General features: G+C 60.1%; 83 protein-coding genes, 3 tRNA genes, 4 rRNA genes and 3 pseudogenes (1 of these 93 running past the window's edge). 44 read left to right on the forward strand and 49 right to left on the reverse strand.

Translation table 11 applies throughout. The features are described 5' to 3' along the window. A protein-coding gene (gene cobU, locus NF78_RS24770; RefSeq protein WP_412768538.1) for a bifunctional adenosylcobinamide kinase/adenosylcobinamide-phosphate guanylyltransferase crosses the window boundary here: on the reverse strand, positions 1-124 show its beginning. 437 nt of this gene lie to the left of the window's left edge; 124 of the gene's 561 nt are visible here — the first part of the coding sequence; the start codon lies at positions 122-124; the stop codon falls past the left edge of the window. Positions 125-303: 179 nt separating this feature from the next. Here cobU and mgtE point away from each other — a divergent pair, with 179 nt between their 5' ends. From mgtE to ftsY, 4 genes are all read left to right on the forward strand, one after another. Continuing rightward, entirely contained in the window at positions 304-1,731 is a 1,428-nt protein-coding gene (mgtE, locus tag NF78_RS24775) for a magnesium transporter (protein WP_318655509.1), read from the forward strand. Between the two features lie 279 nt (positions 1,732-2,010). Next, positions 2,011-2,877 (forward strand): DUF502 domain-containing protein, encoded by an 867-nt coding sequence (locus NF78_RS24780; protein WP_197064958.1) that lies wholly within the window; start codon positions 2,011-2,013, stop codon positions 2,875-2,877. Positions 2,878-2,982: 105 nt separating this feature from the next. After that, positions 2,983-3,633, forward strand: coding sequence for a transcription antitermination factor NusB (nusB, locus tag NF78_RS24785; RefSeq protein ID WP_035992613.1), 651 nt, complete (start codon positions 2,983-2,985; stop codon positions 3,631-3,633). Positions 3,634-3,747: 114 nt separating this feature from the next. Then, complete coding sequence (gene ftsY, locus NF78_RS24790; protein ID WP_035992614.1) at positions 3,748-5,409, forward strand: signal recognition particle-docking protein FtsY; 1,662 nt, start codon at positions 3,748-3,750, stop codon at positions 5,407-5,409. Positions 5,410-5,490: 81 nt separating this feature from the next. On the opposite strand, the pseudogene NF78_RS33595 reads toward ftsY, so the two are convergent. From NF78_RS33595 to NF78_RS24810, 3 genes and pseudogenes are all read right to left on the reverse strand, one after another. Continuing rightward, positions 5,491-6,710: pseudogene (locus NF78_RS33595) on the reverse strand (ISAzo13-like element transposase-related protein). Between the two features lie 166 nt (positions 6,711-6,876). Further along, the gene (locus NF78_RS24805; RefSeq protein ID WP_052050925.1) at positions 6,877-7,488 is read right to left on the reverse strand and encodes a pentapeptide repeat-containing protein; all 612 of its coding nucleotides are present in this window, start codon (positions 7,486-7,488) and stop codon (positions 6,877-6,879) included. Positions 7,489-7,582: 94 nt separating this feature from the next. Then, a complete protein-coding gene (locus NF78_RS24810) occupies positions 7,583-7,924 on the reverse strand; it encodes a hypothetical protein (protein ID WP_035994010.1) in 342 nt (113 codons plus the stop codon). A gap of 443 nt (positions 7,925-8,367) precedes the next feature. Between NF78_RS24810 and mfd the strand changes: the two genes are divergently transcribed. Next, positions 8,368-11,961: a transcription-repair coupling factor gene (gene mfd / locus NF78_RS24815; RefSeq protein WP_035992619.1), complete on the forward strand. Its 3,594-nt coding sequence runs from the start codon at positions 8,368-8,370 to the stop codon at positions 11,959-11,961. An 84-nt stretch (positions 11,962-12,045) separates the two neighbouring features. Here mfd and tumE read toward each other — a convergent pair whose 3' ends face one another. Together tumE and tumA are read right to left on the reverse strand one after the other, a co-directional pair. Next, the gene (tumE, locus tag NF78_RS30055; RefSeq protein ID WP_072016245.1) at positions 12,046-12,432 is read right to left on the reverse strand and encodes a toxin TumE; all 387 of its coding nucleotides are present in this window, start codon (positions 12,430-12,432) and stop codon (positions 12,046-12,048) included. Beyond that, positions 12,422-12,652: an antitoxin TumA gene (gene tumA / locus NF78_RS24825; RefSeq protein WP_035994013.1), complete on the reverse strand. Its 231-nt coding sequence runs from the start codon at positions 12,650-12,652 to the stop codon at positions 12,422-12,424. The genes tumE and tumA overlap by 11 nt, the downstream gene beginning before the upstream one ends. A gap of 90 nt (positions 12,653-12,742) precedes the next feature. On the opposite strand from tumA, the pseudogene NF78_RS32645 reads away from it, so the two are divergent. Beyond that, positions 12,743-13,546: pseudogene (locus tag NF78_RS32645) on the forward strand (IS1 family transposase); the annotation flags it as partial. Positions 13,547-13,582: 36 nt separating this feature from the next. On the opposite strand, the gene NF78_RS24835 reads toward NF78_RS32645, so the two are convergent. Beyond that, positions 13,583-13,831, reverse strand: a complete 249-nt coding sequence (locus tag NF78_RS24835) for a hypothetical protein (RefSeq protein WP_035992626.1) — start codon at positions 13,829-13,831, stop codon at positions 13,583-13,585. 148 nt (positions 13,832-13,979) lie between these two features. Between NF78_RS24835 and trmFO the strand changes: the two genes are divergently transcribed. Together trmFO and NF78_RS24845 are read left to right on the forward strand one after the other, a co-directional pair. Further along, positions 13,980-15,365: an FADH(2)-oxidizing methylenetetrahydrofolate--tRNA-(uracil(54)-C(5))-methyltransferase TrmFO gene (trmFO, locus tag NF78_RS24840; RefSeq protein ID WP_052050926.1), complete on the forward strand. Its 1,386-nt coding sequence runs from the start codon at positions 13,980-13,982 to the stop codon at positions 15,363-15,365. A 367-nt stretch (positions 15,366-15,732) separates the two neighbouring features. Then, the gene (locus NF78_RS24845) at positions 15,733-15,978 is read left to right on the forward strand and encodes a hypothetical protein (RefSeq protein ID WP_035992629.1); all 246 of its coding nucleotides are present in this window, start codon (positions 15,733-15,735) and stop codon (positions 15,976-15,978) included. A 487-nt stretch (positions 15,979-16,465) separates the two neighbouring features. Here the strand turns inward: NF78_RS24845 and NF78_RS24850 are convergent, their stop codons facing one another. Beyond that, complete coding sequence (locus NF78_RS24850; protein ID WP_035992632.1) at positions 16,466-16,762, reverse strand: arsenic resistance protein; 297 nt, start codon at positions 16,760-16,762, stop codon at positions 16,466-16,468. A 120-nt stretch (positions 16,763-16,882) separates the two neighbouring features. Here NF78_RS24850 and NF78_RS33130 point away from each other — a divergent pair, with 120 nt between their 5' ends. After that, a complete protein-coding gene (locus NF78_RS33130; protein ID WP_263970540.1) occupies positions 16,883-17,017 on the forward strand; it encodes a hypothetical protein in 135 nt (44 codons plus the stop codon). Here the strand turns inward: NF78_RS33130 and NF78_RS24855 are convergent. Continuing rightward, on the reverse strand, positions 17,014-17,355 hold the full coding sequence (locus NF78_RS24855) for a DMT family transporter (protein ID WP_052049740.1): 342 nt from the start codon (positions 17,353-17,355) through the stop codon (positions 17,014-17,016). The two genes, NF78_RS33130 and NF78_RS24855, sit on opposite strands and share 4 nt — an antisense overlap. 17 nt (positions 17,356-17,372) lie before the next feature. On the opposite strand from NF78_RS24855, the gene NF78_RS32650 reads away from it, so the two are divergent. Then, positions 17,373-17,783 (forward strand): ISAs1 family transposase, encoded by a 411-nt coding sequence (locus NF78_RS32650; RefSeq protein WP_263970628.1) that lies wholly within the window; start codon positions 17,373-17,375, stop codon positions 17,781-17,783. Between the two features lie 245 nt (positions 17,784-18,028). Continuing rightward, a complete protein-coding gene (locus NF78_RS24865) occupies positions 18,029-18,643 on the forward strand; it encodes a PD-(D/E)XK nuclease family protein (RefSeq protein WP_225885412.1) in 615 nt (204 codons plus the stop codon). 26 nt (positions 18,644-18,669) lie between these two features. Here the strand turns inward: NF78_RS24865 and NF78_RS24870 are convergent, their stop codons facing one another. The 4 genes from NF78_RS24870 to NF78_RS24885 form a co-directional block, all read right to left on the reverse strand. Then, entirely contained in the window at positions 18,670-19,893 is a 1,224-nt protein-coding gene (locus NF78_RS24870) for a benzoate/H(+) symporter BenE family transporter (protein WP_263970693.1), read from the reverse strand. 11 nt (positions 19,894-19,904) lie between these two features. Beyond that, complete coding sequence (locus NF78_RS24875; protein WP_035992634.1) at positions 19,905-20,762, reverse strand: AraC family transcriptional regulator; 858 nt, start codon at positions 20,760-20,762, stop codon at positions 19,905-19,907. A 1,010-nt stretch (positions 20,763-21,772) separates the two neighbouring features. Next, positions 21,773-22,795 carry a DUF389 domain-containing protein gene (locus NF78_RS24880; RefSeq protein WP_035992637.1) on the reverse strand — a complete coding sequence of 341 codons (1,023 nt, stop codon included), beginning with the start codon at positions 22,793-22,795 and terminating at the stop codon, positions 21,773-21,775. A 370-nt stretch (positions 22,796-23,165) separates the two neighbouring features. After that, the gene (locus NF78_RS24885; RefSeq protein ID WP_035992639.1) at positions 23,166-24,230 is read right to left on the reverse strand and encodes a hypothetical protein; all 1,065 of its coding nucleotides are present in this window, start codon (positions 24,228-24,230) and stop codon (positions 23,166-23,168) included. Positions 24,231-24,965: 735 nt separating this feature from the next. Here NF78_RS24885 and NF78_RS24890 point away from each other — a divergent pair. From NF78_RS24890 to NF78_RS24900, 3 genes are all read left to right on the forward strand, one after another. Then, entirely contained in the window at positions 24,966-27,185 is a 2,220-nt protein-coding gene (locus tag NF78_RS24890; RefSeq protein WP_035992641.1) for an amino acid permease, read from the forward strand. 951 nt (positions 27,186-28,136) lie between these two features. Further along, positions 28,137-29,954 (forward strand): EAL domain-containing protein, encoded by a 1,818-nt coding sequence (locus NF78_RS24895; protein WP_052050927.1) that lies wholly within the window; start codon positions 28,137-28,139, stop codon positions 29,952-29,954. Between the two features lie 59 nt (positions 29,955-30,013). Beyond that, positions 30,014-30,259 (forward strand): addiction module protein, encoded by a 246-nt coding sequence (locus NF78_RS24900; RefSeq protein ID WP_052050928.1) that lies wholly within the window; start codon positions 30,014-30,016, stop codon positions 30,257-30,259. A 318-nt stretch (positions 30,260-30,577) separates the two neighbouring features. On the opposite strand, the gene NF78_RS24905 is transcribed toward NF78_RS24900, so the two are convergent. Continuing rightward, a tRNA-Gly gene (locus tag NF78_RS24905) sits at positions 30,578-30,648 on the reverse strand. Positions 30,649-30,931: 283 nt separating this feature from the next. Between NF78_RS24905 and NF78_RS28605 the strand changes: the two genes are divergently transcribed. After that, complete coding sequence (locus NF78_RS28605; RefSeq protein WP_156119962.1) at positions 30,932-31,930, forward strand: sirohydrochlorin chelatase; 999 nt, start codon at positions 30,932-30,934, stop codon at positions 31,928-31,930. Positions 31,931-32,110: 180 nt separating this feature from the next. After that, positions 32,111-32,926: a uroporphyrinogen-III C-methyltransferase gene (gene cobA / locus NF78_RS24915; RefSeq protein ID WP_052050930.1), complete on the forward strand. Its 816-nt coding sequence runs from the start codon at positions 32,111-32,113 to the stop codon at positions 32,924-32,926. Positions 32,927-32,968: 42 nt separating this feature from the next. On the opposite strand, the gene NF78_RS24920 is transcribed toward cobA, so the two are convergent. Continuing rightward, positions 32,969-33,514: a PadR family transcriptional regulator gene (locus tag NF78_RS24920; protein ID WP_035992644.1), complete on the reverse strand. Its 546-nt coding sequence runs from the start codon at positions 33,512-33,514 to the stop codon at positions 32,969-32,971. A 178-nt stretch (positions 33,515-33,692) separates the two neighbouring features. On the opposite strand from NF78_RS24920, the gene NF78_RS24925 reads away from it, so the two are divergent. From NF78_RS24925 to NF78_RS24955, 5 genes are all read left to right on the forward strand, one after another. Then, complete coding sequence (locus NF78_RS24925; RefSeq protein ID WP_052050931.1) at positions 33,693-35,069, forward strand: efflux RND transporter periplasmic adaptor subunit; 1,377 nt, start codon at positions 33,693-33,695, stop codon at positions 35,067-35,069. 54 nt (positions 35,070-35,123) lie between these two features. Next, entirely contained in the window at positions 35,124-36,125 is a 1,002-nt protein-coding gene (locus NF78_RS24930; RefSeq protein WP_035992646.1) for an SDR family oxidoreductase, read from the forward strand. 118 nt (positions 36,126-36,243) lie between these two features. Then, complete coding sequence (locus NF78_RS28610) at positions 36,244-37,635, forward strand: peptidoglycan-binding protein (protein ID WP_052050932.1); 1,392 nt, start codon at positions 36,244-36,246, stop codon at positions 37,633-37,635. Positions 37,636-37,762: 127 nt separating this feature from the next. Next, positions 37,763-40,858: an efflux RND transporter permease subunit gene (locus tag NF78_RS24950; protein WP_035992648.1), complete on the forward strand. Its 3,096-nt coding sequence runs from the start codon at positions 37,763-37,765 to the stop codon at positions 40,856-40,858. A 343-nt stretch (positions 40,859-41,201) separates the two neighbouring features. Beyond that, positions 41,202-44,339, forward strand: a complete 3,138-nt coding sequence (locus NF78_RS24955; protein WP_318655510.1) for a UPF0182 family protein — start codon at positions 41,202-41,204, stop codon at positions 44,337-44,339. Between the two features lie 24 nt (positions 44,340-44,363). Here the strand turns inward: NF78_RS24955 and NF78_RS24960 are convergent, their stop codons facing one another. Next, positions 44,364-44,855: a hypothetical protein gene (locus NF78_RS24960; RefSeq protein ID WP_225885413.1), complete on the reverse strand. Its 492-nt coding sequence runs from the start codon at positions 44,853-44,855 to the stop codon at positions 44,364-44,366. Positions 44,856-45,154: 299 nt separating this feature from the next. Between NF78_RS24960 and NF78_RS24965 the strand changes: the two genes are divergently transcribed. Continuing rightward, positions 45,155-46,093 (forward strand): glycosyltransferase family 2 protein, encoded by a 939-nt coding sequence (locus NF78_RS24965; protein ID WP_035992650.1) that lies wholly within the window; start codon positions 45,155-45,157, stop codon positions 46,091-46,093. Positions 46,094-46,199: 106 nt separating this feature from the next. On the opposite strand, the gene NF78_RS24970 is transcribed toward NF78_RS24965, so the two are convergent. The 3 genes from NF78_RS24970 to NF78_RS24980 all read right to left on the reverse strand — a co-directional run bounded on the left by NF78_RS24970 (position 46,200) and on the right by NF78_RS24980 (position 50,395). Beyond that, the gene (locus NF78_RS24970; RefSeq protein WP_156119963.1) at positions 46,200-46,406 is read right to left on the reverse strand and encodes a hypothetical protein; all 207 of its coding nucleotides are present in this window, start codon (positions 46,404-46,406) and stop codon (positions 46,200-46,202) included. 224 nt (positions 46,407-46,630) lie between these two features. Then, complete coding sequence (locus NF78_RS24975) at positions 46,631-46,864, reverse strand: hypothetical protein (protein WP_035992655.1); 234 nt, start codon at positions 46,862-46,864, stop codon at positions 46,631-46,633. Positions 46,865-47,005: 141 nt separating this feature from the next. After that, entirely contained in the window at positions 47,006-50,395 is a 3,390-nt protein-coding gene (locus NF78_RS24980) for a hypothetical protein (RefSeq protein ID WP_035992658.1), read from the reverse strand. Positions 50,396-50,908: 513 nt separating this feature from the next. Between NF78_RS24980 and NF78_RS24990 the strand changes: the two genes are divergently transcribed. Beyond that, a complete protein-coding gene (locus NF78_RS24990; RefSeq protein WP_035992664.1) occupies positions 50,909-51,124 on the forward strand; it encodes a hypothetical protein in 216 nt (71 codons plus the stop codon). A 145-nt stretch (positions 51,125-51,269) separates the two neighbouring features. On the opposite strand, the gene NF78_RS24995 is transcribed toward NF78_RS24990, so the two are convergent. The 3 genes from NF78_RS24995 to NF78_RS25005 form a co-directional block, all read right to left on the reverse strand. Beyond that, positions 51,270-52,244 carry an SGNH/GDSL hydrolase family protein gene (locus tag NF78_RS24995; protein ID WP_225885414.1) on the reverse strand — a complete coding sequence of 325 codons (975 nt, stop codon included), beginning with the start codon at positions 52,242-52,244 and terminating at the stop codon, positions 51,270-51,272. Positions 52,245-52,416: 172 nt separating this feature from the next. Beyond that, on the reverse strand, positions 52,417-55,290 hold the full coding sequence (locus NF78_RS25000; protein WP_081972923.1) for a tetratricopeptide repeat protein: 2,874 nt from the start codon (positions 55,288-55,290) through the stop codon (positions 52,417-52,419). A gap of 122 nt (positions 55,291-55,412) precedes the next feature. Further along, on the reverse strand, positions 55,413-55,946 hold the full coding sequence (locus tag NF78_RS25005) for a pentapeptide repeat-containing protein (RefSeq protein WP_035992671.1): 534 nt from the start codon (positions 55,944-55,946) through the stop codon (positions 55,413-55,415). 331 nt (positions 55,947-56,277) lie between these two features. On the opposite strand from NF78_RS25005, the gene NF78_RS25010 reads away from it, so the two are divergent. The 4 genes from NF78_RS25010 (at position 56,278) to NF78_RS25025 (ending at position 64,783) form a co-directional block, all read left to right on the forward strand. Continuing rightward, on the forward strand, positions 56,278-57,852 hold the full coding sequence (locus NF78_RS25010) for a SagB/ThcOx family dehydrogenase (protein ID WP_035992674.1): 1,575 nt from the start codon (positions 56,278-56,280) through the stop codon (positions 57,850-57,852). 87 nt (positions 57,853-57,939) lie between these two features. After that, positions 57,940-62,211, forward strand: a complete 4,272-nt coding sequence (locus NF78_RS28615) for a PAS domain-containing protein (RefSeq protein ID WP_052050934.1) — start codon at positions 57,940-57,942, stop codon at positions 62,209-62,211. Beyond that, the gene (locus tag NF78_RS25020; protein WP_035992677.1) at positions 62,208-62,630 is read left to right on the forward strand and encodes a response regulator; all 423 of its coding nucleotides are present in this window, start codon (positions 62,208-62,210) and stop codon (positions 62,628-62,630) included. Before NF78_RS28615 ends, NF78_RS25020 begins: the two co-directional genes overlap by 4 nt. After that, entirely contained in the window at positions 62,627-64,783 is a 2,157-nt protein-coding gene (locus NF78_RS25025) for a putative bifunctional diguanylate cyclase/phosphodiesterase (protein WP_052050935.1), read from the forward strand. Before NF78_RS25020 ends, NF78_RS25025 begins: the two co-directional genes overlap by 4 nt. A 405-nt stretch (positions 64,784-65,188) precedes the next feature. Here NF78_RS25025 and NF78_RS25030 read toward each other — a convergent pair whose 3' ends face one another. The 4 genes from NF78_RS25030 to gcvT all read right to left on the reverse strand — a co-directional run bounded on the left by NF78_RS25030 (position 65,189) and on the right by gcvT (position 69,693). Continuing rightward, a complete protein-coding gene (locus tag NF78_RS25030; protein WP_035992679.1) occupies positions 65,189-65,527 on the reverse strand; it encodes a hypothetical protein in 339 nt (112 codons plus the stop codon). 258 nt (positions 65,528-65,785) lie between these two features. Then, positions 65,786-67,732: a hypothetical protein gene (locus tag NF78_RS25035; protein WP_052050936.1), complete on the reverse strand. Its 1,947-nt coding sequence runs from the start codon at positions 67,730-67,732 to the stop codon at positions 65,786-65,788. A gap of 328 nt (positions 67,733-68,060) precedes the next feature. After that, complete coding sequence (gene gcvH / locus NF78_RS25040; RefSeq protein WP_035992682.1) at positions 68,061-68,453, reverse strand: glycine cleavage system protein GcvH; 393 nt, start codon at positions 68,451-68,453, stop codon at positions 68,061-68,063. A 124-nt stretch (positions 68,454-68,577) separates the two neighbouring features. Continuing rightward, the gene (gene gcvT / locus NF78_RS25045) at positions 68,578-69,693 is read right to left on the reverse strand and encodes a glycine cleavage system aminomethyltransferase GcvT (RefSeq protein WP_035992685.1); all 1,116 of its coding nucleotides are present in this window, start codon (positions 69,691-69,693) and stop codon (positions 68,578-68,580) included. Positions 69,694-69,837: 144 nt separating this feature from the next. Here gcvT and NF78_RS28620 point away from each other — a divergent pair, with 144 nt between their 5' ends. Continuing rightward, positions 69,838-70,725 carry a GGDEF domain-containing protein gene (locus NF78_RS28620; protein ID WP_052050937.1) on the forward strand — a complete coding sequence of 296 codons (888 nt, stop codon included), beginning with the start codon at positions 69,838-69,840 and terminating at the stop codon, positions 70,723-70,725. A 170-nt stretch (positions 70,726-70,895) separates the two neighbouring features. Here the strand turns inward: NF78_RS28620 and NF78_RS25055 are convergent, their stop codons facing one another. Beyond that, complete coding sequence (locus NF78_RS25055; protein ID WP_035992687.1) at positions 70,896-72,857, reverse strand: hypothetical protein; 1,962 nt, start codon at positions 72,855-72,857, stop codon at positions 70,896-70,898. Between the two features lie 264 nt (positions 72,858-73,121). On the opposite strand from NF78_RS25055, the gene NF78_RS25060 reads away from it, so the two are divergent. Genes NF78_RS25060 through NF78_RS25070 form a run of 3 tightly spaced genes read left to right on the forward strand, consistent with a single transcriptional unit; the run spans position 73,122 to position 76,544 of the window. Further along, positions 73,122-73,835 (forward strand): response regulator transcription factor, encoded by a 714-nt coding sequence (locus NF78_RS25060; protein WP_035992690.1) that lies wholly within the window; start codon positions 73,122-73,124, stop codon positions 73,833-73,835. Between the two features lie 6 nt (positions 73,836-73,841). After that, positions 73,842-74,618 carry an RNA methyltransferase gene (locus NF78_RS25065; protein WP_035992693.1) on the forward strand — a complete coding sequence of 259 codons (777 nt, stop codon included), beginning with the start codon at positions 73,842-73,844 and terminating at the stop codon, positions 74,616-74,618. Positions 74,619-74,663: 45 nt separating this feature from the next. Beyond that, complete coding sequence (locus tag NF78_RS25070) at positions 74,664-76,544, forward strand: serine hydrolase (protein ID WP_052050938.1); 1,881 nt, start codon at positions 74,664-74,666, stop codon at positions 76,542-76,544. 193 nt (positions 76,545-76,737) lie between these two features. Here the strand turns inward: NF78_RS25070 and NF78_RS28625 are convergent, their stop codons facing one another. The 3 genes from NF78_RS28625 to NF78_RS25085 all read right to left on the reverse strand — a co-directional run bounded on the left by NF78_RS28625 (position 76,738) and on the right by NF78_RS25085 (position 78,589). After that, entirely contained in the window at positions 76,738-77,502 is a 765-nt protein-coding gene (locus tag NF78_RS28625; RefSeq protein ID WP_052050939.1) for an SH3 domain-containing protein, read from the reverse strand. Between the two features lie 197 nt (positions 77,503-77,699). Further along, complete coding sequence (locus NF78_RS25080; RefSeq protein WP_035992695.1) at positions 77,700-78,410, reverse strand: class I SAM-dependent methyltransferase; 711 nt, start codon at positions 78,408-78,410, stop codon at positions 77,700-77,702. Then, positions 78,407-78,589: a hypothetical protein gene (locus tag NF78_RS25085; protein WP_035992698.1), complete on the reverse strand. Its 183-nt coding sequence runs from the start codon at positions 78,587-78,589 to the stop codon at positions 78,407-78,409. The genes NF78_RS25080 and NF78_RS25085 overlap by 4 nt, the downstream gene beginning before the upstream one ends. Positions 78,590-78,928: 339 nt before the next feature. On the opposite strand from NF78_RS25085, the gene NF78_RS25090 reads away from it, so the two are divergent. Together NF78_RS25090 and NF78_RS25095 are read left to right on the forward strand one after the other, a co-directional pair. After that, complete coding sequence (locus tag NF78_RS25090) at positions 78,929-81,460, forward strand: mannose-1-phosphate guanyltransferase (protein WP_035992701.1); 2,532 nt, start codon at positions 78,929-78,931, stop codon at positions 81,458-81,460. Next, positions 81,457-81,909 carry a single-stranded DNA-binding protein gene (locus tag NF78_RS25095; RefSeq protein WP_035992704.1) on the forward strand — a complete coding sequence of 151 codons (453 nt, stop codon included), beginning with the start codon at positions 81,457-81,459 and terminating at the stop codon, positions 81,907-81,909. The genes NF78_RS25090 and NF78_RS25095 overlap by 4 nt, the downstream gene beginning before the upstream one ends. 318 nt (positions 81,910-82,227) lie before the next feature. Here NF78_RS25095 and NF78_RS25100 read toward each other — a convergent pair whose 3' ends face one another. After that, complete coding sequence (locus NF78_RS25100) at positions 82,228-83,247, reverse strand: AI-2E family transporter (protein WP_035992706.1); 1,020 nt, start codon at positions 83,245-83,247, stop codon at positions 82,228-82,230. 247 nt (positions 83,248-83,494) lie between these two features. On the opposite strand from NF78_RS25100, the gene NF78_RS30070 reads away from it, so the two are divergent. Further along, positions 83,495-83,653, forward strand: coding sequence for a YqaE/Pmp3 family membrane protein (locus NF78_RS30070; RefSeq protein WP_035992709.1), 159 nt, complete (start codon positions 83,495-83,497; stop codon positions 83,651-83,653). Between the two features lie 188 nt (positions 83,654-83,841). Here NF78_RS30070 and NF78_RS31580 read toward each other — a convergent pair whose 3' ends face one another. Further along, positions 83,842-84,015 carry a hypothetical protein gene (locus tag NF78_RS31580; protein ID WP_156119964.1) on the reverse strand — a complete coding sequence of 58 codons (174 nt, stop codon included), beginning with the start codon at positions 84,013-84,015 and terminating at the stop codon, positions 83,842-83,844. Positions 84,016-84,180: 165 nt separating this feature from the next. Here NF78_RS31580 and NF78_RS33135 point away from each other — a divergent pair, with 165 nt between their 5' ends. Then, entirely contained in the window at positions 84,181-84,309 is a 129-nt protein-coding gene (locus NF78_RS33135; RefSeq protein WP_263970694.1) for a hypothetical protein, read from the forward strand. On the opposite strand, the gene NF78_RS25115 is transcribed toward NF78_RS33135, so the two are convergent. Then, positions 84,300-84,776 carry a phage holin family protein gene (locus NF78_RS25115; protein WP_035992714.1) on the reverse strand — a complete coding sequence of 159 codons (477 nt, stop codon included), beginning with the start codon at positions 84,774-84,776 and terminating at the stop codon, positions 84,300-84,302. The genes NF78_RS33135 and NF78_RS25115 overlap by 10 nt on opposite strands. Positions 84,777-85,240: 464 nt before the next feature. Here NF78_RS25115 and NF78_RS25120 point away from each other — a divergent pair, with 464 nt between their 5' ends. Further along, positions 85,241-85,963, forward strand: coding sequence for a phosphatase PAP2 family protein (locus NF78_RS25120; RefSeq protein ID WP_081972927.1), 723 nt, complete (start codon positions 85,241-85,243; stop codon positions 85,961-85,963). Positions 85,964-85,977: 14 nt separating this feature from the next. Here NF78_RS25120 and NF78_RS25125 read toward each other — a convergent pair whose 3' ends face one another. Then, positions 85,978-87,015, reverse strand: coding sequence for an agmatinase family protein (locus tag NF78_RS25125; protein WP_035992717.1), 1,038 nt, complete (start codon positions 87,013-87,015; stop codon positions 85,978-85,980). Positions 87,016-87,313: 298 nt separating this feature from the next. Here NF78_RS25125 and NF78_RS25130 point away from each other — a divergent pair, with 298 nt between their 5' ends. From NF78_RS25130 to NF78_RS25145, 4 genes are read left to right on the forward strand one after another with little or no spacing between them, the layout of a single operon-like run. Next, positions 87,314-93,451: a hybrid sensor histidine kinase/response regulator gene (locus tag NF78_RS25130; RefSeq protein WP_035992721.1), complete on the forward strand. Its 6,138-nt coding sequence runs from the start codon at positions 87,314-87,316 to the stop codon at positions 93,449-93,451. Next, positions 93,448-95,142 (forward strand): ATP-binding protein, encoded by a 1,695-nt coding sequence (locus NF78_RS25135; protein WP_035992723.1) that lies wholly within the window; start codon positions 93,448-93,450, stop codon positions 95,140-95,142. The genes NF78_RS25130 and NF78_RS25135 overlap by 4 nt, the downstream gene beginning before the upstream one ends. A gap of 5 nt (positions 95,143-95,147) precedes the next feature. Next, positions 95,148-95,600, forward strand: a complete 453-nt coding sequence (locus tag NF78_RS25140) for a response regulator (RefSeq protein ID WP_035994072.1) — start codon at positions 95,148-95,150, stop codon at positions 95,598-95,600. A 3-nt stretch (positions 95,601-95,603) separates the two neighbouring features. Further along, a complete protein-coding gene (locus NF78_RS25145; protein WP_035992725.1) occupies positions 95,604-97,508 on the forward strand; it encodes a response regulator in 1,905 nt (634 codons plus the stop codon). A 41-nt stretch (positions 97,509-97,549) separates the two neighbouring features. On the opposite strand, the gene NF78_RS25150 is transcribed toward NF78_RS25145, so the two are convergent. After that, positions 97,550-98,233, reverse strand: coding sequence for an SDR family oxidoreductase (locus NF78_RS25150; RefSeq protein WP_035992728.1), 684 nt, complete (start codon positions 98,231-98,233; stop codon positions 97,550-97,552). A gap of 207 nt (positions 98,234-98,440) precedes the next feature. On the opposite strand from NF78_RS25150, the gene NF78_RS25155 reads away from it, so the two are divergent. After that, entirely contained in the window at positions 98,441-99,058 is a 618-nt protein-coding gene (locus NF78_RS25155) for a hypothetical protein (RefSeq protein WP_035992731.1), read from the forward strand. A 793-nt stretch (positions 99,059-99,851) separates the two neighbouring features. Continuing rightward, on the forward strand, positions 99,852-100,067 hold the full coding sequence (locus NF78_RS25160; protein WP_035992733.1) for a DUF2811 domain-containing protein: 216 nt from the start codon (positions 99,852-99,854) through the stop codon (positions 100,065-100,067). Positions 100,068-100,133: 66 nt separating this feature from the next. On the opposite strand, the gene rrf (NF78_RS25165) is transcribed toward NF78_RS25160, so the two are convergent. The 8 genes and pseudogenes from rrf (NF78_RS25165) to NF78_RS33140 form a co-directional block, all read right to left on the reverse strand. Continuing rightward, a 5S ribosomal RNA gene (gene rrf / locus NF78_RS25165) occupies positions 100,134-100,251 on the reverse strand. Then, a pseudogene (locus NF78_RS30075) lies at positions 100,249-100,611 on the reverse strand (HAD-IC family P-type ATPase); the annotation flags it as partial. The gene rrf (NF78_RS25165) and the pseudogene NF78_RS30075, both read right to left, overlap by 3 nt. Before the next feature lie 106 nt (positions 100,612-100,717). Further along, positions 100,718-100,834: ribosomal RNA gene (rrf, locus tag NF78_RS25175) — 5S ribosomal RNA — on the reverse strand. Between the two features lie 111 nt (positions 100,835-100,945). Next, positions 100,946-103,828, reverse strand: a 23S ribosomal RNA gene (locus NF78_RS25180). Positions 103,829-104,020: 192 nt separating this feature from the next. After that, positions 104,021-104,096: transfer RNA gene (locus NF78_RS25185), tRNA-Ala, on the reverse strand. Between the two features lie 6 nt (positions 104,097-104,102). Continuing rightward, positions 104,103-104,176: transfer RNA gene (locus NF78_RS25190), tRNA-Ile, on the reverse strand. A gap of 129 nt (positions 104,177-104,305) precedes the next feature. Next, a 16S ribosomal RNA gene (locus NF78_RS25195) occupies positions 104,306-105,793 on the reverse strand. Together the 16S, 23S and 5S rRNA genes with 2 tRNA genes alongside form the textbook arrangement of a ribosomal RNA operon. Before the next feature lie 215 nt (positions 105,794-106,008). Continuing rightward, on the reverse strand, positions 106,009-106,164 hold the full coding sequence (locus NF78_RS33140; protein ID WP_156119965.1) for a hypothetical protein: 156 nt from the start codon (positions 106,162-106,164) through the stop codon (positions 106,009-106,011). An 812-nt stretch (positions 106,165-106,976) separates the two neighbouring features. On the opposite strand from NF78_RS33140, the gene glyQ reads away from it, so the two are divergent. Continuing rightward, complete coding sequence (gene glyQ, locus NF78_RS25200; RefSeq protein ID WP_412768542.1) at positions 106,977-107,849, forward strand: glycine--tRNA ligase subunit alpha; 873 nt, start codon at positions 106,977-106,979, stop codon at positions 107,847-107,849. A gap of 182 nt (positions 107,850-108,031) precedes the next feature. Here glyQ and NF78_RS25205 read toward each other — a convergent pair whose 3' ends face one another. Further along, positions 108,032-109,189 carry a pyridoxal-phosphate-dependent aminotransferase family protein gene (locus NF78_RS25205; protein ID WP_035992742.1) on the reverse strand — a complete coding sequence of 386 codons (1,158 nt, stop codon included), beginning with the start codon at positions 109,187-109,189 and terminating at the stop codon, positions 108,032-108,034. Positions 109,190-109,393: 204 nt separating this feature from the next. Next, entirely contained in the window at positions 109,394-110,824 is a 1,431-nt protein-coding gene (locus NF78_RS25210) for an ATP-binding protein (RefSeq protein ID WP_412768541.1), read from the reverse strand. A gap of 321 nt (positions 110,825-111,145) precedes the next feature. Between NF78_RS25210 and NF78_RS30080 the strand changes: the two genes are divergently transcribed. Continuing rightward, positions 111,146-111,469, forward strand: a complete 324-nt coding sequence (locus tag NF78_RS30080; protein ID WP_072016248.1) for a DUF3155 domain-containing protein — start codon at positions 111,146-111,148, stop codon at positions 111,467-111,469. Positions 111,470-111,567: 98 nt separating this feature from the next. Here NF78_RS30080 and NF78_RS25220 read toward each other — a convergent pair whose 3' ends face one another. The 4 genes from NF78_RS25220 to ntcA form a co-directional block, all read right to left on the reverse strand. After that, entirely contained in the window at positions 111,568-112,095 is a 528-nt protein-coding gene (locus tag NF78_RS25220; RefSeq protein ID WP_035992749.1) for a cofactor assembly of complex C subunit B, read from the reverse strand. 125 nt (positions 112,096-112,220) lie between these two features. Next, a complete protein-coding gene (locus tag NF78_RS25225; RefSeq protein ID WP_035992752.1) occupies positions 112,221-112,610 on the reverse strand; it encodes a PadR family transcriptional regulator in 390 nt (129 codons plus the stop codon). A gap of 217 nt (positions 112,611-112,827) precedes the next feature. Beyond that, positions 112,828-114,231, reverse strand: coding sequence for a DUF3084 domain-containing protein (locus NF78_RS25230; RefSeq protein ID WP_072016249.1), 1,404 nt, complete (start codon positions 114,229-114,231; stop codon positions 112,828-112,830). Between the two features lie 122 nt (positions 114,232-114,353). After that, positions 114,354-115,025 (reverse strand): global nitrogen regulator NtcA, encoded by a 672-nt coding sequence (gene ntcA, locus NF78_RS25235; protein WP_017297200.1) that lies wholly within the window; start codon positions 115,023-115,025, stop codon positions 114,354-114,356. Positions 115,026-115,343: the final 318 nt, after the last annotated feature.

The following is a 115,343-nucleotide window of genomic DNA, read 5'->3' on the forward strand; positions in this document are numbered from 1 at the left end:
TGTAGGTGACGGACTGGCCAAACTGGGCGGCTAGGGCCTCGGCCAGGGCTTCAGCCCACTCGCTTTTGCCCGAGCGGGCCGGGCCGGTGACTAGAGCAATGCGGGGAGGGGAGGACAAAGGCACTGGGGAGTAAGTTAACGCCTGGATTGTAGCGATTAGTCGCTAAGAGTGGGCAATACCTACCCTTAGCGATCGCGATTAAGGAAAGCGTCAATTTGCTGGGCCAAACCTTCGCTTAGCCCAGCTGAGAGAATAATCCTAACGGTTTAGACTTCTCTGGAAGGCCAGGGGCCACTAGACTAGTGGCAGTTGTTTTAGCCGAGATGCCGCCATTGACCGAGGCGCAGACTACATCGACCCCCCTTACGGTAGACCGCAGGGAGCTGCAGGAGCTGGTGCGCTCGCAGCTTCAGGTGCTGCTGGAATTGGGCAATTTGCCGGGGGCCAAGGCGCTGCTGGTGCCGGTGCAGCCTGCGGATATTGCCGAGGCGATCGAGGGGCTGCCGGAGGCCATGCAGGCGATCGCCTTTCGACTGCTGGGCAAGGGCGAGGCGATCGAGGTCTACGAAAACCTCGACACCAGCGTGCAGCAAACCCTGATCGAAGACTTCAAGCGCCAGGACGTCCTCAATATCGTCGACAAGATGTCGCCGGACGATCGGGCCCGCCTGTTCGACGAACTACCCGCCAAATTTGTGCGCAGCCTGTTGTCGCAGCTGAGCCCCCAGGAGCGGGAGGCGACGGCGCTGCTGCTGGGCTACGAACCGGGCACCGCCGGGCGGATCATGACTCCCGAGTACATCGCCCTCAAGGAGGGCTGGACGGTGCTGCGCGCCCTCGACTACATTCGCAGCCGCGCCTACGTCAGCGAAACCATCTACTACCTGTTTGTCACCGATGCCGCCCGCCGCATGACCGGCATCCTCTCGCTGCGGCATCTGGTCACCGGCCAGCCGGACCAGACCATTGGCGACCTGATGACCCGCGATGTGATCTCGGTGCGCACCGATACCGACCAGGAGGAAGTGGCCCGCCTGGTGCAGCGCTACGACTTTCTGGCGGTGCCCGTGGTCGACACCGAGGACCGCCTGGTGGGCATCATCACCGTGGATGACCTGATCGATGTGATTGAGGCCGAAACCACTGAGGACATCTATACGCTGGGCGGCGTCCAGAGCGGCGGCGACAGCTACTTTCAGGCCAACCTGTTCGATGTCGCCCGCAAGCGGGTGGTATGGCTCTCGGTGCTGCTGGTTACCAACACCGCCACCACCGCCGTAATCCGCAGCCAGGAGGAGGTTTTGCAGCAGGTGGTGGCCCTGGCCGCCTTTATTCCGCTGCTGATTGGCAGCGGCGGCAACGTAGGAGCGCAGTCATCAACGGTGGTGATTCGCGGTCTCAACACCCAGGAAATTGGGCCCAAGCAGGCTCTCTCGGTGATTCGGCGGGAGGCGATCGCCGGTACCGTGCTGGGGCTCATGCTCGGCACCGTCGTCACCCTGTGGGCCTTCCTGCTGCAGGGCGATTTGCTCGTTGCCATGACCGTGGGCCTCAGCCTGGTGGCGATCTCTATTCTGGCCTCTACGGCCGGGGGCAGTTTGCCCATTTTGTTTCAAACCCTGGGGTTTGACCCGGCGCTGATGTCGGCCCCGTTTATTACCACCATCGTCGATGTGCTGGGGGTGCTGCTCTACTTAAACCTGGCCCGCTACATGCTGGGGCTAGCCTGAGAGCTGGCATCAAGTCCAGCGGAAACGCGGAATGTTACCCTCGCTACCCATTTGTTTTAGGATGGAGGGACAACGGCAGGACGTTTGCCTGAGATCAGCTATTCATGCATACCTTTAGAATGGGAAGGTTCTGCTCCCGTTCCCTATACAAATGTTTACAATACTAGATAAGGTCGTTACTGTTTAGATGATTTGATGGTCTGTTCCCAAGCCACCCATCCCTAGATCTAGCTCAGCGGTCTTTGCCGCCTTACCCATCCCTTACACCATTTTGGGATTATGGATTTAAACGGTTCGCCTACCCTGAATACTCCACCGCTTTCGAGCCCTGATCACCCCGAGCCCTCTGTGCTGCAAAAGATCAAGCAAGACCTCAAAAACGATCTGATCGCCGGTCTGCTGGTAGTCATTCCGCTAGCCACTACCATCTGGCTGACGATCACGATTTCAGCCTGGGTGGTGCGGCTGCTGACTCGCTTTCCCAAGCAGCTAACCCCCTTTGACGGCCTCAACCCCGTCCTGGTCAACATCATCAATCTGCTGATTGGCCTGTCGGTACCCCTGCTGGCGATTCTAATTATTGGTCTGATGGCGCGCAATATTGCGGGTCGCTGGCTGCTGGATGTGGGCGAAAAGGTAGTGCAGTCGATCCCCCTGGCCGGATCGGTGTATAAAACCCTGCAACAGTTGCTCCAGACCGTTTTTCAGGACTCCAACTCGCGCTTTCGCCGGGTGGTGCTGGTGGAGTATCCGCGTAAGGGAATCTGGGCGATCGCTTTTGTGACTGGGGCCATGACCGCCGCCGCCGCCCCCAGCACCGCCAAAATGCTGAGCGTGTTTGTCCCCACTACGCCAAACCCCACCAGCGGCTGGTACGCCATCGTGCCCGAAACCGATGTGGTCAACCTTTCAATTTCCATCGAAGATGCCTTCAAGGTGCTGCTCTCCGGCGGCATTGTCGGCCCCAACCTGGCCTCGGCGGTGCCCCCCGATCGGATCACGGCGACGGTCGAGGAGGGGCAGCTGCCTATTTCCCTCGGCCAGGGTGAGCTGGATCTGAGCCGCGATCGCACCGCTGAGGAGGCGGCCGAGCGGTCTGACTATCCTCAGCAACTTTCCGTCTTGCCGGTGGAAGAAGATTGCTAAGATATAGCCTGGTTCTAGCCTGACTACCCCCGCTGCACCTGAACCTGCCGCTGGGGTTGCTTTTTCTGGGCAAGACCTTAGCACCGCCGCTGGGAGACGATGACTATGCAAGCTCGCCGTATGGCTCGCGAGTTGGCCCTGCTGGGCCTCAGCCAACTTTCTGAGAAGCCCGGCAAACTGGTCACGCGGGACTTTGAGAAGCTGTTGCTGGCCGCCATTCAAGCCCTCACTGCCGAGGCCAAAGATGCCCTCGAAACCGCCTCCGACGAGCTGAAGCGAGGCAACCAGCACCTGGTTGACAGCGGCACCCGCGCCAGCGACGTAGAAAAGGGACGCAGCATGGTCGAAGCGGCGATCGACCTCACCCAGGCGGCCATCAATCGCCTGGCCCACGCGGTGGAGTTGCCCGAGTTTATTCGCCTCAGCAACCAGTCCGAAATCGAAGCCTTTGCCCTGGAGCTGCTCAGCAACACCGCCAAGCACCAGGCCCAGGTCGATAGCATTCTCGATGAAGCGATGGTGGCCTGGAATCTCAAACGCCTGGCCCGCATCGATCGCGACATTCTGCGCCTGGCCGTGGTCGAGATGTACTACCTGGGCACCCCCGACCGGGTCGCCATCAACGAGGCGGTGGAGCTGGCCAAACGCTACAGCGACGACGACGGCTACCGCTTCATCAACGGCGTGCTGCGCCGGGTGGTCAGCCGCGGCGAAGAGGGGGAGGTGGCGATGGAGGCGGATAGGCCGGTCGGTTAGAGGGTGTGTAGATAGGTGGGTGAGTGGATGGGTAGGTGAGTGGGTGAACCCTCTGGTTAGGTCCGCAGAACGATAGGATTAACAACAGTAACGACGTCCGCAAGGTAGCTCCATATGGCTGGGTTCAACTGGTTTCAGCGCAGTTTTGACAAATCGGACAGCGCCGAGGCCGACGCTAAAGCTGCCGAAGCCAAGGCCGATCAGGCGAAAGCGCCTGAAACCGCAAAGTCCGGTGCCACCAGCCCGCAGCTTTCGTCGGAGGATTACCTGAAGTGGGCCAAAGCGGCCTACCAAAATATTCAGAAGCAGCAGGCTGCGGCCCAACCGGAGGCCAGTGATGCGGCAACGGAGGCCGAGGAGTCTGCACCTGAACCGGTGGCAGTCGAGGCACTGGCTGAGGCCGAACCGTCCCCTGCCGAACCCGAGGCAGCGGCTGAGGCGGAAGCGATCGCCGCCGCTGAGCCCCCTGAACCCGTCGCTGCTGAGGCGGAAATACCATCTGCTGAGCCTGCCCAACCCACCGAGCCCGAGCCTGCCAAGCTCGCCACCCCAGAATCTGCATCCCAGCCTGAGCCTGCCGAGCCGGAGCCCGTGGCCGCAGAACCCGAGCCCGAACCCGCCGCACCGCGCCCCTTCTGGGCCCAGGCCGAGGAAGAGCGCCAGCAGCGCCTGGCCCAACTGGAAGCGACCGCCATTGTGGAGCCCGAACCGGAGCCGGAACCCGTTGCCGCCGTCGCCGCGCCGCCTGACCCCGTCCTGCCGGACATTGACCTCGACGAGGCCTTTCTCTGGTCAGCGGAGGTGCTGGCCGCCCAGGGCCGCCGCCCCGACGACATCTCCGCTGAAGAAATTACCTGGCTGAACAAGCTGCGCCAGGGGCTGAACAAAACCCGCCTCAGTCTGGTCAACCAGCTGAAGGCCATTGTCGGCCAGGGACCGCTCAACGACGATGCGGTAATGGAAATTGAGGCGCTACTGCTGCAGGCCGATGTGGGGGTAACGGCCACCGACAAGGTGATTGAGGCCCTGCAAGGGCGCATGCGCCAGGAGGTGCTGCCGCCAGACCAGGCGATCGCCTACCTGAAGTCCATTCTGCGGGACATGCTCGATGCGCCCCTGGGGGACGCCCACAACCTCACGTTTACTCCTGAGAAGGGGGAGTTCAATATCTGGCTGATGACCGGGGTGAATGGTGCGGGCAAAACCACCACCATCGGCAAGCTGGCCCACATTGCCAAAAAATCGGGCTACAACACCCTGATTGCCGCCGCCGACACTTTCCGCGCCGCCGCCGTGGAGCAGGTCAAAACCTGGGGAGCTCGCAGTGAGGTGGAGGTGATTGCCAACCCCGGCCAGAACACCGACCCGGCGGCGGTGGTCTACGACGCGATCGCTGCCGCCCAGGCCCGCAACATTGAACTGCTGCTGGTGGATACAGCGGGCCGTCTGCAGAACAAGAAGAACCTGATGGACGAACTGGCCAAGATTCGCCGCATCGTGGACAAAAAAGCTCCCACCGCCCAGGTGGAAGCTCTGCTGGTGCTCGACGCCACCCTGGGCCAGAACGGCCTCCGCCAGGCCGAAGTCTTTGCCGAAGCCGCCAACCTCAGCGGCGTGGTGCTGACCAAGCTCGATGGCACCGCCAAGGGCGGCGTCGCCCTGGCCGTGGTGGAGCAGTTGGGCTTACCCATCCGCTTTATCGGCGCGGGCGAGGGCATCGAAGACCTGCGGCCCTTCTCCAGCTATGAGTTTGTCGAAGCCCTGCTGAGCGGTTGAGCCTCTAGGGGCTGTCATCAATTAGCTGCCAAACACCCAAAAATTACGGGTTAAGGAGATAACTAGGAAAGAAATTACCAGCTAAGCGGGACGGATCAGAATGTCGTACTTCGGTAACAGCGGATGTCGTTCCAGTCGCTCTTCAATGCGCTTCATCTCCTTTTTCGTTAACGCAATCCCCTTTTCGTAAGTTGTTGTGTTCAGCCGGATAGTGGGATGGTGGCGTTTCCAAGTCATGCTCTGGGCCCAGGCCAGCATCGTCTCGACATCGGCAAGGCGTGTTCCATTCCAGTGTTGTTCTAAAATCCCCCAACAGCGCTCGATGGGATTGTACTTACTGTGATAAGGCGGAAAGTAAAGCAGTTGCAGCGGCTTACCAATCCGGTCAACCCAGGCTACGAGGCGATTGAGAAACTGGGTTCGCACCCCGCTGCTTTCGGGACCATTATCGACTTTGAGTTGTATGCGAGGCAGCGCCTGCCGGGTGGATGACGGTAGATGCGCCCACCAGTGTTCCAGCACATCGACAATGAAATCACTGGTTTTGTAGGACCGGCCGAATTCGATGTAGAGATCCCCTCGGTCCTCATCCACGACGCCACAGGGAATGCACTTGTCCTTGATGCCCATGTCGTGGTCACAAGCCTGAGTATCTCCCCGCGTTTTGCCCCCGCGTGAGGAGTCTCCGAGGCACACCGTCGCCTTGCAGTCGAGGCTCAACCGCACCGCGTTTTGGGTCATGGCCTGTTGGTCTTTGGCCTGTAGATTCTCAAAAATCAAGTCGGTCTCGGGTAGTTTTTTTGGGGTTTGGCTTTGACCACAGGACGTAAGCGATAGCCGAGGCGATTGAGAATGACCGCCATCGTGCTGAGAGCCGGTAACGGCTCCTCAGCCACACCGTGGGCTTGCAGTTGTCTCAGCGCTTCGGGTGCCGTTAAGCGAGTGTAGGCAATCGAGGTCGTAAAACTCGGGTCTTGCTGACTATGGGCTTCGGCAATGCTCACCAGGGTGGCGGCGGCCTCAGGGTAACGCGCTTCCCACTTGCGGGTGCCCCCAAAGCCTGACTGTGCTCCGACACAGACCAGACCGCTCCGCTTTTCGGCCAGGCCCAACGCGACCGTTTGGCGACCCCAGCCAAAGATACTTTCAGCTAAACGGGGATGACTGTCACAGTATTTCAGAGCCATCTCAGCTTGAAAGGCGCGGCGGGTCGCTCCTTTTAACGTTGAAGCAGCCAGGCGAAGGTCGTCAACTTGAGAGGGACTGGGACGTACCGGAAGGCAAGGTGAATCGTTTGTCATCGGTGGTCAGTGCTGAAAATGAGCTCTATGCCTACCTTAACGACTTGGTAGATTCTCTGCTAGAGATCTCCTAAAGCCCCTAGCCTGTCCTTTGGGTCGGACGTGGCAAAGCTTGATATACCGAGCTTTTAACCACAATTGATGACACGCCCTAGGGTATGCCACGCTAGTCATGCACATTGCCCGGCGGCATCGTTGCCCCCGTCAAGACGCACTCGCTGGTATCGGCCGCATCTAAGTTGGCGCCACACAGGTTAGCCTCACAGAGGTTGACATCCGACAGGTCGGTGCCTTGGAGGTTGGCCTCACAGAGATTGGCCTTCCACAGTCTCGCGCCGCCCATTTTAGCTCCGGTTAAATCGGCCCCTTGGAGATTGGCCTCAGATAGGCAGGTTAAATGCAGCAAAGCGTCTTGCAAGTCGGCCTGAATAAGCAGAGCACCGCTTAAATCAGCCTCGGTTAAATTGGCCATTTTTAGGGCGGTCTGACTTAGGTTTGCACCGCTTAAAAAAGCGCCAAACAAGTTAGCCTGTGCTAAATTTGCCCCAGCTAAATTGGCCTCGCTGAAATTAGCGTTTTGCAGAGAAGCCTGGGACAAATCGATGCCCACTAGCTCAGCCCGACTGAGGTCAATCCCCCCTAAAGAGGCCCTGTGCAGGTTGGCACCGAATAGTTTAATTCCTTTAAAGTCTCGCTCTCCTTGGGCATAGCGATTCAGCAGTTCGGCGGTGCTGATAGACCCATGACCTGTCGCAGTGGTCGGTTGATGGCTGGACATAACGGCTCCTGGTTGATGGCGAGTCCGATTCGACATAGGATCGTTTCTGATTGGAAATCTCCCCTCCGAACCGGACCTTCAGCTGATATTGCCGCTAGACCACTCCAGGCCCTTTGTGATGCCAATCGTGGGACTCAGCCATGGCTTTGCGATCGCGAGCCCGCTGTTCAGCATTGGCTTTTTCCACCTCGGCCAAGTCACCTGGGTACTTAATGTACATGGGCGGCTCAACGGCATAGTTATTAATTAACCCCTCCTGATCGACCGTGTAACCGTCGCGAGTATGAAGTTGCTCAGGACTTTGCGGATCGTGATCGACATGGCCAAAGGCTGCCCCTTCACGCTGAGCCCGAGCGGCAGTTTCGGCCGGGATCAGGTGAGGATCGTAGTGGGACGGCGTTAAATTGTTGTCGTCGACTGGGTTGCTGGTAGCCATTTTGTTCACCTCTTGCAATGATGGTTGAAGCGTTTATTGCAGTTGAATTTTGGCTCTAACTTTTTGCTACTTACTCTGCTACTTGCAGACATGGTATAACCCTTCAGGTTGACTTTATTGTAAGGCCAAACCTTGGGCCCAAAAACGGGGGGTAAATTAACTTTTTACTTCGTTGCATTTGTCTGTCAATCCGGCGCTCTGGAAAATGGCGGATTCTGATCCGGTGTCCTGCGTCTGGCCTCTGGGAGACAGCTAATGGGGGCCAATAATGTTTCGGTGACGTTTTAGCCGCTCAAAACAGGTGGCCAGGGATGGGTAAATGGGGCGGAGATTATTACAATAGGTGGAGCAGATGCACCCCATCGGCCTCTGCTGCGTCGCCCTCCACTGCAAAGTTGAGGGGTATTTGTGCTTCTGATTTCCCTTTTCCCGTAGCGCATTCTATGGCTTTCTCCTCGATCACCCGTGCTCTGCAACGCTCTCCCCTCACAGTCGAACTGCTGACCAAGCTCGACCAGCAGGGCCGTTTGGTGCTCAACGGGGTTGCTCGGTTGCCCAAGGGGTTGGTTTCCTCAGCGCTGGCCCAGGCTCAGCAGCGGCCTTTGCTGGTGATTACCGCCACTCTGGAAGAGGCCGGGCGCTGGGCCACTCAGCTCGAAGCCATGGGCTGGGACACTGTGCATTTCTATCCCACCTCGGAGGCCTCGCCCTACGACCCTTTTGACCAGGAGTCGGAGATGACCTGGGGCCAGCTTCAGGTGCTGGCGGATTTGCTGGCCCTGGGAGCGTCGGGCGATGGGGGTTCATCCCGTCGGGTGGCAGTGGTGGCTACCGAGCGCGCCCTGCAACCCCACCTGCCCCCGGTTTCTGCCCTGGAACCTTACTGTCTGCGGCTGGAACTCAAGCAGGAAATTAACTTTAAAGCCCTGGGCCAGAGGCTTGCCACCCTGGGTTACGAGCGGGTGACGGTGGTGGAAACCGAGGGCCAGTGGGCCCAGCGGGGCGACATCATTGATGTTTACCCCGTCGCCAGCGAACTGCCGGTACGCCTGGAGCTGTTTGGCGACGAGCTGGAGCGGATGCGGGAGTTTGACCCGGCGACGCAGCGATCGCTGGATGCGATCGACCACCTGGTGCTCACCCCCACCCAGTACGGTCCGGTGATTGTTGAACAGTTGAGAGCCCAGGGCCTGCTCGATGCTCTGCTCTCGGAAGCCGCCCAGGAGGGACTGGCCGAGGGCATCCTGCCCGAAGGCACTCGCCGCTGGCTGGGCCTGGCCTTCGCCAACCCCGCCTCCCTGCTGGACTACCTGCCCGAGAACATCCTGCTAGCCGTAGACGAGGTTGACCAGTGCCAGGCCCACAGCGATCGCTGGCTGGAGCATGTGGAAGACCACTGGCAGGAAGTTTCGGGTTTCGGGTCTAAGGTACAAGGCACAAGGCCGGCGGTGAACGGTGTAGAGCCGGAACCCGAAACCCGAAACCCAAAACCCGAAACCGTGAACCGTGAACCGCAAACCGCAGACCGCACACCGTCTCTCCCCAAAATCCACCGCCCCTTCCTCGACACCCTCGCCGACGCCGAAGTCTTTCCTCGCCTCGACCTGTCAGAAATTGCCGAGGCCAACAACGGCCTGAACCTGGCCAGCCGCCCCGTGCAGGCCATTCCGCACCAATTTGGCAAGCTGGCGGAGACGATCCGAAAGGAGTGCGATCGCAAGTATTCGGTCTGGCTGGCCTCGGCTCAGCCCTCGCGTTCCGTAGCGCTGTTGCAAGAGCACGACTGTCCGGCACAGTTTATTCCAAATCCTCGGGATTTCAACGCGATCGACAAGCTGCACACCCAGCATGTGCCCGTGGCGGTGAAATACTCGGGCCTGGCGGAGCTAGAGGGCTTTGTGTTGCCCACCTTCCGCATTGTGGTGGTCACCGACCGCGAATTCTTTGGCCAGCACACCCTGGCCACCGGGGGCTACGTCCGCAAGCGCAGGCGGGCCGCCTCCAAGCAGGTGGACCCCAACAAGATGAAGCCGGGGGACTTTGTCGTTCACCGCAGCCACGGCATCGGCAAATTTATCAAGCTGGAGAGCCTGGTACTCAACCACGAAACCCGCGACTACCTGGTAATTCAGTATGCCGACGGGCTGCTGCGGGTGGCCGCCGACTCGGTCGGCTCCCTCTCCCGCTACCGGACCGCCAGCGGTCAGGCCCCGGTGCTGAACAAAATGACCAGCACCGCCTGGGAGAAAACCAAGGGCCGGGCTAAAAAAGCCATCCAGAAAGTGGCGGTGGACCTGCTCAAGCTCTACGCCCAGCGAGCCAAGATGGAGGGCTACGCCTACCCACCGGATATGCCCTGGCAGCAGGAACTGGAGGACTCTTTTCCCTACCAGCCCACCCCCGACCAGCTCAAAGCGGTACAGGACGTGAAGCGCGATATGGAGAGCGATCGCCCCATGGACCGCCTGGTCTGCGGCGACGTGGGCTTTGGCAAAACCGAGGTCGCCCTGCGGGCCATCTTCAAGGCGGTCACCGCCGGGCAGCAGGTGGCGCTGCTGGCCCCCACCACTATCCTCACCCAGCAGCACTACCACACCCTCAAAGAGCGCTTCGCCCCCTACCCGATTCAGGTGGGGCTGCTAAATCGTTTCCGTACCCAGAACGAGAAAAAAGAGATTTTGCAACGGCTGAAGACCGGCGAACTGGACGTGGTCGTCGGCACCCACCAGCTGCTCGGCAAAGGTGTCACCTTCAAGAGCCTTGGTCTGCTGGTGGTGGACGAAGAACAGCGCTTTGGCGTCAACCAAAAAGAACGCATCAAGGCCCTCAAAACCCAGGTGGATGTGCTCACCCTCAGCGCCACGCCAATCCCCCGCACCCTGTATATGGCTCTCTCCGGGGTGAGGGAAATGAGCCTGATTACTACCCCGCCCCCGTCGCGCCGCCCGATTAAAACCCACCTGTCACCCCTGGATCCGGAGGCGATTCGCACCGCTATTCGCCAGGAGCTGGATCGCGGCGGCCAGGTGTTTTACGTGGTGCCCCGGATTGAGGGCATCGAGGAGGTGTCCGCCAAAATTCGCGAGATGGTGCCCACGGCCAGGATCGCGATCGCCCACGGCCAGATGGACGAAGGTGAGCTAGAGTCCACTATGCTCACCTTCAGCAACGGCGAGGCCGAAGTGCTGCTCTGCACCACCATCATCGAGTCGGGCCTCGACATTCCCCGGGTCAACACTATTTTGATCGAAGACGCCCACCGCTTTGGCCTCTCCCAGCTCTACCAGCTCAGGGGTCGGGTGGGTCGGGCCGGCATTCAGGCCCACGCCTGGCTGTTTTACCCCAAAAAAGCCCTTACCGACAAAGCCCGCCAGCGCCTGCGGGCGATCCAGGAGTTCACCCAGCTCGGTTCTGGCTATCAGCTGGCCATGCGCGACATGGAAATTCGCGGCGTCGGCAATTTGCTGGGGGCCGAGCAGTCGGGCCAGATGGATGCGATCGGCTTTGACCTCTACATGGACATGCTCGAAGAAGAGATCGCCGAAATTCGCGGCCAGGACATTCCCAAGGTCGAAGATACCCAGGTGGACCTCAACGTCACCGCCTTTGTGCCCAACGACTACATCCCCGACCTGGAGCAGAAGATGAGCGCCTACCGCTCGTTGGCATCGGCCAACAGCAAGGTGGAGCTGATGCAGATTGCGGCGGATTTGAGCGATCGCTTCGGCCCCATCCCCCACGCCACCGAGCAGCTGGTGCGCATGCTAGAGCTGAAGCTGGTGGCCAAGGCGGCCGGGTTCTCGCGCATCAAGCCCGAGGGCAAGCAGCACGTGGTAATGGAAACCCCGATGGAGGAACCGGCCTGGAAGAAGCTCAGCGAAAAGCTGCCCGGCCACCTCAAAGCCCGCTTTGTGTATAGCGGCGGCAAAGTGGTGGTGCGCGGCCTAGGCGTGCTCAAGCCCGAAAAGCAGCTGGAGAGCCTGACCGAATGGTTGGGGTATTTGCAGGGGGCGATACCGGAGCCAGTGTTGGGGTAGGGACAAAATAACCCAGACCCCAGAGTTTTTGAAAAACTCTGGGGTCTTCTCCTCGGGATGCTCACCCGATGAAGGCAACGCTCTTTAAGGTTCCCCTACGGCGATCGCTTCTTGGATGACCCGCTTAAGGGATGGCTTTTGGCAGGCAATGACTCGGTCGGGCAAATGTTTATGGTGGGGGTAGCTCGGCAAATCAGGGAAGTGGGGCGTACTGTCGTAGCGAAACAGCAGACCATTCTGCCTATCTTGGCAATGGTAGCGATAGTCCAAGAAGGTGAGTTCATCGTCGCTGACGATAATGGCTTCGTTGATTTCTAACAAATGGCCCTGGTTGAACCGTAGACGGATCCTTAGATTAGCCCGCCTCTGCGTTAAAACCTCTTCTCGGTAGGCTTCTACATAGGCGGTGCGACAGCCCGCAATGCTTTGTTCGACCTCAGACAGGTAAGCTGCCAGTAGCCTATGCCGCATCTCTCAGGCGCTCTTCGAGGTCTTGCCGCAAAGCCAGGTAGTGGCGGTAGTCATTGGCCCACTCGACAAATTGAGCATCATCCCCAAGCTGCCCCTGGCTATACTGGTTGAAAAAATCCTCCGAAGAGAGCTGCTGCCGACTTTCGTAGATGCTCAGCCGCTTAGCCACCGCAACCAGGGCATCTAAGGGCGATGTGTACTCTATAGTCTGCTTCTGCATAACGAACTCCATCGAACCAGGAATTGCTTGTAATGGCCTGAGATTAATCTACTTGAATCCTATATAAACAAGTTTGCCAGTAAAAATTAAGGACTGGGAGTGCGAGCGACATGTCGCCTGATTGGGGCGTCATACTCGACGATTTTGCGGTGGGAAGAGCGGTTAGCACGTTATGGCGACGCGTGGTCTCCCCCCGCCCCCGCCGACCGAGACGTGACGTTGGAAGGCGATGAAGTCTACACTCGCGTTGGCGAAAATCTTCCCCCCCGCTAGTTCCCAGGGGTGGACGATTCACTTCATTGAACGCCAGAGCCGCTACTGGGTGTCCGCGATGGCGGGGCACAAAGACGAACTCCTGTTTCAGCGAGGAACGCAACAAGCCTGGCAGTGGGCCAAAGACTGCCCGTTCATTCGCTGGTTTACGGATGGAGCACCCCGCTATGCCAAGGCGTTGTGGGACTTGGCTAGCGTCTATCTCGCCCTGCGGGACTGTCCCAGTCGGTATCGCACCCGCAACGTCTGGGGAGAAGGTCTGGAAGTCGCCATGAAAATCAAAGGGTCTCAGGGTCTGCGGCGAGTTGCCTGGGTGAGGTCAGAGCATCCCTAGACCGCGATTAGCCCACAGCTGAGGTGCATGCCAATCATAATGAGGCTTACAATGCCGCCCTGAGACGGCAATGCAGTGCTTATCGTCGGCGTCAAAACCTCTATGCCAAGACACGAGAGGGCTTGCAGCGGGCTTTGGATGTTCAGCGGATCCTCCACCACTGGGTCAGGCCCCATTGGGGACTGGGCAAACGGACGACTCCGGCCATGGCGATCGGCCTTTGCACTCGCGCACTATCCACCCATAAATTCCTCTGTATGAGAGGGGTTCAATGCATCTCCTCTTAGCGGACCAGTGCCGGGTTGACCAGTGGCACGCTTTGACTACCGTTTTTGCAATTTGTCTAGAAGGCCAATCGTCAGTAGTGCGCCACCGCTGGCAAACGCGCCGCTGAGCATGCCGTGGGCAACCCGAACCTTAGGCGCTTCGGTAAGGCAGTGGCCAGGGGAGTTTTCCGTAGTGTTGCAGGCCCGGCCTTCAACCCGTGCTGCGCCACCGCCGAGGATAATGCCCATTCCGAGCACCACGGTAGCTCCCCACAGCAGGCGGTTTTTTTCGCGTTGAATAAACATTTCGGTAGTTGACAAAGGGCCTGTCTAGAATACCCACCTACTTCGACTTTGATAACAGCCGCTTTGCCCTGGGCGGCGGATTGCTGCTACAGCCATGCAGCGACAAGAAGCCGTTATCCTAGAAAGGCTGAGTTTGAAGGGATACGCTGTGCAAACCCCAGACCCCATTCACGTAATCGGCGGCGGGCTGGCCGGAACCGAGGCCGCCTGGCAGATTGCCCAGGCCGGGGTGCCTGTGGTGCTGCACGAAATGCGCCCCCAGAAAAAATCTCCTGCCCATCATAGCGAGCACGTAGCCGAACTGGTGTGCAGCAACTCCTTTGGAGCGATGGCGAGCGATCGCGCCTCGGGCCTGCTCCACGAGGAACTGCGGCGGCTGGGGTCGGTGGTGATTGGCAAGGCCGACCAGCACCAGGTACCGGCGGGAGGTGCCCTGGCGGTCGATCGCGGCCTCTTTAGCCATGATCTGACCACAACGCTGGCTCAGCACCCGCTGATCGAACTGCGGCGCGACGAGGTGACCCGGATACCTGACGACGGCGTGGTGGTGCTGACCACGGGGCCTCTCACAAGTGAGGCCCTGTCAATGGACCTGGAGCGGTTCACGGGCCAGGGCTACATGAGCTTTTTTGATGCCGCCAGCCCGATTGTGGTGGGCGAGAGCATTGACCGCTCGGTGGCGTTCATGGCGTCGCGCTACGATCGCGGCGAAGCCGCCTACCTCAACTGCCCCATGACCAGGGAGCAGTACCTGCACTTTTGGCATGAGCTGTGTAATGCAGAACAGGCCGAGTTAAAGGACTTTGAGCGGGAAACCGCAAAATTTTTTGAGGCCTGCCTGCCGATTGAAGAAATGGCGCGGCGGGGTGAGGACACCATGCGCTACGGCCCACTCAAACCCGTGGGCCTGTTCGATGCGCGGCTGGGTGATTTTAGAGCGCCTGAGAACAAGGGCAAAAAACCCTACGCCGTGGTGCAGCTGCGCCAGGAGGACAAGGGCGGCCAGCTGTGGAATATGGTGGGCTTTCAGACGAACTTGCGCTGGGGCGAACAGGCGCGGGTATTTCGCTTGATTCCAGGATTGGAGCAGGCCGAGTTTGTGCGGATGGGAGTGATGCACCGCAACACGTTTTTAAACTCGCCGGAACTGCTGCACGCCACGCTACAGTTTAAGGCCCGCCCGACCCTGCTGGCGGCGGGGCAGCTGGTGGGCACCGAGGGCTATACGGCGGCGGTGGCCGGGGGCTGGCTGGCGGGAACCAATGCGGCCCGGCTGGCCCTGGGGCACGATCCGATAACCCTGCCGGTGACGATGATGCTGGGGGCGCTGGTGGATTTTATTACCTCTGCGGAGCCCAAACATTTTCAGCCGATGCCGCCGAATTTTGGCATTTTGCCGCCTCTGCCGGCCAAGGTGCGGGGCAAAAAGGAACGCTACGGACAGTACCGCGATCGCGCCCTGGGTGATTTAAGCCACTGGGCCACTGACCAGCGCCTGGCATTGCATCAGCCAGCCTTGAGCGCTATCGCCTAGTACCCTGAGGCATAAGTCGGCCCACCATTCCTGACACCTGACACCCGAGACCTGACACCCTCAGCAACGGTGGCTATATTTCTGCCAGGCAGTCCTGGGATTTTTAGCCAATAGTCGATGGCTCAGGAGATAGGGGTCATAGCCCTGCCGGGCTTTTGCGTCGGGCGCGGCAATGCTGCCGCAAAATTTTGGCCAGGTTTTGTGCCCCGGTGAAAGGCCAAATACCAGGGATTTGGTAGTTTGGATAACATTCTGATGGCGATAAGGACTCTACCTGACGACCTATTTTATTGCCCTGACAATTTGCTAGAATTCCAAAGATTAAGGGAAGATTATAATCAGGTTAATAATATCAAGGGGGTGACTCATGACCCAATTTAATCCTTCAGACCGCCGCGACCTCGACAACTTTCTCTGCCCCCGCAGCCGTTACTATGGTGAGTTTTCGCCCCAACAGCTCACGTTTAACGCTAATTTGCAGGAGTTTGCCCACCGGATTAGCTATATTTCGGGCCTGCAGACCGGCGGCAAAATCTCGCCAGATGAGGCCTACAACCAAATTAAGTCGCTTTACAAACAGCTGAAACAGAGCAAGAAAGGGCTAAAAATTTGAGGTACCTGCTGGTCTGGAGGGCGATCGCGCCGTTCAGATCAGCATTCTAACTTTTATTTTTATCAATACTAAACCTCAAGAAAAGGCCATGCTTGTAGCGTTCTGCAGCATAGTCTTTTCTTGAGCGGCTCTAACCAGCAGAGCCAGTACGGGGTGCCAGAAATAGGGCAACCATTGCTGAGGGTTTCAGGTGCTGGGTTTCAGGCTTCGGGAACAGTTGACCGACTTACGCCTTGGAGTTGTGGGTTTTGGCACAGGAGGAGGAGTTCCTTAGCAAAATAGTCTCGCCATGAGACCATCCAGCAACACCACAAGTCTAGCGTCTGCTTTTCTAAGTCTCAAGATGAGATACACTTCATTTATACCGAATCCTATTTGGCTGCGCCCCTATTGGGTTACTGGTTAGGGCAAACGCATACTCGAGATGAGAATATTAAGACTCATTTCTAGGAAGTGAGTTATGTGTTCTGCCCAGCCCCTATCGCCGTTAATCGAGCATTTTCAGGGTGAGTAGCACGGGCCGGGGGGTTTGGGCCGCCCGCTTGGCCTGGGCAAAGTCGATCTTCACCATGATCGGGTACATCATGAAAAAGAGACAGATGGCGATCGGTACCGACACCTGGTAGATGCTCATGGCATCCAGGGCGATCGCCACCCCGGGCAGCAGCCGCCCCAGGGCAATGCCAGCCGCAATGCACAGCAGCACCCACAGGGTGAGGTAGCGCTCGAAAATGTTGAGCTGTCCCCCGGCGACTGGGGCAGCGGCAGGCTGTCTGGTGGACATAGAGGTTTGAAGCTAATGATTCTAGGGCCAGTATACATCAATAAAAATTGATATATTGAGCAGTATCCTGTCCTAACGGTTATTACTCTGCAGCAGAAGTCAGTCGACTGTACGGGGACGGTGGTGGCGGCCTGTCTGGTGCGGCTGGGCTACAGCGCTGAGGCGGCGATCGCCACGGTGCAGAGCGTCCACGCCGGGGCCCTTGGCGTAGTCGCCCAGCGGACCTTTATCCACGACTTTGCGGCCCAGACCTAGGGCGGGGCCTCCAGGCTCTTGTCGGGCAGGCTGGCCCAGAGGGTGGTGCCCAAAATAATCGCGCCGCCGACCAGGGTGCGGGGGACGGGCACTTCCCCCAGCAGCAGGGCCGCCAGGGCAATGCCGTAGACCGGCTCCAGGCCGCTGATCACGCTAGCGGTCTGGGCTCGCAGCACCGCCAAACTCTCAATAAATAATGTGTGGGCGACGGCGGTACACAGCACCCCCAGCACCAGCAGCAGGCCCAGGTCCTGGGGTGTCAGGGCCAGGCTGGCCAGGGGGGTGACCAGCAGCAGGCAGAGGAAGGCAAACAGGTCCTGGTAAAAGGCGATCGCCACTGCCCCATACCGCTTTCATCCGCCGCCACTGGTTGCTCGATGGGGTCGAGCACCTCATCAACGCTGAGCGCTGGGTTGGCTTAAAACGCGTTGGCCTCGTGGAGGCTGAACGCCGTATCCTCGGTCAACCCCCGACCATTGAGCAGCGCTACTATCTCGTTAGTTTTGACGGCGATGTCCAACGCTTTGCCCAAGGGGTGCGCAGCCACTGGGGTATTGAAAACCAGCTCCACTGGGTGCTCGATGTCGCCTTCCACGAAGATGCCTCTCGAATTCGTAAAGACCACGCCCCCGCTAATCTGGCCGTCGTCCGTCACATCGCCCTCAATCTGCTGCGTCAGGACGCTTTTGCCAAAGGGGGTATCAAGGCTAAACGCTTGCAAGCAGGATGGGATAATGACTACCTAATTCGGCTACTCTCCTCCTGAGTATGCGTTTGCCCTAGGTTACTGGTTATGGATCGGGATTTTGTGACTCGGATTTGGTATTATTCAACATCCTCTGACAAGTTTCAATATAAGACTCAGCAAGTTCACATAGGGTCTATCCGCGGATTTCTTTGGTCTTCTTTTGAGATTGGTGAATCGCCTATGCTTGAAGGGGTTGTAATTCAGGGTTGCCGGTGCAGAAACTGCCTCACTATTCTGCCAAGCGAGTGCGGCGAGACCGCAAAATGCTTTACGAAGTTGAGGGCCGCTGCTACCCAGGGGTAACGACGGTGCTATCGGCGACCCGGCCCCCGGAAGCGCGGGAAGCGCTGCAGCGTTGGCGGCAGCGGGTGGGGGTAGAGGCGGCTCAGAAAATTTCCGGTACGGCATCTTCGGCGGGGACAAGGCTGCACAGACAAATTGCGGCCTATCTCAACGATCAGCCTGTGGAAGTTCCACCTGACCTGACCGGCTATTGGGAGTCTATTCTCCCCTTGCTGGAAGAGGTGGAGGAGGTGCTGCTGGTGGAGGGGGCGGTGTGGCACGAGGCCGGGTTTGTTGGGTTTCCCGATGCGCTGGTGGTGGTGCAGGGGGAACTGCACCTGTGCGATTGGAAAACGGCACTGCGCCCCAAGCAGCCCCAGTGGCTGGGGGACTATGGTTTGCAAATTGCGGCCTACCAGCGAGCGGCTACGGAAGTCTATGCCGACTTTGGGCTGGAGGTGCGAAAGGGGCTGATTGCGATCGCCCTGGCGGATCAACCGGCGCAGCGGTTTGCCCTTTCCCTGGCCGAGATGGAGGAGCACTGGCGGGGGTTTGAGCGGCGGCTGCAGGAATTTCAGCGGCGTAGGGGTAGATGAGTGGGAGGGGGGATGGGTGGATGAGGCTAGGGGGTGAGGGCTTTGGGTTGAAGCACCAGCAGCGCTAGGGATCCGGCAATCAGGCCCCAAAAGGCGGAGCCGATGCCGAGGAGGGTGACCCCGGAGGCGGTGACCAGGAAGGTGATCAGGGCGGGTTCGCGATCGCGATCGTCGCGCAGGGCGGTAAATAGGCCGTTGCCAATGGTGCCCAGCAGGGCCAGTCCGGCGATCGCCACCACCAGCTCTGGGGGAAACGCGGCAAAGACCGCAGCGATGGTGGCCCCAAACAGCCCCAGCAGCAGGTAGAACCCTCCGGCGGCGATCGCGGCTATGTAGCGTTTGCCTGGGTCTGGGTGAGCTTCGCGCCCCATGCAAATGGCGGCGGTGATGGCCGCCAAATTGATCGCAAAGCCGCCAAAGGGAGCCAGTAAAACGGTGGCGATCCCGGTCCAACCAATAACCGGGGAAATGGGTACTGAAGTATAGCCAGAGGCCCGCAAAACCGCGACCCCCGGCACATTTTGGGAGGCCATGGTGACCACGAACAGCGGCAGCGCCACCCCTACCAACGCCCTCAGCGAGAACTGGGGAATGGTCAGGATGGGCTGGGCCAGCTGCAGGCTGACGGTATCGAGCTGGATCTGGCGCTGCAGGGCGGCGATCGCAATGCCAACGGCTAGGGCGGCCACAACGGCATAGCGGGGTTGCCCACGGCGCATGGATAAGTAGAGGCAAAACATGGCAAAGGTCATGGCAAACTGAGTTTGCATGGCGGTAAACACCTCCAGCCCAAAGCGCAGCAGTACCCCGGCCAGCATCGCCGCCGCGATCGATAGGGGAATGCGAGTCATCAGGCGCTCAAACCAGCCGCTAAACCCCACCAGGGTAATCAGCAAGCCCGACACCAAAAAGGCCCCGATCGCCTCAGTCATGGGCACTCCCGCGGCTGAGGTAATCAGCATGGCGGCACCGGGGGTGGACCAGGCGGTCACCACCGGGGCGCGGTAGTGCAGCGACAGCCCGATGCAGGTGAGCGCCATCCCCAGTCCCAGGGCCCACATCCAGGAGGCGATCTCGGCAGGAGTAGCATTCAACGCCTGGGCGGCCTGAAACACAATCACGGCTGAACTGGTGAACCCCACCAGCACCGTGACAAACCCGGCGACGATGGCCGAAAGCGAAAAATCGTTTAGTAATGCCCTGAGTGATGCCCTGGTGGTCATGGTGCTGGAGAGAAACGCCTGGGCCAAGGCTACCGCTTTCAGCAGGGCCGATCTTGGACAAAATTGCGCCGGTACTGACCAGGGGTAACGCCAAAGGCCTGCTTAAAGGCGCGGGTGAGGTGGCTCTGGTCGTAAAAGCCGTGGGCGATCGCAAGGTCGGCGATGGGCTGGTCGGTGTGCAGCGATCGCTTGGCCTGCACCAGCTGCCAGTGGCGCTGATAGCTGTGGGGCGGCAACCCCACCTGCCGCCGAAAGCTGCGGATTAAATGAAACGGGCTGAGCCCTACCAGCTGGGCCAGGGTGTCGATGGAAATATCATCGGCGTAGTGGGTTTGCAGGTAGTTCTGCACCTGAACCAGAGCGCTGGTTTTGGGCCTGGGCTGCTGCCACTGGCGCTGGCGATCGGCGTAGCGATCGATCAGGTGGGCGACCAGCTCCAGCAGCAGGGAGTCCTGGTGGAGCTGGGCTGTAGGGTAGCTGAGGGCGGCAAATAAGCGGCTAAAGAGAGTTTGGCCGATGGGGTTGGGCTGGGGGGTAGGGGCGATCGCAAAGTAGGGCAGATCTGCCTTTGGCCACTCCATCTGGACCAAGATCTGCTGCATTTTGGGCACAGTGATGTAGAGGTTGCGAAAGCCCCAGCCATCGTCGCCCTGCACCTGCCCGGTGTGCACTTCGCCGGGATGGATCAGGTTAAAGTGGCCTGGAATGGCGCAGTGGTTGCCGCCCCGATAGAAAAAGCCGCCGAAACCACCGTGATTGAAGCCAATGGTATAGGCCTCGTGCATGTGTTTGGCAAAGCTGTGGCGATAAAGCTGGGCACTGAATAGCTCAATGCCGGCCACCTGTGGCTGCCACAGCGACGCAAATTCGGCTTTTTTCTGGACTTGATGCGACACGACATACCTTTTTAGGAAAACCCGACGGCGATGAAGCCGTGCAAACGCCTAACTAAACGCGCTCAGTCAATGGCCTCATTTCTAGACTCTCCAATGTCATCACTAGTCTTCTTCTCGGAGTCCTAGGTCCAACTCTTAGACAAGGCAAATTAAAGCCTCCTTCAAACAATTCCAAGGAGAAGCTAACTGTCATTAGCCTATACCACCCATGGCAGCCCTTGTCTCAGCATGGGACCAAGCGATACTAGAGAGAGTATTACTTGAAAACCGATGAGTCTCGCGGCAAGACGTCATGATGGAGCGTGCAAGAATCTAGTTCGTTTTGAGCCATCTGAATGCAGCCTTTAAGGGCACCAGGGCGGCAGGGGGCTAAATCCTTGGCCGACAAGATTGGTGTGTTGCTCCGTGGTGCTTTCGGTACCCTTGGGTGGGGGCTGACGAGTTAGTGATTTAGCTTCAACTGTGGGACGTTTTGCGAGCCGGGGGACACCCTCAAGAGGGCGAAAGTTTAGTCCAAAATTAGTCCACAAAAATAATGACCCGCCCAAAACTCCCTATACACAATAAATTCAGGGTTTTGATAATTTGCGTGATACGCAACTATTCAAGGCCCTGAGAGCTGCTGTGGGATTGTGGTTTCTACCATATTTTGTCCGAAATGGACATCTTATGCTTTACAGGACTGGGCTGGCGGCATCCAAGGACGTAGCCTCGACGTTTCAGCCGTTTCAGGGCCGTACTATTGGACAAAATATGGTTAAACCCGGCCGATCCTATTTTGCTGGCACTACCAATCCATGGGGATTCCGGCTTTCCGGTCAGACAAAATGTGGTTTCAACGCCGGACAAAATATGGTTGAAGTCACAGGATTTGTTTGGCGAAAACAAAAACTACCCCAGGGCCAAGCGCGCTTGGTTGAGGTGCAGCCCCAGCAGCTCATAGGCTTCCCAAACAATGCCCGCCGCAGGCTGGCCGCTAGATCCGGCTCTTGTCCTATCTGCTGTTAACCTCACCGCGCCGTTGGTACCAAAAATTCTTCAATAGGAATAACCCTCACTCGGAGGTCGACGGGACGGTTGAGTCGCTCTTCCATGAGCGCCTGCGATCGCCGCACATCCGCCGCCGTAATCGCATTGGGCGGCCCGACAAACTCCAGATTGACCGTCAGCGTATCGTTCTCCTGCCGAAGATCAACACTCTGAATGGCCGCCTGCTGTGACAGCGGCAAATCGTTACGAACCAGGCGGAGCACCTGCTCACGGGCATTGGACTGCACCAACAATCGATTCAGCGAAAAGGCCAGGGGCATACCCACCGCTACCATCATCAACCCCGACAGCAAAATTCCTCCCTGGGCGCGCTCCAGGGTGCCATAGCGCTGCCACAAAAACACCAAAATACCGCTAAAAATAATCCCCGTTAGGTTAGTGACAAACAGCAGCGTAGCCCCCAAAAAGACTGACTGGTTGAGCTGCGCCAGGCCAATCCCGATCACGGTTAAGGGCGGCACCAGGGCCACCGCGATCGCCACCCCCGGAAAGGCATCGGCCACATGCTTGCGCGACTTGGCAAAGGCTCCCGCTGCCCCCGCCGCGATCGCCACCAGCAGGTCAATTAGCGTGGGCTGGGTCCGCAGCAAAATCTCGTCATTGAGGGTTTGTAATCCCAGGAGGGCGGAAATCACCACCGCGCTCAGCATCGTCGCCGCCGTACCCCACAGCAGCGTCAGCCCAGCCCGCTTCATCAGACGACGGTTCGACACCGCGATCGCATAGGCAATCCCAATAATCGGCCCCATCAGCGGCGCGATGATCATCGCCCCAATCACCGTCGCAGTGCTGCCCGCCAGCAGTCCCAGGGTCGAAATCACCCCCGACAGCGTCAGCATGACAAAAAAGCTGAGCGACGGCACCGATTCACGCCACAGCAAACGATTGACTCCAGCCATCGACATGGGTTTGCTGGCCAGCCATTGCCAATCGCCGCTGTTGCTCAACCACAGCTTGCGCTTCTGGCGACGCAAGCGAGCCATTATTTTTAGATATTGATATCGCGGAGTCATCGCTCACCCCAGAGGACAGACGCAGACTCATTCTCCAGCACCCAAGCCGCCTTTGACTGAGTTGGGCCCAAAATCGCGATCGCACCAAACTGGAATTGCAAAAGCCTCAAACGTCTAAATAAGAGTTATTAAAGTAAGTCCAATACGGCCAAAGCATAGACTCATTTCAAGACTCAAAAGACCCCTTCTTGTGCAGCACGAAGGCACTAACAGGCGCATCCAGGGTTTGTGATCGCCAAACCAACAACCATCGGATCTGACCCGTCTCAATATAGACTTGCCAATGTCAAAAATAGACCAGAAAAAAGATCCCCTGGTCTCATCATGAGATAGACTCAAGCTATAGTCCTGACATCCGAACCCTGTAGGGAATCTCCTCGATCGGCACCGCCTCGCTGTCCCAATCGTCGTAGCGCAGCTGCAAGCGCTTCTCCCCGGCATACTCCACCAGCTTGCCGCTGTAGCGTTTAGCTTCGGTGCCCAGGCTCTGAATCCGCACCATACCGTTAAACACCGTGGCCCGTGCCAGGTAGATCACCAGGTCATCCCGCGAGGGACGATTGACCGTCGTGCTGGCGGTGAGGTGGCCCAAACCGCGCTCGTCCAACTCCTGGGCCAGGGCCAGAGCCGTATTGCGAATACCGCGAATCGCCACGATCGCAGCCGCCACCGCCATCGTGATGTCGACCCCCTCATCGGTCAAAATCCGCTGGCTCGACAAAAACTGAAAGTTGCGCTCACCCAGGTCGCTGCGAATGCGGCGGTGAATCAGGTTTTCGGGCTGAAAGTGGCTCAGCGCCCCCACGATCGCCCCACAGGCCGCCCGAGGTTCCCGCCAGGGCGACTCGCGGGTTTTGCCGTAGACCTGCTTGCCATCTTCCTGAATGCGCCCCACGTGGGTTTTGAGATCGATCGCCACCAGCGAGATCGACTGGGGGTTGCCCTCGTAGACCCGGCGCTTCAGGTTTTCGTCCAGCTCGTGGGCCACCGTCACGTGGGCCAGGGTCGCCCCATTGTCGGTGCCGCCCCCGGCCGGGAAAAACGCCTCCAGCTTCAGTTCACCAATTTCTGACAGGGTGGCAAACCGGGAGGCCACCACATCGCGGTAGCGCTTGGTCGCCTCGCCCTGGTGGATGCGATCGCCGCAGTTAGTGTAGGCCAGGGTAGTCACCGCACTCGGCAGACTCATATCGGCCCCACAGGCCCCCACATCCGTAGGACTGGCCCCGGCAAACTGTAGCTCGTCACGCAGCACCTGTAACCCTTTAATCAGAGCATAGCGATCGCTCACCAGCTCATTGAGATAGTTGTGGTACGCGTTGCGCTCCATGCCAAAGCTGGCCGAAAGCTGCCAAAACTGGGCAATCCGCGCCTCGCTGGGAGCGGCATCAAAAGGCAAGGCCATAGATATTTAATCCCTCCGGGAAAGAGATGCCTTAGGGCGTGTCATCAATTCCAGCCCAAACCCGTGGGGTCAGAGCGTTGCCCCGCCTTCCCCAAACAAAACTAGGGGCTGCAACCCTTGACTCTTGGGTTATCAGAGGCCAATTGATGACAGCCCCTGGGGCCTGTCACAGGCTACTAGCGTAATCCAACCTCACGGCGATGAGATATGAAGTTGGCCGCCACCTTACAAATACCCTCTCTGCAAGCTATCGGCCACCACAGCAGGGAGTTTACGACTTACTTTGAGCTAAAACAGATAGAACCTACCCTCCAGGCTCCTGCTATGCCCAATGCTTCCATCTCTTTCTGACTCACGTCTCCAGACCTTCACGTTCAACTCGAGCCAGAACTACCCCACCGGGCTGACGGAGTGATCATCGGCGGGGGAATCACAGGCGTCAGTACGGCCTACTGGTTGAGTCAACTGCCACCGTGGCAATGAACGTGATCAAGACCATCAGTAGGTCAGCAACGACTGCCGGTTCTGTGCCACTACCCATGCCCCTCGCGTTGGTTAGTTTGTGATGGAGCGTTCTAGGCCTTCAAGGGTAGAGCCTAGAATTTGCTGTCAACAAAATTCGACCACCTGCCAAGAAGAAATATTAGCCGATGCTGTCACAGCCCACCCTTACGGTGATGTGTAATTCAGCAGGATAGGCCTAAGGTAGTACGGTCCCATCAGAGATTTTGCACCATGCCTCCTGCGGCTAACGGTTCCCAGCCCCCTCCTCCTGTCTCAGGCGAGGAACAAACGTCTGGCCTGGGCACCTTTGGCGGCGTCTATACCCCCTCAATTTTGACCATTTTGGGGGTGATCATGTACCTACGCTTCGGCTGGGTTGTAGGCAATGTGGGGCTGCTGGGCAGTCTGATCATCGTCACCCTGGCCTGTAGCATTACCCTGTTAACGGCCCTTTCGATCAGCGCGATCGCCACCGATCGGGTTGTGCGTGTGGGCGGTGCCTACTATATGATCAGCCGCTCTTTGGGCATTGAAACCGGTGGTGCAGTGGGCATTCCTCTCTACTTTGCCCAGGCCCTATCGGTGGCGCTTTACACCATTGGCTTTGCCGAGAGCGTCGTCAGCGCGTTTGGCTTTCTCAATCAGCTCTACGTAGCTCTCATTGTCACGGTGCTGGTGGCGGTGCTGGCGATTACCTCCGCTGATATCGCAGTCAAAGCTCAGTACATGATCATGGCGGCGATCGTCCTATCGCTCCTGTCGCTGGTCTTTGGCGGACCCCTGTCTAATACCCAAGTTGAACTGTGGGGCATTGCCGATGGGGAACCCTTCTGGCAGGTCTTTGCGGTCTTTTTCCCGGCGGTAACGGGGATTATGGCCGGAGTCAATATGTCGGGCGATCTGAAAGATCCCAGCAGGTCAATTCCCAAGGGAACTCTAGCGGCAGTGGGCACTGGCTACGTCATCTACATGGTTCTGCCGGTGTTGCTGGCCTCTCGGGCCGACGCAGGTACTCTCGTGTCTGACCCGCTAGTGATGCAGCGAATTGCAGCTTGGGGTCCGGCGATTTTGCTGGGGGTATGGGGAGCCACCCTCTCTAGCGCGATCGGCAGCATTTTGGGAGCACCGCGGGTGTTGCAAGCCCTGGCCCGCGATGGCGTGCTGCCGGTTTGGCTAAGTTTTTTAGGCAAGGGCAGCGGCGCTAATGACGAGCCCCGCCTGGGTACCGCCGTCACCCTCGTGATTGTGGTCGCAGCGGTGTACGTCGGCGATCTCAATCTGATTGCCCCAGTGCTGACCATGTTTTTTCTCACTACCTACCTGGTGCTCAATGTCTCGGCAGGCCTGGAAGGGTTTTTGAATAGCCCTTCATTTCGACCGCTGTTTAAGGTGCACTGGTCGCTGTCTGCCCTGGGGGCGCTGGGCTGCCTGGCGGTGATGTTACTGATCAACCCCATTGCTACGCTGTTGGCCGGGGCGATCGTGGCGGCGATCTTTTTTTGGCTGCAGCGGCGAGAGATGCAAACCGCCTGGGGAGACGTGCGGCGGGGAATCTGGATGCTGCTGCTGCGGACCAGTCTGTTTCAGCTGGGCCACAGCCCTGATGCCAAAAACTGGCGACCCAATTTCCTGGTCCTGTCGGGTTCCCCCATGCGGCGCTGGGATCTGATTAAGTTTGCCAATGCCCTGAGCCACAACCGGGGATTGTTTACAGTAACCAACATTTTGCCCTCAGGCTCCCGAGGGGTGACTCAGCAAAAAGATATGGAGACAACCATCGATAATTACCTGCGCGATCGGGGGGTGCAGGCGCTGGTGAGAGTGCTGACGGCCCCTGACCCCTACGAGGGAGCCGAACGCTTGGTAGAAATCTATGGCTTGGGTCAGGTAGTACCCGATACGGTACTAATGGGTGACAGTGAAAATCTGGCTAGTCGCGATCGCTACTGCCAGTTGATCACTCGCCTGCACAAGGCCAATCGCAATGTTGTTATCTTTCGTGCGGGCGATGTCGGCTTGCCGCCGTGGCGATCCTACCGCCAGATTGATGTGTGGTGGGGTGGCCTGAATAACAACGGCAGCCTGATGCTGATCTTGGCGGATCTGCTGCGAGCCGATAGTGAGTGGCGCGAGGCCACGCTTTGCCTCAAGCTTGTGGTAGCGGACGAAACAGCGGCTGAGCAAGCCCGCAAAAACCTCGATCGCCTCACAGATGATCTGAGGGTTCGGGCGAAACCCAGCGTGCTGGTGGCAAACGGTCGCCCCTTTGAAGCCATTTTCCAGGCCTCGTCGGCCCAGGCCGATCGCATTTTTATTGGCATGGCCATCCCCGATCAAGACTTCCCTAGCTACTACGAACGGCTCCAGGCTCGGGTTGCGGGGTTACCCTCAACGGTGTTTGTGTTGGCGGCTTCTGAGTCTAAGTTTACTAACGTGCTTCTAGAAGATTAATCAGCCTCTGGCTGCGGGTGACTGCGGATCGATGCAGCGAGTTGGCCCTGGTCAGACCTGTAACCATAAACTCTCAGGTGGCCAGCAGAATGCGATCGCGCTCCCAGCCACCTCCAACTACAGTGGCCACAAAAAAGCGGGAACTGCAGTTCCCGCTAGATGCTGTGTTGTTGAGGGTGAGGAAGAAACGCTGGATATTGAATGAGCAATTCCTAAGGCGTGGCATCAATTGTGGCTAAAAGCTCGGTGTATCAAGCTTTGCCGCGCCCGACCCAAAAGACAGGCTAAGGGGCTGTAACCCTTAATTTTCGGGTGTTTGACAGCTATTAATGGTTCGCCGATGGTGAGCGACGCTACGGCAAAGCCTGATGTGAGCTAGCCAGTGTCTATCAAAAGATGCTTTAATTTGTGAATTCTCTTCAAGCCCTTGGCCCTGATGGGTTCGTAAGCTATTCTTGGGAAATAGCAATATCAGATAGGGGCTGTAAGGACATCGACATAACTTCTTAAGTTTCGCTTGCTCCTTGTATCAATTCGATGGCAAGAGCAGCCAGTCTTAACACTGGCTTTAGCTGCTAGGCGCTCTAAATTTCACCGCAGATGGACTTCCGCCACGGCATAGTTGAATGTTTGCCATCGGTGAATGTCACTAAAACAGGAACAGTGGGCAGTGCTCACTACGGCTTAGTCTGTCATTCTCAAATTGTTTTGGAAAATTTGCTGGGCAAGTGTTGGAAGTGTATATTTTCTCCCAAACGACCTCTACAAAAAAGACTCAAAGCGATTTGCCCATAAACCACAAGGAATCTCTTTTAAACCAGCTTATTCACAGAGCATTTATAAGCATTGCCCATTTTTGATTAAGCATAAAATTCAAGGGAATACTACCCATTCATCAACAGACAGAATTAATACTTTCTAATTTCCTAGCCTGGGAAAAGTTGACAAAACATGGACACGACAACCAATGATCCAGTCAACCTTGAAAAACATGAAGAAATAAAACGAGAAAGGGTAGTCTTAATTGTAATTGATGGTTCGAGGGTAAATTTCAAGTCTCTTAAGAAAAAAGCTTATTTCATTGGCCGCAACAAAGAAGCGGATATTATACTAAAGTGTCAAGGTGTTTCTCGTTACCATGCTTACACGTATTATCGAGACGATAGCCACTGGATTGTAGATGGTGACTTAGAGGGAATTCGAAGTAAAAACGGCCTAACAGTCAATGGCAAAAAGGTCTACACACACCAGTTGAAGAATGGTGACTTAATCAGGTTTTGCCAAAACGTTCATGCACTATTCCTAGATGAGAATGCTATCCGAGAAATGGATCCTTCTGCAGTTTTCTTAACTAGAAACGCACTAAAAATTCTGCTTGGAAGGTACAGGCAAAACGTCAAGCATCAACACAGCCTCTTCGAACGAGAAATAAAGCCTGAAGATGATCTGGTTTTAGGAATTGACGACCTAACAAAACTTCCAAACAGAAGCACTTTACTTGCCAAGATAAATCAGTTGCTTTCCTTGAAATCCATAAGGAAGCATCGCCTCCAATTTGCCGTACTATTCATCGATCTTGACAAGTTCAAGCTTATTAACGACAGTCTTGGGCATTTCGCTGGAGACAAATTTCTAATAAAAGTTTCAGAAAGAATGAGGAAGTCCCTTAGGCCGAAAGACATGCTGGCTCGTTTGGGTGGCGATGAGTTTGTTGTTTTGCTTACCGAAATAAATGATTTCGATGAAGCCATTTCTGTCGCAAGGCGGTTGCAAAATGATCTCGAAAAGCCTCTTTGGATTGGTCACAATGAGATTTTCCCAAGTGCTAGTTTTGGCATAGCGTCCAGTAAGGCATCATATAAGAGTGCTGAAGAAATCCTCAGAGATGCAGACACTGCTCTGTATCAGGCAAAATCTTGTGGGCGCGGGCGCCTAGAAGTTTTTGATGAAACCATGCGACAAAAAGCAAGGCATTTGCTGAAATTAGACTCGGACTTAAGGAAGGCAACTCAGCAGCGAGAGTTCGTTCTTTTCTACCAGCCAATTGTTTCTTTGAAGAATAAGAAACTTGTTGGTTTTGAAGCACTCATACGTTGGCAGCATCCAGACAGGGGCCTTATAATGCCTGATGAGTTTATCTCCTTTGCAGAAGAGCGACATCTCATTCAGGAAGTAGGACTGTGGACTCTTGAAGAGGCCTGTCGTCAATTAAGTCTGTGGAAAGAAACCTACAGTTCTGAATTGTCCATTAGTATCAATATTTCGCCCAAACAACTGTTAGACACTAGGCTTGACAAAAAGATTCGGCGATTTACAAGTCTTTATGATCTCTCTGTCAGTGATATTAGGATTGAGGTGACTGAAGATACAATAGTTGATGACAGTCAACCCTCCATGCAAGCTTTAAATCAGCTTAAGGAAGCTGGTGTTCAAATCTATATTGACGATTTTGGAACTGGATATTCCTCATTAAGCTACCTACACAAGTTTCCGGTAGATGCCCTAAAAATAGATCGTTCATTTATTTCAGAAATCGATAAAAAATCCGATGAAAGTATTGGGTTTAGCGTTACTCAGTCGATAATCGGCCTTGCTCATAATCTTGGGGTCAAAGTTGTAGCTGAAGGTATTGAAAATGCTCGGCACTTATTTTATTTGAAGGCCTCCGGGTGCGACTATGGACAGGGATATTTATTTTCGAAGCCCCTGAATGCTGAACAGGCAACGCATCTTGTAAAGCATGGCCTAAAGTGGCACTGGAGATGCTAATTGTCTGTCTGAAGACCTTAGATGGCCCTTAAAAAAGGTAGCGAAGTAGCATCGAGGCTATGGATGATGTTCTCCTGAAAGAAACAGCCCTAAAGCTCTCCGCTTTAGAGACAGCCCAGCTCATCGATGCCCTCTGGCAAAGCCTGGATCCTGCTGACCAGGACGTTATCGATCAGGCCTGGTTAGAAGAATCCAGGGTTCGACTTCAAGCGTACCGCCAGGGTGAAGCCGAAGCGGTTGGTGGTGAGACGGCCCTGAATGAGCTGAAGTCAAAGCTTTCCCAGGGAAGAACTGTCGCTTTTTGACGCCAATCCTCCTTGAAGTGGAGGCTACCTCGCAGTTCTACGAATCAAATCGCCCTGAACTGGGCCGTGAATTTTTGAAAGAAGTAGACGCTACCATTTAGCGCCTTCTCGCCAATCCACGGGCATAGCAAGTGCTCGAAGGGGAAATTCGCCGCTGCCGCCTGCAACGGTCCCCCAGATGAGCTGCGACGACGAGGTTCGGCAATTTTCGAGCCACTTGAACGGCCCTGGTGATGAGACACAGGCACTGCCTTTTCGGTAAGCCCAAAAACGTCAAAGCCCCTGAATGCCTTAGCATTCAGGGGCTTTGAGAGATGAAGCGGGTGGGGGGAATCGAACCCCCATCATTAGCTTGGAAGGCTAAGGTTTTACCACTAAACTACACCCGCAGGCCGACCGCTATAGTACCACACCCTATGGACTCTGGGACCAGCCATGGGGAGGGCTGACAGGGTAGCCAAATCGCGATATACCCCTACTTAAGCTGCATTTTGATGGATACGATACCGGACACCATGGGCTAAATCTTTATAATGAAACACCAGCTGTCCCTTGAGAGGCGATGGGTTGACATCCTCCAGCCCGTACAGTCCAGGGCCCGTACAATCCAGGAATTGAGAGGAGTGGTGTGCAATGATTGGCTGCTATTGTCTACCGAATTAGGGTTTGCCTGTGTCTGCAACTGCATCGACAGCATATTTACTTGTGTCCCACGGCAGCCACGATCCGCGTCCGGGGCAGGCCATGGAGCGCCTAGCCCACTTCGTGCGATCGCAGGAGAGTGGGCTGTGGCGGCCCCACCGTAAAGATCGCGCCGATCAGGGGGGGCGCTCTACTTCGGGTCGGCTGAGCACACAAACAGCACCCTTGCTGCGGCGCAGCCCGTCCTCAGACTGGCTGCGGCCCATTCAGGATAAAGCTCCCTTGGGAGAACCGGGCCTTCAGCGGACCAAAGTGTCGCCGCCTGAACCACCCCATGGACCTCTGGTGGGGACCGCCTGCCTGGAGACCGAGGCGCTGCCGCTGCACCGCCAAATCGTCGAGTTTAGCCGTCGTGCCCAGTCCGCCGGAGCCCAGCGGGTGTGCCTGGTACCCCTATTTTTGCTGGCGGGGGTGCATGTTATGGACGATATCCCAGCCGAAGTGGAGCAGGCGCGCCAGGGGCTGCCGGGCTTAGCCCTGGAAGTTTGCCCTCACCTGGGTAGCCATCCGGGCCTGAGGGGTCTGTTGCGCCAAAAACTGCAAGCAACGACGATCAAGACGCCAATTTTGCTGGCCCACGGTAGCCGTCGTCCCGGCGGGAATGAGCCTATTCATGCCCTGGCCCAGTCCCTCGGCGGATCGGCGGCGTTCTGGTCCGTTGCCCCCAGCCTGGAGGATCAGGTTATCCACCACATGCAAAGTGGCGTGCAGCGAATCGCCATCCTGCCCTACTTCCTGTTTGCAGGTTCTACCACCGACGCCATTACTCACCTCACCGAAGATCTGGCCGAGCGCTTTTCGCAGCTGACATTTCACCTGCTGCCGCCCCTGGGCCCCTCCCCAGAACTGGCCCGCCTGGTCATTGATCTGGCCTTGGACCGGGTACCGGCCCGATCGCAGCAGCCCCCGATTCCGATGCAGCGGTTGGCGTTCCGCCATGGAATCTCGCCATCGTCGCTGGTGTCCTAGGCGAAACCCTACCTGGGCCAGTCCGTGGCCTGGGCCAAGGGAACAGCAGTTTTGCCAGCCACCAGGCCAAACCGTCCGCTGCGGGCGCTCCCAACGTGACCGACAACGGTCTACGCTAAGGGATGGTTAAGATGCTCCGTCAACCCCCTTCGTCACTACTGTCTGAGTTTGAGCACGCGTATGGTGTCAGCTGCTTCTGGAGCCCACGGGGGCCAACCCTACGGCAAGGTATATCTGGTGGGGGCCGGCCCGGGCGATCCGGGTCTGTTCACCCTGCGGGGTAAGGGACTGCTGGAGGGGGCCGATGTGGTTATCCACGATGCCCTGGTCAGTGCCCCCATTCTGGCTATGGTCAATCCCCAGGCCACCGTGATCAATGCGGGCAAGCGGCGGGGCCGCCACTCCCTGATGCAGGAAGACATCAATCAGCTGATTATCGATCAGGCCAGGACCAACGCCGTGGTGGTGCGGCTGAAGGGGGGAGACCCCTTTGTGTTTGGGCGCGGCGGCGAAGAGATGGCGGCGCTGGTGGCGGCGGGCATTGCGGTGGAGGTGGTGCCGGGCATTACCGCTGGGGTGGCAGTACCGGCCTATGCGGGCATTCCGGTTACCCACCGCAGCCAGAGTTCGTCGGTGACCTTTGTCACCGGCCACGAGTCGGCCGGCAAGTATCGCCCTCGGGTCAACTGGCAGGCCCTGGCCCAGGGGTCCGAAACCATCGTCGTGTACATGGGCATCCACAATCTGGGCACCATTACCGCAGAGCTGCTGGCCGCCAACCTCAGCCCCGCTACGCCGGTCGCCCTGATTCGCTGGGGCACCTACCCCCACCAGGAAACGCTGATTGGTACCCTGGCCACCATCGTCACCCAGGTGGCTGAGACCGGGTTTGAAGCCCCCGCGATCGCGGTAATTGGCCATGTCGTCAGCTGGCATGAGGTCTTCAACCACTGCCGCCCCACGGGTACCGTTTGGCCCCAGGAGTCGGCGCAGTAGGGCAAAGGTGAGCCTGCGGTTCAGGACGCTTAAAATGCGGCACTAATCAGCTCCCTGCTTCCCCTTCAAAAAATCCAGCACCTCGTCGCACCAGTCAATCCAGTCTTGCTCGTAGCGCAGGCCTCGCCGCAGGGTGAGGTAGCGAAACTGCTCGGCAACTGGCGGTTGGTCGATCGCCTGATACAGGGCTGCCATCGCCTGATACTCGGCCAATCGCTGGCCGTGTAGCTGGCGGCGACGGTGCAGCTCCTGGATCAGCAGGGGCTCCGACACAAAGGGGGCGGCCAGCACCTTTACCAGCAGGTCTTCGCGCACGGGGGTGGGTTCGGTGGGTTCGGCATACCAGCGATCGAGCTCTGCCCGTCCGGCGTCGGTAATGCCATAGATTTTTTTGTCGGGCTTGCCCGCCTGGGGCACCGTTTCGTAGGTGACCCAGCCCTGGGGCTCCATCTTGCCCAGCTCGCGATAGATCTGCTGCTGGCTGGCCTGCCAGTAGCAGCTGACGCTTTCTTCAAATCGTTTGCTGATGTCGTAGCCGCTGAGGGACTCGCGACAGAGCACCGCCAAAATCGTGTGGGACAGAGCCATAGGGGAAGGGATTTGTTTGCCCATTGACATACTCAACTATTTGAGTATACCCTTTGGGCATAGTAAGCAATAAATTGAATATCTACTTGTTGTTTACCGACTATTTGTACAGTGCCTTGTTGAGTTACATGCGGCAAGGGCTGTGTCCACCGCTCCTCCCTGCGCTAAAGGTGTCCCCATGACCGACGCTCACGCTTCCCTCGATCTCATCTCTGCTCAACCGCGCCCCGCCCCGGCCCCGGCCCCAGGGGATGGGGGCAAGCGCCGCAGGCGACTGCGGATTCGTCGCTGGTGGTGGGTGCCCCTGGTGACGGTGCCCCTGGCGGTGGGGGTGGGCCTGCGGCCGGGGGCACCCACCGCTACCGTCGCCGACGAGCCGCCCCTGCCGGTCGAAACAGTCTCGCTTACCGCCGCCAGCGGCTACACCGTGGAGCGCCAGTACGCGGGGGAACTTGTCGCTCAGCGCCGCAGCGCCCTCGGGTTTGAGCAGGGGGGCACGGTGGTGGCGGTGCTGGTACAGGAGGGCGATCGCGTGGAGGCCGGGCAGCCCCTGGCCCGCCTCGATACCCGCAGCCTGGAGGCCCAGCGCCAGCAGCTGGTGGCCCAGCGCGACCAGGCGATCGCCACCCTGAATGAATTGCAGAACGGTCCTCGGCAGCAGTCGATCGCGGCGGCCCAGGCGGCGGTGGGCGACCTGCAGCAGCAGCTGGCCCTGGCCCAGACCCAGCGCGATCGCCGGGTTGACCTCTACGACCGGGGCGCCATTTCCCGCGAAGAACTCGACCAGCAGGCCTTTGGCACCGGAGCGCTCGAACAGCGGCTGGCCCAGGCCCAGAGCCAGCTCAACGAACTGCAGGCGGGCACTCGACCCGAGCAGATTGCGGCCCAGGCCGCCCGGGTGCGCCAGCTGGAGGCCAGCCTGGCGGCGGTGGATGTAGACCTAGCCAAGGCGGTGCTGACCGCCCCCTTTAGCGGCCGAATCAGCGATCGCGCCGTGGACGAAGGCGTGGTGGTCAGCGGTGGTCAGACGGTTCTACAGCTGGCCGAAGGGGGGGGCACCGAGGCGAGGATTGGGGTGCCGGCGGCGATCGCGGGCAGCCTGGCCGTCGGCAGCCCCCAAACGGTGACTGTGGCCGATGCCCAGGGGGAGCGCGCCTTTCCGGCCACGGTCACGGCGCTGCTGCCGGAGCTGGAGTCAACCAGTCGCACGGTGACCGCCGTGCTGCGGCTGAACACGCCGGAGGATATCACCCTGGGCCAGACCGCCCGCCTGGTGCTGCGGGAGACCCAGCCCGCCGCCGGCTACTGGCTGCCCACCACCGCTCTGGTGCAGGGGGAACAGGGGCTGTGGTCGGTCTACGTCGCCGCCATGGAGGGCGAGGTGGCCACAGTCCGCCGCCAGCCGGTGGAAATTGTCCACACCGAGGGGGCTGGGGACTCCGATGCCCCAGGAACCCGCGTGCTGGTGCAGGGGCTAGTCGAAGCGGGCGATCGCGTGATCACCTCGGGTACCCATCGGGTAGTGCCCGGTCAGGCCGTCAGTATTGCTAACTAAGTGTCTTAAATAAATGTCTCTGGCTCAGCACCTTTAGCAAAAGGAATTTCGCCAATGCAAGCTTTCGTAACCGGCAGCACCGGACTACTGGGCAGTAATCTGGTGCGCGAACTGGTCGCCCGGGGCTATGCCGTCAAAGCCCTGGTCCGCTCTGTAGACAAGGGCAAGGTGCTGTTGGGAGACTTACCCCAGGTGCAGTTTGTGCCCGGCGATTTGCGGAATATCCCGGCCTTTGCCCCGGCGCTTCAGGGGTGCGATGTGCTGTTTCACACCGCCGCTTACTTTCGCGAATCCTATGGGTTGGGCGACCACTGGCCCCAGCTCAGGCGCCTCAACATTGAGGCCACCGTCGAACTGCTGGAGGCGGCCGAAACGGCTGGGGTCTCTAAGGCCATCTACGTCAGTTCCTCCGGCTGCATTGGCCGCAACCCCGACGGCTCCCCCGGCACCGAAGCCTCGCCTCCGGCGCCAATCACCTCCCGCAACCTCTACTTCAAGAGCAAGCTGATGGCCGAAGCGGCGGTGGCCAGCTTTCTCCAGCGCTCCTCCCTGCCCGTAGTGCTGATCTGCCCCGGCGCCATGCTTGGCCCCCAGGATGCTGCCCCCACAGAATTGGGCCAGTTTGTCCTCGACTTTTTGAACCGTAAAATTCCGGTGCTGCTGGCGGGGGGCATGCCTACGGTGGATGTGAGGGATGTGGCCACCGCCATGGTCAACGCGGTTGAGCGGGGTCGGTCGGGCGATCGCTACCTGGTCAGCGGCCCCACCTACGCCATGGCCGACCTGATGCACACCCTGGCCGCCGTCAGCGGTGTGCCGGCCCCCCAGTACAGAATTCCGCCTGTGGTCATGCGCCTGATGGCGACTTTCTCCACCTGGATGGGCCGACTGACAGGCCGCAAGCCCGACGTGCCCAGGGAAGGAATCCGGATCATGCTGGCGAATCTGGCCTACGACGCCACCAAAGCCCGGCGCGAGTTGGGGGCGCAGTTTCGTCCGCTGGAGGTCACCCTTGCAGACATGGTGACCTGGTATCGACAAACCAACTACCTGTAGGTTCCCTATGGTTTCGATTCAAGGATGGAGCGGTCGTTTTTTGAACGGCAGTAGGACATCGCAGAGAGTCTATACACTTACGGTAGATTTGTCCGACTCTCTACGCGAGGTAACCACTATGGCCGAGGTGCCCACCCCAGGTCTCGACTTGATTAAAACCTTTGAGGGCTTGAGTCTGCAGGCCTATCCAGATCCCAAAACCGGGAATTTGCCCATCACCATCGGCTGGGGGTCGACCCGCGATAGAAATGGGCAACCGTTTAAGCTCGGCGATCGCATTACCCGCCAAGAAGCCGACGAACTGCTGCTGCTGCAGGCAGCCAATAGCTACCTGCCACCCCAACGCAACATCCCCGGCTGGAGCACGATGAATGCCAACCAGCAGGGAGCCATTCTCAGCTTTGCCTACAATCTGGGGGCGCGGTTCTTTGGGGCCAGGGGGTTTGAAACGATCTCGCGGGTGTTACGCAATCAGGAATGGCAGAACATTGAGGCGGCGCTGATTCTCTACCGCAACCCCGGCACCAACGTCGAAGAAGGCCTGCTGCGCCGCCGCCTCTCCGAGGCCAACGTGTTTCTGGCCGGGACGCCGGGGGTAGCCCTCAGCGCGGCCGGACAGCGCTACCTGGCAGGCGGCCGCACCCCCGTACCCGGCTCTAACCTCAGCCGCGAGGCCCAGACCTACCTGGCCAATCGACCCACGGTCGGCAGTCCTATCGCTGGCAGCCCTGGGGGCGGTTCCCCTGGGGGCGGTGTGCCCGGCATGCCCGGCTCGCGGCTGCTGACCCTGACCGACCCGTTCACCAGCGGCGAGGATGTGCGCCAGGTACAGCAGGCCCTGGTACGGTGGGGCGCCACCATCACTGCCGATGGCCTGTTTGGCCCCGCCACTCGGCAGGCGGTGGAGCAGTTTCAGCGATCCCAGGGGCTGGTCACCGACGGTATCGTCGGTCCCCAAACCTGGGCCTTGTTGCAGCGGCAGCCCACCCCGCCCCCGCCGCCCGTCACCCCGCCGCCGCAAAATCGCGTGCTGCGGCTAACCAACCCCTTCACCACCGGCGAGGACGTGCGGACCCTGCAGCAGGCGATCGCTCGCTCAGGCATCGCCGTCACCGCCGACGGCATCTTTGGCCCCGCCACCGACCGCGCCGTGCGCCAGTTCCAGGCCAGCCGGGGGCTAGTCGCCGATGGCATTGTGGGGCCCCAAACCTGGGCCAGGCTGCAAAATCAGCCGACTGCCTCCCCTCCGGCTCCCTCCCCCGCTCCCCAACCCCCCCCGGCCCAGGGCACCCCGACCCACATTCGGGTGCTGCGGCTAACCAACCCCTTCACCCGAGGTGACGATGTGCGGGCCGTGCAACAGGCGATCGCCCGAGCCGGGTTCGCCGTAGTTGCCGACGGCATCTTCGGCCCCGCCACCGATCGCGCCGTGCGCCAGTTCCAGGCCAGCCGCCGCCTGAGCGTCGATGGCATCGTCGGCAGCCAAACCCGCCGTGCCCTAGGCGTCTGAACAGCATAGATTCCCAAACCAGTTAAATCTCGCCCACCCCCTACCCTCCACTCCCCACTCCCCACCCCCCACCCGCCTACCTGCCAACCCATCCACCCGCCTACTCACCCACCCACCCACCCCTCCCATGAACCTCTTCTACCGCAACCGCCAACTCCTCCTGCTCACCCTACTCCTGATCGTCGTCTGGGGACTGTCGGCCTTTCTCACCCTGCCCCGGCTGGAGGACCCGGAGATTGTGCAGCGCTTCGCGCGGGTCACCACCTTTTTGCCGGGGGCCACCCCGGAGCGGGTGGAGACCCTGGTGACCGAAAAGATTGAGGATCGGCTGTTTGAGCTGGAGGAGATTGCGTCGCTGCGATCGACCTCGGGCAGCGGTATTTCAGTCATTACCGTCGAGCTGAAGGAAACCATTCCCGACGTGGACCCAGTGTGGGCCAAGGTGCGCAGCAAGGTCGATGACGCCGTGCCCGACCTGCCCGCCGCTGCCTCGGTACCCGAGTATGCCGACAGTTCCACCAAGGCCAGCGCCCTGATCGTGGGCCTGACCTGGACCCGGGATGATGCCCCCAACTACGCGATTCTCGGACGGCTGGCGTCGGCCCTGGAGGATCGCCTGCGGGCCATCCCCGGCACCGAGACGGTGGATATCTTTGGCGAACCAGACGAGGAGATTCGGGTGGATATTGCCGCCACGGAGCTGTCGCGGCTGGGGCTGACGGCCCAGGGGCTGTCCCAGCAGATTGCCGCCAGCGATGCCAAGGTGTCGGCTGGGCAGTTTCGCAGCGACAGTTCTGAGTTTTTGCTGGAGGTCAACAGCAGCCTCAGCTCCCTGGAGCAGATTCGGGCCATTCCGATCGCGGCGGGGGGCAACGGTCAGGTGGCGCGGCTGGGGGACATCGCCACCGTGACCAGGGCGGTGCAGGATCCGCCAACGGATCTGGCCCTGGTGAATGGCCACGGGGCGATCGCCCTGGCGGCCAAGGTGGAGTCGGCCCAGCGGGTAGATCGGTGGGCGGTGCAGGCGCGGCGGGTGCTCGATGACGTTCGCCGCGACCTGCCGGAGGGGCTGGATCTGGAGGTTGTGCTGGACCAGAGCCAGTACGTGCAGCAGCGGCTCAACGGCGTGATCAACAATTTGATCACCGGGTCGGCCCTGGTGATTGGCGTTTCGCTGCTGATGCTGGGCTGGAAATCGGCCCTGCTGGTGGGGCTGGCCCTGCCCCTGACCACACTGATGGTGTTCGGCACCATGGCGGGGCTCGGCGTCCCCCTGCACCAGATGTCGGTGACGGGCATCATCATTGCCCTGGGGCTGCTAATCGACAACGCCATCATTGCCGTGGACGAGGTGCAGGGACGGCTGCGCCAGGGGCTGCCGCCCGCAGCGGCCGTGGCCCAGACAGTGCGTCACCTGCTAGTGCCGCTGCTGGCCAGCACGCTGACCACGGTGCTGGCCTTTGTCCCTATTGCCTCATCGCCGGGGGGGGTGGGGGAGTTCATTGGCACCATTGGGCTGACGGTGATTCTGGCGCTGCTGAGTTCCCTGGCCCTGTCGCTGACGGTAATTGTGGCGCTGGCGGGGCGTCTGCACCACTGGAACCCGCTGCCCCAGCGCTGGGAGTGGCTACAGCACGGCCTTGCCAACGCCGCCCTGGCCAGTGGCTACCGCTGGACGCTGCGGACGGTGTTTCGCCGCCCCTGGCTGGGGGTCGGCCTGGCGCTGGTGCTGCCGGTGATGGGCTTTGCGGTATTTGCCACCCTGCCCCAGCAATTTTTTCCGCCCACCAACCGTAACCAGTTTCAGATCGAGTTTGAGCTGCCTACCCAGGCCTCGCTGAGCGCCACCCAGACGCAGATCCGTCAGGCCCGAGCCCTGGCGCTGACCCACCCCGAGGTTGAGGATATTCACTGGTTTATGGGCCGCAGCGCGCCGCCCTTTTTCTACAACGTGCTCGACAACCGCCGCAACGCCCAGAACTACGCCCAGGGCATCGTGCAGCTGGCGGGCACCGATCGCATCCGTCAGACCATTCAAACCCTGCAGCGGGAGATGGATGCCGCCTTTCCCCAGGCCCAGGTACTGGTGAAGCAGCTGGAGCAGGGGCCACCCTTCGACGCGCCGATCGAGCTGCGGGTCTACGGGTCAGACCTGGCGGGTCTGCGGACGGTGGGCGATCGCCTCCGCGCCGAGCTGGCCCAGGTTCCCGACGTGGTACACACCCGCGCCACCCTGACCGAGGCGCTACCGAAGCTAGCGCTGACGGTGGATGAAGCCCAGGGCCGCCGTCTCGGGCTCGACAACCAGGCGATCGCCAGCCAGCTCAATGCCGCCCTCGATGGCCGCCTGGGTGGTTCAGTGCTGGACGGCAGCCGCGACATCCCGGTGCGGGTGCGGGTGCCGGGGAGCCAGCAGGGGGACCTGGGGGCGATCGCGGCCCTAGATATCGTCACCGCCGAGGGCAACCTGCCCCTGGATGCGATCGCCTCCCTGGACCTGGTGCCCGACACCGCCAGCATCAGCCGCCGCAACGGCCAGCGGATCAACACCGTGCAGGGCTTTATCACCGCCGGGGCGCTGCCCAGCACCGTGCTGGCCGACTTTCGGCAGCAGCTCCAGGCCCAGGGGTTTGAGCTGCCCCCCGGCTACCGCATCGAGTACGGCGGCGAGGCCGACGCCCGCGGCACCGCCGTCGGCAACCTGCTGTCTACGGTCGGGGTGCTGGCGATTCTGATGACGGCGACCCTGGTGCTGTCGTTCAATTCCTTCGGGCTGGCGGCGCTGATCGGCACCGTGGCGGTGCTCTCGGTGGGCCTCGCCGCCCTGGCGCTAAAGCTGTTTGGCTCGATTTTTGGCTTCACCGCCATTCTCGGCACCCTGGGGCTGATTGGTCTGGCCATCAACGACTCGATTGTGGTGCTGGCGGCGCTGCGGGAAGACCCCGAGGCCCGTCGCGGGGATCCCCAGGCGGTGGAAGCGGTGGTGTTCCACGCCACCCGCCACGTGATCGCCACCACGGTGACCACCATTGTTGGCTTTGTGCCGCTGCTGCTGGACCCCACCGGGTTTTGGCCGCCCCTGGCGATCGCGATCGCAGGCGGCCTCGGCGGGGCCACCCTGCTGGCCCTCTACTACATTCCCTCGGTCTACCGCCTGCTGGCCCGCTGGCACCGCGCCCCGGTAAACCCAGCCCAGCCCCCGGCAACTCTCCAGTATCACTAGTACGGGTTGTCAGAAATAGGGCAACCTGTGCTGGGGGTTTCAGGGGCTGGGTTTCAGGTTTCAGGAACAGTTGGCTGACTTATAGGGTATTGGGGTTTCAGGGACTGGGTTTCAGGTTTCAGTTCCCGTAGATTGGGTGAAAGGGTATAAGGTACCAGGTCTGCAGTTCAAGTCGAACCCTACACCTGAAACCTTGCACCTGATACCTTAGCGAACCCCCATCTACCAACAGCAGAACTAATTCATAAGCCAATGGCTCAGCGCTGCGGCGCTACAATCTAGGCATTGCTGGGGTAGCTGTCTAGCCGTAGGGCCCATGGTCAACAAGGCGATCGCAAAGAGTTTGTCTCAGTGGGGTTTGCCTCAGTGGGGGCTGCCCCGGTGGGGGTGGTTGGGCCTGGGGCTGGGGCTGTTCACCCTGCTCTTTTTCGATGCGGTGATCAACCTCCAGGCCGAGCGTCTGTGGTTCGCGGAGGTCAACTATTTAGAGGTGTTCTGGGTGCGGCTGGGCTCGCAGCTAGGGCTCGGTCTGATTCCCATCTTTGCGACCCTGCTATTTACCTGGGGCAACCTGAGCCTGGCCGATCGCGCCAAGCCCCTGGATATCCCGAGCGATCGCAGCGCCCGAGTCCACAGCCTGGGGCTGAGCGGTCTGCTGCTGCTGGGCGCGACCCTGAGCTTTTTAGTCGGGGTGCAGCTCATTTACCAGGGCCAGATTGCCGCAGAGTTTTGGCGACAGACCACCACCCTCTACGACACCAGCCCCCCCCTGCCCCTGTGGCCCAAGCTGAAGCTGTTTTCGGTGATTGGCCAAATATTTATCACCCAGCCCTGGCTGATTGTGGCCCTGGGCATCAGCACCGTGGCGTTTTTGATCTACCCCCGGCAGCTGGGGCGGCTGGCGGCGGCCCTGATGAGCCTGGGCTATGGGCTGGTGTTAGCAAACCAGTGGCCCTCGGTGCTGCTGGCCCTCAACCCGGTCCCCTACAACCAGGTTGAACCCATCTTCAACCGCGACATCGCCTTCTATATCTTTACGCTGCCGGTGCTGCACCTGGTTGAGTTTTGGGTGGTCGGCACCCTGTTCTTTACCCTGGTCAGTGTTTACCTGGTTTACCTCCTGACCCCCAACACTCTCAGCCAGGGACGATTCTTCGGCTTTTCGACACCGCAGCAGCAGCACCTCTATACCCTGGCCGGGCTGCTGTTTTTGGCCACCAGCTTTAGCCACTGGCTAGGCCGCTACGAAGTCCTCTACTCCCGCGAGGGGGTAGTGTACGGGGCGGGCTACACCCACGTTCACGTGCTGCTGCCCGCCAACTGGATGCTGGCCATTCTCACCCTGGGGCTGGGCCTGGTGTTTTTGCTGCGGGGACGGCTGCGGGCACCGGGCTACATCAACCCAATGCGAAAAACGGCGCGGGCCAGGGCGCAGGGTGAGCCCCTGGGCTGGTGGGTGGGGTTTGGCCGCACCAGCCTGCTGGTCAAAGGGGTGTGCGGCTACCTGGTGCTGACGCTGCTGGGGCTGGTGCTGGCCCCCATGGTGGTGCAGCGGCTGGTGGTGCAGCCCAACGAGCTGCAGCGGGAGCGCCCCTATATCACCAACTCCATTGCCCTCACCCGTTTGGCCTTTGACCTGGAGGCGATTCAGTCAGAACCCTTTGACCCCAGCGGCGACCTGACCGCTGAAGATTTAGAAGAAAACGACCTCACCCTGGAGAACATTCGCCTGTGGGACACGCGCCCACTGCTGGAGAGCAACCGACAGCTCCAGCAGATTCGGCTGTACTACGAGTTTAAAGATGCCGACTTTGACCGCTACAGCATTTTGAACCAGCAGCGGCGATCGGAGCGTCGCCAGGTGATGATTTCGGCCCGGGAGCTGAACTACGAGCAGGTGCCCGACATTGCCAAAACCTGGGTCAACGAGCACCTGGTCTACACCCACGGCTTTGGCTTCACCATGAGCCCGGTGAATACCGCCGGCCCCGACGGCTTGCCCACCTACTTTGTGCGCGGCATCGAAAATATTCCCAGCAGTGAAGAGATTCGCCAGAGCATTCCCATCGGTGACCCGCGCCTGTACTTTGGCGAGCTGACCGACACCTATATCATGACCAATACCCAGGTGCTGGAGCTGGACTTCCCCAGCGGCAACGAGAATATCTACACCGCTTACCTGGGCCGGGCGGGCATTCCGCTGAACAACCTCTGGCGACGGCTGCTGTATGCCCGCCACCTGCTCGACTGGCGGATGCTTTTCACCGAAGACTTCACCACCGATACGCGACTGCTCTACCGCCGCAACATTGCCGAGCGAGTGCGGGCGATCGCGCCCTTTTTGCGCTTCGACACCGACCCCTACCTGGTCACGGTCGACATTGGCGATATCTCCAGCCAGTGGGGCACCGGCCCCCGCCACGGCAGCCGCGCCCCCGCCAGCGTTGACTTCGATGCGTTTCGCGATCGCGACCCCAACTTCATTGCCGAAAACTTCAATTCCCAGACCGGCGAAAACTACCTGTACTGGATTATCGACGCCTACACCGTCAGCGGTCGCTACCCCTACTCCGACCCCGGCGAAAATGACTTCAACTACATTCGCAACTCGGTCAAGGTGGTGGTCGATGCCTTCAACGGGTCGGTGAGCTTTTTTGTCGCCGAACCCGAAGACCCCATCATCCAAACCTGGGCTCGGCTGTTGCCCAACATGTTTGAGCCGCTGGAGGCAATGCCCGCCAACCTGCTCGCCCACATTCGCTATCCCCAGGACATCTTTTCGGTGCAGGCCGACTCGCTGATGACCTACCACATGACCGACCCCCAGGTGTTCTACAACCGGGAGGACCAGTGGCGCGCCCCCAGCGAAATCTACGCCAGCGAAACCCAGCGGGTCGAACCCTACTACCTGATCATGCGGCTGCCCGAGGAGGAGGTTGAGGAGTTTGTGCTGCTGCGGTTGTTTACTCCGCTCCAGCGCAACAACCTGATTGCCTGGCTGGCGGCCAGGTCCGACGGCGATCGCTACGGGCTGCGGCTGCTCTACCGCTTCCCCAAGCAGGAGCTGGTCTTCGGCCCCGAGCAGATCGAGGCCCGCATCAACCAGGACCCTGAGATCTCCCAGCGCATTTCCCTCTGGGATACCCAGGGGTCGCGGGCGCAGCAGGGCAACCTACTGGTGATTCCCATCGAGCAATCGCTGCTCTACGTCGAACCGCTGTACCTGGTGGCCGAGCAAAACCAGCTGCCCACCCTGACCCGGGTGATCATGGTCTACCGCAACCGCATTGCCATGGCCCCCACCCTGCAGGCCGTCCTGTCGGCCATCTTCCTGGAAGCACCCGAACCAGCGCCCCCCATTCTGCGCGATCTGGGCGACGAAGCCCCCGACGACGACCCGGTGCCGGGTCTGATCGATCTAGATACCCCCACTGGCGCACCGGGAAACGAGGGTGAACTTGGCATCCCTGCTCCGGAGTGATGCTGGGTAATTGATGCTGGGTAATTAAGGCTGAGTCAAAAACTGGGCGATCATTTCCTTGGCCGGTTCGACCATCGCCCAGGTGCCGTCGGCCTGGCGGCGCAGGGTGGCAAAGGCGACGCTATTGCCGCTGCCGATCGGGTCTCCCTGGGTGAGGTCGCCCAGCTTGGCCTGGCGCAGCCCACAGATGCGAAACAGGTAGGCGGGCACATCGGGGCTTGAGAGAATAACGCACACATCGACCTTGCCCTCGGCGGGCTGCACCTGACCGTCGAAGGGCATAAACACGCGCTTGCCCTGGAGATCGAGGGTAATATCGCCCAGGCCGCTCTGGACCTGGTACCCGGCCAGGCGATCGCCCGGCTGCAGCGCCCACTTCTGAGCCAAGGTCACATTGCGGGGGCCGGGGGTCTGGCCAGGACCAGAGCAGCCCCAGAGGCCGCCCAGCAGCATCAGTCCCAGGACTCCCAGGCGACGACTGAAGCTGTAGGTTGTCTGCCCGCGATCGCTCACCATATGCCGTTGCCGTGCGCCCTGTCTAAACCCTGTCGTTGGCAAAAGAAAACCGCAAAAATACGCTTGAACTAAAGTTCATACATACTGAATTATGCCACGGATTTCCAGGGGCGGTGCAGCAACCCGGCACAGTCCGCCATTTTTGGCCCTGGGGAAGGCGCTAGGATGGTATATTGCTGGCCATTCCTACCACTGGCCAGAACTGGGGCGGCGCAACGGCGCACAGCCATCGCTCCAGGAGGATTCGAAATGTCCTAACCGCCCTGGCAATGGCTGTAGCGCTACTTGGAAGGCCCACCGTGTTTATCAGTGTTGTTACCCCCACCTACAACCGTCAGCCAATTCTGGAAAAATGCCTCCGCGCCCTGGAGCAGCAGGTCTACGATCCGGCGCTGATTACCGACCTGGAACTGGTGGTGGTAGACGACGGCTCCACCGACGGCACCCAGGACTGGCTCAGGCAAAACGCCGCCGAGTTTCCCCACGTGCGGCTGTACGAGCGCAACCACGGCGGCGCCGGGGCAGCCCGCAACTACGGGGTGGAGGTGGCTCGGGGCGACACCATCGCCTTCATCGACAGCGACGTGATTTTGGTGCCGGGGGCGCTGCAGGCCCATGCCCAGACCCTGGCTGACGCCTACCAGCGCCTGGGGGACGATCGCGCCTTTAGCGCCGGTCGCCTGGTCAACACCTGCAACTTTGAGCAGCCCACCACCGAACCGGCCAAGGTCACCGACTTCTCAAACGCCTTTTTTGACACGGCCAACGTGGCGATCGCGCGCCACTGGCTGCTCACCGCTGGCCTGTTTGACCCCGACTTTCGCCTCTACGGCTGGGAAGATCTGGAGTTGGGGGTGCGGCTCAAAAATCTGGGGGTCTCTATGGTCAAGGTACCCGAGGCCCTGGGTTACCACTACCACGCCCCCTTCGCCCTCGATCAAATTCCCAAAATGATCGATCAGGAGATTCAGCGGGGCCGCATGGGGGCGCTGTTTTACCAGAAGCACCCCACCCGCGAAGTCAAGATGATGATTCAAATGACTTGGCTACACCGGATTCTGTGGGGCGTGCTGACGGCAGGCGGTAGACTGAACGAGAAAACCATGGCCCCCCTGCTGCGCTGGCTAATTGACCAGGGCAAACCCCAGGTGGCCCTGGAGCTGGCCCGAGTGTTTTTGAACTGGTACACGGTGCAGGGGGTCTACGCGGCCTACCGCGAGATGCAGCAGGAAGGGTAGTGGTCTGCTAAGCCAAAGGTGAGCGGTTAGTGGAGGTTCAGGGTTCACGGTGTACGGTTCAAGGCCGGTCGTAATCCGTACACCGTGAACCTCCAACCTTGTACCTCTACAGCAGGAGCATTTCAGCGGCGCTGGCGATCGCCATGGCCAGTAGAGCCACCGACACATACTGCATGATGGGCGCTTTTGGCTGGCGTCGCCGCTCGGCGGAACGCAGTGCCCCCGAGATGTGCGGAGCACCCAGCAGGAAAAAGAACAGTTGGAGGATATCGACCTTCCGCCGTTCCAGGGTCATGGGGGATTGGGGATGCATCGGTAGTTCTCCTTTGCGATTGACACAGGCTTGACCACGGGTGGCCTGGCCTAATGTAACACAATATTAAAAAATGTTGTGTTGTGATCCGATGTGATCATTGCCAGGGGCGGTATCACCTCACCGCTGATGGCACAGGAGCCAACGGCTACGGCCCCAGCTTGTTGGTTTGGATGGGCAAGGTGTCGCTGAGATTAACGGCAGGCCTATTTTATGCCCTGAGATCACTGATTTTCATCTGGTTCTGTGGCGTCTTCAGAGGAGTTCTCCGCCTCCGTTGGCTCAGGGAGCGTGAACAGGGTGGCCCCAAGCAACGTATTCGCGGCCCCCAGCAGGGATTCGTCCTCATCCCCTGTGAAAATCATGTAGATGCCGCTCAAGACCATCACCACAGCCATCAGATTGACGACTACCTGGGCACCCTGGCCCATCGCTAGACCGATCTTGCGGGGGTTCATGGCTGACCTCCTAACCCTCTACTAATTTCGATTCCTGTTGTCGAACGTTATCCATCTACTCAGGCCTGCAATGCCAATATCAGTGTTTCACAGCTTGCCGCTGGGCGCTGTTTTCCAGACAACCTTCGAGGCTGCAGGGAGCTAGGTCGGGCTCAGCCCGGCAAACAGTTCGCCCATCAGCCGATCCCGCCGCTGCCGAAGCTGGCTGGGCTGGGCCGGGGCGGTAGCCTCCGCCCGATGGCGCTGGAGGCAGTCGGTGGCGTAGCTCAGGTAGCTCTCCAGGTGGCCGTTATAGCGTTTTTGGCGGCTGAGCAGGGCCCGGTGGGTGCGGCAGTTTTGCAGACTCTCGGCGTTGTAGAGGCTGGCCAGCAGGGCGTCAATGTCGGCCTCCAGGGCAGCGCGATCGCCCTCGGGGACCAGGGCCAGTCGCAGCACCATACAGGCGATCGCAAAGATTTTGCCCAGGTCTGAGATCTCGGCGATGCGCCGGGGGTAGAGATCGCGAATGGAGTCGATTTCCGGCGACGAAAAGGTGCTGGTCTGGCCGTCGCGGTTGAAGGACCGGGCAATGCGAAAGATCCGCTGGCCGTCCTGCACGTCCTTTTCCACGGTGCCGCCCTCCTCGGCGGTGGCCCAGGCGGTGTGCAGCAGGCGGGTGGCCAGCCGCAGCTTCGCGTCCCAGTCGATCTGGGTGGCGGGGGCCTCCTCGTCGTCAAACTCCTGGGCCACGTTGGTGCAGGCCATCAGCAGCCCGCGAATAAAGAACAGGTAGCAGGCATTGGTACCAAACAGGTAGATGTTGCGGGTGGGGTGGTGGGGCGACACCCTGGGCAGGTCCTTGGGGTTAACCGCCAGCAGCGACATGTCCAGCACCAGCAGCTCGGTTGTGGTCGGGCCAGGGCGGGCGGTTGGGACATGGGGCCGCTCTTCAGCCTGTTTGAGGGCGGCCTCGGGTGGGTCGCGGGTCTCAAAGATGGGGGGAATTTTCTCGATGCAGTAGGGGCCGAAGCTGTCCAGGTTGTCGCGCCGCAGGCCGCTCTTTTCTTTGATCTGGTAGTAGCACTGGCGGCCGGTTTCGGCGTAGGTGATCAGGGCGTGGTTGCGCAGCCGCCGGGCCCAGGCCAGGCACTGCTTGGGGTCGAGCTGGCGGGGGCGATCGCCGTTGTTCAAAGCCGCCAGGTTCAGATCGCTGGTCCCCGCGTAGGCCGCTATCAGGTAGATCCACGCCTGGATGGCGGCGTGGCAGGCATAGATCTCGCTGTCGCCGTCAGCGGCGGCGTAGAGGCGCGCCTTTTCGGCCAGAAACAGCCGCCCCCAGTGGATCGACGCTGCCGTGCGCTGGCGGCCCACAAAGCTTTCGGTGGGCAGGTAGTCCTCGTCCCGGGGCACCCGGCGGGGGAAAAACAACATCAGCTTGGTGCGCAGAAAAGCGATCCGGCTGAGCAGCAGGTAGTGGGGGTGAAAGGTGCCCTGGGAGACTTCGTTGAGCACCACGTACTTGCGCAGGCGCAGACTGACGTGGCGCTGGGCCTGGTCGAGGGTTTCCCAGGCCCGCTGCACCAGGATGTCGCGGTTGACGTCGGCCTGGCAGCCGGGGGGCAGGTACTCCGGTTCGCGATCGCGGGTGTCGTAGAGGTAGTAGTAGTGGGCCAGGCAGAGCAGGTAGCGAATCACGAGCGCCCCCGAAAACACCTCGAAGGGCTCACCGCTGGGTCGCGAGGTCTCCAGTCCCTGGGCCACAAAAGGATCCAGCCCCTCCAACCGACGCAGATAGGCCCGGGCGGGGCGGTAGACCCCCTCGTCCAGCAGCGCCTCGGTGATTGACAGGCAGGCGTCAAAGTAGATGTAGGGGTCGCTCTTGCCCAGGGCGGCTTCTGCTTGGGTCGGCATCAGGGTCTGCTGAATCAGGCCGATCATTGCCAGGGAGGAGAAGGGGTAGCCCCGCAGGCAGGTCCAGGCGTCCTGCATCGCCTGGGAGCGCTCCACCCGATGGCATAGCTGGCGAATGTAGGTGCTGGGCTGCACCCCAGCGTTCCGAATCGCCTGCAGGCGGGCCTGGAGCGACGCCTGGGCCTGGGACAGCAAAAAGTCAAACCCGCAGAAATCGCCGTGGCCGATGGGGTCGGCAAAGGAAAAGTCAGCGTAGTTGCTGAACTGATCGTCCTGGCAGGCGTTGAGGGTTTCCCCCAGCAGCTGGCGGCGGCAGAGCTTGACCAGGCTGTGGGCCCACACCGGCGAGGCCACGTTGTCGCGGATGATCGCCTGGGTCGAGGTGACATCGTGGGCGATGGGGAAAAACTCACCCAGGCAGGGAATATCCTGGAGCAGCGCCCGATTGATCACCTTGATCACGTGGGAGAGGGAGCCGCCAATGCCGGTGCTGCTGAGGCTGAAGTCGATGCGGCGACCATCCTGGCTGCTCAGCCGCTCAAACACATCGTCGATGCTGGGTTGGTAGCCGGGGGGCACCTTGACGTAAAACTCCACGCTTACCTGGGTGGCCTCCTGGGAGGCCAGCTCGTAGTCGCCAGGGCCGGGCAGGTCGGGGTAGTGGGCCAGGCTGCCCCCCTGGTCCAGGTCCCGCAGGGCCGGGTGCAGCAGCGGCGGGTAGGGGCCGCGCCCCTGGGTGAGCACGTCCAGCTCCCGGTCGGCAAAGGGGAGTGGCCCGGAGGGCACAAAGGAGATCCGCTTGAGGTACACCGGCAGTTGATCGGTCAGCCGCTCGTTGGCCCCGATGGTCTGGGCCAGCTTGGTCACAAAGGCGGGCTGCAGGTACTGGCGCACGTAGGAATTGACGATCGCATCCCCCGAGGTGGCCAGCTGCTGGTTGCCGCTGCGGGCCAGCAGGCGACGCACCTCCCGCTGCACCTTGCGGGTCAGCTCGGTGACGGTGTCCTCGCGGCGACTGGCGCTGGCGCTGGCCCGGGCCGGGTTTTGGCGGGGCAAAAAGGCCAGGGATTGCCGCACCACCTGGGCAATCAGGTCGTCCACCGCCGCCAGCGAGGTCAGGGGCTCCTCCGCTCGGGTAAAGTCGAGCCCCACCGCCGCCTTGTAGATGTGCAGCAGCATTTCGTAGTTTTCCAGGCCGCCCACGGTTTGCAGCATCAACAGCGATCGCTGCAATAGGGTCAGCCCGTCCCCGGCGGGCAGGCCCAGGTCACGGCGTTCCTTCGGGGTCAGCTCTACCAGGTAAGACAGGGCCGTCAGCACCTCCTCGGCGCCCAGCACCCGGGTGGGGGGCAGCTCAAACGCCTGGTAGGCCGCCGCCAGGTTTTGCCGCAGGTGGCTCAAAAGCTGCACGGCGGTACCCGTGGTGGTATTGCCCAGGCGACGGAGCCGGGTTTCGCACTCTTCGGCCGATAGCTTTTCCGGCTGGAGCAGGGCGGTCACGGCCCGGCGCAACTCCCTATTCCCCAGCAGAGCCCCCACCCCCGCCGCGTTGACGTCGCCGTTGGGCTGCTGTTCATACCCCAGGGCGGCACAGAGATAGTAGAAGAAGCGGTAGCTGCGAGCCTGGTCTGCCGAACTCACGGAGGGTCCCTGGGAGATTGAGCAAGTTTTTCACTGGTTTTAGGCAGATTTAGCCCGCCCTGGGGCCTCTCCCCGACACAAAGTTCCCATGAAGTTGACCCACCTCCTGTAGTTCAGGCTACAAAAGCCGGGTCAATTCGAATATTTGGTGTCGAAAGATACAAAATACTTGGGTTGGCCGATCCTCCGATTCCAGCGCCAGGGGCTCCGGTGCCGCCTCGCCCTGGCTAGCTAGAATTTGCTGCTTCCCCAAAAATAAGGCCAGGGAGTCCGCATTTGGCCGCTGGTCTCCCTGGCAGTCCATCATCAGACGCAGTGTCCAATGACATTTAGAGCCTACTCCGAAATCCCGAAATTGTCTCTAGACCACAGGTCGCTAGATCCTACGTCTTTAGACCAGAGGTCCCCAGGCCAGATCGGGGAGTCAGGGGTAGGGCTCTGGAGTCCTGGAACCTGCCCTGGGAAATGGTGATTGTCACCCCATCACCCCAAGCAACCCCAAGGAGGTTCACCATGCTAGTGCCCTATTCCGACAGTTCTCACCCTCACCACCCCCACCACCTGGAGTGCCCCCACTGCGGACGGCACACCATCGTCACCAAGGCCGAAAGCTACTACGTCTGCCTCAACTGCGGTTGGGAGCGCGACCTGAGCAACGAATTTCCTCGAGGTCTGGAGGCCATAGCGTCTTTTTTGGTGACGCTGGCGCTGCTGCTGCTGCTGCTGTAGCCTGCGACAGGTGAGACCCTTGCACACGCGATCGCCGATTGTTCTGAACTGTTCCAGACCGCCTATCCCCTCGGGTAGGCGGTCTGGCTTTGGGGCCGGGGGCCGGGGAAAAAGCGCTAAACAAACGCCATCGGGTGCCTGGGGATCACCAGAGATCCTGCAGCGGATCGGGGGATCGCTCCTGGCCGGGGGTTGACCTATCTTCCAGGGGTAGGCTTAGGGCCAGCCACTCCGCCAGGGCCTGCCCCACCCAGCGGTTGCCTTCGGCACTGAGGTGAATGTGGTCGAAGTACAGCGGTTCGGAGCCGGTCTGCTGAAACTGGGGCAAAAAATCGAGGTAGGGCAGCCCCTCGGCCTGGGCAAAGGCGGTGAGGCGCTGACGGGCGATCTGCTCGTAGTCGCGGGGTCCATCCTCTAGCTCCCGGCGCAGGGGGGTCATGGCGATCGCCAGTCGCCCATCCGCCGCTTCGACTACCTGCTTTAGCTGGCGCAGAGCCTCCAGGTTGACGCCGACGCGATCGCCCCGCTGGTCGTGCAGGGCCTGGAGTTCGGCGCTGGGGGTATAGCTGCGGCGACGGGCGATCGCCTCCTGGAGGGCCAGCAGCGGGCGGCGGGTAGGGTACTGGGGGTTGCGGCCCAGGTCGTAGCTGTGGGGGGCAATCGCAAACAGGTCGTCGGTATTGAGCACCAGCAGCACCACCTGGGCCTCAAAGGTGCCGAACCGCAGCACGTAGCCCAGCTCGTTGCGCGGCCCCCAGGAGTTGGCCGAGGCGTTGAGCACCTCCACCTGCCGAAAATTGGCGGGGTTGAGCGGTTCCAGGGCCGCCTGCAGCCGGAGCGATAGCAGCTCGCTCTGGTCGGTCCACCAGCCGCCGTTGACGATCGAATCGCCCACCATCAGCACCCGCAGGGTGTCGGTGGCCCGCTGGAGCGAAATCTCTGGCCCCCGCATGGAGTAAGCGTTGATGGCGATGCGGTTGCCCCGCCGCCGTAGGGTTTGATTGGGAGCCAGGCGGTAGCCGGTGCGGGCATCGGCCACGTAGAGGGGCGGGTTGCCCAGGCCGTACCTGACCCGCAGAAAAAGCTCCGCGACGACCAGGCCTAAAACCCCGAAGGCCAATATCCAAAGTGCGATTCTTACCAACGTTCTGCCGATTGCAGCACCAGCATTTTAGTCATATTTCTCCCCTTTGGGCAGCGGTTTGACGCCGCTTATACCGAATCCGAAGCGCTTAAGCGGATTCCACCTAAATAAACGTCCCCTGTGAGGTCGCCAACTCGGCCCGTTGGCCCTATTTTTCCACCAGCTCGCGGAACCAGTTGTCGCTCCAGAGTTCGTCGAAGGCGGGTTCGGTGCGAGCCTCTTCGCGGTAGTCAGGGTCGAGGCGCACCGCCTGCTGCAGCGCGTCCATGGCGTTGTCAAACTGGCGCTGGAGGGCGTAGCAGAGGGCCTTGTTGTAGTGGGCCTTGGGATAGTCGGGGTCGAGGGCAGTGGCGCGATCGAAGCTCTTGATCGCATCCTCGTCGCGGCCCAGCTTGACCAGGGCCAGCCCCCGATTGTCCCAGGCCTTGGGGGCGTCGGGGTTGAACCGGGTGGCCTTGTCGAAGCTGGCCAGGGCGTCGTCGTAGCGCTCCAGCTCGATCAGGGAAAGGCCCCGGTTGAGCCAGGCGATCGCATCGTTGGCCTGGTACTCCACGGCTTTGTCAAAGGAGTTAAACGCCTCCTCGTGCTGCTGCAAAATGCCGTAGGACACGCCCCGGTTCACCCAGGCCTCGTGGTACTCGGGGTGGATTTCAAGGGCTTTGTCAAAGGCAGTGATGGCGTCTTCGCGCCGCTTCAGGCGGCTCAGCACCATGCCCCGATTCAGCCAGACCTTGGCGTCGTCGGGGGTGATCTCGCTGAGTCGATCAAACACCGCCAGGGCGTCTTCGTGGCGGCGCAGCTCGCGCAGAATCAGGCCTTTCTGCAGCAGCGCCCCGGTGTGTCTGGGCTCCAGCTCCAGGGCGTGGTCGAGGGAGTCGAGCGCCCCTTCCAGCTGCTCCAGTGCCTGCTGGGCCTGGGCGCGGTTGATCCACACCTGGGTGTTGACCGGCTGAATGTCGAGGGCCTTGTCGTATTCGGCCACCGCCAGGGCGTGGTCGCCGTCGGCCAGGTAGCGATCGCCCCGGCCAATGTACTCGTCGGCGGTGAGAAATAGCTGGGGCCGGTTGGTCTCCAGCCGAGCGATCTTGTCGGTGATGGTCTCAAACTGCTGCCGCGCCTCGCTCATAAACGAGTCGGCCAGGTACTGGGGCGACACCTCGCCCAGGCGGCGCATGATCTCGTCCTTTTGGTGCTGGGCTTCGGCGGCGATCGCCTCCAGCCGCACCCGGTAGCTCTGTTGCAGATCGCCCAGGCGGCCCAGAGACACCTCGCGCCCCGCTTCGATGTCGGCCTCCAGGCGGGCAAAGCGCTCGGCCATTTCGGCCATCAGGCCGTCGAGCTGGGTGCGGGCGGCGGCCTCGCGCTCGGCGGTGGTGGTGCCCAGGTTGGCCAGGTCCTCACTGAGGCGGGCATCAAAGCTATCGATTTTGTCGAGCACGCGATCGCGGCGGCTGAAGATTACCTGGCGCACCTGGTTCAGCTGCTCGGTAAAGGCCGCTTCCATGGCCCGCATGCCGTCGACGATTTGGGTCTGCTGCTCGCCCGTGGCCTCCTGCAGCACCCGTACCTGCTGGCGAAAGGCGGTGGCGGTGGCGTCGATGTCGGCCAGCAGGGTCGATCGCTGAACCTCGGCCTCGGTGGCCATCTGGGCCAGCTGGCTCTGCATCGCCTGGGCGGTGCGCTGAAAGTCGTCGAGGGTGTTTTGCTGGCGGGCATCGACCTCGGTGCGGGTGGTGGCAAAGCGCTCCAGAGCTTCGTCCGCGGCCCGGCGCAGATCCCCCAGCAGCATATCCTGGCGATTCTCGATCTCGATCTTGAGGCCGCCAAACTGGGCCAGAAACTCGTCGGCCTGGCGGCCCAGGTCGGCCAGAATGCGGCTGCGCTGGCCATCCACCTCGGTGCGCAGGTTGGCGAAGCGCTGGGTGAACTCGTCGATGGAGCGCTGGATGGTTTGCAGGGCCAAATCCCGCTCGCCCAGGGCGCTGACCTGCAGCTCGCCCAGCTGGCGGCCAATCTCGTCGGTCTGGGTTTGCAGGCGGGTGAGGCTGCTCTGGCGCAGGGCGTCCAGGGCTTCGGCAATGGCGGCGGTCTGGCGATCGACCTGGTCGCTGGCCTGGGTGGTGAGCTGCTGGCGCAGATCGGCCAGGGCCACCATGGCGCGATCGCGCTCCTCCTGCATGGCCTGGGTCATCGTGGCCATCTGGTCGGCAAAGCTGGTTTCGGCATTGCCAATTTTTTGTAGCACCGCGTCCTGGTGCACCTCCACGTCGCTGCGCAGTCGGTTCACGTCGCGCAAAAAGCTGGTCTGGTTTTCCTCCAGGGTGCGAAACACCACGTCGCGCTGGAGCTGGGTGTCCTTGCGCAGGGTGGTAATTTCGTCATCGGCTGCGGCGCGCAGCCCGGTCAGGTGGCCGACGAAGTTGGCCTCGGTGCTCTCCAGCTTCACCTGCAGATCGCTCAGGGTGGACTGCCAGTCGTTGATGGTGCGGGCTTTAAATTCGGCCAGGTCATCCACCAGCCGGTTGAGCACCTGCTTTTTGGTCACGGCCTCTTCCTGAAAGCGGTCGGTGCGGCTGTTGAGTTCGGTGGCCCGCTCCTTGGCCTGGGTCAAAATGTAGTCGAGGTCGCGGGTGGCGGTTTGAATCTTGGTCTCTAAGTCGGTGATGTCGTTGATCTGGTTGCGCACCACCACCGAGACTTCCTGAATCACCGATCGCCGCATCAGCCACAGCATCACCACCCCCAGGCCCAGCAGCAGCAGCAGGGTGCCCAGCATGACAAAAAACAGCGTGGTGGCGCGGCGAAAAGCCAGATCGGCCTCGGTGCTAAGCCGCTCGATTTCAGCGGTGGTGGCCACCTGGGCCAGCAGCACGGGCTCCTGAACTGGGTCAGGGGTGGCAGTTTGGGCAGCGACCCGCTGCGAGGCCCCGGGCTGAATCACCGCCCCACCGCTGAGCAACATCAGCGCCAGCAACAGCAGGGGGCGGGGAACATCGGCCAGGGAACGCATGGGCTGCCTCATCAGGACTGTCCTAATGGAATATGCCTAGGATACCTGATACTTCAGGGGGTGAGGGCAGCGGTGGGCAACATTCCCCCCTTAGGTTCAGGCCCTGCCAGCGGCCCCGTGCTAACGGCCCCCGGCTAGCGCCCATAGTTGTAGCCACTGGGCAGGACAGTGGTGCGATCGCAGCGGCTCCCGGTCAGATCGGCCCCCGTCGCCCGAAACAGGTTGCAGCGGGTGAGGTTGGCATCGGTGAGATTAGCCCCCTCCAGCTTGGCCCCGCTGAGGTTGGCCCGCTCCAGGTTAGCCTGCTGCAGGCTCGCCCCGCGCAGATCGGCGCCGCTCAGGGTTGCCCCGGCCAGGTTGGCCCCGCTCAGGTTGGCTCCACGCAGGTCAGCTCGGCCCAGGTCGGCTTCGCTCAGGGTTGCCCCGGCCAGGTCGGCCCCGTAGAGGTTGACGTCGCCCAGGTGAGCGTTTACCAGGCTGGCCCTGGTCAGCCTGGCTCCGCTCAGGTTGCCATAGGGTATGTAACACCCGTCCAGGCAGCTACCCTGCAAGTCAATCTGGCGCAAATCCACCTCGAAGAGTTCAACTCCGCTCAGATCGCTGCCCGAGAAACAGCGCTGACCACCCCGATAGGCTGTTAGCAGAGCATCCTTGGTAAGTTGATCCATCACAGTTGCCGAATCCAGGCGGCGAGCTTGAGTATATGTGCTCACCTAAACAACACCTGACACTGTATGCGTTTACGTTTTGTAACAACGGTGCGTTAAGGATGTCTTCAGGTTTTTGAGCAGCTTTGGGCGGGGCGGATCCCGGTGTTCCTTCAATTGCGGTATGCGGTTCCAGGTCAACGCTGGCGACCGTGGTCTGAGGGTCGGGCTGGTGCGGGGTTAGGTATCTCCGCTGCAGAGACGATGTGCCGCGCTCCGGTTTTTGCTTAGACTAGACTGAATTACAACCGCCGGTTGCGGCCTGCGGCCCTTGCCACCTCTTCTTTCGGCCATGCCCGACGCTCTGGTTTCCGTTGCCCAGCACTACCACAGCCGTACCAAGTACGACCCTGAGACCCTGGCTTCCCAGGCTCGCCCCCTGGACTACAGCCGCCAGCCCAGTCCCTTCAAAACCTACCGGGTGGGCACGGAGGTGGACCTCAAGCCCTACCTGGAGGATGGCTCCGAAGCGGCAACCCCAGCTGCCAGGGTCGGGCTGGGAGCCGGAGATGAGGCCGTGGACTGGATGCGGCTGTCCCGGCTGCTGATCAATACCTACGGGCTGACAGCCAAGTTTCCTACCGTCACCGGACAGGCGTTTTACTTGCGATCGGCGCCCTCGGCCGGGGGGCTCTACCCGGCGGAGATCTATGTTATTTCGCGCGGCACGCGGCTGCTGCCCGCAGGGCTTTACAACTACCAGGCCCACCGCCACAGCCTCTGGCGCTACTGGGAAGACCACGTGTGGCAGGGGCTACAGGAGGCCTGCTTCTGGCACCCCACCCTGGAGGCTACCCACCTGGCGGTGGTGGTGACGGGGGTGTTCGATCGGTCGGCCTGGCGCTACCAGGATCGGGCCTATCGGCGGATTTGCCTGGATGTGGGCCACCTGCTGGGCAACCTGGAGCTGGCCAGCGCCATCGTAGACTACCGCCCCCACCTGATTGCCAGCTTTGCCGATCGCGCCCTGGCCGACCTGCTCTATCTCGACCCCGCCGAGGAGGGGGCGCTGGCGGTGCTGCCCCTGGCCGACCTGCTGACGGTGGAGCAAAACCTGCCCTGTGCCCAGGTGGCCTTTGCCACGCCGCCCCAAACCCAGTTTTCGGCGGTGCCCGACGGGGAGTTACTGACCTACTTTCACCAGGTGACCGCGATCGCCCCCACCGCCGATGTGCCCCGCTGGGCGATGCGGCCCAGCGACGACACCCCCCGCCCCGGCGACACCCTGGAGGATAAGTACAATCTGCCCTTTGGCCTGCGCTTGCCCACCGACACCGCCCCGATTGCCTGGGGTCCCCACCTGGAAGATCTGGAAACCACGCTGTTCAAGCGGCGATCGACCCGGCGCTTCAGCGGTCAACCCATCTCCCTGGCGGCGCTCAGGCAGCTTCTGGACTTCACCTACCAGCCCCACCACTACCGCGACCAGGGCTTTGATGCCGACCCGGACTACGGCGATCGCCGCCTGGTCCACACCTTTGTGGTGGCCTGCGGGGTGGAGGACCTGGACGACGGCTGCTACTACTACGCCCCCCGCAGCGAGGAACTGCGCCAGGTGCGCTTCAAGAACTTTCGCCGCGAGCTGCACTACCTGTGCCTGGGCCAGGAGCTGGGCCGCGACGCCGCCGCGGTGGTGTTTCACACCGCCGACCTGGCCGGGGCGGTGGCCGCCTACGGCGATCGCGTCTACCGCTACCTGCACCTCGATGCCGGGCACCTGGGCCAGCGGCTCAACCTGGCCGCCGTTCGGCTGGGGCTGGGGGTAAGCGGCATCGGCGGCTTCTATGACGACCAGGTCAACGAGGTGCTGGGCATTCCCCCCGACGAAGCGGTGATTTACATTACAACCTTAGGTCAACCAGGGTAGTCGGGGTAGTCTAGGGGGTGGATGGTTCAGCCGCAGGGGTGAGCGGTCCGGGTGCCCTGTTGTGACGTCGCCCAGGTGACGCCGCCTATGACTCAGATCTCCTCCCAGTCCCAGATGCGGACCTCGCTTGAAACCCATGAACGGTCGCCGCTAGAACCCCAGGACCGCGCCCCTCTCCCCGTGCTGCTACTGGTCCGGGGCGGCGATCGCGATCGCCTCGCCCAGGCCCTCCCTAGCGATCGCCTGCTGCAGGCCGAAACCCTGCCCGAAGCCCTCGCACTCTGGCACCGCCACTCCCCCGCCTGGGCGGTGGTTGATCCCGATTGGGCCGGAGGCGGGCTGGCGTTTTTGGCCGCCCTGGGTCAAACCCAGCCCCAACGCCCATTGCCTGTACTGCTGCTGGTGGGGCCAGGGCAGGAGCGCACCGCCCTGGAGGCGATGAAGCTGGGGGCCGCCGACTACCTCTTTAGCGATGACTTGGCGGCAGCTAACCTGCGGCAGCGGCTGGACCAGAGCCCGCCGCCCTCGGCGGTAGGTCAGGTCCGCCAGCAGTACCAGAACCTGGTCGAAAATTCCCCCGACATCGTCGAGCGGTTTGACCGCCAGCTGCGCCACCTCTACGTCAGCCCAACGCTGACTCGGCTGACGGGGATCGAAAGCGAGGCCTTTTTGGGCAAAACCTGCCGCGAGCTGGGGTTAGACAGCACCATGGTCGACACCTGGGAGGCGGCCGCCGCCACGCTCCTGGCCAGCGGCACCAAACAGACGATTGAATTTACAATCCCTACCCCAGATAGAGTGCGGCACTTTGAGATGGTGCTGGCCCCAGAGCGGTCGGTGACAGGGGAAATAGAGTCGATTCTGTGTATTTCTCGGGATATCAGCGATCGCGTCGCCGCCGAGCGCACCCTGGCGCAGCTGCTGGGCGAGGCCGAACAGGCAAAGGCCGAGGCCAGCGCCAGCCGCGATCGGCTGGCCAGGGTTTTTGAGCGCATCAACGATGGCATTGTCGCCCTCGACCGGGACGGCTGTTTTACCTACATCAACCATCGGGCGGCCCAAACCCTGGGCCGAGACCCGGCCGCGCTGCTGGGACGGCAGCTGTGGGAGATGTTTCCCGAGGTCGTGGGGGAGCCCTTTTATTACGCCTTTCAGCGGGCGATCGCCCAACAACAGCCCGTTTACCAGGACCAGTTCTACGCACCCTTCGATCGCTGGTTTGAAAACCGCATCTACCCCGACAGCGAGGGCGTCACCGTTTACTTTACCGATGTCAGCGATCGCAAAGCCGCCGCCGCCAGCCGCCAGCAAACCGAGGATCTGCGCCAGGAACTCACCCTGCTGGAGCAAATGCTCGACTCCGTGCTGGGAGGCTACTGGGATATTGACCTTGTGGCCAACACCGCCTACTGGAGCCCTGGCTTCAAAGCCATGTTTGGCTACACCGACGATGAGCTGCCCAACCAGATGGACACCTGGCAAGCGCTGATCTTCCCAGAGGATCTGACTGCCGGACAGGCCTCCTTTGACCGCCACATTCAGAGTCGGGGCGAAATACCGCACAAAGTAGAGTTGCGCTACCGCCACAAAAATGGCTCTCTGGTGTGGGTGCTCTGCACGGGTCAGGTAATCGCCTGGGATGAGGCCGGACAGCCCCTGCGCGTTATCGGTTGCCATGTCGATATTACTCAGCTCAAGCAGGCCGAAGTACAGCTAAGGAAAAATGAAGCCCACCTGCAGACGGCCCAGCGCATTGGCAACCTGGGCAGCTGGGAATTTGAGGTGGCGACCCAGGCCATCGCCTGGTCGGAGCAGGTCTACCGCATCTTTGGGCTCACCCCAGGGGAGCAGCCCCCCAGCTTAGAGGCGCTTCAGGGCTACTTTCACCCCGCTGACCGGGCGCGACATGGTCAGGTGATAGAGGCCGCCATAACTACCCACCAGCCCTACGACGAAGAGTTTCGGATTGTGCGCGCCGACGGCAGCTCCGGCCAGATTCACGTCAAGGGTGAAGCAATGATAGATGAGCTGGGCCAGCTGACCCACCTGACCGGCACCGTCCAGGACATCAGCGAGCGCAGGCACCACGAGCGGGAGCGGGATCATCTATCGCTGCGGCTGGGGCTGGCCCTTGACTCAGGCGGAGTCGGCATCTGGACTTGGGACATGGATCAGACCCTGACCTGGGATCAGCGCATGTACGAAATTTACGGCTTGCCGGACCTGGGCCAGGCGGTCACCTACTCGGACTGGGCCAGCTACGTACACCCCGACGACTTGGCTACCGTTGAGGCCCAGATCCCGACTGCCTTGACCGGGGAGACCAAGTTTGATGTCGAGTTTCGCTGTTGCCACCCCGACGGACAACTGCACTGGGTGCGATCGACGGCCACGGTGCGACGTAGTCCTACCGGCCAGCCCATCGAAATGGTTGGCATTCACTACGACATTACCGAGCACAAGCAGACGGCGATCGAGCTGGAGCGGCTGTCGCTGCGGCTTACGCTGGCCCTGGCATCGGGCCGAATTGGCAGTTGGGAGCGAGTCCTGAGCACCGATGAGGTGATCTGGGACCAGTGTTTGATCGATCTGTACGGCTTTGAGCGGCTGGGACACCAGGCCACCTACCAGGACTGGCGAGCCCAGGTCTATGCCGAGGACATTGACTGGGTCGAAGCGGCCAACCAGGCGCTCATCGACAGCAACGCTCCCTACGATGTGGAGTTTCGAGTCTGGCGGGGGGACGGCAGCCTGGGCTGGATTCGCTCCAGCGCCCTGGTGCAACGCGATGCCCACGGGCAGCCCGTCAGTATCATCGGCATCAACTACGACATTACCGACCAGAAGCAGACTGCGGCCAGGCTGCAAACGCTTTCGACCCGGCTGACGGTAGCGCTGGAGTCAGGGGGCTTTGGCAGCTGGGAATGGGATCTCCTCACCGATGGACTCGATTGGGATCAGCGGCTGATTGATCTGTATGGCTTTGGCCAGCTGGGCCGCCCCGCCACTTACCAGGACTGGCGCAGCCGGGTGCACCCCGAGGATGTTGAAGCGGTAGAAGCGGCCCTCCAGGCAGCCATCGACACTGATGCCCCCTACGAGGTTGAGTTTCGCATCTATCGCTGCAACGGGGAACTGCGCTGGGTCAAATCCAGCGCTCTGGTACACCGCAATTCAGCGAGCCAGCCACTCAGCCTGATCGGCATCAACTACGACATCACCCAAACCAAGCAGGCGGAAACTCAGCTGCGCGATCTATCGCTGCGCCTTTCCATGGCTCTAAAATCGGGGGAAATTGGGACGTGGGCAATGGATCTAGATACCCAGCTCGTGGATTGGGATCAGCGCATGTGTGCCATGTACGGCTGTGTCCGGGCGGAGCAGGCGCTGACCCTGGCCGATTGGCGCAACATGGTATTCAGCGAAGACGTTGACTGGATAGACATTGCCTTTGCTCAAATCCTCGACGGGTTGCCGCCTGAAACCATTGAATTCCGCATTCATCGAGGGGACGGCGAAATGCGCTGGATCAGAGCCACTGCCCTGGTGCAGCATGATGACCTGGGCCGGCCTCGCCGCCTGATTGGCACCAATACCGACATCACCGAGGCCAAGCTGGCAGAACAACACCTGCGGCGCACCACCGCTCAGCTGGAGGCCTCTAACCTCGAGCTGGAGGCGTTTGCCTACTCGGTGTCCCACGATTTGCGCGCCCCGCTGCGGGCGATCGACGGCTTTAGCCGCGCCCTGCTCGAAGACTACGGCGACCAGTTTGACCCTGAAGGTAAAGACTATTTCGATCGCATTCGTCACAACGTGGCCCGCATGGGCTGCTTAATCGACGATCTGCTGCGTCTGTCGCGGGTGTCGCGCCAGACGATGGCCTACGGTACGGTGAACCTCAGCGACCTGGTGCAGGCGGAGATCGACGATCTGCGCTCAGCTGAGCCCGATCGTGTCGTGACCACCACCGTTACCTCCGGGATTGCGATTTGTGCCGACCCCACCCTGATGCGGGTGGCGATCGCCAACCTGGTGCAAAACGCCTGGAAGTTTACCGGCCACCGCCCGGAGGCCCGGCTTGAGTTTGGCGTGGCCATACAGGCGGGTGAGCCCGTCTACTACCTGCGCGACAACGGCGCTGGCTTTGATATGGCCTACGCTGACAAACTGTTCGGCGTGTTTCAGCGCCTGCACAATACCCACGAGTTTCCGGGTACCGGCATTGGTCTGGCCACGGTGCAGCGGGCGATTCATCGCCAGGGGGGCCGGGTTTGGGCCGAGGCCGCGGTAGACCAGGGGGCAACGTTCTATTTCACCCTGCCTCAGTTTGCCCCTGGGGCCGAGGGAGCCCTATGACGACCCTGCGCCCGATCTTGCTGGTGGAGGACAACCCCGACGACGAGCGGCTCACCCTCCGCGCCCTGAGCCGGGGAAATTTGGCCAACCCGGTGGTGGTAGTTCGCAACGGTGAAGAGGCCCTGCAACGCGTGTTTGGCCCGGAGGCTTTGCCCTGCGTGGTGATGCTCGACCTGAAGCTGCCCAAGGTGGACGGACTGGAGGTGCTGCGGCAGATTCGCGCCAGCGATCGCACCCGCCTGCTGCCCGTGGTAGTGCTCACCTCCTCCAGCGAAGACCGCGATATTATTGAAAGCTATAGCCTGGGCGCTAACAGTTATGTCCGCAAGCCCGTCAACATTGATGAATTTACCGACGCTGTACGCCAGCTCGGCCTGTACTGGGCCCTGATCAGTGAGCTGCCACCCAACCTGCTATGACTGCCTCTGAACCCTTGCGGGCTCTAATTGTAGAAGACTCCGACGACGACCTGCTGCTGCTGCTGCGGGAGCTGCGCCGGGCCGGATTCTCCCCGACCTGGGTGCAGGTGCAAACCGCCGCTGACTTCCGCGCCGCCCTCGAGGCCGACACCTGGGATGTGGTGCTGTCTGACTATCAACTGCCCCAGTTTACCGCCCCTGTCGCCCTCGACATTTTGCAGAGCAGCCCCTACGACCTGCCCTTTATTGTCGTGTCGGGCACAGTGGGCGAGGCTACGGCGGTGGAGATGATGCGGGCCGGAGCCCACGACTACGTGATGAAAGATAACCTCTCGCGGCTGGTGGAGGCGGTGCGGCGAGAGGTGCGGGAGGCTCAGGGTCGCCGCGATCGCCGCGCCGCGCTGGCCGAACTGGAGCGTACCCGGGAACTACTCCACCTGGCCATCGAAGGGTCTGGGATTGGTATTTGGGACTGGCAGGTGCAAACCGGGGAGGTGTGGGCCAGCGATCGCTGCGCGGCCCTGCTGGGCTACAGCCCCAGTGAACTTGGCCCCGCCCGCATCGACACCTGGCAACGGTTTGTGCACCCCGACGACTGGAGCCGTAAAAAGCTGGCCCTCCAGCGCCACTTTGAGGGCGAAACCCCCGGCTACGACTGCGAATTTCGCCTCCGCCATCGCCAGGGCCACTGGGTGTGGGTACTTGACCGGGGTCAGGTGGTGGAGTGGGACGACGCCCACCGCCCCCTGCGCATGAGCGGCACCTACACCGATATTACCGAGCGCCGCCTGGCCGAAGTCGAGCACCGCCGCGTAGCCGACCAGGTTCTGTTTAACAGCCTCCACGACGCCCTCACCCAGCTGCCCAACCGCAACCTCTTGATGCAGCGGCTCGAACTGGCCATTCAGCGCTGCCAGCGCCATGTCCGCCAGCGCTTTGCGGTGCTCTTTCTCGATCTCGACAATTTCAAGGTGATCAACGACAGCCTGGGCCATCTGACCGGGGATGAAGTGCTGGTGGTAGTGGCCCAAAAGCTGCGATCGCTGATTCGGACCACCGATCTAGCGGCCCGCCTGGGGGGCGATGAGTTTGTGCTGCTGATCGAAGACATCGACACCCTGAAAGAGCCCTTGCGCCTGGTCGAGCGCATCCTTCAGGAGATCCAGCAGCCGCTGACGGTGAGCGGGCGCGACGTGTTTCTCAATGCCAGCGTGGGGATTGTGATGGGGGGCGGCGACTACCACAGCCCCTCCGAACCCCTGCGCGATGCCGACATTGCCATGTACCGCGCCAAGGCCCAGGGGCGGGGCCGCTACGTGGTGTTCAACGAGTCCATGCACCTGAAGGCCCTCCAGCGCCTGCAGCTGGAGCAGGAACTGCGCCAGGCCATTGACCAGGGGGAGCTGGTGCTCTACTACCAGCCCATTTTTCAGCTTGAAACCCAGGCGATCGCCGGGTTTGAGGCCCTGGTGCGGTGGCAGCATCCCGAACGCGGCTTCATCTCCCCCGACCACTTCATTCCCATCGCCGAAGAAACGGGGCTGATTGTCCCCCTCGATCGCTGGGTGCTAACCCAGGCCGCCCAGCAGCTGGCCCACTGGCACCAGCGCTACCCCCACTGCGCCGCCCTAACGGTGAGCATCAACTTTTCGGTCAAAGACCTGCTGCGCAGCGACTTGCTCAGCGATTTGACCCGCATTCTGGATCAAACCGGACTCCAGGGGCACCACCTCAACCTGGAAATCACCGAAAGCACGCTGATCGAAGACATTCAGACGATGGTGACGATTTTGCAGCAGCTCAAGCCCCACGGCTTTACCGTCACCATTGACGACTTTGGCACCGGCTACTCCTCGCTCAGCTATCTGCACCAGCTACCCGTCGATGCCCTTAAAATCGATCGCTCCTTTGTGATGACCATGGAGGCCAGCCCCCACAACTCCGACATTGTCGAAACCATCATCACCCTCAGCAACCGCCTTGGCCTGGCGGCGATCGCCGAAGGTGTTGAAAGCCAAACCCAGCTGGAGCAACTCCAGCGTCTCGGCTGCGAACTGGCCCAGGGCTACTGGTTTGCCAAACCGCTATCCCCCGCCGCCGCCGAAACCCTGCTCGCCCCCGTCCCCATGGGCTCTTCACCAAACCACCCCTAGAGCACCGGTTCAGTATGGCTGCGATCTTGAATCTGCCACCGCAGGGTCTACAGATCCCTACCGATTCCTTGGCCGCATAAAGGTTTAAAACAATCGATCGCTCCTTTCCGTCGGGTCCAGGGCGGCGGAACGCCCCTGGTCGTAGGCCAAGGGCCGTGCAAAGCGGGGGGGCTGGGGCCCTATCGCAGGCCCCAGTAGCAGCTTGGGCTGATTAGCGCAGTTGTGGTTCGCAGGCCTCGAGCCTCGCTGCAAACTAAATACTGTCAACCTAAATACTGTACCGATGCTTTAGGGAATGTCATCCATAGGGGCCAAAAGCCCGGCATTTAGCCCCTAGCCTGTCGTTTGGATCGGGCGTGGCAAAGCTTGATATACCAAACTTTTGTCCACAATTGATGACCCGCCCTAACCCTCGTCAGGAAAGAAAAAGTCGGTGGGTTCCTCGTCCTCTTCGGCGGCAATGTAGCTGCGGTAATATTCCTCTAATTCTGCGGCGCTAATGGAGCGCTCTGAGGGATTTTCAAAAAAGCCCTTGACCTTGAGGTAGCGGCGCAGCCCCTCCGCCCCCGCGTCGTGCTGGGTGGCGGCCTTGAAGTCGTCGGGGAAGGTATCGCTGATCTGCAGCCACGCCTCTTCTAGAATATCCTCCACATCGTCGTTGGGGGCGGTGTCGATCAAGGCTTCGAGCCCATCGAGGACGTCAATCAGCTTGAGAATTTCTGGAATTTTCTCCGAATCAGACATTGAGCCGTGCATAGATACCGCTAAACAACCGCGAATGCTTAGGAAAATCTTAGTGGAGTATGGACCCCATAGATCTGTTCTGGGCAGAGAATCCTCTCCGAACGGGTAGTTCCCAATCTTACCGTCTGTAGCCATCGCCAGAACAGTCGGAATAGGGCCGATCCCCCTAACGCAATGGCTATACGCCAATGCGCTGTCCCAAGGGTTAAAGTTATGCCCTGGCATCCATGGGGGGGCTGAGGGCAGCGGTTACTACCCTCAGGGCATGGTGAGCGGGCCCGGTGTCTCCTGGGCAGCGCGCCACTCCCGCAGACGCAGCTGAGCCTGGGCGTAGGCCTCGGTCTGGGCAGGTACCGTTTCGGCGATCGCGATCGCCCGGCTGCGGTTGATCATGGCTTCGGTCTCGGCCAGGCGCAGAATATCCCAGCTCCAGCGGGTGAGGGCCTGGGTGGCTTCGACCCGCTGGGGACTGCCCTCGGGGACCTGCTGGGCCAGCCGCACCGCATCGGCCAGGGCGCTGGCGGTGCCCGTCTGGGCGGCGCGGTAGGCCGCCTGGAGCTGCTGCTGCCCCTGGAGCTGATCTCGCCAGGTTTGCAGGCTGCTCTGGGCTTCGTCGGAGAGCGCCCGCCCGGGACCAATTCGGGACGCGACCGCGACGGCTTCGCTGAGACGGCCCTGGGCGGCGAGCTGGCGAGCCTGGGTCAGAATCGGGCCATCTTCGGCCCGCTGTAGCGTGTTTCGCCACTGGCCAATATTTTCCTGGGCCTCGCCGGAGAGGGCGCGACCGGAGCCGATCTGGCGAGCGGTGGCGATCGCCCCCGCCAGATCTCCCGCCTGGGCCTGGGCCTGGGCCTGACTGAGAATGGGACGATCCTCGGCGGTCTCAATCTGGCCCCGCCAGCGGCCAATCTGAGCCTCGGCGTCGGCCCAGGCGGCGTTGTTGCGCGAAATTTGCTGGGCCTCGCCAATGGCGGCCCGGAGGTCAGCCACCGTGCCCGGCAGCGCCACCTGCCGCGCCCACTCCAGCTGGGTGCGGCCCTTCACCTCCTCCTGCCACCGACCCATCAGGGCCTGGGCCTTGCCGTAGAGGGGGCGATCGGCGCTGACGCTCTGGAGCCGCACGATCGCCCCCTCCAGCCCGGTGATGCCCCCCTGCCAGGAGAGCTGGCTGGCGTCGATAAAGGTACGCATGTCGGCAATCTCGGCCCCCATGCCCAGAGCGGCTGGAATTGCCCCCAGGAACTGCCCTGCCGCCTCAGCATCCTGGCGATCGAGGGCGGCTTCGGCCAGGATCAGCAGGTCGCGACCAAACTGGCGAATTACCGACTGGGCTTCGCCATAGACCGGGCTTTGGCTGTCAATGCCCTGGGCCAGGGCGATCGCCTCCTGCATCGCCTTGAGGGTGCGCTGACGAGCCAGTTCCTTAGCTTTACCCAGCTGGTTGAGATCTTCGCGGGCGGCGGTAATTTTGCTGGTCAACTCGTCGTACTTGACCGTTTTCCAGTGGGTATTGCCCACATTCAGCAGTTGAATGGCCTTGGCGAAGGCATCCTGAAAAGCCAGCGCCTTTAGATCGGCTTCGGCGGCGGCGTAAATGGTTTCCGCCTCTCGCCAAATCTGGTTCCACTCACTCACCCGTTCGTTGACCAGCTGGGCGGCGGCGGTGTGGTTGGGAATCCGCCGGGCCATGGCAATCGCTTCGCTCAGATCGCCCGCCTGGAAGGTGTCTTCGGCCAGGTCCAAAATCCTCTCAGACCAGGTCTCAATGCGCAGATCGACCTCGCCCCGCAGGGGATGGTCGGCGGGCAGCGACTCCAGCAGGGCGATCGCGTCTAGGTAGCCCTCCACCGTGCCCTGCTCGGCATAGGCCTCGGCACATTGAAGCCGGGTGGAGGCCGCCGCCGTGGGCCAAAAGATCGCCCGACAGTTGGGCAGATTGGGAATGCGGAACAGGCTGACCGCCGATACCGCCCCCACCCCCATCACCGCTACCAAAAGGCCGATCGACCAGATCGGCCACGCCTTTGCCAGGCGCTGGGTCAGGCTGGGGCAGGGCGCAGCAAGCGTCTCTGGGTAGGGGGGGCTGGCCGGCGGATCGCTGGCCGCCCCGTTGGGGTGGCTGTCGTGGGTGGCTCGCTGGCGCAGATCGGCCAGGGGGTCGTAGCGAGACGGCCCCTGGAGCGAGGCCTCGGCCGGCGTAGACATCGTCACAGGCGGCACCGGGCGAGAACGAGCCGCCCGTGGGGGCCGCCCCCCGGGCTTAGGTCGTTCAGAGGTGTCTCGTTCTGAAGCCATATCCGCTTCCTGAGAGGTAGACCGCAATCCCTGAGCCTTAGCATTGCTTAAACTGGCCAGGTCCAGAGCGCGTGGAAAGCCAGCCTTAGTATAGCCATGTCCCCCATAAACGCAATGGGATAGCAGCTACGGACTGGTACTCTGTCAAACCTGAGTTTGTAGGTTGGGTGGCGCGCTAGCAAAAACCAACTAGGCTGACGGCCGTTGGGTTACGCTTGACCACAATTGATGACACGCCCTAGCCACCCACCTGATCTTTGTACTCGTCGGCGGTGAGGGCGTCGTCCAGTTCCTCCAGGTCACTGGCTTTGATTTTCACCAGCCAGCCATCGCCGTAGGGGTCATCGCCGATCTGCTCCGGCGCTTCCACCAGGGCTTCGTTGCGCTCCAGCACTTCGCCAGAAACCGGTGACTTCAGCTCCTCCACCGCCTTCACCGATTCCACCGTGCCAAACTTTTCGCCCTTCTCCAGACTGTCGCCAACCTCGGGCAGCTCCAGAAAGACAATGTCGCCCAGCTGATCAATGGCAAAGGCGGTAATGCCCACGGTTACAATGCCTTCGTCCTCGTCAGTGCGGGCATATTCGTGGCTGTCGAGATACTTCAGCGTTTCGGGATAGTCAAATGCCATGGCGTAACCTCATATCGCCCCAGGAAAATTACCAGGAAAATTATTTGTACCACAGCTATCGCGCAAAGCTGATGGAATCCAGTGCCAGTGTGCCATGAGTCAGCCGCTTTGACGCAATTTCCCTTTATTTCGCCCGATAAAACGGTCGCTTCACCACCGTTGCCGGCCTGGGTTCGCCGCGCACTTCGACCTCTAGCGACTGCCCAACTCTGGCCAAGGGGGCAGCGACGTAGGCCAGGGCAATGGGGAGATTTAGCGTGGGGGCCAGGGTGCCGCTGGTGACGGTGCCGACGCGATCGCCCTGGTAGAGCACCGGGTAGCCGTGCCGGGCAATGTGCCGATCGGCCATGGTCAACCCCACCAGACGGCGGCTGAGGCCCTCGGCCTTTTGGGCTTCGAGCCGCGATCGCCCGATAAACTCCCCTTTCTCCTCCAGGTGGACCAGCCAGCCCAGCCCCGCCTCCAGGGGGGTGGTGGTGTCGTCGATGTCCTGGCCGTAGAGGGCCATGGCGGCCTCCAGGCGCAGGGTATCGCGGGCCCCCAGGCCGCAGGGGGCAACCCCGTCGGCGGTCAGCCTCTGCCACAGGGCCAGGGCCGTGTCCGGGTCAGTCAAAATCTCAAAGCCATCTTCCCCGGTGTAGCCGGTGCGAGCAATCCAGGCCAGCTGGCCCAGCAGCGCCGTGTCGCGGTGGGCAAAGCGCCCCAGCACCTCCAGGTTGTGGGGGGTGTAGGGCTGGAGCAGAGCCGCCGCCGCTGGCCCCTGGAGCGAAATCAGAGCCCGATCGCGCGACTCGTCGATCAGCTCAATGCCGGTGCCGGCCAGGTGGTCGAGCAGCCAGGTTTTGTCCTTAGTGGTGGTGGCGGCATTAACAATCAGGGTGACGGTTTCGATATCCGAACCGCTACCGGAGGCGCTGGCCGGGGGCGACTTCAGGTAAACAATCAAATCGTCCAGGATGCCGCCCTCGGGGTTGAGCAGCACCGTGTACTGGGCCTGCCCCTGGCTCAGCCGCTCCAGGTTGGAAGGCACCAGCCGCTGCAGTGCCGCAATCACCCCTGGCCCCCGCAGCTCAAACTTGCCCATGTGGGAAATGTCGAACAGCCCGGCACGATCGCGCACCGCCTGGTGTTCCTGCTTAATGCCGCCAAACTGCACCGGCATCGACCATCCGGCAAACTCAGTCATGCGCGCTTTTTGCTCAACACAGGCAGGGTAGAGCGGAGTTTGCAACAAAGTCATGGGCGGGCATCCTAAGAATCATTCAAAGTGTTCAGAGTGTACTGAGAAAATCGTCGTCCTTTCAGGTTTCATGCTTTCCTGCGCTCCCCACCGTCTGCGCTGAGTCCGGGGTGCAGCGGATGTTCCCTTGTCGTTGTGTGTCCCATGATTGGTTTAATGCCCCACGGCTCCTGTTTTCTGTGGGATCCCTGGCTGACCTCCCTCCACGCTATCAGCGATGGGGCGGTGGTGCTGGCCTACTTCTCAATCCCATTCCTGCTGCTGCTCAATCGCCAGTATATCGACGCCCAAATTCGCCCGGTGATGATGTTGTTCGCGGCCTTCATCTTTAGCTGCGGCATTGGCCACGCCCTGCGGGTGTGGAATATCTGGCATGCCGACTACTGGGCCGAAGGGGCCTGGACGCTGGCCACTGCTACCGTGAGCCTGTACACGGCCTGGCGGTTGACTGAGCTGGTGCCCCAGTTGCTCAACACCCACCGGGACCTGGTCATCACCCGCGCCGTGGCCGAGCAGGATCCGCTGACCGGTATTGCCAATCGTCGGGGGCTAGAGGCGGCCCTGCACGCCCTCCCCCCTCAGCCCAAGCCGATGAACCACAGCCTGATTCTGGTTGACCTCGACGGGTTCAAAGACATTAACGACACCTACGGCCACGGGGTGGGCGACCAGCTGCTGCGGCTGGTGGCCGAGGTTTTGCACAGTCAGATTCGCACCATCGATGTCGCCGCCCGCATCGGTGGCGACGAGTTTGCCCTGCTGATGGTGGGCTGTCCCCCCGAGGAGGCGCTGGACAAAGTGGAGACAATTCGTCAGCAGATCCAGCAGATCCAGCTGCCCGACCTGTTGCCCGCCCCAGCTCACCCCCTGATTTCGGCCAGCTTTGGCATCAGCAGCTTTGACCCCAGCCAGGGCCTCACCTACAGCTATCACCAGGCCGATACGGCCCTCTACAGCGCTAAGCACAGCGGCAAAAACCAGGTCAAAATAGCCCCGCCCGAGGGTCTGCCGATTAGACCCACCCCACTGTAGGGTGCATCAGCGGCTACCCCCCTATCGGGCAACACGTCGATTGCCCTGATCAGCCGCAATGCATCACCGGAGAAGTGGGGTTAGCCAGGCAGGATTTGGGATGAGGCGGTATACCGGTTGCTTGCAGCCCAGAGCATTTGTTCCCAAACGTTGGGGGCCACGTAAGGCGGTCAGTTCTTAATAAAACCGCCCAGATCCGGCCGATAGCGGGCCACAAACCCGCCGTGGGCGTCGTATACCGCCATCTGCCGTTCGACCTGGTGGCTGGTGGTGATCATCTGCTCGATCAGCTGCTGGGCACTGGGGTCGAGCTGATTGGTGAAGGCGAAGGTGCCGTCGGCGGCGGGGGGGGTAATCGCCTGGCGCAAGGGCTCGGCGTACTGACTGGAGAGAATGACGCGAATCTGGCTGGGCTCCTCGCGCACGGTGCAGGGGGTGGCGCTGCCCTCGCACAGCCCGGCCAGGGTCGTAGTCAGGGTTTGCAGGGCAACGGCGTTGCGGAGGCGGCTTTGGGCATTGGCCAGGGCGGGCTGGTAGGTTTCCAGCAGCACGGCCCCTTCCTCCGCCAGCAGGGTGTCGGAGGGAATTTGCTGGGCGCTGGCTACGGCCTGGCGCCAGTGCTGCAGGGCCAGGGTCCACTGGCCCTTGGCCTCGTAGGCGGCGGCGGCCCGGGCGGCCTGGACGGCCTGGTGATAGTTGTGAGCGCCCGCCTCCTCCAGGGTGGCCCGGTTGGTCACCCGGCTGAGCTGTTGGCGGTAATCCCTAAGCTGAGCCTGGGCTTCGTCGTAGACCATGGTGCCCTGGGGAATTAGCGTCAGACCCTTGATGGCGGCCTGCCATTCCTTGGTGGCCAGCTGCCAGCCCGCCAGGGAGTTGGCGGTTTCCATGCGCTGACGGGCCAGGTCGCCGGTTTGAATGGCGGTGCTAAAGTTGGCCTCAGCCTCCTCTTCGGCCACGATGCGGCGGCCAATGGCGCTGTGGTTGGCCCGATATTCCCGCAGTTTTTGCTGGCTGTAGTCGTAGGCGGGGCTGTCGGCGGGAACGCTGTCCAACCAGTCGAGGGCCTGCTGCCAGAGCAGGTGCACTTTGACCCAGCGCTCCACCGGGTGGGGAGGGTTCTGGCTCAGATTGGCGGCTTCGGCGGCGATCGCCTGGCCCTGAATCAGCGCGTTGAGGGCGGCGATACTGCCCTGGTAGCGCTGCAGGTCCCCCTGGACCGCCTCGTAGTGGGAGGACCAGGTGGGCACCGGCGTCAGCAGGTCGATAGCGGCCTGGAGGTCGGCCTGGGCGACGGCCAGGTCGTCGGCAGTGGGGCGACCGGCCAGGGTGGCCTGGGCCAGGGTATAGAGTTCGGCGGCCTGGTCGATGCGATCGCAGCTGCCCACCACACAGGGCCGCATCAGGGCGTAGGCAAAGGCGCCGCTACCCACCAGAATCAGCCCCGCCAGGCCGTAGCTCCAGTAGTCGCGCAGCGATCGCAGGCCCAGCCGGGCCCAGCCCCGGCTCCGCTGGGCCCACCCCGGTCCGGCCGGGGGCTGGACGGCGGCATCGGGCAGGGCCAGGGCGGCGTCACTCAGGGCGAGGCTGCTGGCCCCATTGTTGGTGGCGTGGGGGCTGGGGCTATGGGCTGCGATCGCCGGTTCCCCCGACTCCCCAGAGTAGGACTCTGGGGCTGCCGGTGGGGCTGCCGGGTCGAGCCCCTGATTCGGCTCAAGCGCCCCATCGACGGGCCCCGCCACGGGCGACGCCGCCGGAAAAACAACTCCGGCCGCCTCCTCAGGCCGCCAGGTAAAGGTGTGGATGGCGTAGGGCTGGGGTGCCCCCTTTAGCTTCAGGTAAATGCGGACCGAAAGCCCCTCTGCGATCGCCCAGTCGGCCTCGGGTAGCCCCACCGTGGGCACCACCGCGCGAAAGGTTGACTCCAGCTGCTTGAGCAAATCGCTGGGGTCCTCTACCTCCGGGGTCGAGTGCTCCACCAGCAGCAATAGCCGCCCGGCCCGCTCAGAACCGTCCACCTGGGTGAGCCTGGGCTGGCGATAGGTATCTTTGTAGTGGGTGGCAAAGGTCCGCTGGAGAGGCTCAAAACCTGTGGTGCTGGGCCCTGTAGTGCTGGGCGACGATAGTGAGGTCATAGGATACCGATGAATAATGCCCCAAACAGTGGTGCTCCAATCTGCAAACGGCTTAACACAACGACATGGATCGACGGTTTCGACGGCCGCAGTCAGCCATAGAATCAAACCCACGGTCTCTCGGGTGGGCATTCTGCCTACCGTGGACAGCTGGGAGGGCTGTCCTCCAGGATGTAAATCCTCCAATCCTTAGTGAGTATGCTAGTGCAAGGTTGATATTCTGAAACAAGATATCTTGGGGTGATGGGGGGGAACTAGCTCGCGGTGCTGATTCTCATTGTTGAAGACGAAGCCGAAATTGCCCGCCTGATTCGGCTCTATTTAGAAAAAGAAGGCTTTACCTGCGAAGTCTGTGAAGACGGCGAGACGGCCCTGCGCTACCAGCAGACCCTCCAGCCCGATCTGATCATTCTAGACGTGATGTTGCCCCGGCTCGATGGGCTGGAGGTCTGCACCCGCATTCGCCAGGGGCCAGGGGCCAAGGACCCCTACATCCTCATGCTCACGGCTCGGGGCGAAGAGATCGATCGCATCATTGGTCTGTCCACCGGGGCCGACGACTACCTGGTCAAGCCCTTCAGCCCCCGCGAGCTGGTCGCCCGGGTGCGCGCCCTGCTGCGCCGCAGCCTGCGCCACAGCCAGGAGACTCCCACCCAGACCTACCGCACCGCCCACTTCAGCCTTGACCTCGACCAGCGCATTGCCCACCGCCAGAGCAGTACCAGCGGCCCAGACCTGCTCGACCTGACCCCCCTTGAGTTTGACCTGCTGGCCACCTTCATGAGCTACCCAGGCCGGGTCTGGAGCCGCCAGCACCTGATCGAAAAACTCTGGGGCGAAGACTTTTTTGGCGACGAGCGGGTGGTCGATACCCACATTGCCCGACTGCGCAAAAAAATCGAGCCCGACTCGTCCCAGCCCACCTTCGTCAAAACCGTGACCGGCGTGGGCTACCGGTTCGAGGATGAGGCCAGCTAGCATCCCATGGCCCTCTGGCAGCTCGATCGCATTCGCATTGTCTTAGTTGAACCAGCGGGTCCACTGAACGTGGGTGCGGCGGCGCGGGTGATGAAAAACATGGGGCTGCGCCACCTGGTAGTGGTCAATCCCCAGTGCGATCTGGGAGGCGAGGAGGCGCGGCGAATGGCGGTGCACGGCGCCGATGTGCTGGCGGCGGCGCAGGTGGTGACCAGCCTGCCGGAGGCGCTGGCGGGGTGTGAGCGGGCGATCGCCACCACCGGTCGGCTCCATCGCCAGGACCAGCCCCTGGAACCGCCGGAGGTGGCCCTGCCCTGGCTGCTGGCCCCAGATCCCCAGGCCAGCTTTGCCGCAGCCCTCCTGTTTGGCCCCGAAGATCGCGGCCTGAGCAACGACGAACTGGTCTACGCTCAGCGCTGGGTGCGCATTCCCGCCAGCGACAGCTACCCGTCTTTAAATTTGGCCCAGGCGGTGGCGGTGTGCAGCTACTTACTCCATCGCCAGGCCCTGACAACGGCGCTGGAGCAGACTTTCCCAGCCCAGCCCCCAGACGCAGCGGTGGCTCCCCTGGCACCGCTCGACCAGATGGAGGGGTTTTATCGAGATTTAGAAATCGTTTTGCTGAAAATCGGTTATCTTTACCCCCATACCGCCGCCAGCCGGATGGCAAAACTGCGGCGACTGCTGCACAGAGCTGGGCCAAATTCTAAAGAGTTGGCTATGCTTAGGGGCATTCTGCGGCAGGTGAACTGGGCGATAGATCGCGGCTCTAGGCAAGACTAGGGCGATCGCGGCAGATGGGTAAAGGCATACGCGTGAGTGGGTCAGATGGCACAGTACGACGATTCTCGCAATCCATTTTCAGCTGCCTCGGGCCGACCTGAGGTGAATTCCCCCTGGGGGGAGTCGGCCCCAGGTAATGCGGCTGGGCGCGGTGGTCTTCAGCTGCCGGGGGAAGCGGGCAATGGCTGGGGTGGTGAGACAGCCCCTCCTCCGTCCCCCGAGGCGCGGCGGCGCAACCAGTGGCGACAGTTTCAGCACCTGACCCCCGATTTTGGCGTGGCGTCTCCGCCGCCAGAGCCGGTGGTGCGACCGGCCCCGCGCAATGCCTCTCTGCCCACATTTAATCGAGGGGCCGCCCCGCTGCCTCAGCAGGGGTCTCAGAGAGCCGCCCAGGTGGCGCCCCAGCCCCCCCTAAACTCCCCCCAACATCCCCGACCTAATCGCCCGGCTGGGCCGCCGCCGCCCAGCCAGCCAGGGGTGATGCCATTGCAAATGCATCCCCACAGCCTTCACCCTACCGCCCTCAACCCTGGCGATCCTCGTCCGATCCCAGGGCAGGGCGAGGGGGCTCGCGGCCCAATTCCATCCAATGTCACCCCCCTGCGACCCCTGCAACGACGCGGGGCAAAACCGATGCCCCAGCGGCCGGCCCCGCGACGGCCCCAGTCTGACCTGTCGGGCGGAGGGATGGCCGACAACGCTCCAGCGCCGGAGTTGGGAGCCCTGCCCGAGGGGGCACAGCCAACGCGCCGATCGCGGGTAGCTAAGGCCCAGCGCCGACTGGCCAACCCGCCCCTGCCCCTGCTCTACCTGATTCGGCTGGTGATTCTGGGCGTTGGGGTGGCGGCGATCGCGGGCACCCTGCTGTCGGTGCTCAGCCCCAGCAATGTGGCCTCCCCCGGCAGTCCTTCCCCCGCCGCCCAAAGCACCGCCAGGGCAGCGGGCACCCTGGTGCAGGGCAGCGGAGAGACCGTAGCCGATCTGAGGCTGACCAGCGAACTGCCCCGCCTCAGCGGTGAACTGGGGCAGTTAGCCACCCTCACCCCTGGCCTCACCCCCGTGGCCTTTGCCGTCGACCTGGACTCCGGCCAGTACGTCGATCTGAACGGGGCGGAACCGGTGGCGGCGGCCAGCACCATCAAAGTCCCGATTTTGGTGGCGTTTTTGCAGCAGGTGGATGCGGGCACCCTGGCCCTCAACCAGTCGCTGATGCTGCAGGAGGAGCACCTGGCGGGCGGCTCAGGCACCATGCGCGGCGAGGCCGTGGGCACGGAGTACACCGCTCTGGAAGTGGCCACTCGCATGATTGTAGCCAGCGACAACACCGCTACCAACATGATGATTGCGGCCCTGGGCGGCACTGCGGCGCTCAACCAGACCTTCACCGGGTGGGGGCTGGAGCACACCCTGCTGCGCAACCCCCTGCCCGACCTGGATGGGACCAATACCACCAGCGCCAAAGACCTGGCCCTGATCATGGCCCTGATCGATCAGGGCGGGCTGCTGACGCCGCGATCGCGCGATCGCCTGTTTAGCATCATGCAGCGCACCGAAAACATCAGTCTGATTCCCTCCGGCATTGGCGACAAATCGCTCACGGCCCACAAGACCGGCGATATCGGCAGCCTGCTGGGGGACGTGGCCCTGGTCGACGTGCCCAACGGCAAGCGTTACACCCTGGCCCTGCTAGTGCAGCGCCCCACCAACGACGGTCGCGCCAGCGAGCTGATTCGCCGCATGACCGAAGTCGTGCACACGGAGATGGCCCAGCCCGTAGCTCCCGTGGGCAATCCTACCCTCGCCCCCATGGGCACCTCCCCCGAGGCCGAAAGCCCCTACACCCTGGAGGAACCCAGTAGCGTGGAGCCAATCAACGTAAATCCGTCCCAACGGGTTCCCGCCCGTGATGAAATTCCGCCGGGCTAGTACCGTTACGCGCTGTCCAGTGCAGCGTCAAAGCTAAAAATTAGGGTTCCCGTAGGGTGGGTAAAGCGGAGCGCAACCCAACGGCAATTGGCCTTGTTGGGTTCTGCTAGCGGGCCACCCAACCTACAAGCTAGGCGATGGTTATCACCACTACGCGGAATTCAAGCTGTCCCGGCTATCCCCTGAACAGGGATCAGTACATGAACCGCTCGTGACGAACCACCTCCTGGTTCTCCAGCTGGTTGTAGCTGCCGCTGGTGATTTGATACACCGCCAGCGTGTCGTTGTTGATGTGGTACTGGTAGTTACCGTTGATGGCAATGTAAGTCCCCTGCACCTGGCGCACGTCGGCTGTGCTCAGGGTTTCATTGTTGGTCTTGTTGATGCCGATGTAGCTCAGCCCCTGGGGGGTCTGGCACAGGTGAATGGTGAAAGACTTGGTTTCGAAGAAAGCTTCGGGACGATAGTTGCTGCCGCAGGGACCGGTGCCGATGTCAGGGGCTGTGCCGGGGGCGGAGGCCATTTCTGCGACGGGGGCCGCACTGGCGGTCTGCCCGCTGATGTCAACAAAGTCGCCGCGCACCCAGCCCTCCGCCTCCGACTGAACAAACTTGACGTAGTACCAGCTAAAACCCCCTTCGCCCTCGGCCAGCCGCAGCAGGGTGACGACGTCCCCGCCCTGGCCCTGGCCCTGGGCCGTTGCCTGGGTCGTAGGCTGCGATCGCAGGTTGATCCGCGCCCCCTCCGACTGTGTGATCAGCTGAGCGGTGCGGGTAGGACTAATAGCCGTTGAGCGAAAGCCGCCAGCGTCCACAGTCTCAGCACCAGCGGCAGCTTCGATCCCGTTCTCCTCGCCCGGCGGTTCAACCGCTGCGGACGGATCAGAATTACCGCCGCGATTGCAGCCCCCCAACACCAGCACCAACCCAACCCACAGCAGCCACCTGGACGACTTCATACCTCACCCTCCGACCCCAGTCGCCGCCAATAGTAGCGCAGAAGCGCGAAGACGTGAGGCCTGAAAACGGGGAAGCGATGCATTACGGCCCAAAGCCAGGATCTGTCAGATTTGGCGCAATTTGCCAGGCCCCCAACACACCCCATGCAAATCTCACCCACTCACCTACCCACCCACCCATCCACCCATCCACCCATCTACCCATCCCACTTCACCTTAAACAGTCGAAACAGCTCATAATCCCGGCTCGACACCACCCGCGCCCCCTCCGCTTTGACCAGCGCCGGCCAGCGATCGAGGTCCTCCAGGTAGACTTCGGCCCCCAGGTAGGTTTCGAGAATGGCCCAGGGTTCGGCCAGATCGGCCTCGGGGTTGAGGGCATCGAACAGAAACCAGCCGCCGGGTTTGAGAACTTTTTTCACCTGCTGCAGCACCGTGGCCCAGTAGTCGGCGGGGTAGTAGCAGCTGACCCCCGTGGCGATCGCCATATCAAACGAGTGCGGCTCGTACTCCAGCCGGTGGGCCGGGGCCTGGGTCACGCCCTTAAACAGCTTGGAGTTGAGCTGGGGGCCGCGGGAAGTCAGCGCCTGACAGGCCACCGGGCTGATCTCATGGCCGTAGAACAGGGCCTCCCACTCACGCCAGGGGTAGATCAAAAAACTGATGCCGCAGCCAATGTCGAGGCAGCGATCGCGCTTGCGGGGTTTCACCCCCTCCCAAAACGGGGTCGAGATCCGGGGCGTCAGCGTGCCCGCAATCCAGTCCTGGAAGACGGGCATCTCTTCCACCTCCGGGGGCAAGTCGAAGGCTTTGCCGCTAAATTCCTGGTCGTAGCGCCGGGCCACGGCCTGAAGCTGCGCTCCCCAGGGGGAGGGATCACTCAGGCGGCCAATTCCCTCGCCTTTCATCCCCGCAGGGCCCGGCTGAAGTTTTCGCGGTAGGACTTGTTGAGGGCCAGAAACAGCGGCCACAGCAGCGTGAACTTCAGCCTGCCCTCGCTAAAGTTGGTGCGGTTGAACCCGGTCCAAAACTTAAAGGCCCCGCCGCCGTAGATACCGGCCAACAAAAGCACGATCAATGTACTCATAGTCACTGCTCCTTCCTACCCGGGTCACCTATGCTTCTACAATACCAACGTTGCTCCCGGTTGGTGGCCCGCCGGGGCCGCTATTTCCACCGTACGGATGGATCATCCAGGGCGGGCTACGCACACCGTAGCCCGATACAGATCCCACCTCCGATAGAGATAGATCGAGTGTATTTACTCTAATCTATCCTCGGACAGGGCAGGGGCGATGTAACGTAATAGATGCCCTGGAGGTAATGTCCCTGTAGATATAAAAATCGGTTTGATGCTTAGGTAGTGCTCCGCCGTTGGGCGGAGACGCCATCGGGAAAACGTGTTTTAAAGCAGGAAGGAGACGATATGCGAGCAGTTCTAATGGCAGGTGGTTCAGGAACGCGACTGCGACCACTGACCTGTGACTTGCCCAAGCCAATGGTGCCCATTCTCAATCGGCCCATTGCCGAACACATTGTCAACCTGCTGAAGCGCAACGGCATTACCGAGATCATTGCCACGCTCCACTACCTGCCCGACGTCATGCGGAACTATTTTGGCGATGGGCGCGACTTTGGCGTGCAGATGACCTATGCCGTGGAGGAGGACCAACCCCTGGGGACGGCGGGCTGCGTCAAAAATATTGCCGATCTGCTCAACGATACGTTTCTCGTCATCAGCGGCGACAGCGTCACCGACTTTGACCTCAAAGCCGCCATTCAGTACCACCGTCAGATGGGGTCTAAGGCGACCCTGGTGCTGACCCGAGTGCCGAACCCCATCGAGTTTGGGGTGGTGATTACCGACAACGAAGGGCGCATTCAGCGGTTTTTAGAGAAGCCCTCCACCAGCGAAATTTTTTCCGACACGGTCAACACCGGCACCTACATTCTCGAACCCGAGGTGCTGGACTACCTGCCCGCCAACGAAGAGTCTGACTTCTCCAAAGACCTGTTTCCGCTGCTGCTGGAGAAAGGCGAGCCCATGTTTGGCTACGTCGCCGACGGCTACTGGTGCGATGTGGGCCACCTGGAGGCCTACCGCGAGGCCCAGTACGACGCGCTGCACCGCAAAGTTGTGATCGATTATGCGTATCCTGAGACATCTTCAGACGTTTGGATCGGAGACAATACCCAGATAGATTCATCGGTTCAGATCCACCCGCCGGTGATGATCGGCAACAACTGCCGGATTGGCGCGCGCACCGTGCTCGAACCCGGTACGGTAATCGGCGACAACGTCACCATCGGCTGCGACGCCGACCTCAAACGACCGATCGTTTGGAATGGAGCCATTGTGGGGGATGAGACGCACCTGCGGGCGTGCAGCATCGCCCGGGGGGCACGGGTCGACCGTCGCTCTCACGTGCTGGAGGGAGCGGTGATTGGTCCTCTATCGACGGTCGGGGAGGAAGCCCAAATTAGCCCTGGCGTGCGGGTCTGGCCGAGCAAGCAAATTGAGTCAGGTGCAACGTTGAACATTAACCTCATCTGGGGCAATACCGCCCAGCGCAATCTGTTTGGCCAGCGGGGTGTAGCCGGACTGGCCAACATTGACATTACCCCCGAGTTTGCGGTCAAGCTGGGGGCGGCCTACGGGTCTACCCTTAAGCCGGGCTCCCACGTCACCGTGTCGCGGGACCAGCGCAGTATTTCGCGCATGGTGTCGCGATCGCTGATTGCGGGCCTGATGTCGGTCGGGGTCAACGTGCAGAACCTGGAGGCGACGGCGATTCCGGTCGCCCGCAGCGTACTGGCCCAGATGGGCGTGGCTGGGGGGGTCCACGTGCGGCTGCACCCCGATCGCCCCGACTACGTGCTGATTGAGTTCTTCGACGAGCACGGCATCGACATCCCCAAGGGTAAAGAGAAAAAGATTGAGGGGGCCTACTTCAAAGAAGACCTGAGGCGATCGCCCATCCACGAGATCGGCACCGTCACCTACCCCACCGGGGTGGTTTCCACCTACACCACCGCCTTTGAGAAACACCTCAATGTGGAGGCCGTAACCAACAGCCAGGCCAAGGTGGTGATCGACTACCTCTACGCCGTCTCCGGGGCGGTGCTGCCGCAAATTTTGGGCAAGTTCGACTGCGATGCGGTGGTGCTCAACGCCAGCCTGCGCCAGATGGCCCTCTCCAACGACGAGCAGGAGATGATGCTGGGACAGCTGGGCCAGGTGGTGCAGTCGCTGCGGGCCACCTTTGGGGCCCAGGTGTCGGCCAACGGGGAGCAGCTGATCCTGGTGGATGAGGTGGGCACCCGCATTCGCGGCGAAGTGCTGACCGCCCTGATGGCCCACATGATGCTGACCACCCACCCCCGCGGCACGCTGGTGGTGCCGGTGCACACCTCCGGGGCAATCGAGCACATCGCCCGCCGCCACGACGGCCAGGTGATTCGCACCAAGGCCAACCCCACCGCCCTGATGGAGGCCTGCCAGACCAACCCCAACGTGGTGCTGGGCGGCAGCGGCGAAATGGGCTTTATCTTCCCCGAGCTGCACCCTGGCTTCGACGCCATGTTCTGCATCGCCAAGCTGATCGAGCTGCTGACCGTGCAGCAGCGATCGCTGGGCCAGATCTGGTCCGAGCTGCCCCGGATGGCCTACCGCATGCAGACCCTGCGCTGCCCCTGGACGGTGAAGGGGGCGCTGATGCGCTACCTGGTGGAAGAAAACCCGCCGGAGCGCCTGGAGCTGATCGACGGTGTCAAGATTTTGGGCGACAGCCCCGACGACTGGGTACTGGTGCTGCCCGATGCCGGCGAGCCCCTGGTGCACATCTACGGCAACAGCGCCAACCGCGAATGGCTCGACTGCACCCTGGTCAAGTACCAGCAGCATGTGCAAAACTTCATCGAGAAGGAACAGGGGATCAAGGAGACCATGCCGCTATGAACAATTGCCTGCTGATGGCCGAGATCGTGCAGTCGCCTCAGCTGCGCTACACCTCCGACAACCAGACGCCCGTGGCCGAATTTGTGGTCCAGTTTCCGGGCCTGAAGGAGGGCGACCCCTCCTCCCAGATGAAGGTGGTGGGCTGGGGCAACCTGGCCCAGGACATTCAGGCCCAGTACCAGGCGGGTCAGCGGGTACTGCTGGAGGGGCGTCTGGCCATGAACGTGGTCGACAATCCCCAGGGCTACAAAGAAAAGCAGGTCGAAATGACGGTGCAGCGCATCTACAGCGTTGGGGACCTGAACACCGCCCCTATGGCCCCCCCGGCCGCCGCGGCACCTCCGGCGGCCACCCCCAGTCCGGCGGCCTCTCGCCCGCCCGCTGCCCGGCCTACCCCACCCCCCAGCACCGCCGAACCCGCCCCCAGCTACGACGACATACCGTTCTGATCAACGCATAGCGATGGCCATTGCGCTTAGGGCATTGGCCTCTTCCAAAGGCAAAAGCTGGAGCGGCGCAATGGCCTATAGCCATCGCGGCGTTGCTGAATGCAGGTATGATATGCCCCCCAATTCGGGGGGTCGAAATCTCAAAGTCCCCCAGAATTGGGGAATTTTAGGGGACGACGAAAGGACGTCAAGTTTACAGATTCATTACTCAACTCAGCAACGCCAATTTGTTCAGGGGCAAACCGCCGTTTGCCCCGACGAGAGGCGTTCATATTGTGATTCATCCCTGTGTTCAGCACCACGGGCACAACCGTTTCCCTAATGGCGGTCTAGAACCCCTCTCACCCAAAATTCCTTCAGCCACTGCTGCAGAATCAGGGTCAGCGGCAGGGCTAGCAGCAGTCCCAAAAAACCAAAAAATATCGCAAACATGATCTGAGCCATCAGCGCCACCGCCGGCAGCGGAACGACCCGCTTTTTCATCACCAGCGGGGTCAGCAGGTTGCTTTCGACCTGCTGAATCCCGATGTAGAGGACAATCACCGCGATCGCTTTCCAGGGGCTCTCCAGCAGGGCGATCGCGGCGGGGGGCAGGGCGCTCAGGAAAGGGCCGAGGTTGGGAATAAAGGCCAGCAGCCCAGCCAGCAGCCCGTTGGTCAACGCCAGGGGAACCCCCAGAATCCAGAGGCCGATCATGCTCAAAAAGGCGATGGTCGTCATATTGAAGAGTATGCCAATCGACCAGTCCGCGATCGCCTCTTCGCAGTTGTCCAGCACTTTGCTAACCTGCTGTCGCCGGGACGAGGGAAACAGCCGGATGAATAGCCCCCGATAGGCACCGGGGTTTGACAGCATCATGACCGTGAGCACCGTCACCAGCAGCAGATTGAGGGCAATGGTCAGGGTGTTGGAAAACCAGGTGAAGAAACGCCCAAAGATCATTTCCCAGTTCATGGCCTGGAGCTGGTTAAGGAGAATGCCCAGATTCTGGAGGTCTTCCAGGGCAAAGCCGGGAATCACATCGCTGAGGTAGATCAGCCAGCCCTGCACGCGATCGATTAGCTGACTGCTCAGTCCCACCAAATCCCGCAGCTGCTCAAAAACCGGTGGCACAATAATGACAACCAGCGCCCCTGCCGTCAGCAGTACCGCGCTGGTCACCAGCAGGACGGCGACGCTGCGGCTGGAAATGCGCTTTTGCAGCCGTCTGACCGCTCGGTTGAGCATAATCACAAACGTGACGGCCGTTAACACCAGCAGCACCACGCTCCGCACTCGCCAGAGAATGTAGAGGCAGACTCCAAAAATCAGCAGACGCAACCACGAACTGGATTTCAACGGGTTCTTTCCTGCTTAAACATCTAACTACAAACCCTGCTGACCAAAAGGTTTCAGGTTGACAGGCTCCTAATCTCTTTGTGCAACTTTGAACCAAACTCGCCATCCATCGCGGGAACCATATTGACCAAAACTGGGCCCAAAATCCGCCTTTCCACAGATGATTTTACCCTCTGGGGAAGGATGGAGAATAGCGGGCTACACCTTTAAATTGATAGACAAAGTCGGCTAACTGCCAGGAGTTTCTATGGACATTTTAAGAATTGTGGCAGCCATTTTCCTGCCCCCGCTGGGAGTTTTTCTGCAGGAGGGAATTGGTCTCCAGTTTTGGATCAATATTTTGCTAACGCTGCTGGGGTACATTCCCGGCATCATTCACGCCGTGTGGATCATCGTACGGCGATAGGCCAAGGGATTTTTGAAGAGTCTTACCTTTTGTAGCCAAAGTGGAGAGCCTTCTAAATCTCCCTAAAACGGCTGCGTTTGCCGCCTCGTCATCTCCCGCTCCACTCCCTCAAGACGCCAAAAAGCCCTGGCCAATGGTCAGGGCTTTGCTGTAGGCTGGCCGGGGCATACCAGAATGTCCTTCCCCGTTCAACCATCGGTAATGCTTTCGATATCAAAGCCCTCAAAGGCGGCTGGCTGTACCTCAGCGGGGGTCACCAAGCTGTAGGCCGAGCGGGTTAAGAACTTGAAGCTGGCCTGGTGTAGGGTCTGCTCGATGGATGCCAGGGGCAGACCCGCCAGCGATCGCTGTGGTAACCCCATCGGATTAGTGGCTAAAGACCGCAGGGGTTCCCCCCTGAGCCATAGTGTAGTGCCCTGATAGCCCAGCCCAAAGGACAGAACCGATGCTCCAGAAAACAGAACCAGTAGGTTGGCAGAATAGAGTTTTTTGAGTAGCAGCTTAATCACTGTTGCCTTTGAGAATTTTTGGAGCATGACTGGGATCTAGATGGGCCGGTGATGCCCTGCGATTACCAACCCCAGTTGGAGTTTGGGCAGGCGTGGCAACCCCTGACCGACGATGCCACGCCCTGGCTGCAGTGGGCCTACACCTGAGAACTGCTGTCGGTCGTCAGTTCAGACCCTTCTTTCATGTTGAGGGGGGCGGCATTGCTGCGCGGCAGTTGAGACGCCGAATTCCCGGCATTGAGTTCAGACCCCTCCTTCATAAACACAGGGGCTTTTTTGTCCAGGTAGGTGCCCAGGAACGTGTTCACCGCAGAGAGGACGACGGGCCCCAGCAGGAATCCCAAAATGCCCGAAACATAGAAGCCGGGGACAGCTAGGGAGGCCAGCCACAGGCAGAGGCCGTTGACCACCAGCGAGAATGCCCCAAAGCTAATGGTGTTAATCGGCAGCGCCAGGGTCTGCAAAAAGGGTTTTACAAAGGCGTTGACGAGTCCCACAGCGGCTGCAGCGATCGCGGCCGCCGTCAGGGTACTAATGGTAACTCCGGGTACAATCAAGTCAACGACCAGTAAACTCAGGGCCGTAGCGAGACCGGACAAAAAAATACTCCACATGGTGGCGAACTCCTACTTTTGGTTACGTAAGCAATGGCCAAGACAATCTAAGGCCACCCCTCCCGCTTGACTTGTCAAAAGGATGGGCAGCTTTGCGATCGTATTGCAGCAGTAAAAACAAAAAAGAATTGAGGGCGCTTGCTTAGACGCTGCCTTTCTTCTGACTGCTACTCCTGGCCTTTATTTGTAACTTCAGAGTAGAGAAAATCCACGGGTCTTTACTTCTATCCAGGGAGTCATTTTCGGGGACAACGGAACAATCTCCCCGGCTTGAACCAGAAACACCCCTTCAGCACCTATGAATCACCGAAAGGTGGAGTTCTGGCCTCCCCCATCTCTGGCTTTGGAGGGATGGTATTAGCTAACAGCAGACTATATAAATCGGATACCTTTTAGATCTGTTTAAATTCAACTTTTTAAGCCACTCGATCCCCGTTTGATCAGTTGAACTCATTGAACTCACTATGGCGCGCTGGGTAACACTGCAAGCTTTCAGGCGGGGTTGGTATCAGTTTTGGCAGGATAGTCGTCGGGTACCGCAGAAGGTTTGGCGACGGTGGGCGGGCACCCTGGCCCTTGGCCTGGGGGTCTGTGCCTTGACCACCCTGGCTCTGACTATAGGGGTTGAAACCTATGCCGATCGGGGTTTACAGGCGTGGGATGCCCGCATGCTGCCCCTGCTGGCCGATCGCCTGCCGCTGAACTTTTCCCGGTCGATCACCTGGGAGTCACCGGGCAACTTGCTCGGCATGCTGCCGGTGGTCGGCGTGTTTGTCGGCATCATGGTGGTGCGATCGCGCCCCCTGCTGGCCGCCACCATGCTGGCCGCCTACGGGCTACAGTTTGCCCTGGTGTGGATTGGCTGGGGCTACTGGAACCGCGATCGCCCCGATCTAATCGCCGATGGAGTAGCGGCTTCGGGACTGCACTCCTTCCCGTCGGGGCACGCGGTGGTGGCGATCACGGTTTACGGGCTGCTGGGCTACCTCTGGGGTCGGGCCTCCCGCAGCTGGGCCGAACGGCTGGTGATCACCCTGCTCACCAGCGGCTGGATTGGCCTGATTATCAGCTCCCGCCTGGAGCTGGGGGCCCACTGGCCCAGCGATGTGATCGTCGGCGTGGGGGTCGGCGTGCTGTGGCTGCTCGCGGTGATTGTGGCCCTAAAACGAGTCGAGGAAGCCCTTTAGGTATAGGCCGTGGTCTATAGACCCATCAGGCAGCAGAGCTTGTAGACGACCCTGGCTCCCACGTTGCCGTCCCACTCGCCGTCGCCCACCTCACAGAGGTCAAAGCCAATAATCTGCCGCCCGCTGCGCACCACCTGGCGGAGCAGACAAAACACCTCCTCCAGCTCCAGCCCACCGGGAACGGGGGTGCCGGTGCTGGGGCAGAGTTTGGGGTCGAGGCCATCGGCATCAAAACTGACGTAGACCTTCTCGGGCAGAGCCGCGACGATCGCCTCGCACTGCTGCATCCAGGGAATGCCCCGGTAAAGGTTCTCCTTTACCACCGAGTCGTAGTGAGTGACAATTCGCCCGGCGGACTGCTCAATCAGCGCCACCTCGTCGTGACACAGGTCGCGAATCCCCACCTGTACCAGTCGGCTGACCTGGGGCAACCCCAGCAGGTTGTACATAATCGAGGCGTGGGAATAGCCAAAGCCCTGGTAAGCCCGGCGCAGGTCGGCGTGGGCGTCGATGTGCAGCACCCCAAAGTCGGTGTGGCGCTCGGCCAGAGCTTGCAGGTAGCCCAGGGGCACGCTGTGGTCGCCGCCAATTACCCCCACCCGTTTGCCCTGGTCGAGGGCCGTGGTCGCCTGGCCGTAGAGCCAGCCGGTCATTTGCTCACAGGCGTGGTTGACCAGGGCCAGGTCTTCCTGCAGGAGCGGTTGACGATCCATGGCCAGGCCCTCCTCGGTCGCCTGAATCACGCGCTGGGCCGCCTCCCGCACCTGCTGGCTGAGGTCGATCAAGTGCTGGGGAAGGGGCGGCATGTAGATGCCCTGTCGCCAGCCCTCGGGATTGTCGCGATCGTACAGGTCCAGCTGCGGCGAGGCCTCCAGTACCCGCTTGGGTCCCTGGGCTGTGCCCGTGTGGTATGACACCGTCACCTCCCAGGGCACCCCAAACACAATAATGCCTGCCGTATCGTAGTCGCAGGGCAGCCCGTAGAGGTTGCCATTGTCGAGGCCGACCCCGCTGGGATCAAAGCTTTGCAGGGGATTCTGGAGGGTGGTCATAGGGTGCGATCGCAACGGGTAAACAGCCAAGCCTGGGCCCGCCGACAGCAGCCCCGATACTGACAATAGCGCGAAGAACTTCGCCTTTGTCCAGCCCCTGAATCCACACCACAAAATGGCTCAGATATGTGCCCCAGGGCAGAGAGGAGCATTTCGAAGCAACACATTCAAAGTATTAAAATAAAGCCTCCATATCTTCCCTGGGCCAGCGCCATTGTTTAGGATTTGGCCAGGTTCATGACCCGTTTGGATTGTTGGCAGTACTGTTCTCTGTCTTTAGGCAGATGCTTGGGCCATTTTGGGAAAGACAGCGTTTGGTTACACCCTACAGCGGGTCATCCACGAAGGATCCCACTCTAACGTCTACGCTGGTTTGGCGCTCCAGGATCAGCGGCCCGTTGTAGTCAAGCTTCTGCGATCGGAGTATCCGTCGCTGGCCGACCTCACGCGCCTCCAGCACGAGTTTAAGATTTTAAGCGGGCTGGACCATCCAGGGATTATCAAGCCGTTGGGTCTAGATACCTATCAGAACCGTCTGGCCCTGGTCTTAGAAGATTTTGGGGGAGTTGCGCTAAACCACTATCTGGGCAGCCAGGAGCTGGATAGTCCAGCGTTTCTCGCCATCGCGATTCAGATCGCGGCGGCCCTGGCGGAGGTACATCGGCAGGCCATCGTCCACAAAGACATTAACCCCCGTAACATCCTGATTCATCCCCAGACCGGGCAGATCAAGCTAATCGACTTTGGCATCGCCTCTCGCCTGTCCCAGGAGAATTCAATCGCCAGTAACCCCGATCTGCTGGAAGGATCCCTGCCCTACCTGTCCCCTGAGCAAACCGGGCGCATGAACCGGACGATCGACTATCGGGCCGATTTCTACGCCCTGGGGGTCACCTTCTACGAAATGCTGACCGGGCAGCTGCCCTTTGCCGGAACCGATCCGCTGGAGCTGGTACACTGCCATATCGCCAAAACCCCCAGCCCCCCCGACCACATCAACCCCGCCATCCCGCCCACCCTGACGGCGCTAGTGATGAAACTGCTGGCCAAAACCGCTGAGGATCGCTATCAGAGCGCATCGGGGCTGCGGGCCGATTTGCTCACCTGCCAGGCCCAGCTGGAGCACACAGGGGCGATCGCCTCCTTTCCCGTGGGCCAGCTCGACTGCTTCAGCCAGTTTCTGATTCCGCAAACCCTCTACGGTCGAGAGCGGGAGGTGGCAACCCTGCTGGCGGCGTTTGAGCAGGTCAGCGCCGGAGCCACTGAACTCATGCTGGTGAGCGGCTACTCCGGCATCGGCAAAACCGCCCTGGTCCATGAGGTTCACAAACCGATCGCACGGCAGCGGGGCTACTTTATTGCCGGTAAGTTTGATCAGCTAAAGCGCAACGTGCCCTACGCCGCCCTGGCCCAGGCCTTTCAGGATCTGATGCGGCAGCTGCTGACCGAGAATAGCGACACCATTGCCCGCTGGAGGGCAATCCTGCTGCAGACCCTGGGCAGCAACGGTCAAATCATCGTCGATGTGATCCCCGAGGTGGAGCGCATTATTGGCCCCCAGCCCGCCGTGGCTCAGCTGGGGCCATCGGAATCCCAAAACCGCTTCAACCGAGTGTTTCAGCAGTTCATTTGGGTCTTTTGCCAGCCCGAACACCCCCTGGTCATTTTTCTAGACGACTTGCAGTGGGCCGACCTGCCTTCCCTCCAGCTGATTGAGCGGCTGGCGACCGATTCAGACACCGCCTACCTGCTGCTGCTGGGGGCCTACCGCGACAACGAAGTCAGCCTGAGCCATCCCCTCCTGCACACCCTGGAGCAGATTCGGGCCGCGGGGGCGGTCGTTCACAACCTGGTGCTGCAGCCGCTAGAGCTACCCCAGGTCAATCAGCTGGTGGCCGACACGCTGCACACCGATGCGGCCCTGGCCCAGCCCCTGGCCCAGCTGGTGGTCAAAAAAACCCAGGGCAACCCGTTCTTCCTCACCCAGCTGCTGAAGTCGCTGTACCAGGACAGACGGCTCTGGTTTGATTTTGACCGGGGTGACTGGCGCTGGGATATCGAGGTTTTGCAGCGCATTGATATGACCGAGAACGTGGTTGAGCTGATGGTGAGTCAGATTCAAAAACTGTCTCCCCGCACTCAGCAGGTGCTAAAACTGGCCGCCTGTATCGGCAGCAAGTTTGCCCTGGACATGCTGGCCATTGTCCACCAGGCCTCCCAGGCTGAAACCGCCGCCGACCTGTGGGAAGCGCTGCGGGCCGAGTTTGTCGTGCCCCTCGATCAGTCGTACAAAATTCCGCTGGCCCTGGGTGCCGCCAGCCCTGATGCCGCCAGCCCTGATGCCGCTAGCCCTGATGCGGGCCCTTCCGCCAACCTGCCCCTCGATGCCGATGGGCCGATCGTCTATCGTTTTTTGCACGACCGGGTGCAGCAGGCGGCTTACTCGCTGATCCCCGAGGCCCAGCGGCGGCAGGTGCATTTCAACATCGGCCAGCTGCTGCTGCAGAGTATTCCAGAGGAGGAGCACGGTGAGCATAGTTTTGCCCTGGTCAACCAGCTCAACTACGGCGTCGGGCTGCTCACCACCGAGGCCGAGATCTATCAGCTGGCGGAGCTCAACCGGCTGGCAGGCCAGCGGGCCAAAGCCGCCGCCGCCTATGACTCGGCCCTGCGCTACCTGAGGGTAGGGCTAGACCTGCTGCCCGCCGACAGCTGGCAGCACCAGTACAACCTCACCCTGGCGCTGCACGAGGCTGCCGCGGAGGCCGCCTACCTGAACGGCGACTTTGACCAGATGGAGACCTGGACAGCCCTGGCCCTGCAAGCGGTGCGATCGCCCGTCCACGCCATGAAGGTCTACGAGGTTAACATCCAGGCCCGCATGGCCCAGGTCAAGCAGCTGGAGGCCGTCCAGATTGGCCTCCAGGCCCTGGAGCAGCTGGGGGTGGCCCTGCCCGCAACCCCCAGCCTGGACGACATTCAGCAGACCCTGGCCCAAACCGCCACCCACCTGGCCGGCAAACTCCCCGAAGACCTGCTGGAGCTGCCCCCGATGCGCGATCCGGAGCAGCTGGCCCTGGTGCGAATGCTGACCAGTCTGGGATCCCCCTGCTACCAGGCCGCCCCCAACCTGTTTCCCCTGGTCATCTGTGAGCAGGTCAACCGGGCGCTCCGCTACGGCAATTCGCCCTTTGCCGCCTACAGCTACGTGTGCTACGGCGTCATTCTCAACGGCATTTTGCAGGAAATTGACCTGGCCTACCGATTTGGCAACCTGGCCCTGCGGGTGTTGGAACAATTCAGTGCGTCAGCGCTGAAAGCCAGCGTCAGCTTTGTAGGGGGAGCCTGCACCATGCACGGCAAGGTACATGTGAGAGAAACCTTGCCCCGGCTCTGGGATGGCTACCAGAGTGGCCTGGAGAACGGCCAGTTTGAATACGGTGGCTACGCGGCGATTCAACACTGCCACCACGCCTATTTAATGGGGCAAGCCCTGCCCCAGCTCAAGGCAGACATAGCCGCCGTCAGCGATACCCTGGCCCAGCTCAAGCAGGATAACGCCCTGGGCTGGAACCAGATTGTGCAGCAGGCGGTGCTGAACCTGGTGGACGCGCCAGAGCAGCCCTACCGCCTGCAGGGGACGGCCTACCAGGAGACAGCGGCACTGCCCCTGCTGTTGGCTGCCAACGATCGCACCGGCCTGCACTACCTCTACCTCAATAAGCTGATCCTCTGCTACCTGTTTGGCCAGTACGCCCAGGCCGTCAGCAACGCCGCCCAGGCCGAACAGTACCTAGATGGGGTGAAGGCCTTCTTAGTGGTGCCGGTCTTTTGCTTCTATGACTCCCTGGCCCACCTGGCCCAGGGGGCTGCTGAGTCGGCCCTTGAGCCGGCGGTGCTCAGCCGGGTGGAGCGCAACCAGGCCCAGCTGAGGCGCTGGGCCGACCACGCGCCGATGAACTTTCTGCACAAGTACGACCTGGTGGAGGCCGAAAAAGCGCGGCGGCTGGGGCAGCCCTGGCGAGCAATGGAGCACTACGATCGCGCTATTGCCGCCGCCCAGGCCCAGGGCTATCTCCAGGAGGAAGCCTTAGCCAACGAGCGGGCCGCCCAGTTCTACCAGGCCCAGGGGCGCGATCGGGTGGCGCAGGTCTACCTGATCGAGGCCTACTACGGCTACCTGCGCTGGGGGGCGATCGCCAAAACCCAGCAGCTAGAACATCGCCATCCCCAGCTGCTGGCCCTGGCCACCCCCGCCCAGGACAGCACCAGTACCCCCGCCCCCACCAGCTCAACCAACGGATTCGGGGGCTTCGATCGCGCCACCGTCCTGAGAGCCTCCCAGGCCCTTTCGGGGGAAATCGTGCTCAGCGACTTGCTGAGCAAGCTGATGCAGCTGGTGCTCGAAAATGCCGGGGCCGAGCAGGGGCTGCTGCTGCTGGAGACCGCCGGTCAGCTGAAAATCGCCGCCTCAGGTCGGGTGGGCGACGAGGGAATCGCCCTGCGCCAGGGGGGCCTAGAGAATGCCCCCACCCTGGCGGCTACCCTGCCCCTGTCGGTGGTCAACTATGTGGCCCAGACCCAAACAGCGCTGGTGTTGGGCGACGCCCACCAGGAAGACCTGGTTGCCAGCGATCCCTATATCCAGTCGCAGCAGCCCAAATCCCTGCTGTGCGCCCCCATTCTGCACCAGGGCAAACTGACTGGGGTGCTCTACCTGGAGAACAACCTCACCACTGGGGCGTTCACCCAGGATCGGCTGGAAGTCCTGCAGCTGCTGGCGGCCCAGGCCGCCATCTCGATTGAGAACGCCCGCCTCTACGGGGAACTGGAGGCGGCCAACCGCACCCTGGAGGCCAAGGTCGTTGCCCGTACCCTGGAGTTGCGGCGAAACAACCTCCACCTGCAGCAGGAAATTCAGGAGCGCCAGCGGGCCGAAGTGGCGGCCACGGTAGCCAGTCGGGCCAAGAGCGAGTTTTTGGCCAATATGAGCCACGAGCTGCGCACGCCGCTCAACGGCATCCTGGGCTACAGCCAGGTGCTCAAGCGGCAGCAGGGCCTCAGCGAGCAGCAGCAAACCGGGCTGAATGTGATTCACCAGTGCGGCAACTACCTGCTAACCCTGATCAACGACGTGCTCGACTTGTCTAAGATTGAAGCGCGCAAAATGGAGCTGCAGATTCACCCCTGTCACCTGCCCCAGCTGCTCGAAAATGGGCTGGAGATCTGCCGCCTGCGCGCCAGCCAAAAACAGCTTGAGCTTATCTACGAGCCGATCTCGTCCCTGCCCCAGTTTGTTGAGGCCGACGAGCAGCGGCTCCAGCAGGTGCTGCTGAATTTGTTGGGCAACGCAATTAAGTTCACCGAGGCCGGATGCGTCACCCTCAGGGTGGGCTATGTCCAGAGCTGGCCCACCGAGCTCCAGGCTGGCGATCGCCAGCTGAGCGAACCAGGACCGACGACGGGTCCCATTCGCTTTCAACCCATTCGCTTTCAAATTGAAGATACGGGCATTGGCATAGCCCCCCCACAGCTGGCGCAGATCTTTGACCCATTTCACCGCGCCCCCGAGCCGGAACGGCGGATTGAGGGCACGGGGCTGGGGCTGGCGATTAGTCGCCAGCTGGTCCAGCTGATGGGCAGTGATATTCAGGTTCAGAGTCGTCTAGGCCAGGGCAGCTGCTTCTGGTTTGACCTGGCCCTGCCGGAGACGGAGGGCCAGCCGCCCCAGAGCCTCCCCCGCCTGGTGGTGGGCTATCGGGGCGATCGGCGCACAGTGCTGGTGGTCGATGACAAAGACTACAACCGGGCGGTACTGAGCAATTTTCTGGTGCCCCTGGGCTTTGAGGTACTGGAGGCCGCCGACGGGATGGCCGGGCTAGAGCAGGCCCGACAATATCGGCCCGATGTGGTGCTGGTCGATCTGGTGATGCCGCTGATGGACGGGTTTGAAATGACCCGCCAGCTGCGCCACAGCCCCGACCTGGAGGCGGTGATCGTGATCGCCATTTCCGCCAGCGTCCTGGAGCTCGACCAGCGCCTCAGCCAGGCCGCCCGCTGCGACGACTTTCTGCCAAAGCCGGTGCACGAACCCGCCCTGCTGCACAAACTTCAAACCCACCTGGGGCTGGAGTGGGTGTATGACTCCGAACCTGCGGAGCAGGGGCCCAATCGACCTCCTGGCTCGGCGGGGGCAGCGCCTGCGGAGTCAGCCCCTGACCTACCTGCGATCGCCGTTCCCCCGGCCTCCGAACTCAGCGCCCTGCTCGAACTGGCCCTGCGGGGCGACCTCAAAGGGGTTGCGGCCCATGCCCAGCGGCTGGAGGCGCAGGCTCCCCATTGGGCTCCCTTTGCCGTGCCGCTGAGGCAGCTGGCCATAGGCTATAAGGGAAGACAGGCGATCGCCTGGATCAGACGTTATCAAACACCGCCATGAGCGAGGAAAGAGCCCAAACCGGCACCATTCTAGTCGTAGACGACACCCCCACCAATCTGGAGGTGTTGTTCGATTTTTTGAGCAATGCCGGGTTTAAGGTGTTGTTTGCCGAAGACGGTGAAAGCGCCCTGGAAATCGCCCAGTACGCCCATCCCAACCTGATTCTGCTGGACATTCTAATGCCGGGGCTGGACGGGTTTGAGACCTGTCGTCGGCTCAAGGCCAGCGAGGCCACCGCCGCCATTCCAGTGATCTTTCTGACCGCGCTGGTGGATACGCCAGACAAGGTGAAGGGGTTTGCCCTGGGGGCGGTGGACTTTATCACTAAGCCATTGCAGTATGAGGAGGTGTTGGCCCGGGTCCAAACCCACCTGCGGCTGCAGGCCCTAACCCAGCAGCTGCAGGCCCAGAATACCCGGCTGGAGCAGGAGGTGCACGAGCGCAAGCAGGCCGAAGCCGCTCTGCGGCAGCAAAATCAGCGATCGCAGCTGTTTGCCAATGTCATCCTCAAAATTCGCCAATCGCTGCAGATCGACACCATTTTGCAAACCTCAGTGACCGAGGTTCAAACCATTCTTCAGGCCGACCGGGTGCTGATCTACCGCCTCTGGCCCGACGGTACCGGCAGCGGCGTGGCCGAAGCGGTGCAGCCCGGCTTGCCCCAGGTGATGGGAGCGGTCTTTCCCCAGGAGGTATTCCCCGAGGAGTCAAAGCTGCTGTACCAGCACGGTCGCATTCGCACCCTGGACGATGTCAACCAGGATAAGGACATTGCGCCCTGTCTGGTCGATTTTTTGGAGCAGTTTCAGGTCCAGGCCAAGCTCGTGGTGCCCATCATCACCCAGGAGGACCTGTGGGGACTGTTGATCGCCCACCAGTGTTCTGCCCCTCGCCATTGGACAAGCTTTGAAACCGAATTGCTGCAGCAGCTGGCCAACCAGATTGCGATCGCCCTCACCCAGGCCCAGTTCCTACAGCAGGAAGTGCTCCAGCGCCAGGAACTGGCCCGTTCCAATGCTGAACTGCAAAAATTTGCCTACGTCGCCTCCCACGACCTGCAGGAGCCGCTGCGGATGGTGACCAGCTACCTGCAGCTCCTGGAACGCCGCTACAAGGGGCAGCTCGATCCCGATGCCGACGAATTCATCCACTTCGCTGTCGACGGTGCCCTGCGGATGCGAACCCTGATCAACGACCTGCTCACCTATTCCCGCGTGGGAACCCAGGGCCGGACCCTGAAGTTGACCAACAGTACCGAGGCGGTTGAGCAAGCGATCGCCAATCTCAAACTGACGATTGAAGAGAGCGGAGCCAGCGTCGTCTATGACGGTTTGCCCTCCATCCGTGCCGACCCCACCCAGCTCACCCAGCTCTTTCAAAACCTGATTGGCAATGGGATCAAGTTTCGCAGCGCGGCTCCCCCCCACATTGAGATCAAAGCCAGCCAACAGGGGGAGGTATGGCTGTTTGCCGTCCAGGATAATGGCATTGGTCTTGACCCCCAATATGCTGATCAAATTTTCGTGATCTTTCAACGGCTAAACAATCGAATCAACTATCCAGGGACAGGGATAGGACTGGCGGTGTGCAAAAAAATTGTTGAGCGACACGGTGGTAAAATATGGGTGCAGTCCAAACCCAATCAGGGATCGACTTTTTACTTCACGATTCCACCGGAGGGCGTCGGCTAATGGTGATGAGTAAGCCCGTTGTCGAGTCCTTAAACCCAATCGAAATTCTGCTGGTCGAAGATAATCCTGGCGACATCCGGCTGACCCAGGAAGTGCTTCGGGAAGGCCAAATTGACAATCACTTGAATGTGGTAGACGACGGCGAAAAGGCGATCGCCTTTTTAACCCGCATCGCCCCCTACACCCACGCCCCCAACCCCCACTTAATCCTGCTGGATCTCAACCTCCCCCGCCGCAGCGGTCTCGATGTGCTCAGAATAATTAAGACCAGTGAGCGGCTCAGGCACATTCCGGTCGTGGTCTTTACCAGCTCCCTGGCGGAGGAAGACATCATGAGCGCCTACAGCCTCCACGCCAACTGCTACATTGCCAAACCCATCGATCTGGAGCAGTTCACCAAAAGCATCAAATCCATCGAAGATTTCTGGCTATCTATGGTGGAATTACCCCTGGAGTAAGCCATGGATTTCCAAGCCCCCATCCGCGTGCTGCTGATTGAAGACAATCCCGGCGATCGCCGTTTGCTGCAAGAACTGCTGCGGGAGGTGGGATCGGTACAGATTGAGTTGGGCTACGCTGACAGCCTGAGCCAGGGAATTCAGTATCTCAAACAGGGTACTTTCGACCTTGTCCTGCTCGATCTGTTTCTGCCCGACAGCCAGGGGCTGGCCACCTTTGCCCAGCTGCAGCAGCAGGAACGCAGCATCCCCATCGTAGTGACCACCGGCTTAAACGACGAAACCCTGCCGCTCAAAGCCGTTCAGGCGGGAGCCCAGGACTACCTGGTCAAGGGGCAAATCACCGGCGAACTGCTGGTGCGCTCCATTCGCTACGCAATCGAACGCAAGCGGACGGAGCAAAAAATTCGCGAGCAGGCGGCGCTGCTCGACATTGCCACCGATGCCATTCTGGTGCGCGATTTGCAAAACCACATCCTCTTCTGGAATAAGGGGGCGGAGCGGCTGTACGGCTGGACCCAGACAGAAGTCCTGGGCCAGCAAGCCTTTGAGCTGCTCTACCACAATTCGACCGCCCAAACTGAAGCAGCACAGCAGCAGCTGTTGCTGGAAGGGGAATGGCAGGGAGAGCTAAATCAAGTGACAAAAGCCGGGCAAAACATCACCGTAGAAAGTCGCTGGACCTTGGTGCGTGACGACGAAGAACAACCCCAATCTATTCTCGTAGTCAGTACCGATATTACCGACAAAAAACAGCTTGAGGCCCAGTTTTTTCGGGCTCAACGATTGGAGAGTATTGGCACCCTGGCCAGCGGCATTGCCCATGATCTCAACAATATTTTGACGCCGGTTTTGACGACGGCCCAGCTCCTGCAGATGAAGGCAGACAATCTCGACGATCGCAGTCTGCACATGCTCCAGGTACTTGAAACAAATGCCCGACGAGGGGCCGAAATTATCAAACAGGTGCTGTCTTTTGCTCGGGGAGTTGAAGGTAACGATACCATTTTGCAAGCGAGTCACCTGATTCGAGAAATTCAGCAGATCATTCGCGAAACCTTTCCTAAATCAATCGAGCTAGAGGTCGATATTCCCAAGGATCTCTGGACCATCACCGGAAATCCAACCCAAATTCACCAGGTGTTGATGAACCTGTGCGTCAACGCCCGCGACGCCATGCCCGAGGGCGGCACCCTGACGATCACGGCTGAAAACCTCACCCTAGATGAAACCTATATCCGCACTAACCTAGACGCCAGAGTCGGAAAATACATTGCCATTGCCGTTACCGATAGCGGCTGCGGCATTGCACCTGAGTTAATCGATCGCATTTTTGAACCCTTTTTCACCAGTAAAGAAGTTGGCAGCGGCACCGGCTTGGGGCTGTCCACCGCCCTGGGCATTATTAAAAGCCATCGTGGGTTTATGACCGTGTCCAGTACCCTGGGCCAGGGGACTCAGTTCAAGCTCTTTTTGCCCGCGGCGATCGCCACCAAAGACTCAAATCTCAGCGATTCAGAAACCCTGGCGGGCAACCAGGAGTTGATTTTGGTGGTTGACGATGAGGCTCCCATTCGAGAGGTGACCCGGGCATCTCTCGAAGCCTACAACTACCGTGTCCTGACCGCCGCCGATGGGGTAGACGCGATCGCCCTCTACACCCAACACCAAAACGATATCGGCCTGGTCATCATGGACATGATGATGCCTGCCCTGGACGGAGTGACCACCTTTCGTATTTTGCAAAAGCTCAATCCCCATGTGCGAGGCATTGTGGTCAGCGGTCTCCCGTACCACAACCCCACCCTGTCCTGGATGAAATCCCTTGAGGTGCAGCGGTTTTTGCCCAAGCCTTACACGGTTGAAGAGTTAATCCAAGTCGTGCACGAGGCCCTGGTTGCCCCCTGACCTCCGCCATCGAGCCCTTTTGCCCTGCCCGTCACCGCTCCTTAGCCTGGCACCGTCAAGGCCCGCCCATTATCCCCGGGCTGAATGCTGAGAATATAGGGCACCGCGGCCTTGACCCAGACGGCGATCGGGGTATAGGCCGCCGCATCGTCACCGTAGCAAGTTTCCAGCATGGCGGTGTGAATAATGCCGGGGTTGAGGGCTACCGCCGCCATCCCAGCAGGCAGGTCCTGGGCGAGGGCCTGAGTCAGTCCCTCAACGCCCCACTTGGTAGCACAGTAGGGGGCAACTCCAGGGGAAGTCGATCGTCCCCAGCCCGAGCTGAAGTTGACAAAAATACCCGATCGCCGCTCAACCATAGGCGGGGCAAAGTGGCGAATCACATTACAGACACCGCTGAGGTTGACGGCAATCACAGCGTCGCACTCGTCAACGGGCACGCTCCAGAGGGGCGCGGGGCGGTTCACCAGCCCGGCATTATTAATCACCAGGTCGGGCAGCCCATTAGCGTCCATGGCGGCTTCAGCCCAGGCCTGTACTGCTGTGTCGTCACACACATCGACAGCGGTAAACTGGTGCGGGGCAGGGTAATGAGTCGCCAGGTCCGCTACCGCCTTGGAGCGGCGGGCGCAGCCCGACACCCGGTGCCCCTCGGCCACAAAGCCCTCAACCATAGCCCGGCCCAGGCCCTGGCTCACCCCAGTAATGACAATGTGTTTGCCCATAGTGTGAAATTCAGTGCGGAAAAATCAACTGCGCGGTGGAGGGCGCCAGCTAACTTGGGCCATCCCCCCTGACCGACCACTGGCCACTATCCCCTCACCTGTCTCCGGCAACCTGAGCATGCCCTAATCTGGCTGAGAGCGCAAGGGACTGGGTTCACCGCTGTGGCAGGATGGGGTCAGCAGTTGATCGAGTCAGGGCAGAATGCGATGAAAGAGCCATCGGCAACCGAGCCACCCGCAACCGAACCGTCAGCCACAAAATCATCACACCGCTGGTTCGCCAGTCTGCGACGCCTGCCCCTGGGGCTGGTGCTCTGTGTTGCCCTGCTAGGGGTGTGGGCGTTGAGTCTGCCTGGCCCCAGCCATGTCGTTTGCGATCGCGCCGCCTCCGGGCAGGTCTACTGCCAGGCCAGCCACCCGCAGCCCTGGGGTTGGCTGGCCCGCCCACAGCCGCTTACCCTACAAGATATTGCCATCAGCTCAGAGCTGTGCGACAAAACGCCGCGCGGCGGGGTGCGTTTCTGTCACCGCCTGACGCTGCTGGGCTCCAATCGGCAGATTGTCCTCCCCGAGGTGCGATCGCCCCTCTCAGCCGCAGCCCTTGGGGATCGACTGCATGGCTTCATGGCCGGCGAGGGCAGCCCTCAGTTGAGTTGGTCGGGCGATCGCTCAGCATTGCCCTGGCGAACCCCAACTATCGCTCTGCTGCTGACGGTGGGCACCTGGGCCCTATGGGATGTGCGCTGGCCGCCGGTACCGACCTCACCCCTGGCCCTGGACGGGGCCACCGATTCCCTCCGCTCCAGCAACAATACAAAAGATTAACGGCTCCCCCACTGTCCGCCTCGAAATCATCGGCTAGAGCAACATCTAAGCTAATCGTCAAGCCCCAATCGGGCAAAACATTACAAAACAAAATTTTAGGGCCGAGTTTTCCCAGGGTTTTCCCCAACCTCCCCAAGGTTTTCCCCAGCTTTTCCCCAACTTCTTACAGCAGTCTGAGGATGTAGCGGCACCTGGGGGAAACGCGACATCTGAGGCCAGCGCTTGCCCAATTCGCCGCGATCGGCCTCTGCCCGCCTGGGCGATCGGCAGAACCCTTATCCTGTCGTGGGAACCACAACTGCTTAGCTCAAACCTATCGGTAAAGCAAGATTGACAGCATCCGGAGAGTTCGGCAGAATGATGCGACTGGCAAAGCGAAGCCCTGTGACCTAGGTCCCCAAAACCTGGCGATAAAACTAATCGTGGGTTACCTGTTTCAGACTTTGGCAAAACCGCAGTAGGTACTAGGGCGTGTTTTAAAGCTTGGTCAAAGCCTGATTTTCTCCTACGAGGGATCAAGGTTTTCTAAGGGTTTTAAAACATAGCCTAGCTTTGCCGTGGGCGTTGGTCGGCCCTAGCGTTCTCCCTGGTTGTTTTAAGCAGATACCGTCATTGCCGTGGGAGGGGTTAACTGAGCCCATCACAAGTTTGCTGCCAGTACAGCAGTGCTTGCCCTGGGCAATTCAAAACAACTGGAACCCTCTGTACACCCAACTTCCGGTCGTGCCATTTCCAATTACACCCTCCTTTATCGTTCACCAGCTTGCGTTTCTCTCGAAAAAGGCAGCACCCCATGACCCTGAATTCGACCCAAACCACCGTTAGCCTAATGGCCGAAGTGCCCGAGGAACTGTACGAGGCCTTGCAGGTTTATCTTGACGGCAACCCAGCCTGGAACCAGCACCGGGTCTTCTGCGCCGCCCTGTCGCTGTTTCTAATGCAGGATAGCAACTGCGATCGCGATGTCAACCGCATCTACCTAGACGCCCTCTTTGACTACGTCCCCTAAGGCGTTAACTATACGAATACAAAAAGGCGTCCAACCTCATACGGTTGGACGCCTTTTCAAAAGGGGACCTGGCATCGAGCTATTTTGACAAGGGGCAACCCCCTCACTATCTTCGCCGCAGCTGCGTTTCACGTCTGAGTTCGGGATGGGTCAGAGTGGGACCACAGCGCCACACACCGCCCAGGCCGATCAGGGGCGCAGCGGCGATCGTGAGGACCTCACCGATATTGCTGCCCAGGATGTATTTAATGAAGCGGCGAATATTGTCGTAGACGACTCGCCCCTCCTCGGTAGCCGCAACGATGGTGGCAAAGTTGTCGTCCAGCAGCACCATATCGCTGGCTTCTTTGCTAACGTCGGTGCCGGTGATGCCCATGGCAATGCCGATGTCGGCCTGCTTCAGGGCGGGGGCATCGTTGACGCCGTCGCCCGTCATGGCGACAAATTCCCCCTGGCTTTGCAGCGCCTGCACGATGCGAAGCTTGTGCTCAGGGGCGACCCGGGCATAGACATTCACCTGAGGTACGGTGCGCTCTAGGGCTTCTGTAGTATCGTAAGGCTGAAGGCCTTCAAGATCTGCCCTATTAATCAACAAACTGAAAAGCAAAACTGCGCCATATCGTGATGATGTGGCGCTGTTTCAAAAGAGGACCTGGCATCGAGCTATTTTGACAAGGGGCAACCCCCTCACTATCTTCGCCGCAGCTGCGTTTCACGTCTGAGTTCGGGATGGGTCAGAGTGGGACCACAGCGCCAAAGACACCAGGAAAGCGTTAATTGCTTCAATATTGTGTTGTTTAAGTTCCTTGAAGAACTGAATGTGAGAGAAATGGGGCTGTGCACACAGCCATGCTTGATTCGTTGAGTGAATCTGTGATGAGGTCAAGCCCTCGGTCTGTTAGTACGCCTCGACTACATCCATTGCTGGACTTCCATCTAGCGCCTATTAACGGGTGGTCTACCCGTGACCTTACTGGCTTATGCCATGGGAACACTCATCTTGAGGTGGGCTTCCCACTTAGATGCTTTCAGCGGTTATCCTCTCCGCACTTGGCTACCCTGCGTTTACCGTTGGCACGATAACAGGTACACCAGCGGTGCGTTCTTCCCGGTCCTCTCGTACTAAGGAAGACTCCTCTCAATGTTCCTACGCCTGCACCGGATATGGACCGAACTGTCTCACGACGTTCTGAACCCAGCTCACGTACCGCTTTAATGGGCGAACAGCCCAACCCTTGGGACCGACTACAGCCCCAGGTTGCGATGAGCCGACATCGAGGTGCCAAACCTCCCCGTCGATGTGAACTCTTGGGGGAGATCAGCCTGTTATCCCTAGAGTAACTTTTATCCGTTGAGCGACGGCCCTTCCACGCGGAACCGTCGGATCACTAAGGCCTACTTTCGTACCTGCTCGACTTGTCAGTCTCGCAGTCAAGCTCCCTTATGCCTTTACACTCAATGGCTGATTTCCAACCAGCCTGAGGGAACCTTTGCGCGCCTCCGTTACCATTTAGGAGGCGACCGCCCCAGTCAAACTGCCCACCTGATACTGTCCCCTGCCCGGATAACGGGTCAAGGTTAGAATTCTAGCCTTAATAGAGTGGTATCTCACCAGTGACTCCATCATCCCCACAAGGACGACTTCATAGTCTCCCACCTATCCTGCGCAATTAAAGCCCGAACCCAATACCAAGCTACAGTAAAGCTTCATAGGGTCTTTCTGTCCGGGTGCAGGTAGTCCGTATCTTCACAGACATTCCTATTTCGCCGAGCCTCTCTCCGAGACAGCTCCCAGATCGTTACGCCTTTCGTGCGGGTCGGAACTTACCCGACAAGGAATTTCGCTACCTTAGGACCGTTATAGTTACGGCCGCCGTTCACCGGGGCTTCAGTCGCTAGCTTCAGGTTCGAAAACCCTGACCAACTTCCTTAACCTTCCGGCACTGGGCAGGCGTCAGCCCCCATACATCGTCTTGCGACTTAGCGGAGACCTGTGTTTTTGGTAAACAGTCGCCTGGGACTCTTCACTGCGACCACCTCTCGGTGGCACCCCTTCTCCCGAAGTTACGGGGCCATTTTGCCGAGTTCCTTAGAGAGAGTTATCTCGCGCCCCTCGGTATACTCTACCTTCCCACCTGTGTCGGTTTAGGGTACGGGCTCATTTGAATTAACGTGGTTCGGGCTTTTCTTGGAAGCCTGACGTCAGACACTTCCCCGTCGTAACGGGTCGTACTCGTGCCTCAGCTCAAGACGTTTTCGCCGTCTCTCAGCACCTCGGACACTTAAACCGGTAACCATCATCCGGCTGTCTTAGCCTTCTCCGTCCCCCGCCACAATCCAAATCAGGTACGGAAATATTAATCCGTTGTCCATCGACTACGCCTTTCGGCCTCGCCTTAGGTCCCGACTAACCCTCCGCGGACGAGCCTTCCGGAGGAACCCTTGGGATTTCGGGGTGTAGGATTCTCACCTACATTTTCGCTACTCAAGCCGACATTCTCACTTCTGTACAATCCACGCCTGCTCTCGCTAACGCTTCAACTCGTACAGAACGCTCCTCTACCACTTGCGTAAACGCAAGTCCACAGCTTCGGTAGGATGCTTAGCCCCGTTCATTTTCGGCGCAGGATCGCTTGACCAGTGAGCTATTACGCACTCTTTTAAGGATGGCTGCTTCTAGGCAAACCTCCTGGTTGTCTCTGCAATCCCACCTCCTTTATCACTTAGCATCCATTTGGGGACCTTAGCTGGTGGTCTGGGCTGTTTCCCTTTCGACGATGAAGCTTATCCCCCACCGTCTGACTGGCATCGTGTGCTACGGGTATTCTGAGTTTGACTCGATTTGGTACCGCTCTCGCAGCCCGCACCGAATCAGTGCTTTACCCCCCGTATATAATCGATACCGCTGTGCCTCAACACATTTCGAGGAGAACCAGCTAGCTCCGGGTTCGATTGGCATTTCACCCCTAACCACAGCTCATCCGCTGGCTTTTCAACGCCAGTCGGTTCGGACCTCCACTTGGTATCACCCAAGCTTCATCCTGGCCATGGTTAGATCACCCGGGTTCGGGTCTATAAAATCTGACTATCGCCCTATTCAGACTCGCTTTCGCTTTGGCTTCAGCATTTCCGCTTTAACCTGCCAGACCCTATAAGTCGCCGGCTCATTCTTCAACAGGCACGCTATCACCCGTTTAATCGGGCTCTAACTGCTTGTAGGCTCACGGTTTCATGTTCTATTTCACTCCCCTCCCGGGGTTCTTTTCACCTTTCCCTCGCGGTACTGGTTCACTATCGGTCACGCAGGAGTATTTAGCCTTACGAGGTGGTCCTCGCGGATTCAATCGGGATTTCTCGTGCCCCGACCTACTCGGGATTCAGCTAGTATCGTTAAGTTTTCGACTACAGGACTTTCACCTTCTCTGGTGCATCATTCCAATGCTTCGTCTAACCGCTCGAGTCCATATCGCTGTCCCACAACCCCAGTGGTAAAAACCACTGGTTTAGGCTCTTCCCAGTTCGCTCGCCGCTACTACGGGAATCGAGTTTTCTTTCTCTTCCTACAGCTACTAAGATGTTTCAGTTCGCTGCGTTCGCTCGCGCCACCCTATGGATTCAGGTGGCCGTATACAGGGTTGCCCCATTCGGAAATCTTCGGATCAATGCTTGCTTCCAGCTCCCCGAAGCGTATCGTCGGTAACCACGTCCTTCTTCGCCTCTGCGTGCCTAGGTATCCACCGTGAGCCCGTTGTAGCTTGACCTTCCTTTCATTGGTGTTACCCAACAAAATTCACTCTTCTCTCAACGAACTTTGAATGTTCTGTGTGTACTACCTTACACTTCTCTCACTATTCAGTTGTCAAGGTTCTTAGCCGGGCTCTCACCCAGCAGACTATGTATCCTCTTGATAATTCAAGAAACACATACTGTGCTGAATTCAATCCGTCCTTTCGTGGTGGAGGTTAGCGGACTCGAACCGCTGACATCCTGCTTGCAAAGCAGGCGCTCTACCAACTGAGCTAAACCCCCACGCAGTGGGCCATCCTGGACTCGAACCAGGGACCTCACCCTTATCAGGGGTGCGCTCTAACCACCTGAGCTAATAGCCCGGGTTCTGTTGGTTAAACAAAACCTCAACCATAGTCTAGAAACTCGACTCAAAGTCCTGACCGACCTAGAGTGACCGCTCGATACTCCTAATAACAATGGTTCGGAGTTATCAAGGGTAGGTCTCCCTAAAAGGAGGTGATCCAGCCACACCTTCCGGTACGGCTACCTTGTTACGACTTCACCCCAGTCATCAGCCCTGCCTTCGGCGCCCTCCTCCGCGAACGGTTAGAGTAACGACTTCGGGCGTGGCCAACTCCCATGGTGTGACGGGCGGTGTGTACAAGGCCCGGGAACGTATTCACCGCCGTATGCTGACCGGCGATTACTAGCGATTCCGCCTTCATGCAGGCGAGTTGCAGCCTGCAATCTGAACTGAGCCACAGTTTATGGGATTTGCTTGCACTCGCGCGCTCGCTGCCCTCTGTCTGTAGCATTGTAGGACGTGTGTAGCCCAAGACGTAAGGGGCATGATGACTTGACGTCGTCCACACCTTCCTCCGAGTTGTCCCCGGCAGTCTCTTTAGAGTGCCCAACTGAATGCTGGCAACTAAAAACGTGGGTTGCGCTCGTTGCGGGACTTAACCCAACATCTCACGACACGAGCTGACGACAGCCATGCACCACCTGTGTTCGCGCTCCCGAAGGCACTCTCTGATCTCTCAGAGATTCGCGACATGTCAAGCCTTGGTAAGGTTCTTCGCGTTGCATCGAATTAAACCACATCCTCCACCGCTTGTGCGGGCCCCCGTCAATTCCTTTGAGTTTCACACTTGCGTGCGTACTCCCCAGGCGGGATACTTAACGCGTTAGCTACGGTACTGCACGGGTCGATACGTCCAACACCTAGTATCCATCGTTTACAGCTAGGACTACAGGGGTATCTAATCCCTTTCGCTCCCCTAGCTTTCGTCCCTCAGCGTCAGTTGTGGCCCAGTAGAGCGCCTTCGCCACTGGTGTTCTTCCCGATATCTACGCATTTCACCGCTACACCGGGAATTCCCTCTACCCCTACCACACTCAAGTTCCCCAGTTTCCATTGCCGATCCACAGTTGAGCTGTGACCTTTGACAACAGACTTAAAAAACCGCCTGCGGACGCTTTACGCCCAATAATTCCGGATAACGCTTGCCTCCTCCGTCTTACCGCGGCTGCTGGCACGGAGTTAGCCGAGGCTTATTCCTCTGGTACCGTCAGGTCTTCTTCCCAGAGAAAAGAGGTTTACAACCCTAAGGCCTTCCTCCCTCACGCGGCGTTGCTCCGTCAGGCTTGCGCCCATTGCGGAAAATTCCCCACTGCTGCCTCCCGTAGGAGTCTGGGCCGTGTCTCAGTCCCAGTGTGGCTGATCATCCTCTTAGACCAGCTACTGATCGTCGCCTTGGTGAGCCCTTACCTCACCAACTAGCTAATCAGACGCGAGTTCATCCTCAGGCCATTAATGTTTCACCTCTCGGCACATTGGGTATTAGCCACCGTTTCCAGTGGTTGTCCCCATCCTAAGGGCAGATCCTCACGCGTTACTCACCCGTCCGCCACTAGATCCGAAGATCCCGTTCGACTTGCATGTGTTAAGCACGCCGCCAGCGTTCATCCTGAGCCAGGATCAAACTCTCCATGTTAGTTATCAACTCCCTAAAGAGCTAACAACAATCGACTCCATGAGATTAGAGTCAGATGTTCGAATCCCGGATACCTCAGTATCCGTTCTGTCTTGCTTGACCTAATTCAGCATTCCTGCTACCATTAGACCAATTTAATCCTTGACAGGAACCTTGGCTTTGTTTCTAGACTATGTAGTTGTCGAGGTTCTCCGCTAAGCGGCCTGCAGGGTGCCCTAACCAGCCTGGAAGAAAAGGGACTGATCTATGGCCCTCAGTTTGGCTACCGCATCGCCCTGCCACTGCTCGATTTTTGGCTCCGGCAGCGGCTTCGCTAAGAAGCTATCGTCATTTTCAGCTCTATAAAATAGAGCCAGCTCGAAGTTGGTCATTGGGCTTGGTTGCAACCAGAATTTTCAGCTTGCACAGGTCATTGGCTAAGAGTTGCCGCACCAGGGGTATCTGCCAGGATCAAACTCTCCATGTTAGTTATCAACTCCCTAAAGAGCTAACAACAATCGACTCCATGAGATTAGAGTCAGATGTTCGAATCCCGGATACCTCAGTATCCGTTCTGTCTTGCTTGACCTAATTCAGCATTCCTGCTACCATTAGACCAATTTAATCCTTGACAGGAACCTTGGCTTTGTTTCTAGACTATGTAGTTGTCGAGGTTCTCCGCTAACCCTCGGTGAAACAGTCGCTTGAACCGCTCCCCTCAGGCGCTTTATCAATATATCTAGATTAAGCCTGGGTGTCAACACCTTTGCCAAAAATTTTTCCGGGGTTTCAAAACGCCCACACCACAGGCGATTCAAGCGTTTTGTTGGCCTCTGAACTCAAGATCTTCCCTTCTTTTTCGAAAAAATTCTTTTGTACGACCCCGTATCTGGGGGTTGGCCACGGGAAAAGGACGGTAGGGATAGCGTGGTGAAATTGTCTCTGGGCAAGGATTAAGGGCGTTAGCGCGACCTTAAGGTGAATTTGTAATTGGGGACACAGACAGTCTTCTGGCTGTCCTCTGAGCTATCACCAGCTAGTTTCTAACGGCCAAGCATCGGCGGCGGTGGCCCCTGCCTGTTATTAGGTCGGGCCTGGCGCCGCAACTGAATTTGGTTTAGAGCGGCTGCTGTTGAATACTATTAGAGACTGTAGGTTTTGAACGTGGGTTAGTAGCTGGGGATTGATCGTGCATTTTCAGTCTGTGATTGCGACGCTAAATGATTTTTGGGCTAAGCAGGGCTGCGTAATTATGCAGCCTTACGATACGGAGAAGGGAGCGGGCACCAAGAGTCCCCATACGTTTTTGCGAGCGCTGGGGCCGGAACCCTGGGCCGTAGCCTACGCGGAGCCCTGTCGCCGCCCGGCGGATGGGCGCTACGGAGAGAATCCAAACCGTTATCAGCACTACTTTCAGTACCAGGTGTTGATTAAGCCCTCGCCGAGCGACATTCAGGAAACCTATATAGAGTCGCTGCGATCGCTGGGGATTAAACCCGAAGACCACGACATTCGCTTTGTGGAGGACAACTGGGAGGATGCGGCGGTGGGCGCCTGGGGCGTGGGCTGGGAGGTGTGGCTGGATGGGATGGAGATTACCCAGTTCACATACTTTCAGCAGTGCGGGGGGATTGACTGCCGCCCGGTGTCGATCGAGCTGACCTATGGGCTGGAGCGATTGACGATGTACCTGCAGGAGGTGGATGCGATCGCCAAAATCCAGTGGAACGACCAGCTCACCTACGGCGATATCTACATGCAGGCGGAGATTGAGAACTCCACCTACAACTTTGAGGCGTCAAATCCAGAGCTGCTGTTTACGCTATTCGACCTGTATCAGCAGGAGGCGGAGCAGCTGATGGATCGAGGGCTGGTGCTGCCCAGCTATGACTATGTGTTGAAGTGCTCCCACACCTTTAACCTGCTGGATGCGCGGGGGGTGATTTCGGTGACGGAGCGCACCCGCTATATTCGTCAGGTGCGGGGGCTGGCGCGGCGGGTGGCGCAGCTTTACCTGGAGCAGCGAGAGAAGCTGGGTTTTCCGCTGTTGGAGGAAAGCCAACAGAACGTGGCCTAGGGACTTAGGGATTCGAGCTCCGTACCCCCGGTTTCTAAAGGGTTTTTGGCGTAGGGGCAAACGGTGTTTACCCAGCCCAACTGGGGGCTAGCCAAAGCAAGTTCAGGATCAAGCTTAGACTTGGGTAAGGGCGAACGGCTGTTCGCCCCTCGGGATGTGTTGCATGGGATCGCCGATTAGCGCTAATTCGATTGGCGCAGCACCGTGCCCAGGGCGTGCAGGAGGGTATCGACGTGCTCGGGCTGGCTGTTGTAGCCCATCAGGCCGATGCGCCACACTTTACCACCCAGTTCGCCCAGGCCGCCCCCGACTTCAATGTTGTAGTCGGCCATGAGTTGACGGCTCACTGCTTTAGCATCGACGCCGTCGGGTACGCGCACCGTGGTCAGCGTGGGCAATCGCAGCGATTCTTCCACATGACAGGTGAGGCCGAGGTCGGCCAGACCAGACCAGAAGTATTCAGCGGTTTGCTGGTGACGCTGCCAGCGGGCTTCTAGGCCTTCTTCAGCCAGCAAGCGCAGGGCTTCGCGCAGAGCATAGGTGAGGTTGACCGGAGCGGTGTGGTGATAGACCCGCTCTGGCCCCCAGTACTTGCGCAGCAGGGCGGCATCGAGATACCAGTTGGCGACGGGCTGGCGGCGGCGCTCCAGTTTGGCCACGGCGCGGGGGCTCATGGTGAAGGGGGATATGCCAGGAGCACAGCTCAAGCCCTTCTGGCCACAGCTGTAGGCGAGATCCACGTGCCAATCGTCGAGAAATATGGGGACACCGCCCAGGCTGGTGACGGTATCCACCAGTAGCAGGCAGTCGTGGGCCGCGCAGGCAGAGCCTAACCCCTCAAGGGGCTGACGCACGCCGGTGGAGGTTTCGGCGTGGACAATCGCTAGCACCGCAGGCCGATGTTCTGCCAGTGCCGTGGTCAGTTCGTCAAGGGTGAAGGCTTCGCCCCAGGGCCGGTGGAGGGTGACCACGTCGGCGCCGTAGCGACGGGCCATATCGACCAGGCGGTGCCCAAAATACCCTTTCACACAGACGAGAACGCGATCGCCTGGTTCAACTGCATTGGCCAGGGTGGCCTCCATGGCCGCCGACCCGGTACCGGCCACCGCATAGGTCAAAGGATTGGTGGTCTGCCAGGTGTAGCGCAGCAGGTCTTGCACCTCATCCATCATCTCCAGGTAGACGGGGTCGAGGTGGCCAATGGGCTGCTGATTCATCGCCGCAATTACGCGGGGATCTGCGTTAGATGGGCCCGGCCCCAACAGCAGACGCTCGGGTACCACCAGGGGAGGGAGGGCGGTGGGCCGAATGGAGAGGGCGGGGGAGAGGGGTATGGCCATGGGTTACAGCGAGATTGATGAGGACAAAGCGAGTGACTGGGTAAGCCAGTCTGGTCCCATTCTCCTATGGAAGCGGCTTTAGTAGCCCTGGGCACAGCAAGCCAGGGTGGAGTTCCCATTGCAACGCTCAATGTAACGCTCAACGTGAGGAATCCTGAGGGTTTCAGCTCAAGCATCCAGAGCCTCCGCCCTGGGCGGCGATCTTCAGGTATCGATCGCGGTATCGAGCGATCGCAGCCAGACTACAAACAGCGTGCCGGGATAGGGGGGGTAGGCGGCGGACTCTGGCGGTAACCACGGGGTACCCTGCACCGGGCTGATCAGCTCCACATGCCCACCCATTCCCTGCACCAGGTCCTGCACAATCGCTAGCCCCAGCCCTGTACCGGGAATATCCCCCTGGGCCTGCACGCCCCGAAAGTGACGGGTAAAAAGCTGCGGCTGATCGGCCAGGGGAATGCCGGCCCCGGTATCCCCCACCGCAATACCTTGAAAGACCTGGGCATTCAACCGCTGCACCAAACCGGCGGTGACCCAAACTAGCGATCCGGGGGAGGCATACTTCAGTGCATTGTCGATCAGGTTGTGCAGCACCTCCCCCAGGGCAGCGGGGTCAAGCCAGACCTGGGGAAGCGCACTGGGAATGTGGTGTACCATATGCAGCCCGCGCTCCTGCACCAGGGGCAAAGTGGACTGCACCAGGGGAAGGGCCACATCGACAATTGAACCAGGTCTTACCGCTAGCGATCGCCCCAGCCCATGCCCCTGAGTAGGCGCAATAGCCAGCCTGTCGGCGGCGATAGCCTGATCCTCGCCGGGCGCAGGCCTAGCGGCATCTTCGGCGCTGCCCGGCAACAGCAGCCCGCTGAGCGAAGGACTCGTGGGCTGGGTGAGCAGTTCATCACCCGTAGCTACAGCATCGTCGAAGTGCTGAGCCAGATCCTGTAGGCGGCGGCTTTCGCGCACAATACCTTCGGCGATGGGACGATTGCCATCCTCAGCCGGTAGCCGTTTAACCATCAGCTTGCCGAAGGTCTGCAGTGCCGTCAGCGGGTTACGAAACTGGTGCAGCAGATCGTGGAAGGTCTCAGACTGGGTGGACTGACTGAGCTGGCGCTGGTTGAGCTGGCGCTGTAGCCACTGGTTGCGCTGATCCATCACGCAGGCGATCGCCAGCGTATTAGCCGCCTGCTCCGCCTGCTGACAATCTTCAGGTGTCCAGGGCTGAGCCTCGCGGGTGCTGACCATTACGCCCAGTACAACCCCCTCGTGGGCCAGAGGTAGTACCAGCGGGTAGGCCACCGGATCGGCCTCCAGTCCTGGGGGCGTTCTCCGCATGGGAGGTGAAATCGTTCTACTCTCCCGCTGCTCCTCACGCTGAGGGGAAGGCGACAGTTTGCCCCCTGGACTATGAGGAGTCTGGGGCCAGTTGCTCAGCCGAACAGCCAGCTGAGACGAGTCATCCCCCCCCCTGCTATCCTCGCTCTCGATCTCACCGTCGACCTCAGAGACAGCCGCCAACCCCTCGCGCAGACCGCTCCAAAGCTCGGCGGTTTCGGGATAAGCGACCAGGGGCACCAGCGCCGGATTGGCAGAATCGGCCGCAGTTTCGGCCAGGTAGACAACGGTCGACATGGCCCCTAGAGCCTGGGTCACCAGCAGAACCTGAGACTGACAAAGGGCTATGAATTCGGAGCTAGGGGAGCCCATCATGGCAGAGCAACTTAAGAGTTTGACGGAAGAAAAATTGAAGTTTTGTCAATTTTTTAACAATTCTGTTCAGGCTTAGCTCTGCCAAATACCCTTGTAACCGTTACAAGTCATGGATTTCAACGTGTTCGACCCGATTTTTAAGAGAAGTTGAAATTCTTATTTTGAGCCTATATACTTGGCCTGGTTAACAAATTTTGTAACCGAAACTACATCCAAATATCCACTGAGAGGGAGGTAGGCAACTTGGCAAGGAGACGCAAGCGTAAGAGTCGTCGTCGCTTAGAAGGCCGTCGCATCTTAGAGGCTGTTCCTCAGTATAGTATTGAGAGCGGCAACGAAAAACCCGTAACCGCAGCTCGGAATTTTATTCATTCCGAGGGCATCGCCCCCCCAGCCCTGCTGCTGGTTAAACGGAACGAGCATACTACTGACCGGTACTTTTGGGCCGAGAAGGGTCTGTTTGGAGCCCAGTACGTCGAAGAGAACCACTTTCTCTTCCCCAGTCTGCGGGTACTGCTTGGCGAAGACGAAGAAGAATCTTCAGCCCTAGAGAGTCTGACTCATTGAGATCGATGACCCGCTGACAGGCTTTGCTGGTTCAGCAGGTTGACTGAGTCATTAACTTAAAACCAAAAGCTAGCCCTGAGGGCTAGCTTTTTTTGTCCCTAACGGCTCATCTCCTGCTCTAGGACCGCAAGTTCGTCCCGGTGGGCCGTAATGGTTACCGTGGCAGAGGGACGGGTGGGGTCCTCCGAGGATGCCTCGGGCTGCACCTGGAGCACAATTTCTTCGTCGCGATCGGATCCTTTCCAGTAGAACCAACCGGCTGCCGGGGCGATCCCAACCAGTCCCCAGGCGATCGCTCCGGTGGTGGGCCAGAGATTGGTCAACACCAGCGCCAAGCACAGTCCACCCACGGCGGCCAGGAGGGTCAAAAAGCTGGCTAGAAATAAGCTTGGTCGCACTCGGCCCCGCAGGACAAAACGCTGGGCTTCGGCATCGGCTAGCGCTACACTGTAAGCCCGTGCTTCAAAGTGGGTCGTCAGCGTTTGGAGCAGGGTCAGCGGCGCAACGGGACGAGCTAGGGTGAGGGTTTCCAGCCGATCTTTGGTAGAGGCGCGAATAAAAAAGACTAACCCTACCACCATCAGCAGGGTCAGAAGCAGAGTTGAATAGGTTACGGTTTCGGTCACGGTTGGGCCATCAGTTGTACCTTTCTAGGGTACGAAATGATGGCTTGTTCAGGTAGATCCAGGGGCAGGTAGATCGAGGTGATTAAATGACCGAGCCATAGGCGGGTTAGGCCATTCGAACACCGTCAGCGCCCGGGTGATGAGTAAGCAGGGCTTTGGGACGTGGTGGGCCGGACAGGATCGCCCATATAGGTTTTCCAGAACTCGGCCAGTTCTTCGGCTTGTAACCGCCAGTCGGGGTTGAGGCGGTACATACGACGGGGGCGACCCCGACCTTCCACCTTTTTCCAGTAGCCGTCTATGGCATTTTCGTCTTCTAAAAACTTGAGTGCCCCGTACAGTACCGTGTCGGACAGGCGATAGTGGGGGTAGTGGTGAGTCAACCGCTGAATTAACTCAGTACCGTAGGAATCTTGCTGGAGCAACACCGACAGCACGTAGCAAACGGCAAGCTCTTTGTTGAGGTAGATGGGCGGTGGATCCTCGAAGAACTGATAAATATCCTCAAATTTCATGGGATCGCTCCAGATATATTAAAGTTTGTCTGCTTAACGCAGACCAGAGTTAAAAGCAGTCGATTAGTCGCTTAACGATTAGGCTAATTCTAATCACAGGTGATCCCCACAGTATCGAAGTGAGTGCAGATGGTAACTATCTGCAAATTTTTTTAGACATTATTAAATATTCGCCGCCAAAGATAATTGGCGGTGGATCCTCAAGCGCTACCAGCTGTCAAAAATCGGGGCGATCGCCGCCGTTTTCCAGCCCTCCACTCACCGGACGGGTTTGAAACAGAATGCGGCCATCGCGCACAGCCGCCAGGTGAATTTGGACAGGTCCTGCCGTGAAAATGTCTCTAGCCGCAATGGCCTGAAAGTCGACGGCCTGCCCAGACTGCTGTACAGCTTCCAGAAAGTTGAGAATGGTTTCGGGGCGATTGTCGGCCACCTGAAGAGAATCGCTCACGACACCGTCCTGGCGAGCCCGAAACTGGGTCGCAGCCAGCAGCAGATTGAGCCGTTCAACCAGCTGGCGATCGCCAAAGGGTGGTGGGTCCAGGGTGACCGTCGCTAGCCGCTCGCCCTGGGCGTACACCTGCTGGTTGGGGGTTGCATCGATAAACACCTGAATACAGGGCTCCCCCCGCTGTAGGACACAGGGTTCACCCGTGATGTAGTTGGCCGCCGACAGCAGCCTCACCACGTAGTCTTCACCCGTGGCCAGACGATCGATCAGAGTTTCGACTTCACGATTGCCAATCAGCAAAATTTGCTGGTCAATGAAGGTACCCGGGGCGATCGCGCGGGAGACCAAACGATTGGCCTGCTGCAAAAATTCAGTGACAAACTCTTCCGCCTGAGCTCGATTTTCAGCCCGCCCCTGGCCCGACAAAATTTCCTGGTTGCGGTTGAGGGCAATGTTGCCACGAAAAAGACCCTGAAACTGAGTTTGCAGGGACGCCACCTGCTGCTCCAGGAACTCTTGCTCGGCTTCCAGGCTGGCCAAGAGCTGTTCACGCTCGGCGATGGCGCGATCGCGCTGGGCAATCTGCTGGTCCAGTTCGGCGATGGCGCGATCGCGTTGGGCAATCTGGCTACCAATGGTGGCCTGCTGCTGCAGCAGGCGATCGCGATCGACCCGCAGCGCCGCGGTTGATCGCCGCAGGGTTTCTGCCTGCTGCGAGACGGTGTCGAGCTGGCCCAGGGTTTGGCGCAGCTGTTCCTCCGTGGCATCCTGCTGCGCTACGGCTCGATTGAGCGACTCATTCACCTCCTGAAGCCGACCCAGGGCTCGCTGGCGCTCCCTGGTGGCGGACTCCAAATCAGCCTCGACGTTTTCCTGAGCGGCCTGGGCCTGGGCCAAGTTGGCTTCGGCGGTGGCCAAGTCATCCTGAATCCGCCCCAGTTCAAAAACTCCGGTCCGCAGCTGGCTGCTCACCCCAAACAGCAGCGCCAGGGTAGAGGCCGAAATTACGCTGCCGGTGGCAATGCTGACCAGGGTGGCCGTTTGCCTGGGGCGAAGGTTGAATAAACTCAGTCGGGCCTTGCCGACCCGACTGCCTACGCGATCGCCCAGGGTGGCAATCACCCCCCCCAGGATCAGAACCGCAAAAATCAGTACGTAACCAGAAACCATGCACCTGCCACAGGGGAGTTTGCATTTACTCTACTGCATGGGTTTGGACCTTAGTGCCCTAGTCTTGCCAATCAGTCGACCTGGCTGGTCAAGCCCCAGCCCCGGACTCGAACCCCGCTGGCTTAAGTAAACTGCTGACTTAGATTAACCGGATCGTGCACAGTAATTTTCTTTTTATATATTGAGATCATACCTTCCTGGCGCAGATCGCCCAGGAGGCGGGTGACCGTCACCCGAGTAGACCCAATGGCCTCAGCAATCGCCTGGTGAGAAAGTTTGAGATCGATGGTGATGCCATCCTGGCTGGGTACGCCAAAGTCGCGGCAGAGAATCAGCAGGAAGCTTACCAAGCGTGATCCCATGTCCCGGTGGGCCAGGGTTTCGATCATCATCTCAGTCTGCAAAATTCGCGATGACAGCCCTCGCAACATCAGCAGGGCCAGCTCAGGGTTTTCTTCGAGGGACTGCTCGACCTGCTCGATGGGCACCGACAACAGCTCAACCGGTGTAAACGCTACGGAATGATAGAAGCGATCGGACCGGTTGCCTGTAATCAGCGACAGCACACCAAAGACACTATTCTCCCGCAGTAGGGCTACCGTGATCTCTTCCCCGGCCTCGTATACCCGCGACAGCTTAACCGCGCCCTTGAGCAAAAAATAAACCCGCTCTGCCGGGTCGCCCGGGAAAAAAATAGTCTTGCCCCGATCGTAGGACTCAACGACAGGGGGAAATGCACCCCCAGAGAGCTGACGAAAGACGTTGGCAAGCGGCTTATCTTGGGTCACTACCATAAACGTTCTGCTAAGAGCATCACCGTGGGCATCTGCAATGAAACTGCTGCGCTACCTACACCGCTGAGACCAGGGCCAGGCCTTCAGTACAGACTACCTTGGGCACCAAGCATAGAGCAGTTTAGTCGGTCTGGCACATTAGATAATGCAAACGTTCCATGACTTTAAATCACTTAACCTCAACTGCCCAGGAGGCGTTTGTATAGCAGGCTACCTTACTGTGTTCCGAAGAGGTTTTTCTGCCACCAAAGGTTAGCTGAGTCCAGCTTGAGCTAAATCGGCAGGGGGTTCCGTGCGAAAGCTCCAGAACCGAACCGC

The organism is Leptolyngbya sp. KIOST-1 (genome assembly GCF_000763385.1).
Taxonomy (GTDB): Bacteria; Cyanobacteriota; Cyanobacteriia; order Phormidesmidales; family Phormidesmidaceae; genus Nodosilinea.

What these genes read in the sequence shown, in the direction of transcription:
- NF78_RS24780 (WP_197064958.1), top strand. Translation starts at nt 2,011, where the DNA reads ATGGATTTAAACGGTTCGCCTACCCTGAATACTCCACCGCTTTCGAGC.
- nusB (WP_035992613.1), top strand. Translation starts at nt 2,983, where the DNA reads ATGCAAGCTCGCCGTATGGCTCGCGAGTTGGCCCTGCTGGGCCTCAGC.
- ftsY (WP_035992614.1), top strand. Translation starts at nt 3,748, where the DNA reads ATGGCTGGGTTCAACTGGTTTCAGCGCAGTTTTGACAAATCGGACAGC.
- NF78_RS24805 (WP_052050925.1), bottom strand. Translation starts at nt 7,488, where the DNA reads ATGTCCAGCCATCAACCGACCACTGCGACAGGTCATGGGTCTATCAGC.
- NF78_RS24810 (WP_035994010.1), bottom strand. Translation starts at nt 7,924, where the DNA reads ATGGCTACCAGCAACCCAGTCGACGACAACAATTTAACGCCGTCCCAC.
- mfd (WP_035992619.1), top strand. Translation starts at nt 8,368, where the DNA reads ATGGCTTTCTCCTCGATCACCCGTGCTCTGCAACGCTCTCCCCTCACA.
- tumE (WP_072016245.1), bottom strand. Translation starts at nt 12,432, where the DNA reads ATGCGGCATAGGCTACTGGCAGCTTACCTGTCTGAGGTCGAACAAAGC.
- tumA (WP_035994013.1), bottom strand. Translation starts at nt 12,652, where the DNA reads ATGCAGAAGCAGACTATAGAGTACACATCGCCCTTAGATGCCCTGGTT.
- NF78_RS24835 (WP_035992626.1), bottom strand. Translation starts at nt 13,831, where the DNA reads ATGTTTATTCAACGCGAAAAAAACCGCCTGCTGTGGGGAGCTACCGTG.
- NF78_RS24845 (WP_035992629.1), top strand. Translation starts at nt 15,733, where the DNA reads ATGACCCAATTTAATCCTTCAGACCGCCGCGACCTCGACAACTTTCTC.
- NF78_RS24850 (WP_035992632.1), bottom strand. Translation starts at nt 16,762, where the DNA reads ATGTCCACCAGACAGCCTGCCGCTGCCCCAGTCGCCGGGGGACAGCTC.
- NF78_RS24865 (WP_225885412.1), top strand. Translation starts at nt 18,029, where the DNA reads ATGCTTTACGAAGTTGAGGGCCGCTGCTACCCAGGGGTAACGACGGTG.
- NF78_RS24880 (WP_035992637.1), bottom strand. Translation starts at nt 22,795, where the DNA reads ATGGCTCGCTTGCGTCGCCAGAAGCGCAAGCTGTGGTTGAGCAACAGC.
- NF78_RS24885 (WP_035992639.1), bottom strand. Translation starts at nt 24,230, where the DNA reads ATGGCCTTGCCTTTTGATGCCGCTCCCAGCGAGGCGCGGATTGCCCAG.
- NF78_RS24890 (WP_035992641.1), top strand. Translation starts at nt 24,966, where the DNA reads ATGCCTCCTGCGGCTAACGGTTCCCAGCCCCCTCCTCCTGTCTCAGGC.
- NF78_RS24895 (WP_052050927.1), top strand. Translation starts at nt 28,137, where the DNA reads ATGGACACGACAACCAATGATCCAGTCAACCTTGAAAAACATGAAGAA.
- NF78_RS24900 (WP_052050928.1), top strand. Translation starts at nt 30,014, where the DNA reads ATGGATGATGTTCTCCTGAAAGAAACAGCCCTAAAGCTCTCCGCTTTA.
- cobA (WP_052050930.1), top strand. Translation starts at nt 32,111, where the DNA reads ATGGTGTCAGCTGCTTCTGGAGCCCACGGGGGCCAACCCTACGGCAAG.
- NF78_RS24920 (WP_035992644.1), bottom strand. Translation starts at nt 33,514, where the DNA reads ATGGCTCTGTCCCACACGATTTTGGCGGTGCTCTGTCGCGAGTCCCTC.
- NF78_RS24925 (WP_052050931.1), top strand. Translation starts at nt 33,693, where the DNA reads ATGACCGACGCTCACGCTTCCCTCGATCTCATCTCTGCTCAACCGCGC.
- NF78_RS24930 (WP_035992646.1), top strand. Translation starts at nt 35,124, where the DNA reads ATGCAAGCTTTCGTAACCGGCAGCACCGGACTACTGGGCAGTAATCTG.
- NF78_RS28610 (WP_052050932.1), top strand. Translation starts at nt 36,244, where the DNA reads ATGGCCGAGGTGCCCACCCCAGGTCTCGACTTGATTAAAACCTTTGAG.
- NF78_RS24950 (WP_035992648.1), top strand. Translation starts at nt 37,763, where the DNA reads ATGAACCTCTTCTACCGCAACCGCCAACTCCTCCTGCTCACCCTACTC.
- NF78_RS24960 (WP_225885413.1), bottom strand. Translation starts at nt 44,855, where the DNA reads ATGGTGAGCGATCGCGGGCAGACAACCTACAGCTTCAGTCGTCGCCTG.
- NF78_RS24970 (WP_156119963.1), bottom strand. Translation starts at nt 46,406, where the DNA reads ATGCATCCCCAATCCCCCATGACCCTGGAACGGCGGAAGGTCGATATC.
- NF78_RS24975 (WP_035992655.1), bottom strand. Translation starts at nt 46,864, where the DNA reads ATGAACCCCCGCAAGATCGGTCTAGCGATGGGCCAGGGTGCCCAGGTA.
- NF78_RS24990 (WP_035992664.1), top strand. Translation starts at nt 50,909, where the DNA reads ATGCTAGTGCCCTATTCCGACAGTTCTCACCCTCACCACCCCCACCAC.
- NF78_RS25000 (WP_081972923.1), bottom strand. Translation starts at nt 55,290, where the DNA reads ATGAGGCAGCCCATGCGTTCCCTGGCCGATGTTCCCCGCCCCCTGCTG.
- NF78_RS25005 (WP_035992671.1), bottom strand. Translation starts at nt 55,946, where the DNA reads ATGGATCAACTTACCAAGGATGCTCTGCTAACAGCCTATCGGGGTGGT.
- NF78_RS25010 (WP_035992674.1), top strand. Translation starts at nt 56,278, where the DNA reads ATGCCCGACGCTCTGGTTTCCGTTGCCCAGCACTACCACAGCCGTACC.
- NF78_RS28615 (WP_052050934.1), top strand. Translation starts at nt 57,940, where the DNA reads ATGACTCAGATCTCCTCCCAGTCCCAGATGCGGACCTCGCTTGAAACC.
- NF78_RS25020 (WP_035992677.1), top strand. Translation starts at nt 62,208, where the DNA reads ATGACGACCCTGCGCCCGATCTTGCTGGTGGAGGACAACCCCGACGAC.
- NF78_RS25025 (WP_052050935.1), top strand. Translation starts at nt 62,627, where the DNA reads ATGACTGCCTCTGAACCCTTGCGGGCTCTAATTGTAGAAGACTCCGAC.
- NF78_RS25030 (WP_035992679.1), bottom strand. Translation starts at nt 65,527, where the DNA reads ATGTCTGATTCGGAGAAAATTCCAGAAATTCTCAAGCTGATTGACGTC.
- NF78_RS25035 (WP_052050936.1), bottom strand. Translation starts at nt 67,732, where the DNA reads ATGTCTACGCCGGCCGAGGCCTCGCTCCAGGGGCCGTCTCGCTACGAC.
- gcvH (WP_035992682.1), bottom strand. Translation starts at nt 68,453, where the DNA reads ATGGCATTTGACTATCCCGAAACGCTGAAGTATCTCGACAGCCACGAA.
- gcvT (WP_035992685.1), bottom strand. Translation starts at nt 69,693, where the DNA reads ATGACTTTGTTGCAAACTCCGCTCTACCCTGCCTGTGTTGAGCAAAAA.
- NF78_RS28620 (WP_052050937.1), top strand. Translation starts at nt 69,838, where the DNA reads ATGATTGGTTTAATGCCCCACGGCTCCTGTTTTCTGTGGGATCCCTGG.
- NF78_RS25055 (WP_035992687.1), bottom strand. Translation starts at nt 72,857, where the DNA reads ATGACCTCACTATCGTCGCCCAGCACTACAGGGCCCAGCACCACAGGT.
- NF78_RS25065 (WP_035992693.1), top strand. Translation starts at nt 73,842, where the DNA reads ATGGCCCTCTGGCAGCTCGATCGCATTCGCATTGTCTTAGTTGAACCA.
- NF78_RS25070 (WP_052050938.1), top strand. Translation starts at nt 74,664, where the DNA reads ATGGCACAGTACGACGATTCTCGCAATCCATTTTCAGCTGCCTCGGGC.
- NF78_RS28625 (WP_052050939.1), bottom strand. Translation starts at nt 77,502, where the DNA reads ATGAAGTCGTCCAGGTGGCTGCTGTGGGTTGGGTTGGTGCTGGTGTTG.
- NF78_RS25080 (WP_035992695.1), bottom strand. Translation starts at nt 78,410, where the DNA reads ATGAAAGGCGAGGGAATTGGCCGCCTGAGTGATCCCTCCCCCTGGGGA.
- NF78_RS25085 (WP_035992698.1), bottom strand. Translation starts at nt 78,589, where the DNA reads ATGAGTACATTGATCGTGCTTTTGTTGGCCGGTATCTACGGCGGCGGG.
- NF78_RS25090 (WP_035992701.1), top strand. Translation starts at nt 78,929, where the DNA reads ATGCGAGCAGTTCTAATGGCAGGTGGTTCAGGAACGCGACTGCGACCA.
- NF78_RS25095 (WP_035992704.1), top strand. Translation starts at nt 81,457, where the DNA reads ATGAACAATTGCCTGCTGATGGCCGAGATCGTGCAGTCGCCTCAGCTG.
- NF78_RS30070 (WP_035992709.1), top strand. Translation starts at nt 83,495, where the DNA reads ATGGACATTTTAAGAATTGTGGCAGCCATTTTCCTGCCCCCGCTGGGA.
- NF78_RS31580 (WP_156119964.1), bottom strand. Translation starts at nt 84,015, where the DNA reads ATGGGGTTACCACAGCGATCGCTGGCGGGTCTGCCCCTGGCATCCATC.
- NF78_RS25115 (WP_035992714.1), bottom strand. Translation starts at nt 84,776, where the DNA reads ATGTGGAGTATTTTTTTGTCCGGTCTCGCTACGGCCCTGAGTTTACTG.
- NF78_RS25120 (WP_081972927.1), top strand. Translation starts at nt 85,241, where the DNA reads ATGGCGCGCTGGGTAACACTGCAAGCTTTCAGGCGGGGTTGGTATCAG.
- NF78_RS25125 (WP_035992717.1), bottom strand. Translation starts at nt 87,015, where the DNA reads ATGACCACCCTCCAGAATCCCCTGCAAAGCTTTGATCCCAGCGGGGTC.
- NF78_RS25135 (WP_035992723.1), top strand. Translation starts at nt 93,448, where the DNA reads ATGAGCGAGGAAAGAGCCCAAACCGGCACCATTCTAGTCGTAGACGAC.
- NF78_RS25140 (WP_035994072.1), top strand. Translation starts at nt 95,148, where the DNA reads ATGAGTAAGCCCGTTGTCGAGTCCTTAAACCCAATCGAAATTCTGCTG.
- NF78_RS25145 (WP_035992725.1), top strand. Translation starts at nt 95,604, where the DNA reads ATGGATTTCCAAGCCCCCATCCGCGTGCTGCTGATTGAAGACAATCCC.
- NF78_RS25150 (WP_035992728.1), bottom strand. Translation starts at nt 98,233, where the DNA reads ATGGGCAAACACATTGTCATTACTGGGGTGAGCCAGGGCCTGGGCCGG.
- NF78_RS25155 (WP_035992731.1), top strand. Translation starts at nt 98,441, where the DNA reads ATGAAAGAGCCATCGGCAACCGAGCCACCCGCAACCGAACCGTCAGCC.
- NF78_RS25160 (WP_035992733.1), top strand. Translation starts at nt 99,852, where the DNA reads ATGACCCTGAATTCGACCCAAACCACCGTTAGCCTAATGGCCGAAGTG.
- NF78_RS33140 (WP_156119965.1), bottom strand. Translation starts at nt 106,164, where the DNA reads ATGACCAACTTCGAGCTGGCTCTATTTTATAGAGCTGAAAATGACGAT.
- NF78_RS25205 (WP_035992742.1), bottom strand. Translation starts at nt 109,189, where the DNA reads ATGGCCATACCCCTCTCCCCCGCCCTCTCCATTCGGCCCACCGCCCTC.
- NF78_RS25210 (WP_412768541.1), bottom strand. Translation starts at nt 110,824, where the DNA reads ATGTCGACCGTTGTCTACCTGGCCGAAACTGCGGCCGATTCTGCCAAT.
- NF78_RS25225 (WP_035992752.1), bottom strand. Translation starts at nt 112,610, where the DNA reads ATGAAATTTGAGGATATTTATCAGTTCTTCGAGGATCCACCGCCCATC.
- NF78_RS25230 (WP_072016249.1), bottom strand. Translation starts at nt 114,231, where the DNA reads ATGGTTTCTGGTTACGTACTGATTTTTGCGGTTCTGATCCTGGGGGGG.
- ntcA (WP_017297200.1), bottom strand. Translation starts at nt 115,025, where the DNA reads ATGGTAGTGACCCAAGATAAGCCGCTTGCCAACGTCTTTCGTCAGCTC.